Origin of the sequence: Spirillospora sp. NPDC049024 (assembly GCF_040649235.1) — a bacterium.
Taxonomy (GTDB): domain Bacteria; phylum Actinomycetota; class Actinomycetes; order Streptosporangiales; family Streptosporangiaceae; genus Spirillospora.
The window spans coordinates 1-115343 of the sequence record NZ_JBEZFD010000019.1; the positions used below are offsets into that span (position 1 = coordinate 1).

Genomic DNA, 115343 nt, shown 5'->3' on the forward strand with positions numbered 1-115343 from the left:
TCAAGGACGTGCTGATCTACCTGGTCATCATCGTCGCGGTGCTGTACATCCCGGCCAAACTCGGCGGCTGGGGCGACATCTTCGACGCCGCCAAGACCAAGTTCGACAAGACCCCCGCGCCCGGCGACGGCATCACCATCGCCGGCAGCGGCCAGCTCAACTACGCCATGCTCGCGCTCGGCTCGGCGATGGCGCTGTTCCTCTACCCCCACAGCATCACCGGCGTGCTGGCCAGCCGCAGCCGAAACGTCATCAAGCGCAACATGGCCGCGCTGCCCGCCTACAGCTTCGTCCTCGGCCTGATCGCCCTGCTCGGCTACATGGCCATCGCCGCCGGCGTCAAACCGGTCAGCACCAACGGCAAACCCGACACCAACACCGTGGTCCCGCTGCTGTTCGACCACATGTTCCCCGACTGGTTCGCCGGCGTGGCGTTCGCCGCCGTCGGCATCGGCGCCCTGGTCCCGGCCGCGATCATGTCGATCGCCGCGGCGAACCTGTTCACCCGCAACATCTACAAGGAGTACATCAACCGGGACGCCACCGCGAAGCAGGAGGCCACGGTCAGCAAGCTGGTCTCGCTGATCGTCAAGGCGGGCGCGGTCGTGTGCATCCTCGCGCTCGACCCGCAGTTCTCCATCGACCTGCAGCTCATCGGCGGCGTCATCATCCTGCAGACCCTCCCGGCCGTCGGGCTCGGCCTGCTCACCCGCTGGTTCCACCGCGGCGCCCTCATCGCCGGCTGGGCCGCCGGCATGACCGCGGGCCTGTGGATGCTCTACCAGATCCCCAACCCCGCCAAGGGCAAGGAGCACTTCGGCGGCTCGGCCTACCCCCTCAGCGACCTCGGCCTGGACACCAAGATGGCGATCTACACCGGCATGCTCGCACTCGCCGTCAACGTGGTGGTCGCGATCGCCGGCACCCTGGTCTGCCGCGCCGCCAAGCTCGCCGACGGCGAGGACGCCACCCGCGCGGCGGACTACCTCGCCGACGAAGGCGACCCCAAGGTGAAGGAACTCGACCTGTCCGCTTCCACCTGACCCTCTCCCCGACCCAGCGGCCCGTGGCGGCGCTCCCGAGCGTCCGTCACGGGCCGCTCCCGCTCTCCCCCTCGGGCGTCAAGGAGGCAGGTCGACCGCTTAGCCGGAGTCACCGCGTGGTGGTCTTCGGGCGGGGGTTGAGGGCGGCGAGGAGGGCGCCGCCTAGGCCCTTGGCGGAGGCGGCCAGGAAGGTCGTCCAGTCGAAGTAGTCGCGCCACAGCGTGATGCGGTCGTCGTGGACCTCGAAGGTGCCGCAGACCCAGAACTCGGCGCGCCAGGAGCCCCTCTCCAGGACGTCGGTGCGCTCGGTGAGGACGACGGGGCCGTTCGCGGCGATGTTGCGGACGCGGGCCTCGAAGCCGGTGCCGTAGCGGGTCATGGCGCGCAGGGTCTTCTCGACCGCGTGGCTGCCGCGCGCGGGCGGGAGCGGGACGTTCTGGTAGACCATGCCCGGGGCGGCGTGGGTCATGGCGCGGTCGACGTCGAGGTCCTCGAGTGCGGACAGGAAGTCGGTGACGATCTCGATCTCGGTCATGGCGCGTCCCTCCGAAGGTCGGTGGAACCACCGTAATGCGGGAGAATCCTGGGATGCAGTTCGGCGTACTGGGACCCGTCGAGGTCCGGGCCGGCGAGGCCGCCGTGCCGGTGGGCGGGCCGCTGGTGCGGGCGTTGCTGGCGATGCTCCTCCTCGACGCGGGACGGATCGTCCCGACCGAGCGGCTCATCGACGGCCTGTACGGGGAGGACCCGCCGAGCGGGGCGGCCAACGCCCTGCAGTCGCAGGTGTCGCGCCTGCGGCGGGGGCTGGGCGACGCGGCGCTGGTCGAGGGGACGGCCGCCGGGTACCGGATCGCCGTGCGGCGGGAGGACGTCGACGTCCACCGGTTCCAGCGGCTCGTGGCCGACGCGAAGGCGGCCGGGCGGCACGAGGCGGCCGGGCTGCTCCGGGAGGCGCTCGGCCTGTGGCGGGGGCCCGCGCTGGCCGACGTGTCCGCGCCGTTCGCGGCCGGGCAGGCGGCGCGGCTGGAGGAGGAGCGGGCCTCGGCCGTCGAGGAGTACGGCGAGGCGATGCTCGCCGAGGACCCCGGCGCGGTGGTGCCGGTGCTGCGCGACCTGGTCGACGCGCAGCCGCTGCGGGAGCGGGCGCGGGCGCTGCTCATGCGGGCGCTGCACCGGAGCGGGCGGCAGGCCGAGGCGCTCGCGGTGTTCGAGGACGGCCGGACGGTACTGGCCGAGGAGCTCGGCGCCGACCCGTCGCGGGAACTGGCGGACGTCCACCTGGCGATCCTGCGCGGGGAGGCTCCGGCGGCCGTCCGGCCGAACCTGCCGGCGCAGCTCACGAGCTTCATCGGGCGGGAGGAGGAGCTGCGCCGCGTCGGGAAGATGCTCGCGGACGGGCGGCTCGTCACCCTGCTCGGGCCGGGCGGCGCGGGCAAGACGCGGCTGGCGATCGAGGCGGCGGGGCGGTACGGCGGCGAGGCGTGCTTCGCCGACCTCGCGCCCGTCGCCGGGGGCGAGGTGGCGAACGCGGTGCTCGCGGCGCTCGGGCTGCGCGAGGGCGGGATGCGGCCGATGCCCGGCGAGCAGCCGCCGGACGCGGTGGAGCGGCTGGTCACGGCGTTGGAGGGGCGGCGGGCCCTGCTCGTCCTGGACAACTGCGAGCACGTCGTCGCGCCCGTGGCGGAGCTGACGCACCGGCTGCTGAGCGCGTGCCCGGAGCTGCGGGTGCTGGCGACCAGCCGGGAGGCCCTCGCGATCACGGGTGAGGCGTTGCGGCCGTTGCCGCCGCTGAAGGTCCCGCCCGTCGACGCGCGCCCGGAGGAGCTGCCCGGCTATCCGGCCGTGCGGCTGTTCCTGGACCGGGCCGAAGCGGTGCGGCCGGGTTTCGCGGTGGACGGGGCCAACGCCGCGGCCGTCCTCGCGATCTGCCGGGCGCTGGACGGGCTGCCGCTGGCGATCGAGCTGGCGGCGGCGCGGCTCAGGTCGCTGCCGGTGGCGGAGGTCGCGACGCGGCTGGACGACCGGTTCCGGCTGCTGTCGCGCGGCAACCGGACGGCGCCGCGGCGCCACCAGACGCTCCGGGCGGTCGTGGAGTGGAGCTGGGACCTGCTGGACGAGGCGGAGCAGACCCTCGCGCGGCGGCTGACGGTGTTCGCCGGGGCGTTCACGCTGGAGGCGGCGATGGGCGTGTGCGGCCTGGACGACGCCGACGACCTGCTGGTGGAGCTGGCCGACAAGTCGCTGGTGCAGAGCGACGGGTCCCGGTACCGGATGCTCGACACCGTGCGGGCGTTCTGCGCCGAGCGGCTCGCCGCGGCCGGTGAGGCGGAACGCTTCGAACGGGCCCACGCCGAGTACTTCGCCGACCTCGCCCGCCGCGCGGAGCCCCACCTGCGGGGCGCCGGCCAGCTGGAGTGGCTGGGGCTGCTGGCCGCCGACCACGGGAACCTGCACGCGGCGCTGCGGCGGTGCACGCGCGCCGACCCGGTGCTGGCGCTCCGGCTCATGGCGCCGCTGTCGTGGTACTGGTGGCTGCGGGGACGCGTCGAGGGCGCGCCGCTGGCGTCGGAGCTGCTGGACGTGGTCGGCACCGATCCGCCGGAGGGGCTCGGCGAGGAGTACGTCCTGTGCGTCACGAACGCGGTGTCGGGCGGTGCCACGGGCGAGCGCGCGGTGGCGTGGCTCGACCGGGCCGCGGAGCTGCTGCGCGGTATCGACGGTCCGGTGCGGTACCCGGCGGTCATCGTGCTGTGGGCGCTGACCGCGGGGCCCGAGCGCACCGACCACGAGGTCTTCCAGAGGCAGGTCGGGGACGAGCCGTGGACCCGCGCGCTGCTGCGGATGAGCGACGGGTTCCTCGCCCAGTTCAGCGGCGACCTGGCCGAGACGGAGCGTGCGTGCGAGGAGGCGGTGCGCGGGTTCCGGGCCTGCGGTGACCGCTGGGGCACCGCCAACTCGCTCGACCCGCTCGCCCAGCTCGCCGACCGGCGCGGCGACCGGGAGCGGGCCCTCGCTCTGCTGGACGAGGCCCTGGAGCTGGTCGGCGAGCTCGGCGCGCTGGAGGACACCGCCGACCTGCTCTACCAGCGCGCCGCCGTCCACGTCCACGCCGGCGACCTGGACGCGGCGCGGGCGGACTACGAGCGCGGCGTCGAGCTGGCCCGCCGGGCCGGCACCCCCGACAAGATCGCCGGGGGGTGCAAGGGGCTCGGCGACGTCGCGCGGCTGCGCGGGGACGCCGCCGAGGCGCGCCGGATGTACGAGGCGGCGGTGACCGGCTACTCCTCCGAGCGCTTCATCGCCGCCGGCGTGCGGGGCGCGGCGCTGGTCGGGCTCGGCTGGCTCGCGGCGGACGAGGGCGACGCCGCACGGGCCGGGGCCCTGCTGCGCGAGGCGGTCGACATGTCGTTCGACCACCCGATCTTCGGCTACCAGGCGGACGCGGCGGTCGCCCTGGCGGGCCTGGCCGCACGGGACGGGGACGGGGAGCGCGCCGCACTGCTCCTCGGCGCGGCCATGGCGCTGCGGGGCGTCGAGGCGGCGGGCGACCCCGACACCGAGCGCGTCACGTCGCAGGCCCGGGCCCTCCTCGGCGGCGACGCCTACGAGGCGGCCCACACCCGGGGCGCCGCCCTCCCCCGCGAGAAGGCCCTCGCCCTGCTCACCGGCGGCTGACCGGGCGGCGCCGGCGCCGTCAGCGGACGGTGCGCGGACGGTCAGCGCGGCCCGCGAACCTCACGGGCATGAACTCCTCAGCCCGCAAGTGGGGCACCTTCGCGATCTGCCTCCTCGTCGCCCTCGTGCCGAACATCGACCTGACCGCGCTGAACCAGGCCGTCCCGCACCTGTCGGCGGACCTGCACCCCTCGGCCACGCAGATCCTGTGGATCGCCGACGCCTACGGGTTCGCGCTCGCCGGCCTGCTGATCACCATGGGCGGCGTCGGCGACCGCATCGGCCACAAGAGGCTGCTGCTGATCGGGACGGCGGTGTTCGCCGCCGCGTCCGCCGTGACCGCCTACGCGCCGAGCGCCGAACTGCTGATCGCGGCCCGCGCGCTGCTCGGGGTCGCCGGGGCGACGCTCATGCCGTCCTGCCTGTCGCTGCTGCGGCGCGCGTTCACCGAGCCGAAGGAGCGGACGATGGCGGTCGGCGCGTTCAGCGGCGTCGCCGGGCTCGCGGTCGGGCTCGGCCCCGTCATCGGCGGCGCCCTGCTCGACCACTTCTGGTGGGGCTCCGTCTTCATGATCAACGTGCCGCTGATGGCGGTGGCGTTCGTCGCCGGCGCGGCCGTGCTGCCCGAGTCGCGGGGCCCCGTGCCCGGCCGCCTCGACCTGCTCAGCGTGCCGCTGTCGGTGCTCGGCGTCCTCGGCCTCGTCTACGCGATCAAGGAGGCCGCCGCGCACGGCGTGGACGAGCTCCAGGTCCCGGTCGCGGCGCTGGTCGGCGCCGTCTCGCTCGCCGCGTTCCTCGTCCGGCAGACCCGCGCGGCCGAGCCGCTGATCGACGTCCGGCTGTTCCGCCGCGCCGCGTTCACCGGGTCCATCGGCACCAACATGTTCGCGATGTTCGCCCTGGTCGCCCAGTCGCTGATCTTCTCGCTGTTCTTCCAGCTCGCGCTCGGCTGGTCGCCGCTGAAGGCGGGCCTGGCGGGCCTGCCCGGCGCCGCGGGCGCCATGATCGGCGGCGCCGCGCTCGCCCCGCCGCTCATCGGCGCGCTCGGCCGCGCCCGCGTCGTCGCGCTGGGCATGCTGGTCTCCGCCGGCGGCTTCGCCCTCTTCACGACGATCGGCCTGCACACCTCCTACTGGGCGATGGTCCCCGCGATGCTGCTGTCCGGCATCGGGATGGGGCTCGCGATGACGGTCACCGCCGACACCGTCCTCGCGTCGGTCCCGAAGGACCGCTCCGGCGCCGCGTCCGCGATCTCCGAGACGGCCACCGAACTCGGCGGCGCGCTCGGCATGGCCGTCCTCGGCAGCGTCCTGAACGCGGTGTACCGGAACGTCCTGGACCTGCCCGCCGGCGTCCCCGCCCCGGCCGCCTCCGCCGCCCGCGACTCCCTCGGCGCCGCGCTCCAGACGGCCGCGAACCTGCCCGGCACCCTCGCCGCCCAGGTCGCCGCCGCCGCCCGCGACGCCTTCGTGGACGGCATGCACGCCGCCCTCACCTGCAGCGCCGGCTTCGCCGTCCTGGTCGCGGCCTTCGCCCTGATCACCCTCCGGAACGTCCCCAAGGTGATCCCCGAAACCGAGGAGCCCGAGCTCGTCTCGGCCCACTGACCGCCGTGGCCCCGCCCGGACGACGGGCGGGATCACGGTGTGCCCGGAAGGTCCCGGCCGTTTCCCCGGACCGGAAAATGTGATATCACTTTGCTATGTCGGTGATAACTCGGGAGAGGGAGGAACGGATGGGGGACGCGGCGGCGGGGGTGGAGATGCCACGGCCGAAGATCAGTGAGTGGGCGGCGGCGGACCGGAGCGGGTGGGGGATGCTCGGGGGTGCGCTGCTGCTGGTCCTGGCGGGAGCGGCGGCGGTGGTCGCCGGGGTGCTGGTCGGCGGGGCCGCCGCCTTCTCGGCGGGGGTCGTGGTCGGGTCGCTGCTGGGGGTGGCCGGGCTGGTCGTCTCGGTGGGGCTGACGCCGGTGGCGCCCGGTGAGGCGCGGGTGCTGCAACTGCTCGGGCGGTACAAGGGGACGGTGCGCACCGACGGGCTGCGGTGGGTGAACCCGCTGACGGAGCGGCGCAAGGTGTCGACGCGGATCCGCAACCACGAGACCGGGCTCGCGAAGGTCAACGACCTGGACGGGAACCCGATCGAGATCTCGGCCGTGGTGGTGTGGCAGGTGGCCGACACCGCGCGGGCCGTGTTCGAGGTGGACGACTTCGTGGAGTTCGTGGCGTTCCAGACCGAGGCCGCCGTCCGGCACATCGCGGGCAGCTTCCCCTATGACGCCCACGACCGGACCTCGCTGCGCGACAATGCCGACGAGATCACCGGGCAGTTGTCGGAGGAGCTGGCGCAGCGGGTCGCGTCCGCCGGCGTGAAGATCATCGAGTCGCGGATCACCCGGCTGGCGTACGCGCCGGAGATCGCGCAGGCGATGCTGCGCCGGCAGCAGGCGGGCGCGGTGGTGGCGGCGCGGCAGCGGATCGTGGAGGGCGCGGTCGGGATGGTGCAGCTCGCGCTCGACCGGCTGGACGAGGAGAACGTGGTCGACCTGGACGAGGAGCGCAAGGCGGCGATGGTCAGCAACCTGCTGGTGGTGCTGTGCGCCGACCGGGACGCCCAGCCGGTGGTCAACACCGGCTCGCTCTACCAGTGACCGCGGCGACCGGTGGCGGAGCGCAAGAAGATCCTGCTGCGGCTCGACCCGGCCGTGCACGACGCGCTGGCGCGGTGGGCCGGGGACGAGCTGCGCAGCACCAACGCGCAGATCGAGTTCCTGCTGCGCAAGGCGCTCGCGGACGCGGGGCGGATGCCCGGGTCGGCGGGACGGATGCGGAGGCCCGGGCGGCCGCGCAAGGCCCGGGACGATGACGAGGGAAGCCCGCCGGAGGGCGGGGGCGAGGACTAGCCATGGTCGATGTTCCGGACTCGCTGCCGGCGCGGATGTACCTGCTGGCGTACGACCTGCGCAAGCAGCGGATGACCAGGGGCGGCGCGCGGCTCGGCTACGTGCTGCGCGCCGCCGCGCTGACCGAGCTGTACCTGGACGGGCGGCTCGGCGAGGAGCGGCGCAGGCCCGTCCCGGGAACGCCGGGCGACGACCCGTACGGCGTGCTGGCGCAGATCGCGGCGTCGCGGCCCCGGTCGTGGCAGCACTGGGTGCGCAAGGACGCCCGGGCCATCGTGCCGGCGGTGCGCGGCGAGCTGGTGCGCGGCGGCTGGATCAGGGTCCGCTCGCGCAGGGTCCTCGGCCTGTTCCCGCGCGACGAGGTCACCGTGAAGGACCCCCGGGTGGTGAAGGCGCTGTGGGGCGGGGCGTCGTCGGCGCTGCGGGGGCGTCCGGTGGCGCACGTGAACAGCTACGACGCCGCGGCGGTGGCGCTGGCGGCGGCGGGCGAGCTGAAGACCGTCCTGCCGGGGGCGGACCGGCGGCGGCACCGGCGGCGGATCGACGAGCTGACGGCGCGGACCGGGCCGGCGGCGGTCGCGGTCCGCAAGCTGGTCCGGCAGCTGAACGCGGCCGCCGCCGGGGGCTGACCCGCGGGGCGGGGCAAGTGCGGGTTCCTACAAGATCCCGGACGCCGAACTTGTATCGGGCGCCAACGGCGGCGGTACGGCGCGCACCATAGCCTGCTCGGACATGGACCCCGAACGCCTGATCTATCCCCTCATGAAGCATGTGGTCATGGGACCCGCGATGCGCGTCGCGTTCCTGCCGAGCGTGCGCGGCCTGCGGCACGTCCCGCGGATCGGGCCGGTGATCCTCGCGGCGAACCACCTGGCGTTCCTCGACTCGTTCGTGCTGCCGCTGATGGTGCCGCGGCGGGTCCACTTCCTCGGCAAGCACGAGTACTTCACCGGGACGGGCCTGCGGGGCCGCGCCACCGCGACGTTCTTCCGCAGCGTCGGCGCCATCGCGGTCGACCGGTCCGGCGGGCGGGCCGCGCTCGACGCGCTGGAGACCTCGGCGGCGGTGCTGGAGGGCGGCGGCGTGTTCGCGATCCACCCCGAGGGCACGCGGTCGCCGGACGGGCGGCTCTACCGCGGCCGGACGGGCGTGGCGCGCCTGGCGATGCGTACCGGGGCGCCCGTCGTCCCGGTGGCGATCGAGGGGACCGACAAGGTGCAGCCCCGGGGGCAGGCCGTCCCTCGGCCGGGCCGGATCGGGCTGCGCATCGGCGCGCCGATGGACTTCCGCGACCGGGACAAGGGCGTGCCGCGCGGCCGGGCGGCCCGGGAGGTCACCGACGAGATCATGGAGGCGATCCAGCGGCTGTCGGGCCAGGAGTACGTGGACGAGTACGCGCCGAGGCCCGCCGACCCGCGCTGACCGTCCGTCCCATGTTTCATCGCGGCCGGTGGGGCACGATTCATGGGGACGGATGGAGATGATGTGGAAATCACCATGGACCTCGTGCTTCCGCGGGACGTGGCCAGCGTTCCGGCGACGCGAAAGCTCCTGGACGCGGCGCTCGCCGCGCTCGGTGTCGAGGGCCACATCCGCGACGACATCGAGATGATGCTGACCGAGGCGTGCACCAACGTGATCAAGCACGCCGAGCACGGGGCGGACTACACCGTGCGGGCGATGATCCAGGACCGGCGCTGCGTGATCAAGGTGATCGACTCCGGCACGGGGTTCGACGCCGCGCGCTTCGCGCCGCCCGACCCGTCCGCGGAGAACGGGCGCGGACTGATGATCATGCGGGCGCTGGCCGACGACGTCCGGTTCGCCTCGTTCCCCGAGGACGGGGCGCTGGTCGCGCTGGAGAAGCGCCTCACCTACGGGGAGGACAGCCTGGGCGGGCTCCTCACCGCCGACAGCGAGCTCCCCCTCGGGGACGGCTCCCGGCCCGGTTCCGACGAGGTCGCGAGGCGGCTGTTCGAGATGGCGCGCGCCGGCGACACGCGGGGGATCCTGTCCCACGTGGACGCCGGGGTGCCGGTGAACCTGTCCGACCACCGGGGCGAGACCCTGCTCATGCACGCGGCCTGCCACGGGCATCCGGAGACCGTCCGGGCGCTCACGCTGCGCGGCGCCGACCCCGACCGGGCCAACGACCTCGGCCACCGGCCGCTCGCGGGCGCGGTGTTCAAGCGGGAGACCGAGGTCGTGCGGGCCCTGCTGGAGGCGGGGGCCGACCCGCTGGCGGGGTCGCCGTCGGCCGCCGACACCGCGCGGCTGGTCGGCGACACCGAGCTGCTCGCCTGGTTCGAGGAGGTCGCTCCCCCGCCCGCGTGAGCCTCAGCGCCGGACGCGCAGCACGACCAGCGCCACCAGCAGCGCGGCGGCGGCGAAGGCCGCGCCGGTCGCGAACGCCGCGTCCATCCCGTCGACGGTCCCCGCGAGGCCGCGGCCGGACGAGGAGGACCCGTAGGCCGTCACCATGACGGCCGAGCCGAGCGACCCGCCCGACCACAGCATGGTCTGCGCGACCCCCGCCGCCGCACCCGACTGCTCCGGCTCGACGCTGCCCAGGATCGTCGCGTTCAGCGGCAGGATCGACAGCCCGCCGCCCGCCCCCATCAGGACGAACGGCGCCAGCAGCGCGCCGGCGTAGCCGTCCCCCGGCGACAGCAGCGACAGCCACAGCAGCCCGGCGCCGACGAGGAGCGTCCCGGCGACGACGAGCGGGCGGGCGCCGAGGCGGGCCAGCAGCCGCGGCGCGGTCCGCACGACGAGGAACTGCATCCCCACCATCGGCAGGAACGCGGCGCCGGCGCGCAGCGGCCCGTAGCCGAGCACCTGCTGCAGGTACTGGGTGAGGAAGAAGAACGAGCCGAACATGGCGGCCGCCAGGCACAGCTGGGTCAGGTAGGACGCGGCGCGGTCGCGGCCCGTCAGCAGCCACAGCGGCATGACCGGGCTGCCGGCGCGGTACTCCACCGCCACGAAGGCGGCGAGCAGGGCGGCCGCCGCCCCGAACGCCGCGACCGCCCGGCCGTCGCCCCAGTCGTCGGACCCGACCCGGATCAGCGCGTAGACGAGGGCGGTCATGCCGGTCGTGGACACGACGGCGCCGAGCACGTCGAAGCGGCCGGGGCGGCGCGGCGTCTCGGTGAGGACGCGCGGCGCGGCCAGGGCCAGCGCCAGGCCGACCGGGACGTTCACGAAGAACACCCAGCGCCAGGACCCGGCCTCGGTCAGCACCCCGCCGACGATCATGCCGACGGCGGCACCCGCGCCGGTCACCGCGGAGAAGACGCTCAGCGCGCGGACGCGGGCCGCGCCCGCGAAGTTCGTGGCGATCAGCGCCATCGCGCTCGGCGCGGCGACGGCGGCGGCGACGCCCTGGGCGGCGCGGGCGGCCAGCAGCCACCAGCCCGCCTCCGCGAGCCCGCCGGCCAGCGACGCGGCGGTGAACAGCACGATCCCGGCGGTGAAGGCGCGGCGGCGCCCGAACACGTCCCCGGCGCGCCCGCCGAGCAGGAGCAGGCCGCCGAATGCGAGCATGTAGGAGTTCTGGATCCAGGCGAGGCCCCCGGTGGTCAGGCCGAGGCCCGCCCGGACGTCCGGGAGCGCGATGGTGACGACGGAGGTGTCCAGGCCGATCATGAGCTGGCAGCCGACGATGACGGCGAGGACGGTTCCTGCACGATGATGGAGGGGCGGCGCGGCGGCGCCGGGAGGTGTCGACTCCCGGGGTGCGGCCGTCCGCCCGTGGGCTGCGGTCAAGGGGAACCTCTCCGAAAATAAGGAACGGCGACGTACACTATGTGGGGAACGTACCACCGATGCGCACGAAAGAGAACGCTAGCGTTCACTATTTTCGGGATCGTGCCGTGACTCCTGCGAACCTCGGGAACCCGAAGGCCGCCGCGACCGACGCGGCGCCCGCGACCCGGCGCCGCGGCGGCGACCTGGAGGCGGCGATCTTCGACGCCGTGTTCGCCCAGCTGGAGGCGGTCGGCTACCGCGGGCTGACCATGGAGGGCGTCGCGAACGGCGCCCGCACCGGCAAGGCCGCGCTCTATCGGCGCTGGCGGTCCAAGGACGAGCTGATCACCGACGCGCTCAAGCACGCCCTGCCCGAACCGCCGACCGCGCCGGCGACCGGCTCGGTGCGCGAGGACATGCTCCAGATCCTGGGCTGCCTGCGCGACACGCTGATCGCCTGCCGCGGCGCCGCGTTCCGGGTGCTGAAGACGGAGAGCGACGAGGGGATGGGCCTCGTCCACGACGTCGTGCGCGACCGGCTGTCCAGGCCCGTCCGCGAACTGCTCTACGAGGCGCTCCAGGAGGCCGCCGCTCGCGGGGAGATCCGGCCGGACGCCGCGACCCGGCTGATCTCGGACGTCGGCCCGTCCGTGATGGTGTACCGGAACCTCACCGAGGGCGGCCCGATCACCGACGACGACCTGGCGACGCTCGTCGACGAGGTGCTGATGCCGATCGTCCGGCCCTGACGAGAGCTCCGGCCCTGACGAAAGTCGGGGGCCGCGGCGGCCGTTCGTCCATGACCGGGAGGGGGGCCGCGGCCGCGAGGCTGCGGGGATGCGATCACCTGTCTCCCGCCGCCTGCTCCCGGCCGCGGCCGTCCTTCCGCTCGTCCTGACCGCGTGCGGCGCCTCCGCCCACGCGGTGAAGACCGCCGGCACCGCGCCCGCGACGTTCGAACTGCCCCGCCCCACCGGCCCGCACCGGGCCGTCGGGACGACCGAGCTGCACCTCGTGGACGCCGGGCGCCCCGACCCGTGGGTGCCCGGCCGGACCCGCGAGCTGATGGTCGGCGTCTGGTACCCGGCCGCGCGGGCCTCGGGGCCGGCGGCGCCCTACCTGCGGCCCGGGGTCGCGCGGGCGCTCTCCCAGGTCGACGCGCTCGGCGTGTTCAAGGCCGGGACGGTCGACTGGGCGGCCACCCGCACCCACGCCGCGGAAGGCGCCCCCGCCGACGCGCGCCGCGCGAGGCCCGTCGTGCTGTACTCCCCCGGGTTCGGCGTCCCACGCGCGCTCGGCACCACGCTCGCCGAGGAGCTGGCCAGCCGCGGGTACGTGGTGGTGACCGTGGACCACACCTACGAGACGGCCCCGGTCGAGTTCCCCGGCGGGCGCGTCGAGCCGCAGCGCCTGCCGCCGCAGGGCCCCGAACGGCTGAGGACCGCGCTGGACGCGCGCGTGAAGGACACCCGGCTGGTCCTCGACCGGCTCGCCGCCCTGCGAGGCGGCCGCAACCCCGACGCCGAGGGGCGGGCCCTCCCCCGCGGTCTCGGCCGGACGCTCGACCTGTCCCGGGTGGGCATGGTCGGGCACTCCGCGGGCGGCATCGAGGCGGCCGAGGCCATGCGCACCGACCGGCGCGTGGACGCGGGCATCGACATGGACGGCACCATGCAGTACGCGGAGAACGACTTCGTGGAGGTCGCCGAGACCGGGCTCGACCGCCCGTTCATGCTGATGGGGGCCGCCACGGGCGGCTCCCCGCAGACGCACCTGACCAGCCCGTCCTGGGGCTCGTTCTGGAGCCGCTCGACCGGGTGGAAGCGGGACCTGAACGTGCCCGCCGCGAGCCACTACTCCTACACCGACGTCCAGTCCGTCCTGCCGGCGCTGGACGAGAAGCTCGACATTCCGGCCGAGCAGCGGGCCGCCCTCGTCGGGACGGTCGATCCGGCCCGGATGACGGCGTCGCTCCGGGCCTACGTCACGGCGTTCTTCGACCGGGCGCTGCGCGGGCGGCACCGCCCGGTCCTCGACCGCCCGTCGGCCCGCCACCCCGACGTCCGGTTCATCGGCTGACCAGGCCGTGCGTCCCCTCGCCGTCGGGCAGGATGAGCTGGCGGCGGGGGTAGGGCATCTCGATGCCCTCCTTGGCGAAGCGGCGGTGCAGCCGCTTGACGAACTCGTGCTTCAGGCGGAACTGGTCGCCGAACTCGTCGGTCCGCAGGATCACGGTGAAGCCGATCGACGAGTCGCCGAAGGTGTGGAACCGCACGAGGGTCTCGGCGTCCTTCACGCCGCCCTGAACCTCGTTCATGACCTCCTGGCCGACCTCGACGACCACGCTCTCGACGCGTTCCAGGTCGCTCTCGTAGGCCACGCGGGCCTGGATCAGCAGCGACATGTCCTCGGCGGGGCGGTGGTAGTTGGTGAGGATCGTGTCGGAGAACCGCTGGTTCGGGATGACCTCGATGTTGTCCGACAAGGTGCGGATGGAGGTGTTGCGCCAGTTGATGTCGACGACGTACCCCTCCTGGCCGCTGCTCAGCTTGATGTAGTCGCCCGGCTCGATCGTCTTGGACGCCAGGACGTGCACGCCCGCGAAGAGGTTGGCCAGTGTGTCCTGGAGGGCGAGCGCGACCGCGAGGCCGCCCACGCCCAGGGCGCCGAGCAGCGGCGAGATCGAGATCCCGAGGCTCTGGAGCATCACCAGGATGCCGACGCACATCACCACGACCCGGGTGATGTTGGCGAAGATCGTCACGTTCGCCGCGACGCCCTGCCGGGCCAGCGCGATCGAGGTGACCGAGCCCGCGATCAGGCGGGCCATCGCCAGCGACACGACGAGGATGGCGGTGGCCGTGAGCACCTTCGCGGTCACGTCCAGCGTGCCCCGGGGCAGTTCCAGCACCTTGGCCGCGCCCCACAGGCCGAGGAGCACCGAGACCGGCACCGCGAGGTCCTTGACCAGGCGGGCGGCCAGGTCGTCCCACGCCCAGCGGGTGTCGCCCGCCCGCCGGAACAGCCTGCCGGTCAGCAGCCGCAGGATCACCGCGATCCCGACCGCGATCACCAGCACGGCGACCGCGGCCGCCCCTCGCTGCCAGCTCAGATCGCCCAGGTGAACACCCATGACGCGGAAGATTCCTCCTCTGTCCGGCGGCTGCGCCGCATGCAAAAGGTCCGTTTTGCGGAGTTAGCGTCCACGATCGTAGTGAAGACCGGGGGCGCTGCGAGGCACATCACGGGACATGTGACTGCAAGGCCCGCGGACCTGCCGGTTACGATCGATCAAGTGGTGAGTGTGGGAGTGATGCGCCGGCTCGGGGTCACGGCGCTGGGACTGCGGAACGGCCCCCACCGGGTGACGGTCGAGCGGGACCTGGAGGTGCCCGCCGCCGACGGCGTGACGCTGCTGGCCGACCGGTACTCGCCCGCCGACGTCGAGCGGGCGCCGACGGTGCTGGTCCGCTCGCCCTACGGGCGGCGCGGGCCGTTCGGACTCATGTGCGGGCAGGGGTTCGCCTCGCACGGCTTCCAGGCCGTGGTGCAGAGCGTGCGCGGCGGCTTCGGGTCCGGCGGCGTCTTCGAGGCGCTGGACGAGCGCGAGGACGGGCTCGCCACCATCGAGTGGCTGAGGTCGCAGCCGTGGTTCGGCGGCACGTTCGCCATGCACGGCCCGAGCTACCTCGGCTACGTCCAGTGGGCCGTCGCCGCCGAGGCCGGGCCCGAACTGAAGGCGCTGTCGATGCAGGTCACGGCGTCCACCTTCCGGGACGCCGTCAACGTCGGCGGCACGTTCGCGCTGGAGTCGGCGCTCATCTGGGTCGACCTGACCGCGCGGATGAAGAACTCCCTGTCGGGCATCACGACCGGCATCATGTCGCCGCGCCGCGCCCGCCGCGCCACGCTCTCGGGACGCCCGCTGGCCGAACTCGACCGGCTCGCGACCGGCGGGCAGCAGCGGTTCTTCCAGGACCTGCTGGTCAACGGCCCCGACACCCCGTTCTGGGACAAGCGCGACTTCAGCACCACCGTCTCGCACGTCACCGCGCCGGTGAACATGACGGGCGGCTGGTACGACATCTTCCTGCCGTGGCAGATGAAGGACTACGCGGCCCTCCGCGCGGCCGGCCGGCGCCCCTACCTGACGATCGGCCCCTGGTTCCACGCCGACCAGCGCATGATGCGCGGCTCGGTCAACGACTCCATCGCATGGTTCCGGGCCCACCTGCTGGACGACCCGTCCGGGCTCCGCGCGCAGCCCGTCCGGCTCTTCGTCACCGGCGCGGACGAGTGGCGCGAGTTCCCCGACTGGCCCGTCCCCGGCATGCGCGAGGAGCGCTGGCACCTGCAGCCGGCGGGCGCGCTGTCCCCCGGCGAGCCGCCGGAGTCGGAGCCCGACTCCTACCGCTACGACCCGAACCACCCGACGCCGTTCCTCGGCGGGCCCACTCTGCTCGGTGAGACGCACCCGTCCACCGACCAGCGGCGCCTGGAGCGCCGCCGGGACGTGCTGACCTACACCTCGGGCGTCCTGGACGAGGACCTGGAGGTCATCGGCCCGGTCACCGCCGACCTGCACATCCGCTCGAACCGCGAGCACACCGACTTCGTCGTGCGGCTCTGCGACGTCACGCCCGAGGGCGAGTCCCTCAACCTCTGCGAGGGCATGCGCCGCCTCGTCCCCGGCTCCCCGGAGCCGGGGGAGGACGGCGTCCGCCGCGTCGCCGTCGAGCTCTGGCCGGTCGGCCACCGCTTCCGCCGCGGCCACCGCGTCCGCGTGCAGGTGGCCAGCGGCGCCTACCCCCGCGTGGCCCGCAACCCCGGCACCGGCGCCCCCATCGGCACGGCCACCGAGATGCTCACCGCGGACCAGGAGATCTTCCACGCGCCCGGCCACCCGTCCGCGATCACGCTGCCGGTCGTCTCCGGCGAGGTCAGCCCCGACGGGCCCTGAGCGCCTCCAGGGCCTTGTCGGCGTGGGCGTTCATGCGGATCTCGCTCCTGACCACCGCGAGGACGCGGCGGTCGGTGTCGATCACGAACGTCTGGCGCTTGGTCGGCATGAGGGCCAGGGACCGCTTGACGCCGAAACGCGCGCGGACCTCTCCGGACGGGTCGGACAGCAGCGGGTAGCCGAGCGAGTGCGCGTCGGCGAACTCCTTCTGCTTGGCGACCGGGTCGGCGCTGATGCCCACCGGGTGGGCGCCCGCCTCCGCGAGCTCGGCGACCAGGTCGCGGAAGTGGCAGGCCTCGGCGGTGCAGCCGGGGGTCATGGCCGCCGGGTAGAAGAACAGGACGACGGGGCCCTTCGCCAGCAGGCCGGTCAGGCTGCGCACCTCGCCCGTCTCGTCGGGGAGTTCGAAGTCGTCGACGACGTCACCGGGGTTCATGGCTCGAACCTAGCCGAGGAGGGCGGAGACCTCCCCGGGGGCCCAGTGGCCGCGCGCGCCGGGACGGGCGGCGAGGTAGGCGCCGGCGCGGGCGGCGGACCAGCCGTGCGCCTCGCGCAGGCCGCGGCCGAGCATCGCCAGGTAGGGGGCGGTGGGCGCGTTCGGAGGGTGCGGCTCGGGCGAGGTGAAGGTGAGCATGGGGCGGCCGCCGAGCTCCCCCACCTTGAGGACGGTCTCGTAGCGCCCGGGGCCGAGGCGCTGGCGGCCGCGGGCGAGGGCCTCGCCGAGGTCGTGGTCGGCCCCGACGCCGCGGCGCATCTCCTGGGACAGGACGTCGCAGAACTGGCGGCGGGTGAGCAGGTAGGCGCGGGCCGCGGCGCGCCCGGGGAGGTCCGGGTCGTAGAAGGCCATGCCGCCGCCCCAGGTCAGGGACGTCAGCGCGAAGTAGATGCCGCCGGGGACCGTGACCGGGCGCTCGGCGCGGGCGGGCCGGGGGTCGCGGCAGCCCGTGTAGTGGCGGGCCCCGCCGCTCGGCCGCCCGCCGGCCAGGTAGCAGCGGAACCTGTCCCGGAACAGGTTCGAGCCGTACGCCACGTACCAGATCGGTTCGTCGTCCATCTCTCCCAGTATCGCCGCAGGTGAGCCGCTCGCGGAGGGGCACGGAGGTAGGTATTCCGTTTCGTCGGGTTTGACGAACAGGAGGGAGGGATAGGAAACTGTCCGAGCAGGTGTCTACGACGCAGATACCTCCGAGCTTCCCCTGTGTAGTCCCGGAGGATCCGTCATGCATCGCCCGCTTCACATTGCTCTGGTGTCCGCCTCCGACCTCGACGGCGAGCACCTGCAGTCAGTCCACGTCCGGGATCTCGCTCGTTCGCTGACCCGTCCGCTCGTCGCCGACGGTGAGCCGAACCAGGTCACGGTCTACACGCGCCGCCAGGACAGGTCCGCCCGCGGCCGCGTCCGGCTCGCCCAGGGCGCCGCCCTGGTGCACCTCGACGCGGGGCCGGCCCGCCCGCTGTCCGACGACGAGCTGCTCCAGCACCTTCGCGACTTCGCCGACGGGCTGCGCCGCCGCTGGTCCGGCTCGGCGCGCCCCGACATCGTGCACGCGCACGGCTGGATCGGCGGCCTGGCCGCCTGCGCCGTCGCCCGCGAGCTCGGCATCCCGTTCGTCCAGAGCTACCACGGCGTCGCCGCCGTCGAGCGGCAGGCCGGACGCCAGGTCCACCCCCACCGCGACCGCCTGGAGAAGGCCATCGGGCGCGACGCCGACCTGGTCCTCGCCGGGCACACCGAGGAGGCCTCCGCGGTCGTGCGGATGGGCGTCCCGCGGCCGTCGGTCGCCGTCGTCCCCTACGGCGTCGACTCCGAGCTGTTCAGCCAGGTCGGCCCCGCGATGCCGCACGGCGGCCGAGCCCGCCTCGTGATGGTCGTCGACGACCTCGGCGCCGAGGTCGAGACCGCGATGCGCGCCCTGGTGCACGTCCCCGACGCCGAGCTGGCCGTCGCGGGCGGCCCGGAGCGCGAGGACCTGGAGCAGGACGCGGGCGTCCACCGGCTGCGGATGCTCGCCAAGGAGCTGCACGTCGCCGACCGGGTCATCCTCCTCGGGCGGCTGCCCCGCAAGTCGCTGCCGAAGCTGCTGCGCACCGCCGCCCTCGCGCTGTCCCTGGCCCCGCTCCAGCCGTCCCCGACGGCGCCGCTGGAGGCCATGGCCTGCGGCGTCCCCGTGGTGGCGACCCCGGCCGGCGGCAACGCCGACGAGGTCCTCGACCACATCACCGGCATCCACGTCCCGCCGGGGCGCCCGGTCGTGATCGGGCGGGCCGTCCGGCAGCTGCTGTCCGAGGAGACCACGCTGCACGGCTACTCCATCGCCGCCGGCGACCGCGCCCGCTCCCGCTACTCGCTGGAGCGGATCGCCGCCGAGACGCTCCGGGCGTACCTGAAGGTGCTGCCCGTCCCCGAGCCCGCCGCCGAGGAGGACGAGGCGGAGCAGGAGAGCGCCAAGGCCCCCGCCCTCGCGAGCTGACGCGCACCGTCCCCACGGGCCCCGGACCCTCCTCGGATCCGGGGCCCGTCCACGTCCCCCGGGGTGGGATACTCGACCGGGATGACCAGAAGGGGCAGTTCGTGCTGATCGGCAGGGCGGCGGAACTCGCCGAGCTGACCGCCGCGCTGGACCGCGCCGCGGCGGGCAGCGCCGGCGTCGTGCTCGTCAGCGGGGACGCGGGGGTCGGCAAGACGCACCTGGTGTCCGCGCTCACCGCCGCCGCCCAGGTCCGCGACTGCACGGTGCTCGTCGGGCAGTGCGCCGAGCTGGGCGAGAGCATGCCGTACCTGCCGCTCACCGACGCGCTGTGGGCGGCCGCGCACGCCGGGAAGGCGGAGTCGGAGAAGCTGTGCGCCGCGCTCGACGCCCGGCCCGCGCTCGCGCGCCTGCTGCCGGACGGCGAGGGAGGTCCCGGCGCGGGCTCCGAGCTCGGCCAGCAGCAGCTGTTCGGCGCGGTGCTCGGCCTGCTCGGGGAGCTGGGCGACGACCGTCCCGTCCTGCTCGTCCTGGAGGACCTGCACTGGGCCGACCGGTCGACGCGGCACCTGCTGACGTTCCTCAGCCGCGTCCTGCAGCGCGAGCGGGTCTGCCTCGTCGGCACGTACCGGTCCGACGACCTGCACCGGCGGCATCCGCTGCGGCCCGTCGTCGCGGAGCTGCTGCGGCTGCCGAACGTCACGGGGGTCGAGGTCCGCCCGTTCGGGCCGGGCGAGACCGCCCAGTACCTCGCCGAGCTGGCGCACGGGTCCGCCCCGGTCACGGCGCGGACCGTCGAGCGGGTGCACCGCCGGTCGGAGGGCAACCCCTTCTACGCGGCCGAGCTGTACTCCTCGGGCCTGGACGTCGAGGACGACGGGGCGGCCGGGCTGCCGTCCGCGCTCGCCGACCTGCTGCTGTCGCGGATCGAGCGGCTCTCGGACGCGGGCCAGCGCGTGCTGCGGGTCGCGGCCGTCGCGGGCCGCCGCGTCGACGACGAGCTGGTCCGCCGCGTGTCGGGGCTGGACGAGGCGACCGTCGGCGAGGCGCTGCGCGAGGTGGTGTCGCACCAGCTGCTCGTCCCGTCCGGCGCCGGGTACACGTTCCGGCACGCGCTGCTGCGGGAGGCCGTCTACGGCGACCTGCTGCCCGGCGAGCGGACCCGGCTGCACGCCGACTTCGCCCGGCTCCTCGCCGGCCTCCCGGACGGCACGCGCGGGTCGGCCGCCGAGCTGGCGCACCACAGCCTCGCCGCGCACGACCTGCCCGCCGCGTTCGCCGCCTCCGTCCGGGCGGGCCGCGAGGCCGACCGCCTCGCCGCGCCGGCCGAGGCCTACGAGCACTATGACCGGGCGCTGGAGCTGTGGGACGCCGTCCCGGACCCGGAGGCCGCGGCGGGCACGGACCGGATGCGGCTGTCGCTGGCGGCCGCCCAGGCGTCCGCGCGGGCCGGCGAGCTGCGGCGGGCGGTGCACCGGCTGCGCCGGATGGTCGCCTCGGCCGATCCCGCCGACGTGCGGCTCGGCTGCCTGATGCGCGAGCACCTGGCCGCCTACCTCGGCGACCTCGACGAGGACAGGGAGTCGCAGGCGGTGGCGCGGGAGGCGGTCGCGATGCTGCCGGCCGACCCGCCGACCGTGGAGCGCGCCGGCGCGCTCGCCACCTACGCCCGGACGCTGATGTACCGGGACCCGGACGGGGAGATGCCCGGGTTCGCCGAGCGCGCGATCGAGACCGCGCGCCGGGCGGGGGCCCCGGGCGCCGAGGCCAGCCTGCTGGTCACGCTCGGCGTGTACCGCGAGTCGCGGGAGGCCGGCACCGGAGTCTCCGAGCTGTTCGCCCGCGCCCACGAGCTGGCCGCGGCGGCCGGCGACAGCTCCATGATCGCGATGCGGGCGCTGTTCCACCACGCCCGGTCGAAGTTCGACCGCGGCGACCTCGCGGGCGCGGTCCGCGCCGCCGACGAGGGCGTGAAGTACGCGGTGGACAACGGGATCGTCTGGAGCACGTTCGGCATCGTGCTGCGGTGCCTGCGGTACCTCGTCCACTACACGTCGGGGAACTGGGCGGAGGCGGAGCGGCTCGCCGACGATTTCACGGTGCAGGTCGTGCGGACGCCCGAGGCGCAGGTGTCGGCGTACGCCCTGTTCCTGGAGGTCGCGCAAGGCGCCCCCACGGTCGAGGAGCGGCTGCGCTGGATCGCTCCACTGTGGGGCCAGGACGGGTTCCTCAACTACCTCGCCCGGGGGCTCGCCGCCGAGCACGCGCTTTGGCGCGGCGACCCGGACACGGCGGCCGAGCACGTCCGCGACGTCTTCGACACCATCTACGTCGACACGATCGGGGCGATCCGCGTGGCGGCGACCGGGCTGTGGGCGGAGGCGGACCGGGCGGCCCGCGCCCGCGCCGCCGGCGACGAGGAGGCGCTGCGGGCGGCGCGGGAGGCCGGCGACGCGCTCCTGCGGGTCGCGCGCAGCGTCGTGGCGGTCAACGTCGACGGGCGGCCCCGTACCTGGCTCGGCTGGGAGGGGCAGGGCTGGCTGGCCCGCGCCGAGGCCGAGCGCCGCCGCCTGGACGGCGTCCACGACGTCGACCTGTGGCGCAGGACGGCCGACCTGTTCACCTACGGCGACGCGGACGGCGGGTTCGTCTACGAGGTGGCGCGGTCGCGTTGGCGGCTGGCGGAGGCCCTCGCCGAGAACGGGGACCGGGACGAGGCCGCCGTGCAGTGGCGGGCGGCCGTGCAGGCCGCCGAGCGGCTCGGCGCGAAGCCGCTGCTGGGCGCGCTGCGCGACCTCGGCGCCCGCGCCCGGCTCGGGACCGGCCGCGCGGGGGCCGCGGCCCGGACCGGCCCGGCCGGCCCGCTCGCCTCCCTCACGGGGCGGGAGCGGGAGGTGCTGAAGCTCGTCGCCGAGGGCCGCAACAACCGGGAGATCGCGGCGGCGCTGTTCATCTCCCCCAAGACGGCGAGTGTGCACGTGTCGAACATCCTCGGCAAGCTGAGCGTCTCCAGCCGCACGCAGGCCGCCGCCATCGCCCATCGCGAAGGAATCTGATCTTGCAATGGCGGCCCGGGCGCCGCTAATCTGCTTTTCGTGACTGCCGGGTCGGCCATGGGCCACGAGCGAGTGAGGTTCCCGGCCTCCGAGTGAGGCCGGCGCGGGCCCGAGGCCCGCCTTTCCACTCCCCCTCTTTCTTACTTTCCGCGCGAGCGGCGCGCTGCGCTCCCAGCGAGCCGCGCCCTGCCTTCCGCGCGCATAACGCTACGTCGTCAGGCATGCCCGCGTCTTCGGCATGCCTGAACCCGCCTTTCTCAAGCCACGGCCGCATGCCCCTTTCCGTGGCTTATTCGCCATGCCCGAAAACAGCCATGCCCGAAATCGGTACAGGAGACAGATGGATTTCAACAAGCAGATCATCGAGGAGTTCCGCGCGAACGGCGGGCGGGTCGGCGGCCCGTTCGAGGGCGGGCGGCTGCTCCTGCTGACCACGACCGGGGCGCGGACCGGCGCGCCGCACACGACGCCGCTCGGCTACCTGCCGGACGGCGTCGGGCGCGTCCTCGTCATCGCCTCGGCCGGGGGCGCGCCGCGGAACCCGGCATGGTTCCACAACCTGGTCGCGAACCCGCGCGTCACGGTCGAGAGCGGCGTCTTCACCTACGAGGCCGACGCCGTCGTCTTGGAGGGCGGCGAGCGCGACCGCGCCTTCGCGCGGGCCGCCGAGGCCGATCCCGGGTGGGCCGAGTACGAGGCGAAGTCCGGGCGGACGCTGCCCGTCGTCGCGCTGGTCCAGGTCGCCGCCGGGCCGCCCGCGGGGCCGGAGTCGCCGTCCGCCATGCTCCTCGCGGTGCACGGCGCGTTCCGCAGGGAGCTGGAGCTGATCCGCAAGGAGACCGCCGCGTCGGGGGCCGCCGTGGGCGCGCAGCTGCGGGTCAACTGCCTCACGCTGTGCCAGGGCCTCGGCCACCACCACATGGGCGAGGACCAGCAGATGTTCCCGCTGCTGGAGCGTCGGCACCCCGAGCTCGGGCGGGCACTGGCGGGCCTGCGGGACGAGCACGCCGTGATGAGCGGGCTGCTGGACGAGCTGCGCCGCGTCCTCGACGCCGGCGACCCCTCGTCCCTGCTCTCCGAGGTGGACCGGCTCACCGCCGCGCTGGAGGCGCACCTCGACCACGAGGAGGAGCGCCTCCTCCCGCTCCTCGACACCCTCGTGTTCTAGCGCGCCTCCCGGGGGGGCGGCCCGCTACTCGGTACGGCGGACGCGGACGGCGTCGACGGCGATGGCCACCAGGATCATGGCCCCGCCGATCATCTGGATGTAGTAGGCGGACAGGTTGATCAGCTGCAGCCCGACCTGGATGACGCTGATGAGCAGCGCCCCGCCCAGCATCCCCGCGATGCGCCCGCGTCCGCCCGTGAGCGAGACGCCGCCGATCACCGGCGCCGCGACCGCGTACAGCAGGAGGCTGTTGCCGACGGTGACGTTGACCCCGCCCAGGTACGAGGCCGACAGGAAGCCGGCCAGCCCGCCGAGCGCGCCCGCCGCGACGAACGCGCTCAGCCGGACCCGGCGGACCGGAATGCCCGCGACCAGCGAGGCGCCGGCGCTGCCGCCCGTCGCGTACAGGTTGCGGCCCCACTGGGTGCGCCGCAGCGCGACCGCGGCGGCGGCGTAGGCCACCAGCAGCGCGACGGGCATGAGCGGCCAGCCGCCGACGGTCGCGCTGCCGAGATAGGTGAACGCCGTGTCGTCGATCACCAGGGTCCGCGCCTTGGTCAGGCCGAGCACGGCGCCCTGCAGGAACAGGCCCATCGCCAGCGTCGTGATCAGCGAGTTCATCCGCAGCAGCGCGACGAAGACGCCGTTGAGCAGCCCGATCAGCGTTCCGGACCCGACGACGGCGAGGATCGCGAGCACGCCGGGGACGTGCAGGTGCTGGATCAGCATCGCGCCGACCATGCCGCTGAACGCGAGGTTCCCCGTCACCGACAGGTCGATCTCGCCGACCAGCAGGGCGAACGACACCGCCAGCACCAGCACGCCGAGGGAGGTGGCCTGGACGAGGATGTTCTGCAGGTTCGCGGTGGTCAGGAAGAAGGAGTTGAACACCCCCGTGACCAGGCTGAAGATGATGATCAGGGCCCAGACGACGTTGTCGAGGCCGAACCGGAGGACGTCGAAGCGGTCCCGCCGCAGCGGCGGCGCGGCGTCCAGGGTCTGGGTCATGGGTCAGCCTCCAACGTGCTGGGCGGTCGCGACGGCGGACAGCGTCAGGTCGTCGCCGGTGAGCTCCCCGTCGACCGATCCGCCGGAGAACAGGACGGCGCGGTCCACCAGCCGCGCGGTCTCGTCGGGGTCGTAGGCGCGCACCAGGACGGCCACGCCGTCCCGCGCCACCCGGTCGATCAGCCGGTGGATCTCCTCCTTGGCGGCGACGTCGACGCCGACCGTCGGCTCGTCCAGGACGAGGACGCGGGGCTCGCGGGACAGCAGCCGCCCCATCAGCACCTTCTGCTGGTTCCCGCCGCTGAGCCGGTTGATCTGCTGGTCCGGGCCGGTCATCACCACCGCCAGGTCCCGCCGCACGCGCTCGGCCCCGTCGCTCATCCGGCGCAGGTCCAGCAGCCGGTGGCGGCCGCGCGGCCAGTGGCCGAGGTGGACGTTGTCGGCGATGGACATCTGGGCCGCCACGCCTTCCGCGATCCGGTCGTGGGTGAGGTACGCGATGCCCGCGCGCAGCGCGGCGCGCGGGCGGCCGGTGGCGACCGGGCGGCCGTCCACCAGGACCTCGCCCGCGGTGGCGGGGGCCAGTCCGGCGAGCACCCGGAGCAGTTCCTGGGCGCCCGACCCGGGCAGCCCGACCAGGCCGACGATCTCCCCCGCCCGGACGCTCAGGTCGACCGGCCCGTGCCCGCCGAACCGCAGCCCGCGGACGCCGAGCCGCTCCCGCCCCGCCCCGGCGTCCGTCCGGTCCCGGTGGAACTCGTCCACGGCCTCGCCGCTGACCAGGGCGGACAGCGTCTCGGCGGTGAGCGAGGAGACCCGCTTGCCGCTCCGCACCGCCCGTCCGTCCCGCAGCACGGTGTACTCGGTGCAGAGCTGGCGCACCTCGTCGTTGTGGTGGGAGATGTAGACGAACGTGCGGCCCTGCTCGGCCAGCCGCCGCACCCAGCCCATCAGGTCGCGCCGCTCGCCCATGGTGAGGCCGGTGGTGGGCTCGTCCAGGATGACGAGGCGGCCGTTCCCGACCAGGGCCTTGACGATGCTCAGCCGGCGCCGCTCGCCCAGCGACAGCTCCCCGGCGCGGCGGCGCGGCGGGATACGCAGGTGGTGGGCCTCCAGCAGGTCCGCGGCCCGCTCGTCGGCCGCCCGCCAGTCGACCAGCCCGCGCCGCCGCGGCAGCGCGCCCAGCAGGAGGTTCTCCGTCACGGTCAGGTCGGGCAGCACCTCCGAATGCTGGTCGAGCAGCCGGATGCCGGCGCGCCGGCGGGACATCGCGGAGTCGTGCGTGACGTCCTGCCCGTCGAGGGTCAGCGTGCCCGCGTCGGGCCGCACCAGGCCCGCCACGATCCCCGCCAGCGTCGACTTCCCGGCCCCGTTCTTGCCCAGCAGCCCATGGATCGCGCCCCGGTCGACGGTGACGGTGACGTCGTCGAGCGCGCGGGCGGCCCCGTACGTCTTGACGACGCCCGAGGCCTCCAGCAGCGGCCTCGTCACGACTGGGTCTCCTTGAGCCCCCACTGGTCGGTGACGATGTTCGCCCAGTGCCGCGGGTCCTTGGAGTTGTCCTTGGTCACGAAGTACGGCGGGATCGTCATGATCGGGCCGGACGGCCCCTTGGCGACCGCCGCGTTCTCCCAGAAGTACTTCTTGTTCTGGTACGGGCCGAGCGGGACGTCCTTGCCCTTGACCGAGTACTTCTCCAGCATCTCGATGCAGATCTGCACGTAGGCGACCGGGTCCTGGGCGATGTCGGCGTCCAGGTCGCCGGCGCGGATCCACTCGTGGGCGTTCGGCGAGCCGTCGATGCTGGTGAGCACGATGTGCTTCTCGTCGCCGACCTTGAAGAACCGGTTCTGCGACTGCATGGCCTTCTTCGCGTCCGGCAGGAAGATGTCGGTCGGCAGGTGGATCGCGTCGAGGTCGGGGTACTCGCGCAGCGTCGTGTTCACCACCGACAGCGCCTGCGCGTGGTCGTTGTTCTGCGGGCGCGAGACGACCTTGATGCCGGGGTACTTGGACTGGATCGTCTGCTCGAAGCCCTCCTTCCGCTGGCGCAGCGCGACGGCCGTCAGGCTGCCGTAGGCGTTCAGGACGGTCCCGCGCGGCGAGCCGTTCCTGGCCTTGAGCAGTTCGGCGGTCTTCTCCGCGGCCATGACGCCGGACTGGCGGTTGTCGAACGTGACGGAGATGTCGACCTCGCCTCCGGTGAGCGGCGTGTCGACCATGCCGACGGGGATCTTCTTGGTGTCGGCCTTCCTGGTGAGCGGGACGAGGACCTCCGAGTCCAGCGCGTCGGAGATCAGGTAGCGCGGCTGCTGGAGGATGAGGCTGTTCCAGTCGTTGACCTGGGCGGAGGAGTCGCCGTTGGCGTTCTTGCCGACGAATCCCAGGCCGCGCTTCTTCGACTCCCGCCTGGCCGTCTCCTGGAGGACGACGAAGAAGAAGAACGACAGGTAGCCGGTCTCCCACGCGAGCGTCTTGCGGCCGGCCGCCGCGCCGGCGGAGCCGGACGAGCAGGCGTTCAGGAGCGGCGCGGCGGCGAGGCCGGTCAGGCCGAGGGCGCCGGACCTGAGCAGATCCCGGCGCGATGCGTCGAGGTTTGATGTGAACATGACCTGTTACCTCCGACGGTTCGTCACGTCGCTGGATGTGTTTCCAACATCGCTGGAGTGATTGTTAACACATCGGCGTGGGTCTGAGAAGAGGCGCGACGCCACCCGTCCGCGATGGATCCGGCCACCGAGCGGTTCGGGTTCAGCCGATGAGACCAAACTCGATCAGGAAGAACGGTGGAGTCGGTGGCGGCGGCGGGCTCCTGGCCGAATCCGGGCCGAAGGCTTGATTACTTAACATTCCGACTGTTAACGTCCCTCGTCGTATCTCACCCCGGTGCACGGAGGGACCTCGATGCCGCTCCCACCCGACGTCAGACGGCTCGTCGACCGCTTCGCCGGGGAGCCCCCGTTCACCGAGCTGGGGCCGGACGGCGCCCGCGCGGCCTACGCCGCCCGCATCCGGGACCTCTTCGGCGAACCGGATCCCGCCGCGCCCGGCCTGGACCGCGAGGACACCGTCCTGGACGGGGTGCCGGTGCGCGTCTACCGGCCGTCCGCGAGCACCGGGCCCGCGCCGGGCATCGTGTTCTTCCACGGCGGCGGCTGGGTGATCGGCGACCTCGACACGCACGACGCCCACGCCCGCGCCATCGCGGCCGGGCTCGGCGCGGTCGTGGTCTCCGCCGACTACCGGCTGGCGCCCGAGCACCCGTATCCGGCGGCCCTGGAGGACTGCTGGGCGGTCACCCGGCGGGTGGCCGGCGATCCCGCCGCCTTCGGCATCGACGCCGGCCGGCTCGGGGTCGCCGGGGACAGCGCGGGCGGCAACCTCGCCGCGGCGGTCGCCCTGGCGGCCCGCGACGCGGGCGTGCGGCTGCGCGCGCAGCTGCTCGTCTACCCGGTGACGGATCCGACGATGAGCCGCGCGTCATACGCGGAGTTCGCCGAGGGGCACTACCTGACCGCGGACGCCATGCGCTGGTTCATCGACGCCTACCTCCCCGATCCGGCGACGCGGACGCTGCCCGGCGCCGGCCCGCTGCACGCGCCGGATCTGGCCGGGCTCGCCCCCGCCCTGGTCGTGACGGCCGAGTACGACCCGCTCCGCGACGAGGGCGCCGAGTACGCGGAGAGGCTGCGCGCGGCGGGGGTCGCGGTGCGGGAGATCGCGGTGCCGGCGACGGTGCACGGCTTCCTGGAGTTCGTCGAGGTCGTCCCGGAGGCCCGCGGCGCCCGCGACGAGATCATCAGGGATCTCGGGCGGCTGCTCGGGGCCTAGAGGAGGCCGCGGCCCGCGATCAGCGGCAGGTCCAGGGCGGTGAGCAGGCCGGGCGGCGCCTCGACGACGGCGGGGACGGCGTTGACGAGGCGCATCGCGGTCGCCTTCAGGCCCGCGGTGTTGTGGTCGCCGTCGGTGCCGAGGAGCCGCAGGTCCACCGTGTAGTTCGGCTCGCCGCGGACCTCGACGCGGTAGCAGCCCGCGCCGGCGGGCTGCGGCCAGTCGGGGGCGAGGTCGTCGCGGAGCCGGGTGACGTGCTCCAGGACCACGGCGGCCTCGCCGCCGCGCATGCCCCGCACCTCGAACCGCAGGGCGGCGGCGGTGCCCTTCTCGATGGCCCCGGCGGAGACGGCGAAGGTCTCGGGCGCGGGCAGGCGGGTGTGCCACTCGGCGATCTCGTCCAGCTCCACGCCGAGGCCGGCGGCGATCTGCCGGACGACGCTCCCCCACGCCATGGTGAGGACGCCGGGCTGCAGGAGCATCGGCACGTCGTCCAGCGGGCGGCCGAAGCCCATGATGTCGAACAGGACCGTCGCCTGGTCGTAGGTGTTGTAGTTGAGGATCTCCATGCAGCGCACCTGGTCGATGCGCTCGCTGATGCCGGTGACGGCGAGCGGCAGCACGTCGTTGGCGAAGCCCGGGTCGATCCCGTTGACGAAGATGGACGCGCCTCCCGCCGCGGCCGCCTCCCGCACCGGGTCGGACATCTCCGGCGGGACGACGCCGTCCGGGAACTGCAGGAACACCGGGCTGCTGGAGACCACGTTCACCCCGGCGCGCAGGATGCGGCACAGGTCGTCGATCGCCTCCATCAGCCTGACGTCCGCCATGGAGGTGTAGACGACGCAGTCGGGCCGCAGGGCGAGCAGCGCGTCGGCGTCGCCGGTGGCGGTGACGCCGAGGTCGCGCCCGAGGCCCGCCAGGTCCCCGGCGTCACGGCCGGCCTTGGCGGGGTTGGAGACCCACACGCCCGCGAGTTCGAGGTCGGGGCGGGCGTCGATGCCGGCGATCGCGTGCCGTCCGACGTTGCCGGTGCTCCACTGGACGACGCGGTAGGTCACAGGTCCTCCAGGCCGAGGTCGAGGTTCGGGGCGTCGATGCCGCCGTCCACGCGCAGGACGCTGCCGGTGACGTAGGCGGCGGCGGGCGAGGCGAGGTAGAGGACGGCGGCGGCGACGTCCTCGGGCTCGCCGACGCGGCGCAGCGGCGTCCGGCGCTCCATCTCGGTGCGCAGGTCGTCGTCGGTCATCACGATGTCGAGCGCGGACGTCGCGACGGAGCCGACGGCGATGCCGTTGACCCGCACGCGCGGCGCCAGGTCGAACGCGGCGAGCCGGGTGTAGTGGGCGAGGGCCGCCTTGGCGCTGCCGTAGGCGAGGTAGCCGCGGCCCGCGAGCCGCCCCATGGCCGAGGAGATGTTGACGACGCTGCCGCCGCCGTCCGCCTTCAGCAGGTGCGGGACGGCGGCCCGGGTCAGCGCGTGCGCGGTGGCGACGTTGAACCGGAACGCCTTCTCCATGTGCCGGGGCGAGGTGTCCAGGAAGGCGGCGGGCATGGCGCCGCCCATGTTGTTCACCACGATGTCGAGGCGGCCGAACTCGGCGGCGGCGAGGTCCGCCAGCTCGGCGGCGGCGTCGGGGTCGGACAGGTCGGACGGGACGACATGGGCCCGCCGCCCGGCCGCCTCGACCCGCGCGGCCACCTCGTCGAGCTGCTCGCGCGTCCGGGAGGCGATCAGCACGTCGGCGCCCGCCTGGGCGAGCGCGACCGCCGTGGCCGCGCCGATGCCCCGCCCCGCGCCGGTCACCACCGCCGCCCTGCCGTCGATTCGGAACCGGTCCGAGATCACCGGCGTCACCTCCGGTCCGTCGCCTCACCGTCCGCACAGCCTACGCAGGAACTAGAACCTGTTTCAATACCGCCGGGACGGGCGGTGCGTGAGGGGCGCACACCGGCGGGCGGTACATCTTCACGGGTCATTCGTGATGTCCGCTACTAGTCCATTTCCGACATGCCTGCAATTCTTTCCTGAGTGCGTTCCGGCGAGCGGAGCACGAGGAAGGGGAAACCGGCGGTGGACAAAGGGTATGAGCTTTACTGCCTCGCGGACGAGCTCTTCTACGACGCTCCGCCGGTGACCCGTCGAACCGACTTCGAAATCACCCGGCGCGAACTCCCGGACGGCTGGGAGAAGGTCTTCGGGGACGAATGGGTCGTCTATGTTCCGCCCACGCAGCGCGCTCCGGAACAGGGCTGGAAAGTGCATGTCGCCGGCTGCCCGGAAAGCGCCGACGAGGCGCTGGCCGGAGCATGGGAGTACTGCGTCGCCCGCGGGATCGAGTTCAAGCACCTGCGCGGTCCGGGGACGCTCCGCAGGCGCAACGCCAAGTACGCGCCGCGCGGGGCGAGCGGGAAGCTCGTCACGATCTACCCCGCGGACGAGGGCGAGCTGGCGGAGGTGCTCGCCGGGCTCGGCGCCCGGCTGGACGGCCTCCCCGGCCCGTACATCCTCAGTGACCTGCGCATCGGCGGCGGCCCGCTGCACGTCCGGTACGGCGGCTTCGCCGAGCGCCGGTGCCTGGACGAGCAGGGCCGGCTCGTCCCCGCGCTGCGCGACGGCTCCGGGGAGCTGGTGCCGGACCGGCGCGAACCGGTCTTCTCCGTCCCCGATTGGGTGGGCCTTCCCGCCTGTCTGGAATCGCATCTCAAGGCACGCGGAGCCACCACGACGACCGACCTGCCGTACCGGATCGACAAGGCCCTCCATTTCTCCAACGGGGGCGGCGTCTACGCGGCGACCGACACCCGCACCGGGACGAGGGTGGTACTGAAAGAGGGCCGCCCTTACGCGGGACTCGCCGCCGACGGCGCGGACGCGGTGACCCGCCTCCGGCGCGAACGGGAAATGCTGGAAAAGCTGGACGGAATCGACGGCGTGCCGGCCGTCCTCGACTGGTTCACGCTCGGCGAACACCATTTCCTCGTCCAGGAGTTCATCGAGGGGCGCACGCTCAACACCTTCTTCGCCGAGCGGCATCCGATGCTCGACCCCGAGCCAGATCCGGCGAGGACCGCCGAGTACACGAAGTGGGCGCTGCGCGTCCACGAGGGGGTGGAACGCGTCGTCGCCGCGATCCACGAGCGCGGCGTGGTGTTCAACGACCTGCACATGTTCAACGTGATGGTGCGCCCGGACGACTCGGTCGCGCTGATCGACTTCGAGACGGCGGCGCCCGCGTCGGCCGGCGGCCGGCAGACCCTCGCCAACCCCGCGTTCCTCGCCCCGCCCGACCGGCGCGGCACCGAGGTGGACCACTACAGCCTCGCCTGCCTGCGGCTCGCCCTGTTCGCCCCGCTGACCACCCTGTTCGTGATCGACCGGGGCAAGGCGCGGCAGCTCGCCGACCTGATCGCCGAGAACTTCCCGGTACCCCGGGAGTTCCTGGACGAGGCGGTCGCGCGGATCGCCCGGGACACGGCGCCCGCCCCCGCGCCCGCGTTCGTCCCGGACGCCCCCGGCTGGGAGCGCGCCAGGGACGCCCTGTCGAGGGCGATCCTGGAGAGCGCCACCCCCGAGCGCGCCGACCGGCTCTTCCCCGGCGACGTGGAGCAGTTCTCCGGCGCGTCCCTCGGGCTCGCGCACGGCGCCGCCGGCGTCCTGTACGCGCTGGACGCCACGGGCGCCGGGCGCTTCCCGGCCCACGAGGAGTGGCTGGCGGAGCGGGCCTCGAACCCGCGGCGCGGGACCGGGATCGGCCTGTACGACGGCCTGATGGGCGCCGCGTACGTGCTGTCCCGGTTCGGCCGCGAGGACGCGGCGCTCGCCGCCGCCCGGCACTGCCTGGGCGAGCGGTGGGAGCGTCTCGGCGACGACCTCTACGGCGGCCTCCCGGGCTTCGCACTGGTCCTGGACCACCTCGCCGACTTGACCGGCGACGCGTCCTTGCGCGGGGCGGCCCGCAGGTGCGTCGAGATCGTGGCCGGGCGGTCGGACGCCGGGCGGGGCGCGCGTCCGGGACTCATGCACGGCGGGGCCGGGGCGGCGCTGATGTTCGTCCGCGCCTACGAGCGCGAGGACGACCCCGAGCTGCTCGATCTGGCGGCCTCCGCGCTGCGCCGCGACCTCGCCGCCTGCGTCACCGACCACAACGGCGCCCTGCACGTCGACCAGGGCAGCCGGGTGCTGCCCTACCTCGGCCGCGGCAGCGTCGGCATCGGCCTCGTCCTGGACGAGTACCTGGCGCACCGGCCGGACGAGCGGTTCGAGGCGGCCCGCGACGCCGTCCGCCTGGCCGCGATGTCCCGCTACTACGCCCAGCCGAGCCTGTTCAGCGGGCGCGCCGGGATGCTGCTCCACCTGGCCCGGCAGGGCCGCCCGGACGACGCGGCCCGCATTGCGGAGCACGTCCGCGACCTCGCCTGGCACGCGCTGCCGTACGCGGGCGGGCTGGCGATGCCGGGCGAGCACATGTACCGGCTGTCGATGGACCTCGCGACCGGCACCGCCGGGGTGCTGCTCGCGCTCGGCGCGGCCCTGCACGACCCGGCCCCAGGACTGCCGTTCTTCGGGACGGCGCACCGACCCTCCGTGGGAGCCCCCACGGCGGCCACCTCTATCCAGCCCGAAAGGAGGTGAAGAACATGGCGCTTCTCGACCTTCAGGGGATGGTGAGCGAGAACGGCGGCGACGGCGGCAACAGCAGCCTGAGCCTGCTCTGCCACAGCTCCCACAGCATCACGATCTGCCTGTGATGACGCCGGCGGCCATGGCCCCCTTCCCGGGGCCATGGCCGTCGCCGTGTTTGGAGACCCCATGACCTCCCTTCCCGCGGCGGCCGGCGCGGACCGGCTGCTGCTGCGCGCCGCCGGGCACGCCCGCGCATGGACGGCGCTCGTCGGGGCCGCGGCGCTGGCGGACGCGGCGGCGGCCGTCCTGCTCCCGTTCGCGCTGGCCCGCGCGATCGACGCGGTCCCCCCGGGCGGGGCCCCGGCCGCCGCCGCGCTCTGGCCCTGCGCCGCCCTCGTGGCGGCGGCCGCCGCGGCGGAGGTGCTGTCGGAGCTCGCGACCGGCTGCACTGCGGCCCGGGCGACCGCGTGGCTGCGGCACACGCTCGTCCGGCACCTGCTCGCGGCGGGCCCCGCGCCGCGCCTCCCCCCGGGGGACGTGGCGGGACGCATGGTGGGCGGCGCGGCCGAGGCCGGCGTGGCGCCCGCCGCCGCGACCGAGGCCGCGGCCGCGCTGCTGCCGGCCGCCGGGGCGCTCGCTGCGCTCTACCTGATCGACTGGCGGACCGCGGCGGCGATCGCGGTCGCGGTGCCTGCGGTGGCGCTGCTGATGCGCGCGTTCGTCCGCGACATCACCGCGTCCGCGCACCGCTACCTCACCGTCCAGGGCACGATCGCGGGACGCCTCGCCGAGGCCCTCGCCGGCGCCCGGACGATCGCCGCCGCCGGCACGGCCGACCGCGAGGCCGCGCGCATCCTGCGCCCGCTGCCCGGCCTGCGCGCGGAGGGCGAGGCGATGTGGCGGGTGCAGGGCGGCATCGCGGCGCGCGGCCTGCTGGCGCTGCTGCTCCTGCAGGTCGCGGCCGTCGGCGTCGCCGGCGCCGAGCTCGCGGCGGGCCGCATCACGCCGGGCGAGCTGGTCGCGACCGTCCAGTACGCCGGCCTCGCCGCCGGGTTCGGGCCCGTGCTCACCCAGCTGCTCCGCCTCGGCCGCGCCCGCGCCGGCGCCCGCCGCGCCGCCGAGGTCCTGGCGTGGCCCGCGCCGACCTACGGCACCGGCGACGCCCCGCCGGGCCCCGGCCGCCTGGAGTTCCGCGGGGTCACCGTCGCCGGGGCGCTGGACGGCCTCGACCTGGCCGTCCCCGGCGGGCGCGCCGTCGCCGTCGTCGGGCGGTCCGGCTCCGGCGCCTCCGCGCTCGCGGCGCTCGCCGGCCGGCTCGCCGACCCCGACCGCGGCGAGGTACTGCTGGACGGCACGCCGCTCCCCCGCCTCGGCCGGGCCGCGCTGCGCCGCGAGATCGGCTACGCCTTCGCCCGGCCCGCGCTGTTCGGCGCGACCGTCCGCGACGCCGTCGCCTTCGGGCCCTCGCGGCCGCCGGACGCCTGGCTGCGCGAGGCGGCGCGGGCCGCCCGCGCCGACGGCTTCGTCCGCCGCCTCCCGGACGGGTACGGAACGCCGCTCGCGGAGGCGCCGCTGTCCGGCGGGGAGCTGCAGCGCCTCGGCCTCGCCCGCGCGTTCGCCCACGCCGGGCGCGTCCTCGTTCTGGACGACGCGACCTCCAGCCTCGACACCGTGACCGAACTCCAGATCACCGACGCGCTGCTCGACCGGTTCGCCGACCGGACGCGCCTGATCGTCGCCCACCGCGCCTCCACCGCCGCCCGCGCCGACCTGGTCGTCTGGCTCGACGGGGGACGCGTGCGCCGGACGGCCCCCCACGAGGTCCTCTGGACCGATCCCGACTACCGCGCGGTCTTCGGAGGCACGGCGTGACCGGCAGGCGGGAGGCGGCGCGGGTCCTGTGGCGCAGCGCCGGGGACGCCGTCCGGGCGCGGCCCCGGGCGGTGGCGCGGGCCGCCGGATGGTCGGCGGTGGAGGCCGTCCCCACGGCGGTGTTCGGGCGGGCCGTCGGTGAGGCCACCGACGCGTTCCGGACGGGACGGACGTCCACCGCGGCGGTCTGGCTCGGCGTGCTCGCCGTGTCCGCGCTGGTCGGGGCGGCCGGGAGCCGGCGGCTGTATCCGGCGCTGGCCGCGATCGTGGAGCCGTTCCGGGACGACCTGGTGCGGCGGGTCGCGACGGGGGCGCTGCACCGGTCGCTGCGGGGACGGCCCGACACCGGCGCGGTCGCGCGGCTCACCCACCAGGTGGAGATCGTCCGCGACACCTTCGGCGGGCTGCTCGTCGTCGCGCGCGGGTTCGTGTTCACCGCCGGGGCGGCGCTGCTGGGGCTGGCGGCGATGACGCCCGAGGTGACGGTGCTGGTGGTGCCGCCGCTGGTGCTCGGGCTCGTGCTGTTCGGGGCGGTGTTCGGCCGGGCCGCCGCGCGGCAGCGGGACCTCGTCGTCGGCGAGGAGGAGATCGCCGAGCGGACCACCGCGCTCGCCGCCGGGCTGCGGGACGCCGTCGCGTGCGGCGGCGAGGACCTGCTGCGGGCGGAGCTGGGCGCCGCGGTGGAGGCGCAGGCGGCGGCCGGGCGCGCGGTGGCGCGGCTCGCGGCGGTGCGCTCCGTCGCGCTCGCGGTGAGCGGCTGGCTGCCGCTGCTGCTGGTCCTGGCGGCGGCGCCGTGGCTGATGCGGCGCGGCGCCACGGCGGGGACGCTGATCGGCGCGCTGACCTACGTCCTGCACGGGTTGCAGCCGGCGCTGCGGACGCTCGTGCACGGCATGGGCGGCAGCGGCCTGCGGCTGGCGGTGACGCTCGGCCGCATCCTGGAGACGGGCGCGCCGGACGCGCCGGACGCGCCCGTCTCCGGGCCCGCCGAGCCCGCGGCGGGGGCGCCCGCGGTGGAGCTGCGCGGCGTGACGTTCGCCTACGGGGAGGGCGCGCGGCCGGTGATCGAGGACCTGGACCTGGTCGTCCCGCACGGCGACCACCTGGCCGTGGTGGGGCCGAGCGGCATCGGCAAGTCGACGCTCGCGGCGCTGATCGCGGGGCTGGCCGCGCCCGGCGCGGGCGAGGTGCTGGTGGACGGGCGGCCGGCGGGCGACCCGGACCGGCGGGTGCTCGTCCCGCAGGAGGCGTACGTGTTCGGCGGCACCCTGCTCGACAACCTCCTCTACTACGCGCCGGACACGGGCCCCGGGGAGGCGGGGCGGGCCGTGGACGCGCTGGGGCTCGCGCCGCTCGTCCGCGACCTCGGCGGGCTCGGGGCGCGGCTGGACCCGGCCGCCCTGACCGAGGCGCAGCGGCAGTGCGTCGCGCTGTGCCGGGCCTACCTCGCGCCGCAGCCGCTCGTGATCCTGGACGAGGCGGCGTACCGGCTCGACCCGGCCGACGAGGCGCGGGTGGAGGAGGCGTTCGCGCGGCGGCCCGGCACGCTGGTGGTCATCGCGCACCGGATCAGCTCGGCGATGCGCGCCCGCCGCGTCCTGGTGCTGGACGGGACCCGCGCCCACCTCGGGCGGCACGCGGACCTGCCCGCGGTCTGCCCGCTGTACCGGGACCTGATCGGGCGCTGGGAGGAGGGCTCACAGCCATCCGGCCTCCTCGGCGATCCGGATGGCCTGGACCCGGTTCTGCGCGCCGACCTTGCGGTTGATGCGGGACAGGTGGTTGCGGACGGTGCCGATCGTCAGGACGAGGTCCTCGGCGATCTCCGCCGCGGTCGCGCCCCGTGACGCCAGGGTGAGGACCTCGATCTCCCGCTCGGTCAGCGGGCTCTGAGCCGAGCCCAGCTCGGTGAACGCCATGTCGGGGTCGATGACGCGCGCCCCGGCCGCGGCCTGCCGGATCGCGTCGACGAGGTCGTTCGGCGAGGTGTCCTTCAGCACGAGCCCGGACGCCCGCGCGGCCACCGCGCGGCGCAGGTCGCCGGTCCGGCAGCGGCCCGCCATGAGGACGGTGCGGCACTCCGGGACGGACTCTCGTAAGGCGCGGGCGGCGGTGAAGCCGTCCAGGTCGGGCAGCCCGACGTCGATCAGGGCGACGTCGGGCCGCCGTCTGCGCGCCGTGCGGAGCACCTGCTCACCGGAGCCGACGGCCGCCACGACGTCGAGGTCCTTCACCCGTTCGAACAGCGCGACGAGCCCGCCGCGCAGCAGCGGGGCGCCCTCGGCGAGCAGAATGCGAATCATTTTCGTCTCCAACAGGGCCACCCGTCCGCGTCCTGAGAAAGAGGAATTACCGAGCACGTTCTGCGCGTCAGGGCGGCGGCCGCGAGACGATACCGGGGATTCGGTCAGCGCGAAATCGAGCTTCCATTGTGTCACCTTCGACAGCCTCGCGACTACTAAAGTCTTACCGGACGGAGCCAACACTATTCACCGCGTCAACGCAAAGACACCGGGGAAACCAGGAATCCAGCGAGGGGTATTCCGCCAATTAGCGTTCGTACACCTGATGGGCCGGAACCGGTTCAGGCGAGGAAATCGAACTCCACGCCGGCGCCCGCGGCGCGGGCGTCGGTGTAGGCCGTCCAGCTGAGCGCGAGGTCCTGCCAGGGCAGCCCGACGGGCGCGTACACCGTGACCTCGCCGTCGTCCGCCCGCCCGGGCGCCCGGCCGCGCAGCAGGTCGCCCAGCGTCCCGGCGGCGCGCACGGCGCCCGGGGGCGCGCCCGCCAGCACCCCCATCTCGGCGGCGAGCGGGACGTCGTCGACCACGACGCGGGCGCCCGCCAGCAGGGCGGCGCCCAGCTCGGCCTTGCCGGGCTCGTCCGCGCCGAGGGAGGTGAGGTGCGTCCCGGAGGCCACGTCGGCGGCGTCCAGGAGGGGGCTGCGCGCCCAGGTGGCCATGACGACGATCTCGGCGTCCCGGACGGCGGCGCGCGGGTCCGGCGCCACGGCCGCGGGCACGCCCAGCCGGGCGCCGTGCCGCGCGGCGAAGTCCGCGGCGCGGCCGGCGTCGAGGTCGCACACGGCGAGGCCGCGCACCTCCCGCAGCTCGCCCAGCCCCCGCAGGACCAGTTCGGCCTGCGCGCCCGCGCCGATCACCGCGACCGCCCCGGCGTCCGGACGCGCCAGGGCGTGGGTGCCGAGCGCGGCGGCGAGGCCGGTGCGCCAAGCGGTCACGGTCGCCGAGTCCAGCTGGGCGAGCAGCTCGCCGGTCCCGAGGTCGTGCAGGCAGACGACGCCGCGCAGCGCCGGGCGGCTGGCCGGGAACTTGGCGTTGACCTTCACCGTGTAGGCGGGGATCCCCTCGACCACGCCCGGCAGCAGCGCCGTCGCCGTGCCCTCCCCGGGCGGCTTCACGACCACGCGGCGGGCCGCGGTCCCGCCGTCCCCGGCCGTGAAGCCGCGGCGCAGGGCCTCCAGGCACCGGGCGGGGTCGAGCAGCGATTCGAGGTCCGAGCGGGACAGAAGCAACGTCACCGGATCATTCTCCCGCGTCCCGGGTAGTGCCGCTCCCGGCGGCCCCTCGCCCAATGGCCCTGTCTACCGGTCAGTACTAAACCGGCCAAACGGGCCATCCTCCCCGGGGATCGACCACGGAACCCGCACCCATTGTGACAATCCGTAGATAGTCGATTGGTCACTTTCTCGCCTTACGTGGACGTTCAGCGATCTTCCAGCATTGCCCGTGACCTCCGGTGCACCACTCGGGTGCGCCCAATCCCCCCTGGAGGCAGAGTGAAGATCCGTTCCAACCGCGTCCGCGGCACCGCCGCCGCCGTCACCGTGGCGGCGTCCGGGCTCGTGGCGACCGCCCTCGTCGCCGCACCCGCCGCGAACGCCGCCCTCGACGCGCCGACCGGGCGCGTCGCCTCCCCGTCCGACACGGGCGGGGTGGCCGCCAAGCTGGCGCAGCGGCTCGGTGACCGCAGCGCCGGCGCCTACGTCGACCAGGCCACGAAGAACCTGGTCGTCACGGTCACCGACGCGAAGGCCGCACAGGCGGTCCGCGCCGCCGGGGCCGTGCCGAAGAGCGTCGCGCGCAGCGGCTCCGACCTGAAGAAGGTCATGGCCGCGCTCAAGCGCGACGCGACCGTCCCGGGCACCGCCTGGGCCGTGGACCCGGCGGCCAACCAGGTCGTCCTCACCATGGACAGCACGGTCAAGGGCGCCGAGCTCAAGAAGGTGCGGAGCGCCGCGGGCAAGCAGGGTGCGGCCGTCCGCACCAAGCGGGTCGCGGGGCAGTTCCGCATGTTCACCGCAGGCGGCGACCCGATCTACACCGGCAGCGCGCGCTGCTCGCTGGGCTTCAACGTCAAGAAGGGGAGCGAGTACTACTTCCTGACGGCGGGGCACTGCACCGAGGCGGGCTCCACCTGGACCGACGAGTCGGGAGGCACGCTCGGCAGCAACGCCGGCAGCAGCTTCCCCGGCAACGACTACGGCATCGTCAAGTACGACTCCGCTCCGGAGGACACGCAGGGCGGCGTCACGGTCAACGGCCAGTTCCAGGACATCACCGGCGCAGCGGACGCCACGGTCGGCGAGACCGTGACCCGCAGCGGCAGCACCACCGGCGTCCACGACGGGCAGGTCACCGCGCTCGACCAGACGGTGAACTACCAGGAGGGCAGCGTCAGCGGCCTCATCCAGACGACGGTGTGCGCCGAGCCGGGCGACAGCGGCGGCCCGCTGTTCGCCGGGTCCAGCGCGGTCGGGCTGACCTCCGGCGGCAGCGGTGACTGCTCCTCCGGCGGCGTCACCTTCTTCCAGCCCGTGACCGAGGCGCTGTCGGCGTTCGGGGCCGAGGTCTACTAGCGGCCCCAGGCGGCCCGCCGGAGCTCCCAGGCGGCGGGAGGCCACGTGAGTTTCGGCCCTGGTCCTTCGGCCTTTCCGGCGGGAGGACCGGGGCCGGACTTCGTTCCGGTCCGGCGCGCGACGGTTTGGTATTGCCGGACTGACCACGGACGCCGCTCCGAGAGTGCCAACGCGCACGCGTCGAATTAGTCATCTTCTGCGTCTTACGTCCGACTTGACGGTTCTTACACCATGTCGGTGACCTCCGGCGCACCACCCGGGTGCGCCCGATCCCCCGTGGAGGCACAAGTGAAGATCCGTCACAGGCGCGTCGGCGCCGCCGCCGTCACCACGGCGGCGGCCGGTCTGGTGGCAGCCACCCTCGCCACCGCCCCCGCCGCGTCCGCGTCCCCCGCCGCTCCCGCCGCCCCCGCCGCTCCCGGCGACGTCGCGACCGCCCTGGCGCACCAGCTGGGCACCCGCAGCGCGGGCTCCTACCTCCAGGACGGCAAGCTGGTCGTCACGGTCACCGACGCGCAGGCCGCGCAGGCGGTCCGCGCCGCGGGCGCGGTGCCCAAGACCGTCGCGCGAAGCGGCTCCGACCTGAAGAAGGTCGAGGCCGCGCTCAAGCGCGACGCGACCGTCCCGGGCACCGCCTGGGCCGTCGACCCGGCCGCCAACCAGGTCGTCCTCAGCGTGGACAGCACGGTCAAGGGCGCCAAGCTCAAGAAGGTCCGGACCGCCGCCGCCAAGCAGGGCGCCGCGGTCCGCACCGAGACCGTCGCAGGGAAGTTCCAGACCTTCACCCGCGGCGGCGAGGCGATCTACACCGGCGGCGCCCGCTGCTCGCTCGGCTTCAACGTCAGGAGCGGCAGCACGTACTACTTCCTCACGGCCGGGCACTGCACCAACATCGGTTCGACCTGGACCGACGGCTCCGGCCGGACGCTGGGCACCAGGGCCGGGACCAGCTTCCCCGGCAACGACTACGGCATCGTCCGGTACAGCTCGACGCCCACCGACACGCAGGGCTCGGTCTACCTCTACAGCGGCACCCGCGACATCACCAGCGCCGGCAACGCGTCGGTGAACCAGACCGTGTACCGCAGCGGCAGCACCACCGGCCTGCACAGCGGCCGGGTCACCGCGCTCAACCAGACGGTGAACTACGCGGAGGGCAGCGTCAGCGGCCTCATCCGCACCACGGTCTGCGCCGAGCCCGGCGACAGCGGCGGCTCCCTGTTCGCCGGGAACACCGCGCTCGGGCTGACCTCGGGCGGCAGCGGCAACTGCTCCTCGGGCGGGACGACGTTCTTCCAGCCCGTCACCGAGCCGCTGTCCAGGTACGGGGTGTCGGTCTACTGACCCTGAAGGAGGCTCCCCCTCAGCGACGGGCCGCCCCCGCCACGGACTCCCGTGGGGGCGGCCCGTCCGCTCACCGCACCGCGGGGACCTCGAGCGTGCGCAGGATCTCGGCGAGCACGGCGGACCGCTGGTCGGCCAGGTAGAAGTGCCCGCCGGGCAGCACCCTGAGCGCGAACCGGCCGCTGGTGGCGCGCTCCCAGCCGCGGGCCTTCTCCTCGTCCACGTGCGGGTCGGCGTCCCCGACGAGCGCGGTGAGCGGGGCGGCCAGCGGCGGGCCGGGCCGGCGGGCGTACTTCTCGATCAGCGTGAAGTCGTTGCGGACGTACGGCAGGACGAGCTCGCGCATCTCCGGGTCCGCGAGCAGCTCGGCGTCGGTCCCGCCGAGCTTCGCCAGCTCGGCGACCAGCCCGTCGTCGTCCTTCTCGTGGACGCGCTCGTCGCCGCGGTCGTCCGGCGGGCGGGCGCCCGACGCGAACACGTGCACCGGGGCGGCGCCGCGCTCCTCCAGCAGCCGCGCCACCTCGTAGGCGACGACGGCGCCCATGCTGTGCCCGAACAGGGCGGCCGGGCGGTCCATCAGCGGCGCCATCGCCCCGGCGACCAGGCGGGCGAGCTGGTGGGCGTCGGTGACGAACGCGTCGGCCATCCGGTCGGCGCGGCCCGGGTACTGGACGGCCTGCACCTCGACGGCCGGGCCGGCCTCCTTGGCCCACGGCCGGTAGAACACCGCCGACCCGCCCGCGTGCGGCAGGCAGAACAGCCGCATCGACGCCCAGGGCCGCGTCTCGGGGCAGCGGAACCAGGTCACGTGATCAACTCCTCCTCCTCGTCCCGGCGGGACGCCACGCGGGGGTCGCGCGGCAGCGGCCACGGCGCCACCCGCGGGTCCGGGACGAGCTTGGCCGCGGTGCTCTCCGCCGCCACCTTGAAGCCCCGCCGCCGGTAGTTGGCGATCGCGTTCGGGTGGTCGAGGCTGCTGGTGCGCAGCCACACCCGTGTGGCGGGTCCGCTGTCCAGGGCCCACAGCTCGCCGCGCTGCCAGGCGCGGCGGGTGCACTGCTCGACAAGGTAGCCGCCGTAGCCGCGCCCCACGAACGCGGGGGTGAGCCCGACCAGGTGGATCTCGGTGTCCCCGCCGGGCTGCGCCTCGATCTCGAAGAAGCCGGCGATGGTGCCCTCGGCCATGGCGATCCAGGTGGACAGCTCCGGCCGCTCCACCCAGGCCTGCCACTGCTCGTACGTCCACGGGAAGCGGTCCGTCCAGCACACGCGGGACCCGACGGTGGCGTACAGGGCGCGGTTGACGTCCGGGGAGGGCAGCCCGGCGAGGGTGAACGTCATCTCGACGCCCGGCAGCGGCGCGGGACGCAGGTCGGCGGCGTCCAGCATCTCCATCTCCCACTCGGTGACCGAGGGGATCCGCAGATGCGCGGTCTCCGGGGGCGGGCCCCCGCCGGCGTCACTCACCCATGGCCTCGACGAGGCTCTTCGGCCGCATGTCCGTCCAGTTCTCGTTGATGTGGTCGAGGCACGCCTGGCGGGTGTCCTCGTCCTTGGCGACCGTCCAGCCGGCGGGGACCTCGGCGAAGGACGGCCACAGCGAGTGCTGGCCCTCGTCGTTGACGAGGACGAGGTAGGTGCCGTCGGGGTCCTCGAAGGGGTTGGTCATCGTCTTTCCCTTTCCGTGGCTATGCGGTCTCAGTGGCTCGTGTGCAGTTTGTCGAGCTTGGCGGCCAGCACGGCGCCCATCTCGGCGGCCGGGCCCGGCTCCATGAGCAGGTGGTGGTCGACGTCGAGGGGGTAGTCCTCGATCTCGCCCTCGACGAGCGGCCCCCAGTTGGAGCGGCCGGTCGGCGAGTCCTCGGTGCGGCCGCGCAGCGCGGTGAAGAAGACGATGTCGCCCCGGTACCGCCCGGGCTCGTACTCCTCGGCCTGGCGGAGCCCGTTCTCGTAGTTGCGGTAGACGTTGACGAGGTCGTCCTCGCCGAGGGTGGCGAGCGCGTCGTCGCGTTCGGCGAGCACCGCCATGATCTGCGCCATGTCGGGGTTGCCGTCCTCGGCGACCATGCGGGCGTCGACGCCGATCGCCTCCAGCAGCTCGGGGAGGACCTCGCGGCGCTCCGACTCGAGGTCCTGGCCGTGGTAGGCGTCGATGAGGGCGAGCAGGGCGACCCGCTCCCCCGCGGCCTGGAGCCGCAGGGCCATCTCGTAGGCGACGAGCCCGCCGAGCGACCAGCCCGCGAGGTGGTAGGGGCCGGACGGCTGGACGGTCCGGATCTGGGCGAGGTAGTCGTCGGCCATCTCCGCGACGGACTCCGGCAGCGCGGAGCGGGTGAACGCGCGGGCCTGGAGCCCGTAGATCGGCTGGTCCGGGCCGAGGTGCCGCTGGAACTGCAGGTAGCCCCAGGCCAGCCCGCCGGCGGGGTGGACGAAGAACAGCGGCGGCCGGGTGCCCGACGTCCGGATGGGCAGCAGCACCTCGAAGCCGAGCCGGTCCTCGGGGTCGCCGACCCTGGTCATCGCCTCGACGGTCTGGTGGGTGAACACGTCGCGGGGGGTGAGCTCGACGCCGGCCTGCCGGGCCCGGGTGGCGAGCTTGAGCGCGGCGATGCTGTCGCCGCCGAGGTCGAAGAAGCTGACGTCGGCGCCGACGCGGTCGAGGCCGAGGACGTCCGCGACGATTCCGCAGAGGCGCTCCTCGTCGGGGGTGCGGGGGTCGCGGCCCGCGGCGGCCTCGCCGTAGTCGGGGGCGGGGAGGGCGCGCCGGTCGAGCTTGCCGTTCGGCCCGACGGGGAACGTGCCGAGCAGGACGAACGCGGCGGGCACCATGTACTCGGGCAGCCGCTCCCTGACGAACTCGCGGAGGCCGTGGCCGGCCGCGGGGAGGTCCGGCGCGATGACGTAGGCGACGAGCGTCTTGGTGCCGGGGGTGTCCTCGCGGGCGACGACGGCGACGTTCGCGACCGCGGGGTGCGCGGCCACCGCGGCCTCGATCTCGCCGAGCTCGATCCGGAACCCGCGGACCTTGACCTGGAAGTCGGCGCGGTCGAGGTATTCGAGGGTGCCGTCCGGCCGCCACCGGACGAGGTCGCCCGTGCGGTACATGCGGTCGCCGGGCGCGCCGAACGGGTCGGCGACGTACCGCTCGGCGGTGAGCGCGGGCCGCCGCAGGTAGCCGCGGCCGAGCCCGGCGCCCGCGATGTAGGCCTCGCCGGCGGCGCCGGGCGGGACGGGCCGCAGCGCCTGGTCCAGCACGTACACGCGCATGTCGTCGATGGGGCGGCCCAGCACGGCGGAGGTCTCGGCGGGGTCGGCGAGCGGGGCCCGCTGCCCGGCGATGGTGGTGTAGGTGGTGGCCTCGGTGGGCCCGTACACGTTGCCGACCTCGGTGTCCGGGCAGGCGGCGAGCACCTTGCGGATCGCGGCCGGGGCGCCGGCCTCCCCGCCGGTGAGGACCTCGCGGAGCCGCGCGAACGCCCGCGGCCGCTCGTCGGCGACGAGGTTGAACAGCGTCGTGGTGAGGAACAGGCCGGTCAGGTCCTCGGCGGCGATGATCTCTTCGAGGGCCTCGCCGTTCAGGTGGCCGGGCGGCGCGACGACGGCCGTCCCGCCGTGCAGCAGCGGCGTCCACAGCTCGTAGAGCGACGCGTCGAAGGCGTGCGGGGAGTGGACGAGGACCCGGTCGTGCGCCCCGCCCCTGAGCCGTCCGTCGGTGGCGAGGTCGACCGCGTCGCGGTGCCGCAGCATGACGCCCTTCGGCACGCCCGTGGAGCCGGAGGTGAACAGCACGCAGGCGAGCTGCTCGGGGTGGCAGGGAACGGCCGGGTCGGTCGCGGGCTGCGTGGCGAGCCCGGGGTCGTCGTCCACGTCGAGGATCCGCGCGGAGGTGTCGAGGCCGGCGACGCGGTCGCGCATCGGCGCGTTGACGACGAGCACGGGCGCGGCGACCTCCGCGACCGCCCACGCCATCCGCTCGGGCGGGTAGCCGTGGTGGATGGGCGCGTACGCCCCGCCCGCCTTGAGGATCGCCAGCGACACCACGGGGATGTCGGCGGACCGTTCGAGGAGCACCGCGACGGGGGTGTCCCGGCGGACCCCGAGGCCGATGAGCCGGTGCGCGAGCCGGTTCGCGCGGGCGTCGAGTCCGGCGTAGGTCAGCGACTCCCCCGCGGCCCGGACGGCGACGGCGTCCGGGGTCCTGTCCCGCTGCTCGGCGAAGCGGGCGGTGAGGGTCTGCGGGCGGCGGGCGGTCACCGGGCCCTGCCAGGTCTCCAGGACGCGGGCGCGCTCCTCGTCGTCCAGGACTGCGATGCGGCCGAGCGGCAGGTCGGGGCGGTGGGCGACGGCCTCCAGGACGCGGACGAGGCGGCGCATCAGGCGGGCGGCGTCGTCCCCGGTGAACAGGTCGGTGCGGTGGTCGATGCGCAGCGACAGGCCGCGCCCCGGGACGGCGGCGAACGTGAGCGGGTAGTGGGAGGCGTCGTAGCCGTCGACGTCGTGGAGGGTGAGGCCGCCGAGGTCGGTGCCGGCGGCGTCCGGGTCGAACGGGTAGTTCTCCAGGACGGTCATGGTGTCGAACAGCGTCCCGGCGCCGGTGAGGCGCTGGATGTCGGACAGGCCGAGGTGGTGGTGCGGCATCAGCGCGGCCTGCTCGTCCTGGAGCCGTGTCAGGGCCTCGGCGACCGTGTCGGCCGGGCGGACGCGGACGCGGATCGGCAGCGTGTTGATGAACAGGCCGATCATCTGCTCGACGCCGGGCAGCTCCGGGGGCCGGCCGGAGACCGCGGCGCCGAACACCACGTCGGCCGAGCCGGTGAGGCTGCCGAGCAGCGTGCCCCACGCCAGTTGCAGGACGGTGTTGAGGGTGACGCCCTGGGCGCGGGCGCGCGCGCCGAGCGCGGAGGTGAGGTCCTCGGTGAGGCGGGTCCGGACGCGTCCGGGGGTGTCGGCGCCGGGCTCGGGCGCGCCCGGGGCGACGAGGGTGGGCTCGTGGACGCCGTCCAGGGAGCGGCGCCAGGCGTCCTCGGCGGCGGTGCGGTCCTGCGCGGCGAGCCAGGCCAGGTAGTTCTTGTAGGGGGCGACGCGCGGCATGCCGGTGTCGTCGCCCTTGGCGAGGTAGAGCGCGAACAGTTCGGTCTGCAGGACGGGCGTGGACCAGCCGTCCAGCAGGATGTGGTGGTTGGTGAACACCATGCGGTGCAGGCCGTCCGCCAGCCTGATCAGCAGGAAGCGCAGCAGCGGCGGCTTCGCCATGTCGAACGGCCGGGCGCGTTCGGCGTCCGCCAGCTCCCGCGCCCTGGCCTCGCGCTCGGCCTCGGGCAGGGCGGACAGGTCCTCGTCCCGCCACGGGAGCTTCACCGCGCGGTGCACGACCTGGACGGGCGAGCCCTCCTTGCGCTGCCGGAACCCGGCGCGCAGGTTGGCGTGGCGGCGCAGGAGGGTCGCGGCGGCGGCGCGGAGGGCGCCGGTGTCGAGCGGGCCGCGCAGGTCGAACACGATCTGCGCGGTGTAGACGTCGCGGCCCGAGTCGTAGAGGGCGTGGAAGAACAGGCCCTGCTGTAGCGGGGACAGCGGGAGGATGTCCTCAAGCTGCGACTTGCTCAATCCAGCTCCCATTCGCCGTCGAGCTCGGCGGCGAGCTCGTCGATCTCCTCCTGGCTGACGTCCACCAGGGACAGGTCGGACGGGGTGAACCCGCCCACGGGCCCGTCCGCGGCGCCGTCCACGACGTGCGCGACGAGGCCGCGCAGGGCCGCGAACCAGCGCTCGGCGAGGTCCTCGACGGCGGCGGCGTCGAACAGGCCGCCCGCCCACGTCCAGGTCGCGGACAGCTCGGGACCGCCCGGCAGGTCGCGGGTGTGCGCGTTGACCTCGATGGCGTGGACGAGGCCGAGCGCGCCGTCCTGCCCGGCGCCGAGGGCGTCGCTGTCCGCCTGGTCCGCGGGCCCCCAGTCGGTGGCCTCGGGCGCGGCGGAGCGGCCGAGGTAGTTGAACGCGATCTGGGGGTGGCCGCCTGCGCGGACGACGGGGTTGAGGTAGCGGAGCAGGCCGTACCCGATGCCGTTGTCCGGGATCTCGCGCAGCTGCTCCTTGACCCGCTTGAGGGCGGTGCCGACCGCCTGGCCGCCCTCGCGGACGTCGGCGGGCGACAGCCGTCCCGGGTCGAGCCGCACCGGATGGATCGAGGTGAACCATCCCGCGGTGCGGGACAGGTCGACGCCCGGGACGATCTCCTCGCGCCCGTGCCCTTCGAGGTCGACGAGGACGGCCGTCTCGTCGCGGGCGCCGCGCTCGCCCCGCCATTCGGCGACGGCGATGGCGAGTCCGGTGAGCAGCACGTCGTTGACCCGGCCGTGGAACGCGGCCGGGACCTCGGTGAGCAGCGGCTCGGTCACGTCGGCGGGCAGGTCGAGGGTGAGGTGCCCCGCCGTCGCGAACGTATCGGTCTCCGGGTCCAGCGGGCGGGAGCCGAGCGCCGGGTCGGGGGTGGCGAGGATGTCGTCCCAGAGCGGCAGCTCCGCGGTCCGGGCGGGGTCGGACGCCTCCGCGGCGAGGCGCTGCGCCCAGCGGCGGAACGAGGTCGGGACGGGGTCGAGATCGCCCCCGGCCCAGGCCGTGACCAGGTCGGGCAGGAGGATCCGCCAGGTGACGCCGTCCACGACCAGGTGGTGGAGGGTGAGCAGGAGGCGCCCGGACGCGGCGGGGCCCGCGTCGAACCAGACGAGCCGCGCCATCGTCCCGGCGGCCGGGTCGAGGCCGAGGCGGGCGGTCTCGGCCTCGGCGGCGAGGACGGCGCGCAGGTCGTCGGGGCCGAGGCCGGAGACGTCCACGCGGCGCACGAGGGGCGCGGCGTCGACGGTGCCCGGCTCGGTCACCTCGAACTCGGCGCCGGCCACGCGGAGGCGGAGCATGTCGTGGTGGTCGAGGAGGTTCTGGAGCGCGGCGGTGAGCCGCTCCGTGCCGAGGTCCGGCGGGACCTGGAGCAGCATCCGCTGGCTGTAGCCGCCGACGGGGCCGCGCAGTTCCTGGAACCAGCGCATGATCGGGGTGGGCGGGACGCGGCCGATGCCCGCTCCCGGCGCCTCGGTCTCGACCTCTTCGCCTTCGCCGACCGGCCTGGCGGTCGCGGCGAGCTCTTCGACGGTCTGGTGCTGGAAGACCTCGCGGGGGGTGATGACCAGGCCGGACTGGCGGGCTCGGGAGACGAGCTGGATGGCGATGATGGAGTCGCCGCCCAGGTCGAAGAAGCCGTCGTCGATCCCGACCCGCTCCAGGCCGAGAACCTCGGCGAACAGGCGCGCCAGCGTCTCCTCCTCCGGCGTCCGGGGCGCACGGGACGATACCTTCGCCGAGAAGTCCGGCGCGGGCAGCGCCTTGCGGTCCAGCTTGCCGTTCGAGGTCAGCGGCAGCGCGTCCAGCTCCACGACGGCGGCCGGGACCATGTGGTCGGGCAGGGCCTTCGCGGCGAAGCGGCGCAGCTCGGCGGAGTCGGTGCCAGACGCGACGACGTAGGCGATGAGGCGGTCGTCCCGGACGACCACCGCGGCGTCGCGGACGTCCTCGTGCCGGGTCAGGACGGCCTGGATCTCGCCCGGCTCGATCCGGAAGCCGCGCAGCTGCACCTGCTGGTCGCCGCGGCCGAGGTATTCGAGGGTCCCGTCCGGGCGCCAGCGGCCGAGGTCGCCGGTGCGGTACATGCGGGTGCCGGGCTCGCCGTGCGGGTCGGCGACGAACCGCTCGGCCGACAGGGCAGGGCGGTTGAGGTAGCCGCGCGCCAGCCCGGGCCCCGCGACGTACAGCTCGCCCAGGACGCCGGGCGGGACGGGCTGGAGCCGGCCGTCGAGGACGTAGACGCGCAGGTCGGGGATGCCGGCGCCGATGGTGCTCCCCGGCGCCGTGGCCGCCTGGACCCGGTCGAGGGCGAGGTACGAGACGTGCACGGTCGTCTCGGTGATCCCGTACATGTTGACCAGGACGGGGGCGTTCTCGTCGTGCCGGGAGTACCAGTCCTCCAGCCGGCCGAGGTCGAGCGCCTCACCGCCGAAGACGACATAGCGCAGCGCCAGGTCCGCGCCCGGGTTCTGCCGGTCGGCCGCCATCAGCTGGTAGAAGGCCGACGGGGTCTGGTTGAGGACGGTGACCTTCTCGGCGGCGAGCAGAGCAAGGAAGTCGTCCGGGGAGCGGGACGTCAGGTAGGGGACGACGACGAGCCTGCCCCCGTACAGCAGCGAACCCCACAGCTCCCACACCGAGAAGTCGAAGGCATAGGAGTGGAACAGCGTCCACACGTCCTCCGGCCCGAAGTCGAACCACTCCTCGGTCGAACGCAGCAACCGCACCACGTTCTGATGCGGGACCACCACACCCTTCGGACGCCCCGTCGAACCCGACGTGTAGATGACGTAGGCGGGGTGGTCCGGCGAGATCGCGACACCGAGGTCCGTGCCCGGAAGGCCGGGGTCGTCCAGGCCTTCGAGATCCTCCGGGCGCAGGGTCAGGACAGGGCGGGCGTCCTCGACCATGTAGGCGATCCGGTCTTCGGGGTAGTCCGGGTCGATCGGCACATACGCCGCGCCCGCCTTCAACACCCCGAGAATCGCCACCACCAGCTCCGCCGAACGCGGCAGAGCCAAAGCCACGAACTGCTCAGGACCCACACCCCGCTCGACCAGCCGCCGAGCCAGACGATTCGCCCGCGCGTTCACCTCGCCATACGTCCACGACACACCCTCGAACGACACCGCCACGGCACCCGGACGCGCCGCAGCCTGCGCCTCGAACAGCGCCGGGATGGTCGTGCGCGGGACGTCGCCGCCCTTGCCACCGGCCCAGCGGCGCAGCAGGGTGCGCCGCTCGCCGCGGTCGAGGATCTCGGCGGTGGTGATGGGCGCGTCGGGATCGGCGACGAGTTCCCGGACGAGGCGCTCGAACCGGCGGGCGACGGCCTGGGCGGTGGCGGGGTCGAAGAGGTCGAGGGCGTATTCGAGCCCGGCCTCGATGCCGCCGGGGGCGCCGTCGTCGCCGTGCCGCTCCTCCAGGTAGAGGGACAGGTCGTACTTCGCGGCGCCCGCCGCGAGGGGCTCGGCGCCGCCGGTCAGGCCGTCCAGTTCGAGTCGCGCCTCGGGGTTGTTCTGGAACGACAGGACGACCTGGAACAGCGGGTGCCGCGCCATCGACCGCGCCGGGTTGAGCACCTCCACGAGCCGCTCGAACGGCAGGTCCTGGTGGGCGTAGGCGGCGAGGTCGGTCTCCTTCACCCGCCCGACCAGCTCACGGAACGACGGATCGCCCGAGGTGTCGGTGCGCAGGACGAGCATGTTCACGAACATGCCGACCAGATCGTCCAGCGCCTCGTCGGTCCGCCCCGCGATCGGCGAACCGATCGGCACGTCCGTCCCCGCGCCCAGCCGCGTCAGCAGCGCCGCGAACGCGGCCTGCATGACCATGAAGAGGCTCGCGCCGCTCTGCCGGGCGAGGGCGAGGAGCTCGGCGTGGAGTCCGGCGTCCAGCTCGAACGCGTGCGTCCCGCCCCGGTAGGACGCCTGCGCCGGACGCGGCCGGTCCGCGGGCAGCGGCAACTCCTCCGGCAACCCCGCCAGCGCCTCACGCCAGTACGCGATCTGCCGGGAGATCAGGCTCTCCGGATCGTCCTCCGAACCGAACAGCTCCCGCTGCCACAGCGTGTAGTCCGCGTACTGGACGGGCAGCGGCGCCCACTGCGGCTCGCGGCCCTCCGCGCGGGCCGCGTAGGCGAGGATCACGTCGCGGGCGAGCGGCGCCATCGACCAGCCGTCCGCCGCGATGTGGTGCAGGACGAGCATGAGGACGTGCGCGCCGTCGCCGAGCGCGAACAGGCGGGCCCGCAGCGGCGGCTCCACCGACAGGTCGAAGCCCTGCCCGACCGTCGCGGCCAGCGCCGCCGGCAGCGCGCTCTCGTCCACCTCCGCGACGTCGAGGCGGGGGCGGGCGTCGGCCGGGCCGAGGACGAGCTGCCGCGCGGTCCCGGACCGGTCCGGGAAGATCGTGCGGAGCGGCTCGTGGCGCGCCGCGACGTCGGCCAGCGCGGCGCGCAGCGCGGCCAGGTCGAGGGCGCCTTCCAGGCGCAGCGCGATCGGCATGTTGAACGTCGCGGGCGCGCCCTCGAACCGGTTGAGGAACCAGAGCCGCTGCTGCGCGTACGACAGCGGGACGACGTCCGGGCGCTCGGCCCGCACCAGCGGCGGGCGGACGTCCCCGCCGGCCTCGGCGAGCCGTTCGGCGAGGCCCGCGGCGGTCGGCGCCTCGAACAGCGCCCGGACGGGCAGCTCGGCGCCGAGCGCGGACCGGATCCTGCTGACCAGGCGGGTCGCGGTGAGCGAGTCGCCGCCGAGGTCGAAGAAGCCGTCGTCCACGCCGACCCTCGGCACGCCGAGGACCTCGGCGAACAGCCCGCAGAGGATCTCCTCCTGCGGCGAGCGCGGGGCGCGGCCGGTGTCGGCGCCGGTGTCGGGCGCGGGCAGCGCGGCCCGGTCGAGCTTGCCGTTCACGGTGAGCGGCAGCGCGTCGAGGACGGTGAGGGAGGGGACCATGTAGTCCGGCAGCCGCTCGGCGGCGTACCGCCGGACGGCGGCGGCGTCGACGTCCGGACCGACGAGGTAGGCGGCGAGGCGGCGGTCGCCGGGCCGGTCCTCGCGGACGACGACGGCGGCGCGCGCGACGCCCGGGCATCCGCCGAGCACGTTCTCGATCTCACCGGGCTCCACCCGGAAGCCGCGGATCTTGACCTGGTCGTCGGCGCGGCCGAGGTACTCGACCGTCCCGTCCGGCCGCCACCGGGCGAGGTCGCCGGTGCGGTACATGCGCTCGCCGGGCGCGCCGAACGGGTCCGCGACGAACCGCTCGGCGGTCAGCCCCGGCCGGTCGTGGTACCCGCGCGCGAGCTGGACGCCCGCGAGGTACAGCTCGCCGGGGACGCCGGCCGGGACGGGCTGGAGCGCGCGGTCCAGCACGTAGGCGCGGGTGCCCCGGTAGGGGGAGCCGACGGTCGGGCGCTCGCTGCGCGCCACGACGGCGTTCATGGTGTCGATCGTCGACTCGGTGGGCCCGTAGAAGTTCCGCGCGGTGAGGCCGGGGACCGCGCGCAGCTCCGCCCACAGGCTCTCGCTGACCGCCTCACCGCCCAGGAGGAGCTGAGAGGGCGTGTGCCTGCCGTCGGCGTCCAGCAGCCCGGCCTCGCGGAGCGAGGTGAAGTGCGACGGGGTGGTGTTCACCAGGTCGATCCGCGCACGCGCCACGTAGGCGGTGTAGGCCTCGACGTCGCGGCGGGTCTCGTCGTCGATGAGGTGCAGCTCGTGGCCGTACATCATCCAGAGCAGGCCCATCCAGGACGTGTCGAACGAGAAGGACGCCAGGTGGGCGAACCGCATCCGGCGGCCCCCGGCGGCCTCGATCGCCGGGTCGAAGAACGCGTCCCGGTGCGCCTCGAAGTAGTTCAGCACGCCCACGTGCGGGACGGTCACGCCCTTCGGGCGCCCGGTCGATCCGGAGGTGTAGATGACGTAGGCGGCGTTGTCCGGCCGCAGGCTCCGGACCCGCTCCGCGTCGGAGGGGTCGTGGGAGGGCCGTCCGGCCGCGTCGGGGAGGCCGTCGGCGGTGATGACCAGTGCCGGGCGGCAGTCCTCCAGCGTGGAGGCGATGCGGTCGGCCGGGTACTCGGGGTCGATCGGGACGTAGGCGGCGCCGGCCTTCAGCACGCCGAGGATCGCGACGACGATCTCCGGGGTGCGCGGCAGGACGAGGGCGACGCGGTCCTCGGGTCCGATCCCCCGCGCGATCAGCTCGTGGGCGAGGCGGTTGGCGCGGGCGTTCAGGTCGGCGTAGGTCAGCCGGTCGCCGCCGCAGACGAGGGCGGTGCCGTCCGGGGTGCGCGCGGCCCGGGCCTCGAAGAGCGCCGGGAGGGTGCTGGACGGGACGTCGGCGGCCGTGTCGTTCCAGGCCGCCAGGGCCGCCCGCTCCGCGTCGTCCGCGAGGTCGACCGCGCCGATCGCCTGGTCGGCGTCCGCGGCGAACGCCTCCAGGAAGCGGCGGACCCGGGCGAGCAGCGCCTCGACGGCGGGCGCCTCGAACACGTCGGGCCGGTAGTGCAGGCGGAGCGAGAGGCTCTCGCCGGGGACGGCGACGAACGACAGGGGGAAGTGGGTGGCGTCGTAGGAGTCGACCCCGGTGATGCGGACGCCGTTGAGGGAGCCGTCCATGGAGGACGGGTCGAACGGGTAGTTCTCCAGCACCGTCATCGTGTCGAACAGCGCGCCGCCGTGGCCCGCCGCCCGGTGGATGTCGGTGAGGCCGAGGTGGTGGTGGGCGAGGAGTTCGGTCTGCTCGTCCTGGAGCCGCTCCATCAGCGCGCCGAGCGGCTCGTCCAGCCGGTACCGGACGCGGACGGGCAGCGTGTTGATGAACAGCCCGATCATCTGCTCGATGCCCGGCAGCTCGGGAGGACGGCCGGACACGGTCGCGCCGAACACCACGTCGTCCCTGCCGAGGAACCGGCCGAGGACGAGGCCCCAGGCGCCCTGCAGGACGGTGCTCAGCGTGACGCCGTGCCGGCGGGCGGCGCGGGTGAGGCGGCGGGTGGTGCGCTCGTCCAGCCCGGTGATGGTGCGCTCGGGGGGTTCGGGGGCGCGGGCGGCGGCCGCGGGGGCGACGAGGCTGGGCTCCCCGGCGCCGTCCAGGGCGCGGCGCCAGGCGTCCTCGGCGGCGGCGCGGTCCTGCTGGGAGAGCCAGGCCAGGTAGTTCTTGTACGGGGTGACGCGCGGCATGCCCGCGTCGTGGCCGCCCTGCATGTACAGCAGGAACAGCTCGGTCGCCAGGATCGGCGTGGACCAGCCGTCCAGCAGGATGTGGTGGTTGGTGAAGACCAGGCGGTGCCGCTCCGGGCCCGTCCGGACGAGGACGAACCGCAGCAGCGGCGGCGCGGTCATGTCGAAGCCGCGCGCCCGCTCGCGCAGCACGACGGCGTCGGCCTCGGCGCCGGTGGCGGTGACCTCCTCCCACGGCAGCTCGACGGTGCGCGGCACGACCTGCACGGGCCGCGACAGGTCCTCGTGCCAGAACGCGGCGCGCAGGTTGGGGTGGCGGCGCAGCAGCGTCTCGGCGGCGGTCCGCAGCGCGGCGGTGTCGAGGGGCCCCTCCAGGTCCAGCACGAACTGGGCCGTGTAGACGTCGCCGTCGGCGGCGTCGAAGAGGGCGTGGAAGAAGAAGCCCTGCTGCAGCGGCGACAGCGGCAGGATGTCCTCGAGGTCGCCCCGGTTCACTTCTTCTGCCTCCACGCGGTCTGCAACTTGTCGATCTCGCCCTGGTCCAGGTCCACCAGCAGGTCGGACGGGGTGAACCCGCCCGCCGCGCCGGCGGCGACCTCCGCGGCGAGGCCGCGCAGCGCCGCGAACCAGCCCTCGGCGAGCTCCCGGACGTCGGCGGGGTCGAGCAGCCCGCCGGGCCACGTCCAGGTCGCCGACAGCACCGGGCCCGCGGGCAGGTCCCGGGTGAGGGCGTTGATCTCCAGGGCGTGCGCCATCGGCATGCGGGGGTCCTCCCCGGCGGGCAGGTCCTCCGGCGCGAGCGTCCAGTCGCCGCCCTCGTCCCCGGCCGCGACCCGGCCGAGGTAGTTGAACGCGATCTGCGCGCCCGGGACGCCGGCGAGCTCCTCGTCGCCGTCCACATGGCGCAGCAGCCCGTAGCCGAGGACGTCCGGGACGGCGCGCAGCTGCTCCTTCACCTTCTTGACGGCCGCGCCGCCGGCCGCGCCGCCCGCGTCCAGCCGGACGGGGTGGATCGAGGTGAACCAGCCGGCCGTGCGCGAGACGTCCACGCCGGGCACGGAGTCCTCGCGGCCGTGGCCCTCCAGGTCGACCAGCACGCCGGTGCCGCGCCCGCCGCGGCGCCGGCGCCACTGGGCGACGGCGACGGCGAGGCCGGTGAGCAGCACGTCGTTGGCGCGCCCGTGGAACGCGGCGGGCACGTCGGTGAGCAGCGGCCCGGTGACGTCGGCGGGCAGGTCGAGGGTGAGCGAGCGGGCGCGGGCGGCGATGTCGGCGCGCGGGTCGAGCGGGCGGTCCGCGAGCTTCTGCGGCGGGCCGTCGACGATGTCGAGCCAGTCCTCCAGGTCCTGCTCGCCCCGCTCGGCGGCGGTGAGCTTCTGCGCCCAGCGGCGGAAGGACGTCCCGACCGGCTGGAGCTCTCCCCCGGCCCAGGCCGTGACGAGGTCGGGGAGCAGGATCCGCCAGGTGACGCCGTCCACGACCAGGTGGTGGAGGACGACGAGGAGGCGCCCCTGCTCGCGGCCCGCGTCGAACCAGACGAGCTGCGCGACGGTCCCGGCGGCCGGGTCGAGGCGGTCGCGGGCGGCGGCGGCCTGCTCGGTGATGACGGCCTGGGCCTTGTCGCCGTCCAGGCCCGCGATGTCGACGCGGGTGACGAGGTCGGTGGCGTCGACCGCGCCCTGCGGGCGGACGACCGGCTGCCAGCGGCCGCCGTCCACGTCCAGGCGAAGGCGCAGCACGTCGTGGTGGTCGATGAGGGTCCGGAGCGCGGCGGTGAGCCGCTCCGCGCCGAGCTCGGGCGGGGTGCGCAGCAGCATCGCCTGGTGGAAGCCGCTGATCAGCGACGCGTCGCCGTCCACCCGGTCGCGCAGCCACGCGATGATCGGGGTGATCGGGACGGGCCCGACCCCGGCGCCCGGCGCCTCGGTCTCGACCTCTTCGCCTTCGCCGACCGGCCTGGCGGTCGCGGCGAGCTCTTCGACGGTCTGGTGCTGGAAGACCTCGCGGGGGGTGATGACCAGGCCGGACTGGCGGGCTCGGGAGACGAGCTGGATGGCGATGATGGAGTCGCCGCCCAGGTCGAAGAACCCGTCGTCGATCCCCACCCGCTCCAGGCCGAGGACCTCGGCGAACAGGCGCGCCAGCGTCTCCTCCTCGGGCGTCCGGGGCGCACGGGACGACACCTTGGCCGAGAAGTCCGGCGCGGGCAGCGCCTTGCGGTCCAGCTTGCCGTTCGAGGTCAGCGGCAGCGCGTCCAGCTCCACGACCACGGCCGGGACCATGTAGTCCGGCAGCTCCCGGCCGACGAACCGGCGCAGCTCGGCGGTGTCGACTCCGCTGCCGGCCACGTAGGCGACGAGGCGGTCGTCCCGGACGATGACGGCGGCGTCGGAGACCTCGCCGTGCCGCACCAGCGCCGACTCGATCTCGCCGAGTTCGATCCGGAAGCCGCGCAGCTGCACCTGCTGGTCGCTGCGGCCGAGGTACTCCAGACGGCCGCCGGCCAGCCAACGGCCCACGTCGCCCGTCCGGTACATGCGGGTGCCGGGCTCGCCGTGCGGGTCGGCGACGAACCGCTCGGCCGACAGGCCGGGACGGTTGAGGTAGCCGCGCGCCAGCCCGGGACCCGCCACGTACAGCTCGCCGATGACGCCGGGCGCGACCGGCTGGAGACGGTCGTCCAGCACGTAGACGCGCAGGTCGGGGATGCCCACGCCGATGACGCTGCCGGGTGCGGCCTCCGCGTAGGCCCGGTCCAGCGCCACGTACGAGACGTGGACCGTGGTCTCGGTGATCCCGTACATGTTGACCAGGACGGGGGCGTTCTCGTCGTGCCGGGAGTACCAGTCCTCCAGCCGGCCGAGGTCGAGCGCCTCACCGCCGAAGACGACATAGCGCAGCGCCAGGTCGGCGCCCGGGTTCTGCCGGTCGGCCGCCATCAGCTGGTAGAAGGCCGACGGGGTCTGGTTGAGGACGGTCACCCGCTCCCGCTCCAGGAGGGCGAGGAAGTCGTCGGGCGAACGCGAGGTCAGGTAGGGGACGACGACGAGCCTGCCCCCGTACAGCAGCGAACCCCACAGCTCCCACACCGAGAAGTCGAAGGCATAGGAGTGGAACAGCGTCCACACGTCCTCCGGCCCGAAGTCGAACCACTCCTCGGTCGAACGCAGCAACCGCACCACGTTCTGATGCGGAATCACCACACCCTTCGGACGCCCCGTCGAACCCGACGTGTAGATCACGTACGCCGGATGGTCGGGGTCGATGGAGACACCGAGGTTCGTGTCGTCGTACCCGGCCGCGTCCAGATCGGCCAGATCCTCCGGACGCAGGGTCAGGACAGGGCGGGCGTCCTCGACCATGTACGCGATCCGGTCTTCGGGGTAGTCCGGGTCGATCGGCACATACGCCGCGCCCGCCTTCAACACCCCGAGGATCGCCACCACCAGCTCCGCCGAACGCGGCAGAGCCAAAGCCACGAACTGCTCAGGACCCACACCCCGCTCGACCAGCCGCCGAGCCAGCCGATTCGCCCGCGCGTTCACCTCGCCATACGTCCACGACACACCCTCGAACGACACCGCCACGGCACCCGGACGCGCCGCAGCCTGCGCCTCGAACAGCGCCGGGATCGTGGTCCACTCCGCGGAGTGCGCGGAGCCGCCCGCCCACTCGCCGAGGAGGAGCGAACGCTCCTCCGGCGCGAGGACGCCGGCGGCCCCGATGGGGGCGTCGGGGTCGGCGAGCAGCGCCGCGAGGTACCGCTCGAACCGCTCGACCAGGCCGCGCGCGGTGGACGGGTCGTAGAGGTCGAGCGCGTACTCCAGCTCGCCGTCGAGGCCGTCCGCCCGCTCGGTGAGGATCATCAGCAGGTCGAACCGGGAGACCCCGGCGGTGAGCGGCTCCAGCTCGGCGCTGAACCCCGGCATCTCCAGCCGGGCCTCCGGGTTGTTCTGGAACGTCAGCCCGACCTGGAACAGCGGGTGGCGCGCCAGGTGGCGGGGCGGGTTGAGCACCTCCACGAGCCGCTCGAACGGGACGTCCTGGTGGGCGTAGGCGGCGAGGTCGGTCTCCTTCACCCGCCCGACCAGCTCACGGAACGACGGATCGCCCGAGGTGTCGGTGCGGAACACGAGCATGTTCACGAACATGCCGACCAGATCGTCCAGCGCCTCGTCGGTCCGCCCCGCGATCGGCGAACCGATCGGCACGTCCGTCCCCGCGCCCAGCCGCGTCAGCAGCGCCGCGAACGCGGCCTGGGCGACCATGAACGGGCTGGCGCCGGTCTCCTGGGCGATCTTCTGCAGGCCGGCGCGGACCCCGGAGCCGAGGCGGAACCGGGCCGTCCCGCCCCGGTAGGACGCCTGCGCCGGGCGCGGCCGGTCCGCGGGCAGCGGCAACTCCTCCGGCAACCCCGCCAGCGCCTCACGCCAGTAGGCGATCTGCCGGGAGATCAGGCTCTCCGGATCGTCCTCCGAACCGAACAGCTCCCGCTGCCACAGCGTGTAGTCCGCGTACTGGACGGGCAGCGGCGCCCAGTCGGGGGCGGTGCCGCCGGCCCGTGCCGCGTAGGCGGTGATGAAGTCGCGGGCCAGCGGCGCCATCGACCAGCCGTCGCCGCCGACGTGGTGCATGAGCAGCAGCGCGACGTGCTCCTGCGGCCCGACCCGGAACAGGTGGGTGCGCAGCGGCGGCTCGGCGGAGATGTCGAAGGCGTAGCCGGCGGCCATGGCGAGCCGCGTCGGCAGCTCCGCCTCGGTGGTCTCGGTGACCTCCAGCTCGGGCCGGGCCGCGGCGGCGTCCAGGATGAGCTGGCGCGGCACTCCCCCGCTGTCCGGCAGGACCGTGCGGAGCGACTCGTGCCGCTCGACGAGGTCGCCGACGGCGGCGCGGAGCGCGTCGACGTCCAGCGGGCCGCGGATGCGCAGCGCGGTCGGCATGTTGTAGGTGGCCGACGGACCCTCGAAGCGGTTGAGGAACCAGTGCCGCTGCTGCGCGTAGGACGGCGGGAGCACGGCCGGGCGCTCGCGCGGCTCCAGCGCCGGGCGGACGGGCGCGCCGCCGTCGCCGAGCAGCGCGGCGAGGCGCGCGACGGTCGGCGCCTCGAACAGCGCCCGGACGGGCAGCTCGGCGTCGAGGGCGCGGCGGACCCGGCTCACGACCCGCATCGCGATGAGCGAGTTGCCGCCGAGCGCGAAGAAGTCGTCGTCGGCGCCGACCCGGTCCACGCCGAGCAGGTCGGCGAAGACGGCGGCGACGGCCTCCTCCGCCTCCCCGGACGGGGCGCGGTAGGCGGTCGCCGGGGTGATCGCCAGGTCCGGCTTCGGCAGCGCCTTCGTGTCGACCTTGCCGTTCGGGGTGAGCGGCATCTCGTCCAGGACGACGACGGCGGCGGGCACCATCGACTCCGGCAGGCTCTCGCGGATGTGGGCGCGCAGCTCCTCGGGGTCGAGGGTCTCGCCGGGCGCGGCGACGACGTAGGCGACGAGGCGCTTCTCGACCGGCGCCTCCGCCGCACGCGGCGCCTCCGGGAGGTCCCGCGGGGCGCCGGGAAGGTCGAGGGCGCCGACGGTGACGGCGCCGGCGGAGCCGACGGCCGCCTCCAGGGTCCGCCGGTACCAGCCGGCGAGCCGCTCGGCGGTCTCGCGGTCGAACAGGTCGAGGGCGTATTCGAGGGTCCCGGCGTACCCGCCCGCGCCGTCGCGGGCGTCCTCCAGCAGGAACTCCAGGTCGAACTTGGCGACCCCGGCGTCCACCGGCTCGACGGCGACGGTCAGGCCCGGCAGCTCGACCGACGCCTCCGGGTTGTTCTGCAGGGTCAGCATGACCTGGAACAGCGGGTGCCGCGCCAGCGACCGCGCCGGGTTGAGCACCTCCACCAGCCGCTCGAACGGGACGTCCTGGTGGGCGTAGGCGGCGAGGTCGGTCTCCCGGACGCGGGCGAGCAGCTCGGCGAGCGACGGGTCGCCGGAGGTGTCGGTCCGCAGCACCAGCGTGTTGACGAAGACGCCGACGAGGTCGTCCAGGGCCTCGTCGGTGCGGCCCGCGACGGGCGAGCCGATCGGCACGTCCGTCCCGGCGCCGAGGCGCGTGAGCAGCGCGGCGAGCGCGGCCTGCAGCACCATGAACACGCTGACCTGGTGGTCGCGGGCGAGGGCGCGCAGCCCGTCCGCCAGCTCCGCCGGGACCTCGAAGGCGACCTGCCCGCCCCGGTAGGACGCGCGGTCCGGGCGGGGGCGGTCGTGCGGCAGCCTGATCTGGTCGGGCAGCCCGGCGAGGGCGTCCTTCCAGTAGGCGATCTGGCGGGCGGCGAGGCTCGCCGGGTCGCGCTCGTCGCCGAGCAGCTCGCGCTGCCAGAGCACGTAGTCGGCGTACTGGACGGGCAGCGGCTCCCACTCGGGGGCCTCGCCGCCGCGCCGGGCCAGGTAGGCGGTGATCACGTCGCGGGCGAGCGGCGCCATCGACCAGCCGTCCCCGGCGATGTGGTGCAGGACGATGAGCAGCAGGTGCTCGTCCGCGCCGAGCCGGTAGAGGTGGGCCCGCACCGGCAGCTCGTTCGCCAGGTCGAAGCCGCGCGTGGCGTCCGCGAAGAGGGCGGCGTGCAGGTCGGCGGGCTCGCCGACGGTCAGGCACGGCTCGGTTTCGTCCGGGGCGAGGACGACCTGGTGGGGCTCGCCGTCGGCGTCGGCGAACAGCGTGCGCAGCGGCTCGTGGCGGGCGACGACGTCGCGCAGCGCGTCCCGCATCGCGCCGGGGTCGACCGCGCCGGTGAGGCGCAGCGGGATCGGCATGTTGTAGGTGGCGGTGAGCCCTTCGAGCCGGTTCAGGAACCAGAGCCGCTCCTGCGCGTAGGACACCGGCAGCGGCGCCGGGCGCTCGGCCGCCCGCAGCGCGGGCCGCTCCGCGTCCCCGGCGGAGGCGATGTACTCGGCCAGGCCCGCGACGGTCGGGGCCTCGAACAGCGCCCGGACCGGCAGCTCCACCCGCAGCGCGGCGCGGGCGCGGGCGACGACGCGGGTCGCCTTGAGGGAGTCGCCGCCGTGGTCGAAGAACCCGTCGTCGACGCCGACCCTGTCCAGGCCGAGGACGTCGGCGAAGATCCCGCAGAGGATCTCCTCGCGGGCGTCGCGGGGGCCGCGGGCGGTGAGCGACGCGGCGAAGTCCGGCTCGGGGAGCGCGGCGCGGTCGAGCTTGCCGTTCGGGGTGAGCGGCATCTCCTCCAGCACGACGATCGCCGACGGCACCATGTAGTCCGGCAGCGTCCCGGCGACGAAGGCGCGCAGCTCGGCCGGGTCCGCGGAGCCGACGACGTACCCGGCGAGGACGGTGTCGCCGACCGCGTCGCGGCGCGCGACCACGACGCTCTGCGTCACCGCGGGGTGCGCGGACAGCGCCGTCTCGATCTCGCCCGGCTCGATCCGGAACCCGCGCACCTTCACCTGGTGGTCGAGGCGGCCGAGGTACTCGATGTGGCCGGCGCGGTTCCAGCGGACGAGGTCGCCCGTGCGGTACATGCGCTCGCCCGGCCCGCCGAACGGGCACGCGACGAACCGGTCCGCGGTCAGGCCGGGGCGGCGCAGGTAGCCGCGCGCGAGGCCGTCGCCCGCGAGGTACAGCTCGCCGGGCACGCCGACCGGGACCGGGCCGAGCCGGTCGTCCAGCACGTAGGCGCGGGTGTTGGCCATCGGGCGGCCGATCGGCGCGAGGCCCTCGGTGTTGCCGTCGTCGTACCACCCGGTGACGAAGATCGTCGCCTCGGTGGGGCCGTAGATGTTGGAGATCCGCGCGTCCGGCAGCAGCGCCCGGACGTCCCGGACGAGCTGCGGCGGCAGCGCCTCGCCGCCGAGCGCCACGTCCCCGGCCTCCAGCCGCAGGCCGCCGCGCGCCAGCAGCGCCGACACCGCGGACGGCACGCCGCTGACGAGCGTCCCGGACCAGCCGCCGCGCTCGGCGACCTCCAGCAGGTCGCGCACGACCTCGATCTCGCCGCCGACGGTGAGCGGCACCAGCCACTCGAACACCGACACGTCGAAGTTCAGCGACGTGGAGAACAGCACGCGCGCCATCCGGGCGGGCCCGTAGCTCGCCGTCGACTCGGCGCAGAAGTCCACGACGTTGGCGTGGGAGATCACGACGCCCTTGGGGCGCCCGGTCGACCCGGACGTGTAGATGACGTACGCCGGGTTCGCCGGGCGCAGCGGCCGGACGCGCTCGGCGTCGGTGACGTCGTCGCCGCGCAGGCCATCCAGGGAGAGCGAGTCGAGTTCCACGCGGGGGGCGCCCGCGGGCAGGTCCGCGTCCCGCGTCGTGATGACGCAGGCCGGGGCGGCGTCCTCCAGCATGTAGGCGACGCGGTCGCTCGGGTAGGCCAGGTCGATCGGCTGGTACCCGGCGCCCGCCTTGAGCACGGCCAGCGCCGCGACGACCAGGTTCTCGTCGCGCGGCAGGGCCAGCGCGACGAAGTCCTCGGCGCCGACCCCGCGGCCGATGAGGTGGCGGGCGAGGCGGTTCGCGCGGGCGTTCAGCTCGGCGTAGGTGAGCCGCGTCCCGCCGGCGACCACGGCGGCGGCGTCTGGCGTCCGCGCCGCCTGCGCCTCGACCAGCTCGGGGACGACGGCCGGGGCGACCGGCAGGGCCGTGTCGTTCCAGCGGTGCAGGAGCGTGTCGCGCTCGGCGTCGTCCAGCAGGTCGACGGCGCTGAGCGGCAGGGACGGGTCGGCGGCGACCTGCGCCAGCAGCCGCTCCAGCCGGGCCGCCATCGCCGCGGCGGTCCCGGGGTCGAACAGGTCGAGCGCGTACTCCAGCCTGCAGTCGATCCCGGCCGGGGCGCCGGACGCGTCCCGCGTCTCGTCCACCAGGAGCGCGAGGTCGAAGCGGGACACGCCCGGGTCGACCGGCTCCAGCGCGACCGTCAGGCCGGGCAGCTCGACCCGCGCGGACGGGTTGTTCTGGATCGAGATCATCGCCTGGAACAGCGGGTGCCGCGCCATCGACCGCTGCGGGTTCAGCACCTCGACGAGCCGCTCGAACGGGACGTCCTGGTGGGCGAACGCGGCGAGGTCGGCCTCGCGGACGCGGGCCAGCAGCTCGGCGAACGTCGGGTCCCCGGAGGTGTCGGTGCGCAGGACGAGCGTGTTGACGAACACGCCGACCAGGTCGTTCAGGGCCTCGTCGGCGCGCCCGGCGACCGGCGAGCCGATCGGCACGTCCGTCCCGGCGCCGAGCCGGGTGAAAAGGCCGGCGAGCGCGGCCTGCAGCACCATGAACAGGCTGGCGCGGTGGTCGCGGCCGAGCGCGGCGAGGGCCTCGTGCAGTGCGGGCGGCAGCGTGAACGGGTGCTGGGCGCCCCGGTAGGTGGCGCGCGGCGGGCGCGGCCGGTCGGCGGGCAGCGCCAGCTCCTCGGGCAGTCCCGCGAGGGCCTCGCGCCAGTAGGCGAGCTGCGTGCTGATCACGCTGCCCGGGTCGTCCTCGTCGCCGAGGACGTCCCGCTGCCAGAGGGCGTAGTCGGCGTACTGGACCGGCAGCGGCTCCCAGCGCGGCTCGCCCCCGGCGGCGCGGGCCGCGTAGGCGGTGATGAGGTCGGCGGCGAGCGGCTCCATCGACCAGCCGTCCCCGGCGATGTGGTGCATCACCAGCAGCAGCAGGTGGTCGTCCTCGGCGACGCGGAACACGTGCGCGCGGACGGGCGGCTCGGCGGCCAGGTCGAATCCGCGCGTCGCGGCCTCGAACACCGCGGCGTGGAGCCCGTCCGGCGAGACCTCTCCCTGTGGGGGGACGACCCCCCACTCCCCCCGGAGGGGGGAGAGATCGGTGAACTCCGGTTCGGCCTCGATCTGCTCCGGAGCGAGGATGCGCTGGTAAGGCTCGCCCTCGACCTGCACGAACACCGTGCGGAGCGCCTCGTGGCGCGCCATCATGTCGCGCATCGCGGCGCGGACGGCGGCGAGGTCCAGCTCGCCGGTCAGCCGCAGCGGGATCGGGATGTGGTAGGTCGCGTTCGGGCCTTCGAGGTCGTGGATGAACCACAGGCGCCGCTGCGCGTACGACACGGGCACGAGGGCGGGGCGCTCGGCCGGGACGAGCCTGGGGCGCGCGTCCCCGTCGGCCTCCTTGAGCAGGGCGGCGAGCGCGGCGACGGTCGGCGCCTCGAACAGCGCGCGGACGCCAAGGTCGGCGTCCAGCGCGGCGCGGGCCCGCGACACCACCCGGGTCGCCTTGAGGGAGTCGCCGCCGAGGTCGAAGAAGTTGTCGTCGATCCCCACCCGTTCCACGCCGAGGACCTCGGCGAACACGGCGCACAGCGTCTCCTCGCGGGCGTCGCGCGGCTCCCGGCCGCCCGCCGGCGCGGTGAGGTCCGGCGCGGGCAGGGCGGCCCGGTCGAGCTTGCCGTTGGGGTTCAGCGGCATCTCGTCCAGGACGACGATCGCCGAGGGGACCATGTACTCGGGCAGCACGGCGGCCGCGGACCGCCGGAGCTCGGCGGGGTCGGCCCCGTCCGACACGACGTAGGCGACGAGGACGGTGTCGCCCGCGTTGTCGCGGCGCGCGACGACCACGCTCTGCGTCACGGCCGGGTGCGCGGACAGCGCCGTCTCGATCTCGCCCGGCTCGATCCGGAACCCGCGCACCTTCACCTGGTGGTCGAGGCGGCCGAGGTACTCGATGTGGCCGGCGGCGTTCCAGCGGACGAGGTCGCCCGTCCGGTACATGCGCCCGCCCGGCGCACCGAAGGGGCAGGCGACGAACCGGTCGGCGCTCAGGCCGGGGCGGCGCAGGTAGCCGCGCGCGAGGCCGTCGCCCGCGAGGTACAGCTCGCCGGGCACGCCCACCGGCACCGGCCGCAGCGACGCGTCCAGCACATAGGCGCGGGTGTTGGCGATCGGCCCGCCGATCGGGGCGTGACCCGCGGCGTTGCCGTCGTCGAACCAGGCCGCCGCGTAGACGGTCGCCTCGGTGGGGCCGTAGATGTTGGAGATCCGCGCGTCCGGCAGGAGGGCCCGCAGGTCCTGGACGAGCCGCGCCGGGAGCGCCTCCCCCGCGAGCACCACGTCCCCGGCCCGGAGGTCGAGGGCGCCGGTGGCCAGCAGGGCGGACATCGCGGACGGGACGCCGCTGATCAGCGTCCCCCGCCAGCCGCCGCGCTCGGCGACCTCCAGCAGGTCGCGGACGACCTCGATGTGGCCGCCCACCGTGAGCGGGGTCAGCCACTCGAAGACCGACACGTCGAAGTTGAGGGACGTGGAGAACAGCACGCGGGCGAGCCGCTCCGGGCCGAAGTCCTTCCCCGCCCAGGCGCACAGGTCGACGGCGTTGGCGTGGGAGACGACGACGCCCTTCGGACGTCCCGTCGAGCCCGAGGTGTAGATGACGTAGGCCGCGTTGCCCGGGCGGAGCGGCCGGACGCGGTCGGCGTCGGACGGGCTCGCCGCCGGGTGGCCCGCGAGGTCGAGGGCGTCCAGCAGGACGCGCGGGGTCGTGCCCGGCAGGTCGGCGCCGGACGTCGTGATGACGCAGGCCGGGGCGGCGTCCTCCAGCATGTAGGCGATGCGGTCGGCCGGGTAGGCCAGGTCGATCGGCTGGTAGGCGGCGCCCGCCTTCAGCACGGCCAGCGCCGCGACGACCAGGTCCTCGTCGCGCGGCAGGGCCAGCGCGACGAAGTCCTCCGCGCCGACGCCGCGGGCGATCAGGTGGTGGGCGAGGCGGTTGGCGCGCTCGTCCAGCTCCCGGTAGGTGAGGGTCGTGCCGCCGCGGGTGACGGCCGGGGCGTCCGGCGTGCGGGCGGCCTGCGCCTCGAACAGCTCGGGGACGACGGCCGGCTCGACGGGCGCCGCCGTGTCGTTCCACTCGTCCAGCACGCGGGCCCGCTCCGCGTCGTCGAGCAGCTCGACCTCGCGGAGCGGCGTGGCCGGGTCGACGTCGGCGAGCGCGCCCAGGAACCGGATGTACCGGTCCAGGTGCGTGGCCACCTGGTCCTCGGCGTACAGGTCCGGGTGCGCCTCGAAGTCGACGCGCATGCCGGCGCCGTCGAAGTTGTCGTAGATGTTGATCGACAGGTCGTCGATCGGGCCGGTGGTGAGCGCGTGCATCCGCGCCGGCAGGCCCGCGAAGTCCAGCCGGTAGTCGAACGCCATGATGTTGATGACCGGGCCGTAGAGGCGGCGGCGCTCGCCGAGCAGCTTCAGGTCGCGCAGCAGGTCCTCGCGCCGGTAGTGCTGGTGGCGCAGCGCCCGCGCGCTCGCCCGCGTCGCCGCGCGGACCAGCTCGTCCACCGTCATGTCGGGGCGGACCTGGACGCGCAGCGGCAGGATGGTCGCCAGCATCGCCGGGGTGTCCAGCGCGATCTGCGTCGTGCGGCCGGAGACGGCGAGGCCGAGGACGACGTCCTCGGTGCCCGTCATCCGCGCCACGTACGCGGCCGTCGCCGCGATCGCCAGCCCCTGCGTCGCGGTGCGGAGCCGCCGCGCGCCGGCCGCCAGCTCGGCCGTCCGCTCCGGCGGGACGACCGAGACGAGGCTCAGGTAGTCGGCGGTCGGCTCGGCCATCTCGTCCGACAGCGACACCGCGACCGGCCGGTCGGCGAACCGCTCGGTCCAGTAGGCGCGGTCCCGCTCGAACTTCTCCGACGCCCGGTAGGCCTCCTCCTCGGCGAGGACCCTGCGGTAGTCGCCGAGCTCCGCGGGGACGTACTCGCCGCCGTTCGCCAGCGCCGTGTAGATCTCCGCGGCGCGGCGGCTGATGAGCGACCCGCTGTAGGCGTCCTGGATCGCGTGGTGCGCGCGGATGAACCAGCGGTGCAGGCCGGGGGCCAGCCGCAGCAGGGCCGTCACGTACAGCCGCTCGGCGTCCAGCGGCAGCGGCGCCGCCATCGCCTCCCGCATCCACGCCCGCGCGGCGGCGTCCGGGTCGGGCTCGCCGGACAGGTCCACGAACGGGATCGAGCCGGTCGCGTCCGGGTCGAGGATCTGGTGCGGGACGCCGTCCCGCTCGTCCAGCCGGGCGTTCAGCGCCGGCGACTCGTGGGCCGCGATGCGCGCCACCCGGTCGAACAGCTCGGGGTCGACCGGGCCCTCGATCTCGATGTACTGCGCGATGTGGATCGGCGTCCGCGGCGCCAGCTGCTGCGCGTACCAGACGCTCTGCTGAGCGGCCGAAAGAGGAACGTACTCGGTGGACATCAAGCGGTGCTTTCCCGGTCGCAGGGGGTTTTCTTTACGCCCGGTTTCGGGCCCGGCAACGCGCCGGCGGGCAGAAATTCATAGAGAATGACCACAGAACTGATCGGGTTTCCCCGTCCCCTTTCACCCCGAGTTCCCTCCGGGGCACGCGATCGCCCGCGCGATCCCGGAGTCAACGCCCTGTGTTCCGGCCAATACGGAGCGCCGCCGCTTTGCGCTCTTGCCCGTCTTCCGCCCGCGTCCCACGATCTACTCAGGAGTAGCGGGGTCACAGTCAACCAGCCGGTCACATGCCTCGCAATCCCCTCAAAAGCAGAAGTTGCGCCACCCCATTGCTAACAGGAGTGACAAAACCATCGGCTGTCAGGGCGACTGCGGCGGCCGGACGCTCGCGGGGCGACAAAGGTTGGCAACCGAATCCGGCCAATGCGATCACGCTCGGTGAACGGCGGTCGCGCTACCTGGCCGGGTACTCGTGCACCACCACCGCGGCGGCCCGCACCCCCGGGTGGCGCTGCAGCACCGCCTCGATCTCGCCCAGCTCCATCCGCACCCCGGCGATCTTGACCTGCCGGTCGACGCGCCCCAGGTACTGCAGGGTGGGGCGGTCCTCGCCGCCCGCGCCGGGCGGCAGCAGCCGCACCGCGTCGCCCGTCCGGTAGAGGCGCCCGGTCGGGGACGCGCCGAACGGGTCCCGGTAGAACGCCTCACGGGTCCGCTCGTCGTTGCCGAGGTAGCCGCGGCCGACCACCACGCCGCCGACGAACAGCTCTCCGGCCTCGCCGACGTCGCACGCCGACCAGGTGTCGCCTGTGCCGCCGTCCCCGTCCGGCCGCAGCACGTACAGGCGCGCGTTGACGACCGGGGTGCCGATCGGCAGGCGGAGAAGGTCCAGGTCACCGGCGGTCACGGTGTGGTGGGTGACGTCGTCGGAGCACTCGGTCGGGCCGTAGGCGTTCAGCAGCCGGGCGTGCGGCGCCGCCTCCAGCCAGCGGCGGGCCAGCTCGGCCGGCAGCTCCTCGCCGGTGGCGATCATCCAGCGCAGGCCCGCCAGCGGGCGCCGCCCCCCGGCCGCGGGCGAGCCCGCCAGGTCGTCCAGCAGGTGCCTGACCATGGTCGGGACGAGCTCGACGACCGTGATGCCCTGCGCGTCCACCGCGCGGGCGAACGCGACCGGGTCGTGGCCGGTCTCGTCGCCGACCACGTCCACCCGGCCGCCGATCAGCAGCGGGCAGAGCATCTGCCAGATCGAGATGTCGAAGCCCAGCGGGGCGGTGAACGCGACCACGTCCGCGCCGGTCAGCTCCAGGTCGATGATCTTCGCCCAGAGGTGGTTGAGCATGCCCTGGTGCTCGACGACCGCGCCCTTGGGCCGGCCCGTCGAACCCGAGGTGAACAGCACGTATCGCGGCTGGTCCGGCGCGCTCAGCCGCGGCTCGCCAGGCCAGGGGGCGAGGCCGTCCGCCCGGGACGCGGCGACGACGCGGCACCCCGCCTCGGCCGCCCCCTCCAGCAGCGCCGGCGCAACCTGTTCTGGCGTGTCCACAGTGACCAGCACAGAAGCGCCCGCCTGGTCGAGGACGTCGCGGACGCGGCCGGCGGGCCAGGTCTCGTCGGCCGGGACGTAGAGGGCCCCGACCAGCTCGATCGCGAGGAACGCGGCGATGACGCCCGCGCAGCGCCCGCCGCCCACGCCGACGACCTCGCCGGGGCGGACCCCCTCGTCCTCCAGCAGCGCGGCCAGGCGGCGCGCCTCGGCGGCCAGCTCGGCGTAGGAGAGCGAGCGGTGCTCGTCGGCGACGGCGGGGCGGTCGCGCTCGGCGGCGATCCGCTCCACCCGCGTGATGACCGGGTCGGCGAGGTCGACGTCCCGCTCGCGGAGCATCCCGAGCCGCGCGGCCAGCTCGCGGGCGCGCTCCGCCTGCGCGGCGGGCACGTCCAGCGCGGGCAGCCCGGCCAGGGGCAGCAGCCGGTCCACGGCGGGTCCGCGAGCACTCATCATTACTCTCCGTGTTGTAGAACTTCTCCGCTGTAACAGCGGAACAAAGCGGCCGCCATAGCCTAAGTCCGGCCCGGCAGAAGCACCACGCATTCTGCCCTACCGGCGGGTAATCAGGGGGTTGCGGCGGCAAGATGCCCGAAGGTACCGTGATGCTCCGCCATGGCTCTGGCGTGAAGCCCGCGGCGAACTTCGGGGGAAGACGAGGGAATTGCTTCTTCATTTCAGGGTGGCAGCGTGCCGATAATAACCTCGCCGCAGGAATTCAATGTCGACGACCTTTACGTCGATCTTCGGCATGTCATTGACCGCCCGCTCTACCTCAAATGCGAGGGCTTCAACTTCGCCGGTTCGGTGAAGCTCAAGGCGGCCGCGGCGATGGTGGAGGCGGCCGAGCGGGACGGCGCGCTGACCCCGGACTCGATCATCGTGGAGTCCTCCTCGGGCAACCTCGGGATCGCCCTCAGCCTGATCGCCGCGAGCCGCGGCCTGCGTTTCGTGTGCGTCACCGACCCGCGCTGCAACCCGGCGTCGATGCGGGTCATGCGGGCGCTCGGCGCGGAGGTCCGCGTCGTGTCCGACCGGGACGCCAACGGCGGCTACCTCGGCGGGCGCATCGCCTACGTCCGCAACCTGTGCGCGTCCGGCGACGAGTACGTGTGGCTGAACCAGTACGCCAACCGGAACAACTGGCTGGCGCACTACCGCGGCACCGCCCCGGCGATCGACCGCGAGTTCCCTGACCTGGAGGTTCTGTTCGTCGGCGCCGGGACGACCGGCACCCTGATGGGCTGCGCCCGCTACTTCCGCGAGCACGGCCGGCCCGTCACGATCGTGGCGGTGGACGCGGTCGGCTCGGTCACCTTCGGCGGCATCCCCGAGCGGCGGATGGTGCCGGGCCTCGGCACCAGCAGCAAGCCGGCGCTGGTGGACGAGTCGTTCATCGACGACGTCGTGCACGTCCCGGAGACCGACACGATCCGGACCGTGCACGCGCTCGCCTCGCGCGGGTTCCTCTTCGGCGGCTCCACCGGGACCGTCGTGTCGGGCGCCTCCCGATGGCTGGAGGCCAAGTACCCCGGCGAGGACCCCGTGGCGGTCGCCATCGCCCCCGACCTCGGCGAACGCTACCTCGATTCCATCTACGAGGACGACTGGTTGCGCGAGCACTTCGGCGACCCGGCCGCCATCCTCGGCGACTGATCATCTACAGAAAGACGGAGTTCTCCCCATGACGCAGGCCCCCACGTTCGCCGTCGTCTCCGGCGCCCAGGTCCACGAGGCGGTCGCCGGGCGCGAGGCGGAGGTCACCCGGATGGTCGAGGCGGCCTACCGGCTGCACGGCGAGGGCCTGACCGTCAACCCCGACTCCTACTTCCTGCGCTTCCCGGACCGCCCGTCCGACCGGATCATCGCCCTGCCCGCGTCCGTCAAGGGCGAGGTCGGGGTGCACGGCATCAAGTGGATCTCCAGCTTCCCCGGCAACGTCGCGAACGGCATCCCGCGCGCGTCGGCCGTGCTGGTCCTCAACGACGCGGAGACGGGCTACCCGTTCGCGTGCCTGGAGAGCTCCATCATCTCCGCGGCCCGCACCGCCGCGTCCGCCGCGCTGGCCGCCGCGGCCCTCGCCGACCGCCGCGGCGCCCGCCCCCGCCGGGTCGGCTTCGTCGGGGTCGGCCTCATCGCCCGCTACATCCACACCTACCTGGCGGGCAACGGCTTCACCTTCGACGAGCTCGGCGTCCACGACCTGTCGCGCGAGCACGCCGAGGGCTTCCAGGGCTACCTGGAGCGCACCGAGAAGGGCGAGATCACGATCCACGACTCGGCCGAGTCGCTGATCCGCTCGTCCGACCTGGTCGTCTTCGCGACCGTCGCCGGGGAGCCGCACGTCACCGACCCGGACTGGTTCGCGCACAACCCCCTGGTCCTGCACGTGTCGCTGCGCGACCTCTCCCCCGAGATCATCCTGGCGTCCTACAACGTCGTGGACGACGTCGAGCACTGCATGAAGGCCAACACGTCCCCGCACCTGGCCGAGCAGCGGGTCGGCGACCGCGACTTCGTCGCCGGGACCCTGTACGACGTCCTGACCGGGAAGACGGCCCCGCCCGCCGACAAGCCGGTGGTCTTCTCGCCGTTCGGCCTGGGCGTCCTGGACCTGGCCGTGGCGAAGTACGTCTACGACCAGGTCGCGTCGTCGGGCGCGCTGAACACCGTGCCGGACTTCTTCCACGAGATGAAGCGCTACGGCTGACGCCCGGTCGCGGCGAGCGACCCGAGGAGGGCGAGCGCCTCGGCGCTCTCCGACCCGGGCTCGGCGTGGTAGACGACGAGCTCCTGCCCCGGGCTCGACCGCACGTCGAACGTCTGCATGGTCAGCGTCAGCGGCCCGACGTGCCGGTGCCCGAAGCGCTTGCGCTCCAGCGCCTTCCCGCGCGCGTCGTGCCGCCCCCACAACTCGGCGAACTCGGGGCTGCTCTCCAGCAGTTCGGCGAGCACCTGCCGCACGCGGGGGTCGCCCGGCGCCGCCCCGTGCCCGAGCCGGAAGCCGATCACCGCCTCGTTTGTCGCCGCGTGCGCTGGTGGAGCCGCTCACCAACTCGCGCTTCGGTGCCTGCGCGGAACCCGTATCAGGCGAAGTCGGTGGTATCCAGGTCGAACCCGAAGGGTTCCGGAAGCGACAAGCTCTTCCCGAAGGCCGCCTGGTCGGTGCGCGCGTAGTCCTTGCCGTCCGGCAGGCTGAACAGCGTCACCCGCTTCTCATCACGGTCGACCAGCAGGTAGAGCGGGATCTCCGCGCGCGCGTACCCGTACCGCTTGGCCTCTCTGTCGACTCCCGGCCTGGATGACGTCACCTCGATCACCATGGCGATACCGTCCGGCTCCGACCATGAATCATCGTTGTCGTAGACATCGAGATCGAGACGCGCGAACGCACCGTCGGGGATCACATAGCTCGGGAGACCGCCGTCGCCGGGCAGAACCAGACCCATGTTGCCGGAGAAGTCGAACGGGGTCGTACTCCGCAGCGTGACCTGGCGGTTGATCCTGGCGACGATCCGCTCATGCCTGCTACCAGGTGGTGGTGACATGACGATCTCTCCGTCGATCAATTCGGCGCGCAGACCCTCGGGAGTGTCGAGGGCGAGGAATCTGTCGAGGAGGCCGCTGTCGCCCTGAGTCGGTGATTCATCAACCATGACAGTCATGCTCTGCTCCCTACCTCGTACATGAGCCTACAAGCAGAGCGTCACCTTTCGCATGCGGATCGTGTTTACCGAGCCTTGCGCATCCAGCGTATGGCCACGGCGATGAATCAATCAAAGATCGGTCCGCCCCGCCTATCGCGTCGTCGGGGGCGCGGCGGGCCGACCGCCTGGAGGCGCTGGCCGACCGCTGCGGCGGCGGCCTGGACCCCGTCCGGCTGGACGTGACCGACCGCGCGGACGTCGAGGCGTTCGTCCGGCAGGCCCGGGACCGGCACGGGCGCGTGGACGCCCTGGTCGGCAACGCCGGGGTCATGCCGCTGTCGCGCCTGGACTCCCTGCTCGTGGACGAGTGGAACCGCATGATCGACGTGAACGTCCGCGGGCTGCTGCACGGGATCGCGGCGGCCCTGCCCGTCTTCGCCGCGCAGGGCGGCGGGCACTTCGTCACGATCGCGAGCGTCGGCGCGCACGAGGTCGTCCCCACGGGCGCCGTCTACTCGGGCACCAAGTACGCCGCGTGGGCCATCACCGAGGGCCTGCGCCAGGAGTGCGACCCCTCGATCCGCGTCACGACCGTCTCCCCCGGCGTGGTCACGTCCGAACTCGCCGACTCCATCACCGACCCGGGCGCCGCCGAGGCCATGCGCGCCTTCCGGGCGAACGCCATCGCCCCGGACGCCGTCGCGCAGGCCGTCTCCTACGCCCTCTCCCAACCGGCCGACGTCGACGTCAACGAGATCGTCGTCCGCCCGGCCCGCCAACGATAAGGAACACACCGTGCAGAAGCTCCCGTCCACCTGGGACCTCACCGGCCGAGTCGCCGTCGTCACCGGCGCCGCTCGCGGCATCGGCCGCGCGACCGCCCTCCTGCTCCGCGACCGCGGCGCCCGCCTCGTCGTCACCGACCGCTCCGAGGCCGTCGAGGACCTGGCCGCGCCCGGCGAGGTGGAGGCGCTCGTCGGCGACGTCGCCGACGAGGACCTCGCCCGCTCGACCATGCGGCTGGCCCTGGACCGCTTCGGGCGCCTGGACGTCCTGGTCAACAACGCGGGCCGCACCCTCAACAAGCCCGTCACCGAGACCACCGTCGGACGCAGACGGCCTACGCCGCCTCCAAGGGCGCCCTGGCCCAGATGACCCGCGTCCTCGCCATCGAGGGCGGCCCCAAGAACATCCGCTCCGACGCCGTCCTGCCCGGCGTCATCGACACCGACATCATGGAGGGCGTGGTCGACAACGGCCGCGAGATGCTCGCCTCCTTCGGCCCGGCCCACCCCATCGGCCGCATCGGCCGCCCCGAGGAGGTCGCCGAGACCGTCGCCTTCCTCGCGTCCGACGCCTCCAGCTTCATCACCGGCGCCCTCATCGCCGTGGAACGGAGGCTGGACCGCCCAGTAGCAGCGGCGGGGCCCGCGCCGGGAAGCGGCGGGGGGCTCCTCGCCGGGCTCAGATCTCCAGTACGACCTTGCCCGGGATGCCGTTCCGCTTGGCCTGGAACGCCTCACGCGTCCGGGCCAGGGGGTAGACGGCGCCGACGTGGTTGCGCAGACCTCCCGATTCGGCCCGCTTCGCCAGTTCGGTGAGCTGCTCGCGGTTCGGCTCGACGATGAAGAAGACGGCGCGCCCGCCCTCCGGCTCGACCGGGGGCGGCGCGGTGATCGAGACCAGCGCGCCGCCCGGCTTCACCCTGCCCGCCGACCGGGCGAGGAGGTCCCCGCCGATCGTGTCGAAGACCAGGTCGACCGGCTCGACGGCGTCCTCGAAGCGCTGCCGTTCCAGGTCGACGAACTCGTGGGCGCCCATCTCGATCGCGAGATCGGCCGCGCGGCCGCGTCCCGTGGCGATGACGTGCGCTCCCGCCTGCCGGGCCAGCTGGACGGCCAGGGCCCCGGTGCCGCCCCCGCCACCGTGGACGACCACCGTCTGACCCGGTTCCAGGCCGCCGTGGACGAAGAGCCCCTGCCAGCAGGTCAGCCCGGACAGCGGCAGCGCCGCGGCCTCGGTGTAGGTCAGCGACTCGGGCATGAGGGCGAGGTTGCGCGCCTCGACCGCGACGTACTCGGCCGCCGCGCCGTCGCGGTGCCAGTCGGCCAGACCGAAGACGCGGTCGCCCACGGCCAGCCCGGCGGTGCCGTAGCGGACCTCGGTGACCACTCCGGCGACGTCGTGCGCGGGGATGGACGGCGTCCGGTCGCGCCCGGCCCGGTCGACCCACGTGCCGGGCCAGTCCAACTCGTCCGGGACGAACCCGGCGGCGTGCACCCGAACCACGACATCGCCCGTGGCCGGACTCGGCATCGGCGCGTCCTCGAACACGAGCCCGTCACTACCACCGGGCTTGTGGATGCGTACAGCTTTCATGCGCGTCCCCTCTACCTTCTCGCTTTCCCCAGGGAGACGACGCACCACCAGACCTTGTGACAGCCGGACGCGCCGATGCGGAGCCGCACCGCGACCTCAGCCGAACGCGGAGGTGTCCAGATCGATGTCGAACGGCTCCGGCAGCGGCAGCGGCTTACCGAACTGCACCTGATCGATGTGCGCGTAGTCCCCGCCGTCCGGTCCGCTGAACAGGAGTACTTTCCGCTCGTCCCGGTCGATCAGCAGGTAGAGCGGGATGCCGGCCCTCGCGTACCCGTACCGTTTGCCACTCCGGTCGTTCTCCGGCCTGGAGGACGTCACCTCCACCACCATGGCGATGCCCTCGGGCTCGACCCGCATCCACTCCGGAGCTCCCCGGAAGAGACGCAGTTCGGCGGGAGCGATGACCATGTCCGGGATCACACGGTTCTCCCGGTGCTCGTCATCGCCCGGGATGACCAGGCCCTTCTGGCCCGCCCAGTGGAACCTGCGCGGCGTGTCGCGCACGATCTGCAGTGACAACTCAGCGATCCAGTCCTCGTGGTCGCCAAGGGGGGGTGGGGACACGACGATCTCTTCGTCGATCAGCTCGGCTCGGAAGCCCTCCGGGGTGTCGAGGGCGAGGAAACCTTCCAGGACGACGTCAGCGTCGTCGTGCGACAGAGGCTCTTGAACCATCACAGTCATGCCCTGCTCCTTTCCTCGCGAACGAGCCTATAAGCAGAGCGCCACCTTTCACATACAGATCGTAGTCATCGGCTCTACAACCCAGCGTACGGCGCTGTGCCTCGCGACGGCAGGCAGAAGGCCACGGTGCCGCAACGGACCTCGGGGTCGCACCGTGCGGAACCGACGTTGCGCCGGGCCGGCTCAGACGAGCTGCGAGGTGTCCAGGTCGATGTCGAACGGCTTCGGTATCGAGAGGACGTCTCCGAACGGAACCCACGCGACGCGGTGGTAGTCACCGTCTGCCGGGGCGGCGAACAGGGTCGCCGTCTCTTTCTCGCGATCCACCAGCAAGTAGAGCGGGATCTCCGCACGCGCATAGCCGTGGCGCTTGTCCACCCGGTCTCGTTCTGCCCGGGAGGACGTCACCTCCACGACCATGGCGATCCCATCTGCGGGGATCCAGGAATCGTCGTTGTCGAAGATGCCCAACCCGGCCGGGGCGAAGGTGGCGTCCGGGATCATGCGCTCGCTTCGGCCCGGGGTGGCCGAGGGTACGTAGAGCCCCTTGTTCGGGAGGTACTCGAAGTCGGTGGAGCTCTTCTGCGCGATCTGCCAGACGATCCGCCCGATGTTCTTCTCGTGGCGGCTACCGGGGGGTGGGGTCACGACGATCTCTCCGTCGATCAGCTCAGCTCGGAAGCCCTCAGGGGTGTCGAGGGCGAGGAAGCTTTCGAGGAGAACGTCGTGGTCTCCGGGCGACAGAGGCTCATGAGCCATCACAGACATGCCCTGCTCCTTTCCTCGCGAGCGAGTCTATGAGCAGAGCGCCACCTTCCGCATACAGATCGTAGTCGTGCCCCTACAGATCCAGCGTACGGCGCTGCACCCGGGCGGGACAGGTAGAAGCCGGCGCGAGTGGGCACGGTGGGTCTATGGATGAGCGAGATGTTCCGCGTGGGGACGTGCAGGAGCTGTCGGACTTCGAGCTGGCCGTGTACGAGACCGTGGCGGAGATCGACAAGGAGGGCGGCGCGGCCGACTTCGAGACGATCGGCGCGCTCGTCGACGCGCCCGAGGAGGACCTGTGGGCCGCGCTCGGGCACCTCGTGTCGATCAACCACCTGCACTCGACGAGCAAGGGGTACGTACTCGGGCCGCACGACTGGGCGCCCTGAGCGTCCCGGTGGCCGGGAAGGCCTGGAGGCGGGCGCCGGGCGTACGGCACGATGACCGGGCAGGCCTGGGACACGTGTGAGAGGACGCCCGATGAAGCTCGTCGTCACCGAGGAGCAGCGCGAGCTGCGGGACGCGCTGCGGCGCTTCTTCGCCGACCGGTCCCCCGGCGCCGAGGTGCGGCGGCTGATGGAGACGGCCGAGGGCTACGACCCGAAGGTGTGGCGGCAGATGGCCGAGCAGCTCGGGCTCCAGGGCCTGGCGATCGCCGAGGAGCACGGCGGGGCGGGTTTCGGGGTGCGCGAGCTGGCCGTCGTGTTCGAGGAGATGGGGCGGGCCGTGGTGTGCGCGCCCTTCCTCGCGGCGATCACGGCCGCGGCGGCGCTGGAGGCCGGGGAGGGCGGGCACGACCTGCTGCCCGGCATCGCCGACGGGTCGGTGATCGCGACGCTCGCGGTGGCCGAGGACGGCGGGTCCTGGGATCCGGGTTCCGTGCGGGCGGTCTTCGAGGGCGGGGTGCTCCGGGGAACCAAGAACTACGTGCTGGACGGGCACATCGCCGATCTCGTCCTCGTGGCGGCCCGGGGTGAGGACGGGGTCGGGGTCTACGCCGTCGAGGACGCGGCGCGGCTCGTCCGGCGTGCCCTCCCGACGCTCGACCAGACGCGGAAGCTCGCGCGGATCGAGCTGGACGGCGTTCCGGCGCGCCGGGTCGGCGGGCCGGAGGCGCTGGCGCGGGCCCTCGACGTCGCGGCCGTGGCGCTGGCGGCCGAGCAGCTCGGCGGGGCGCAGCGGACCCTGGACATGACGGTCGAGTACGCGAAGGTGCGCAACCAGTTCGGGCGTCCGATCGGATCGTTCCAGGCGATCAAGCACCGGTGCGCGGACATGTTCGTGCTCGTCGAGTCGGCGCGGTCGGCGGTGCTGAACGCGGCGGCCGCCGCCGACGAGAGCCCGGAGGAGCTGCCGGCCGCGGCCGCGCTGGCCCAGGCGTACTGCTCGGAGGCCTTCTTCCACACGGCGGGCGAGGCGATCCAGCTGCACGGCGGCATCGGGTTCACGTGGGAGCACGACGCGCACCTTTACTTCAAGCGGGCCCAGTCGTCGCGGGAGCTCTTCGGGTCGCCCGACCGGCACCGCGAGCGCCTGGCCGCGCTGGCCGGGCTCACGGGTGCAGCCGCAACCCCTTGAGGACCTTGTCCACGCCGTTGCGGGGGCCGTGGACGGCGAACCCGACGAGGGGCATCTCCTCGGCGGTGACGGCCCGGACGGTCGCGCGGTTCGCCTCGTCGTGGCCCGTCTTGAACATGTCCTCGATGTAGACGGCGGTGTCCATGCCGCGGGCGAGGGCGCGGGCGTGCGCCTGCGCGATCGCCTCGGCGCCGGCCTCGTAGACCAGGACGGGCTGCCTGAACATCGCCAGGTAGGTGTTGCCCGACGCGTCCTCGTACGGCTCGCCGATGACGCCGGGGACGCCGCCCGCGACCGCGCTGGCGAGGAACGCGGTGACGTTGAGGCGCTGCCAGGCGGCGAGGTCGTCCCGGACCACGATCCCGATCTTGGTGTCGAAACGCATGCGGCCGATCCTTCCCCTGGCCGGGGCGCGCCGTCTTGAACGCTCGTGCGCCAGACTGGAGGCGTGGACTGGAGCAGGTACTGGCGGTCGCCCGACCGTCCCCTGGAGGCGATGCACGCCCACTTCGAGCGGCACGTCTACCACCGGCACAGCCACGAGACGTACTCGTTCGGCGTCACCGAGGACGGCCGTCAGGCGTTCCGGTGCCGGGGCGGGGCGCACACGAGCGCGGCCGGGATGGTCCTCGCGTTCAACCCCGACGACCCGCACGACGGCCACCCCGCCGACGAGCTCGGCTTCACGTACCGGATCGTCCACATCGGGGCGGGTCTGATCTCGGACGTGCTCGCCGACATCGCGGACCGGCCGGTCGGGCTGCCGCTGTTCGACGCGCCCGTGGTGCCGGACCCCGGCCTGGCGAGGACCCTGCGCGCGCTGCACGCGGCGCTGCTCGGCGGCGCGCCCGCCCTGCGGCGCGACGAGCTGCTGACCGCGACCGTCGGGACGCTGGTCGACCGGGCCGCCACGCGGCGGGTGCGCGCGTCGCCGGCCGGCGGCTTCGTCGAGCGGGCCCGGCGGCGGCTCGAGGAGTCCTGCACCGACGACATCGGCGCCGACGCGCTGGCGGAGGCGGCGGGGTGCAGCCGGTTCGCGCTGTACCGGGGGTTCCGGCGGGAGTACGGCATGGCGCCGAGCGACTACCAGCGCCAGCTGCGCCTGCGCGCCGCGCGCCGCCTGCTCGCCCGGGGCGAGGCCATCGGGGACGTGGCGGCCCGCACCGGCTTCGCCGACCAGAGCCATCTGACGCGCTGGTTCGTCCGCTGCTACGGCATGACGCCCGGACGCTTCCAGTCGGCCGTTTGAGGGCGTCTGGGGAAGAATGCCCGCCATGAGACGGGCGAGCGGTGCGATGTTCGGGCTGGCGTACGGGGACTCCCTGGGGGCGCCGACCGAGTTCCTCGACATGAAGCAGATCCACAGGCGTTTCGGCGACCACGGGCCCACGCAGCTCAACGGCGATCCCGCGCTCGTCACCGACGACACGCAGATGGCGATCGCGGTCGGCCTCGCCATGCTGGACGCCCTGGCCAACCCACCGTTCACCCCCGACCTGATCACGCCCATGTGGCGGCGGCGCTTCGTCGACTGGCTGAACAGCCCCGACAACAACCGCGCGCCGGGGAACACCTGCCTCATCGCGTGCCGGAGCCTGGCGGCCGGAAAGCCCTGGGTGGAGGCCACCGTGACCGGTTCCAAGGGGTGCGGCGCCAACATGCGCGTCGCACCGGTCGGCCTGGCCCCGGGCTTGTCGGACGAGACGCGGGCCGGGGCGTCCCAGCTCCAGGCCGCGCTCACCCACGGCCACCCCACCGGGCTCGCCGCGAGCGAGCTGACCGCGTTCGCCGTCCGGTGGCTGGCCGACGGGATGGCGCCGTCCGACCTGCCCGGCGCGCTCCGGGCCCGCTGCCACGACCAGCGCACCGTCTACCACGAGCGCTGGCTCGGCACGCTCTGGCAGCGGCCCGGCGTGGAAACTCCGGAGGCGTTCATCGCCCGGGGCTGGGACGAGTGCCTGGACGTCCTCGACCGCCTGGACGAGGCCGTCGCGCGCGCGGACCGGGCGTCCGACCCCTGCGAGACCACCGGCGCGGGCTGGGTCGCCGAGGAGGCGCTCGCCACCGGCCTGCTGTGCTTCCTGCTGTTCCCGGACGAGCCGGTCGAGGCGATCTGGCGCGGCGCCGCGAGCTCGGGCGACTCCGACTCGATCGCCTGCCTGGCCGGCGCGTTCGCGGGCGCCCACCTAGGAATGGACGCCTGGCCGGGCGAGTGGTCCGCCCGCATCGAGTACGCCGCCGACCTCGCGAGGCTCGGCGAGGCCTGGGAGTGAACCCGCGAGAGCACCGCTCTTGACTCTCGCCCACCCTGAAGCTAATCTCATTAGCTATAGAGCTACAGAGCTTCAAGGAGTGCGCGATGAGCGAGACCCGGTTCCTCGACCTTCCCGGCGGGCGGCTGGCCTACGACGACGACGGCGACGGCCCGCTGGTCGTCTGCCTGCCCCCGATGCTCGAACTGCGGTCGCAGTACCGGTTCCTGAAGCCGCTGCTGCTGAAGGCCGGGTACCGGGTCGTGACCGTCGACCAGCGCGGGATGGGCGAGACCAGCGCGCGGTGGCCCGAGTACGGGAGCACGCCCCTGGCCCACGACCTGCTGGCCCTGCTGCGCCACCTGGACGCCGGCCCGGCCCTCGTCTACGGGTGCTCGAACGGCGCGGCCGCCGCGGTGTGGGTCGCGGCCGAGGCGCCCGAGCTGGTGAAGGGCCTCGTGCTGGCGGCGCCGTTCGTCCGCGACGGCAAGGGCGGGTTCGCGCAGAAGCTGACCACCGCCCTGATGCGGGTCCCCGGCCTGGCCCTGCCGCTCTACATGGCCTACTACCCGAAGTGGGAGCCGAAGCCGCCCGCCGACTTCGCCGAGCACAAGGCGAAGCTGAAGGCCAACCTCAAGGAGCCCGGCCGCGACAAGGTCATCGCCGAGTACCTGAGCATGTCGCACGCCGAGTCGGAGGCGCGGCTCGACCGGGTGCAGGCGCCCACGCTCGTCATCATGGGCACGGGCGACATCGACTGGCCCGACCCCGCCGCCGAGGCCGAGTGGGTCGCCCAGAGGCTCAACGGGCAGGTCGTCCTGCTGGACGGCGGCGGCCACCACCCGCACGTGGAGTTCCCCGACGAGGTCGCCACCGCCGTCACCACCTTCCAGCGCTCCCTCTAGGACGCGGACCAGCCTGTCCAGGCTTCGATGGTGATGGCTATGAGCGGGCCCTCCGGCGGGTGGTCGCGGTACTGGGGGTAGCGGTCCGCCAGGAGTCGGACGGGGTCGGCCATGCGGGCGGGGTCGTCGACGACCGTCGCGTGGCCGTCGACGCGGACCCACCAGAGGCGGTCCCAGTCGTCCTCGTAGTGGTCGGCCAGGAGCGCGACGCGCGGGTTGGCGCGGATGTTGGCGAGCCGCCGCAGCTCCCGGGTGGTCTTGGGCTTGTGGTCGACGGCCGTGTAGACGGCGCCGCGGTGGACGGCGAACGTCACGGGGACGAGATGCGGGCGGGCGTCCTCCCCCACGGTCGCGAGGCGCGCGACCGGCACGGTCGTCAGCAGGCGGCGCGCCTCGTCCGGCGCAAGCTTCGGCACCCCCTCACCATGCCACGCAGCTCCCCCGCGCGGGGCAGGGCATTCGCCCTTGGGCGGGAGGTGCCGCGACCGGAAGCGCCGAGAGGCTCGTCCCATGGAATCGGTCGGGAGGCCGCGGCCGCGCTGGGCGGGGTACGCGGCCGGAGCATGGTCGGTGGTCGCGGTAGGGGTGGCCCTGTACTGGGCGGGCGGCGGGGATGCCGGGGCCCCGCCGGCGGGCACGAGAGCGGCGGCGTGGGTGATCGCCGCCTTCCTCGGCGTCGGCGGGATCATGGCGGTGTCGAGCGTCCGCGAGGTGGGGCGGCAGATGCCGCGCTGGTGGCCCCTCACCGGGCTCTGGGCGGCGTGCGTGCTGGCGGGGGCCGGAACGTTCGGCTTCGTGATGAACGCGCTGCAACTCGTCTTCGACGGGACGGTCGACGACTGGCCGAGGTTCGGCGTCGAGGTCCTGTGCGCGGTGGGCGCGGCCCTGCTCGCGGGGACGGCCCTGGCCTACCAGCGCGCCACCGCGGGGGCGTGCGCGCGATGCGGCCGGGCGCACGCCGAGGCGGGGACGGTCAAGGTCCCGGCGCCCGTGTCCACCGCGCCGCGCGCGGTGCGGTGGGCCGCCTATGCCGGGGCGCTCGCGTTCGCGCCCTACGTCGCCATGAAGACGACGTGGGCGTTCGGCGGCTCGTTCGCGGGGATCGAGGGCGAGCGGGTCGTCGCCGAGTTCGAGCGCAACGGCGCGTCCGGCCTGGTCCTCACGCTGGAGAGGTACGGGCTGGACTTCACCACCCTGGCCGCGCTCGCCGGCGTCTTCCTGCTGATGGGGCTCACGCATCAGTGGGGGCAGGTCTTCCCGCGATGGGCGCCGCCGCTGGCCGGGCGCCGGGTGCCGCGCTGGCTGCCGCTCGCGCCGGCCTGGCTCGGCGCCCTGACGCTCGGCCCCTACGGGGTCGTCGGGTCCGTCGCCTATCTGCTGCCGCCCGTCCTGGGGTTGGGCGGTCTCCCCCATGACGGGCTCATCAGCGGATGGTCGGGCTGGACGGTCGCGGCGTGCGGGATCGGCGCGTTCGCCGCCTACGGCGTGGCGCTGGGCGCCGCGGCGTGGTCGTACCAGCGGCGGACCCTGCCGGTGTGCGTCAGTCCTGGAAGTCCGGGGGGCGGTTCTCGCGGCGGGCCTTGATGGCTTCTTCGAAGTTGTGGGTGGTGAGGCGGACGTAGAGCTGGGCGAGGCCCTCCTGGCCCATGTGGGCGTCCAGGCTCGCGGCGTCCAGGCTCGACCACAGCATGCGCTTCGTCAGCTCGGTGCCGGGGCGGCTGAACCCGGCGATGCGCTCGGCCAGCTCGTAGCAGGCGTCGAGGAGCTTGTCGCCGGGGACGACGCGGGAGAGCAGGCCGATCCGCTCGGCCTCGGCGGCGTCCACGTCGCGGCCGGACAGCATCAGCTCGAACGCGCGGGAGGCGCCGATCGCGCGCGGCAGCAGGTAGCTGAGGCCGAGCTCGCTGGCGGTCAGCCCGTTGTTGATGCCGGCCGCGCGGAACAGGGCCGTCTCGGCACCGAGCCTGATGTCGGCGGCGAGGGACAGGCACAGGCCGCCGCCGATCGCCGGGCCGTTGACCGCCGCGATGACCGGCTGGTGGACGCGCCGCATCGCCCGCACCACGTCGTCCAGCAGCTCCATCGAGCGCAGCGCGATCGTCGGGAGCGTCAGCCCGTCGATGCCGGGGATGCCCCCCGGGTTCTCCAGGTCGGCCCCGGAGCAGAACCCCCGCCCGGCGCCGGTGATGACGACGACGCGGGTGCCGTTGTCGCGGCTGACCTCCTCCAGGGCCTCCCGGAAGGGGACCATCACGTCGAACGCCATCGCGTTCATGCGCTCGGGCCGGTTGAGGGTGATGAGGGTGACGTTCGGGCGCGGCTTGTCGACCAGGACGAAGGGCAAGGCGGGCCTCCCAGAGTGACCTAACAAGCGTTAGGTTACACGCGGGGGAACTCGGGCGGCGCGAGGCCCCGCTCGACCACCTTCGCCAGATCCTCGTCCGTGAGGATGCGCGGCTCGCCGATCATCTTGGCGCGGACGTAGACGCCGCAGAGCCATTCCAGGAGGCGGGCGTTCTCGTACGCCTCCTCCAGGTCGCGGCCTATGGTGACGCCACCGTGGTTGGCCATCAGCGCGGCGCGCTTGCCGCCCGCCATGGCCTCGCGGACGTTCTCGGCGAGCTCGGGCGTCCCGTAGGTGGCGTACTCGGCGACCTTCACCACGCCGCCGAGCAGAAGCGTGTTGTAGTGGATCGGCGGCAGTTCGGACATGGTCGTGGCCACCACGGCGCCGTAGGTGGAGTGCGTGTGCACGATGGCGGCGGCCGGGGTCGCCTCGTACAGCGCGAGGTGCATGGGCGTCTCGGACGACGGCGCCCTGTCGCCGTCGACCCACTGCCCCGCGGTGTTCACGACGGGGCAGTCGGCGGGCTCCATCCGGTCGAGCATCATCCCGCCCGGCGTGACCGCGACCAGATCGCCCGACCGGACGCTGACGTTGCCCGACGCGCCCGTCACCAGCCCGGTCGCGGCCAGCCTGCGGCCGACCTCGCACAGCGCGTCCCGCTCGTCCCTCAGCAACATGCGAATACCTCTCACATTTCATGGCCTGCACCGCGTACGCTACGGCCCGGACGATCACTAAGGGGCCGGCCATGACCGTTGTCACTCTCGGCGCGCACATCCTGGACGTGCTCGCCCGCCCGGTGGAGGGCATCCCGGACGGGCAGGACACCGTCGTCGTCGAGCAGATCCGGGTGACCGCGGCGGGCGCCGCCGCCGGTACCGCCGTCGCCCTCGCCCGGCTCGGCAACCGGGTCGTCTCGGTCGGCGCGATCGGCGACGACGACCTCGGCGACCTGCTGGTGCGGATCATGGCGCGCGAGGGCGTGGACGTGCGCGGGCTCGTCCGGCGGACGGCCGACCAGACCAGCGCGTCCATCCTGCCGATCCGGCCGGACGGCGGGCGGCCGAGCTTCCACGTCCCCGGCGCGAACCTCACCCTCACCGCGGGCGCGGTGGGGCCGGGCCTGCTCGGCGCGGCGAGCGCGGTGCACCTCGGCGGCCCCGACGTCACGTTCGGGCTCAACGACCCCGAGTTCTTCAAGGGGCTCGACACCGCACGCGAGGCCGGCGCCGTCGTCACGATGGACCTGCTGTCCAACATGCCCGACCTGCTGACCGGCGCCGCCGCGTTCCTCCCCCACGTCGACCACTTCCTGCCCAACGGGGAGCAGGCCGCCCTGATGACCGGCGAGGACGACCCCGAGCGGGCCGCCGCCGCGCTGCTCGCGCGCGGGCCGAGCACGGTCGTCGTGACGCTCGGCGGGGACGGCAGCCTCGTCGCCACCGCCGAGGGCGCGCACCGGCTGCCGGCCCTGCCCGTCGAGGTCGTCGACACGACCGGCTGCGGCGACGCGTACTGCGCCGGGTTCATCACCGGCCTCGCCCACGGCAAGGACGTCCTGGAGGCCGCGCGCTGGGGCACCGCCGCGGCGGCCACCGTCGCCCAGGGGCTCGGCTCCGACGCCTGCCTCACCGACCTGGACGCGGTCCTCGCCCTGCTGGGGTGACGCCGGCGAAGAGCACCGAGCCGGAGCGACGCGCGCTCAGAGCGGTGCCGTGCGGCGGTCGCGGTACAGGACGGCGTTCGCCGCCCCGGCGAGCTGCTCCAGCCTGAACACCTCCGTCCGGTGGAACGGCGGCGCGCCCGTCCGGGCGACCACCAGCGCGATCGTGCCCGTGGCGAGCGGGCAGACCGCGAAGCGCACGCCGTCCGGCGCGGTGAACGCGCGGGGGCGCAGCGGGCGCAGCTCCGGCAGGCCGGTGCCCGGCGTGCCGCCGGAGCTGGCGTGCACGAGAACCGCCTCGCCCTCCCCCTTCAGCTCGGCGAGGCCCGCCCAGTCGGCGCTGAGGATCGCCGGGACGGCGTCGGCGAGGACCTCCAGGCCGCGCTCCGGGACGGCCGCGACCTGCCCGATCACGGCCGCGTCCGGGAAGGCGCCCTGCGGCTCGGCGGTCGGCCAGATCCCGACGACCTCCACCCCCGGCACCGAGCCGAGCCCCTCGGCCAGCCGCTCCGGGCCCGCCCCCGCGGGCCACGCGACGGTGAAGTCGTCCATCGCCCGCCCGTTGGCGCGTTCCAGCACCGCCATCTGGACGACGTCCGCGCCCGCCGCGCCCAGGGTGCGCGCGACCTGCCCCAGCGATCCGGGACGGTCCGGCAGGCGCACCCGTATCCGCAGCAACATCGCCACCTCCAGTGTCCGTGCGAGGTCTCCACTTTGGGCGACCCCCGTTTCCCCCGTGTTACCCATACGTGTCGTCCCAAGAAAACGGCACGGAAAGTCGGTGCTGGAAGGGTGGTACAGGTCAAACTAGAGTCCGGTGGAGGTCATCGAATGGCCTGACGTCTCCTGCCGCCCATCATTAAGGTGACTCTACGTGTCGAGGGACGGGGAACCCCCAGTCAGCGAGGACTCCGGAGCCGAGCCGGAGCCGGCGCCCGCCGGGGATGCCGGAGATGCCGGGGACGAGGCGGTCCCGGCCGGAGCCGGTGACGCCGGCGGCGCGGCGCTGCGCGCCGAGGTGCGGGACGCGCTCGCCGGGCTCGCCGCACGGCTCGACCGCGAGCACGAGCGCGCCGCGCACCGCGAGGCCGTGATCGACCGGCTGCACGAGGAGAACCAGCGGCTGCGGCGCGGGGAGCTGCAGGCGATGCTGGAGCCGGTCCGCGCGGCGCTGTACCGGCTGCACGACCAGGCGCGCCGCGAGTCCGACCGGCTCCGCGCGCCCGACCTCGCCGAGGCGCCCGACCCGCGGCGGACGGCGGCGCTGCTGGCGGCGGTGGCCGACGAGGTCGCCGACGCGCTCGCGCGGCTCGGCGTCGAGCGGTTCACCGTCGAGCCGGGCGCCCCCTACGACGCGTCCCGGCACCGGCCGGTCGCGGTCACGCCGGTCGACGACCCCGTGGCGGACGGCACCGTCACGGCCGTCCAGTCCGACGGGTTCGAGCAGAGCGGGAAGGTGCTGCGCAAGGCGGCGGTCAGCGTCGGCAGGCTCGCCGAGCCGGCGTCCGCCGCCAGGCCCGCCGAGCCGGCGTCCGCCGGCGAGGCGACGCACAACGGACAGACGACGAACAGCGGGTGAGAGGGACATGGCCGTCTACGGGATCGACCTGGGAACCACGTACTCCTGCATTGCCTCCATCGACGATGTGGGCCGGCCCGCGGTCCTGCGGAACCTGGAGGGCACCGACACCACCCCGTCCGTCGTGTTCTTCGAGAGCGGCGAGAACGTCGTCGTCGGCCAGACCGCGAAGGACACCGCGGTCCTGGAGCCCGACAACGTCGTCAGCCTGATCAAGCGGGACATGGGCCGCGACGTCACGCGCCCGATCCACGGGATCGACTTCACCCCCGAGGAGGTGTCGGCGTTCATCCTGCTGAAGCTGGCCACCGACGCGCGCACCACCACGGGCGAGGACGCCCGCGACGTGGTCATCACCGTCCCGGCCTACTTCGGCGCCGCCGAGCGGGACGCGACCCGCAAGGCGGGCCGCATCGCGGGGCTGAACGTCATCGACATCGTGTCCGAGCCGATCGCCGCCGCGATCACCTACGGCGTCCTCAACCCCGAGGCCGACCGGACGATCCTGGTCTACGACCTCGGCGGCGGCACGTTCGACACCACGGTCATCGCGCTGCGCGGCGGCCACATCGAGGTGGTGTGCACCGACGGCGACCACGAGCTCGGCGGCGCCGACTGGGACGCGCGGCTCGTGGAGCACCTGGCCGAGCGGTTCCGCGCCGAGCACCCCGACGCGGGCGACCCGCTGGACGACCGGCAGACCGAGCAGCAGCTGCGCCGCGACGCCGAGGACGCCAAGAAGGCCCTCACCACCCGCACGTCCCACACTGTCCGGGTGATGCACGGCGGGCGGGTCGCGGCGGTCGAGGTGACGCGGGAGAAGCTGGAGGAGCTGACCAAGGACCTCCTCGACCGCACCGTGGAGATCACCGGCCGGACGCTGGCGACCGCCGCCGAGAAGGGCGTGGAGGACTACGACGACCTCGTCCTCGTCGGCGGCTCCACGAAGATGCCGGTGGTCGCGGCGCGGCTGGCGACCGAGCTCGGCCTCACCCCCCGCCTCCAGGACCCCGACCTCGCGGTCGCCAAGGGCGCCGCCCTGTACGCGTTCGAGGAGACCTACCGGCGGCTCGTCCGGGAGGGCGCCGCCGAGCGCGCCGAGGAGATGGCGACCCGGGCGGGCCTGTCGGCCGAGCAGCAGCGGCAGATCGCCGGGCGGCAGATCAGGACGGTCGCCTCGCACGCGTTCGGGATCGTGGTGGTCGACCGGGAGACCGGCGCCGAGAGCGTCGCGCACCTCGTGCACGCCAACGACGAGCTGCCCGCCGCCAAGACCGAGGACTTCTTCACCGTCTACGACGACCAGGCCTCGGCCGACATCCGGGTGATGGAGCAGGCCGGGGTCGTGGAGTCCGCGGACCTGATCGACAACACCGAGATCGCGACCGGCGAGATCCGCGTCCCGCCGGGCAAGAAGGCGGGCTGGCCCATCGGGGTGACGTTCGCGCTCGACTCCTCCGGCCTGCTCAACGTCACGGCCGTGGAGAAGGAGACCGGCGAGCGGCTGGAGCTGAAGGTCGACGTCGGCGGCATGTCGGAGGAGGAGGTCGAGCGCTCCCGCAAGGCCCTCTCCCGGGTCCAGGTCAGCTGAGCGGGCGGCGGAGCCCCTGGAGGCGCCCGTGGCGTTCGACGACGACTACCGGCGGGACGTGCTGGAGCCCGCGCGGGCCGCGGGCGACCAGCCGCCCGAGGACCTGCGCGCCCGCTACGCGCTCGAAAGCAGGCTGGACGCGGCGGACGTCGCGGCGCGGGTCAAGCAGGTCCGCCAGTGCTGGCGGCGGGCGCGCGGGCAGCTGAAGTACCGCAAGCTCATCGACAGGCTGGAGGCCGAGCACCGCGAGCTGATGCCGCTGTTCTCGGCCGCCGAGCGCGGCGACCTGCGCCCGCTGGAGGCGCGGCTGCGCGGCGGCCGGGAGCGCGCCGAGCGGCGCCTCGGCGGGGCCCGCGCCCGCCTCGCCGACGCCGCCGGGACGCTGCGGATGGCCGCGCCCGCCGAGGTCGAGGCCATCGCCCGCACCGCCGGGGTGCGGGGCGCCGAGCTGGCGGAGCTCGCCGCCGCCGAGGGCATCGAGATCCGCGAGCCCGACCGGCTGCCGTCCGCCGCGCCCTACCCCGCGTACCGGAAGGTGCGCGAGTCGCTGGACGTGCTCGGCAAGCGGCACCTCGCCGACTTCCTGTTCGGCGCCCGCCTCACCGGCCCCTTCCGCGTCCTGGACGGCTTCGCGGTCCAGGGCGGCGGCCTGCGCCCGGACGTGGACGCGGTCGCCGCCGCGGGCGCCGAGTGGGCGCGCCGCAGCCGCGACACCAGCACCACGCACGCCGACACGGTGCTGGCCGCGCTGCGCTCGGGCGCCGACCTGCCCGGACTGCTGCTGTTCGACGTGGCCGACCGGCTCCGCGAGCGGCTGCGGCAGCGGGCGTCCGAGCGCGCCCTGCTCCGGTACGCCGTCGAGGAGCTGGGCATCGAGCACGGCGATGCCCGCCGCCTGGTGTTCGCCGTCGTGCGCGAGACCGACCCGGGCGGCGGCCTCTCCGGGCGGCTCCGGGCGCTGCTGGACGCGGGCGAGGTGCACGCGGCGGCCGAGCTGGCCGACGCCGCGCAGGTCCCGAACTCGCCCCCGGGTTCCTCGGGGGCCGAGGCGCCCGAGGAGGAGGTGCTCGCCGCCGAGGCCCGGCACCGCCTCGCCACCGCGCTGCGCCTGCGCGAGGCCGCGTCCGCCGAGCCCGACCCCGACCGCGCCTACGGCATGCTCGCCGACGCGCTGCGCCTCGTCCGCGACCTCCCGGGCGCGACCGCCCGCCTGCGGCGCCTGCCTCCGCGCCCGGCGCCGGCGGCGCGCCTCGACGTGGACGGCGCGTCGGTGCGGGTGTCCTGGGAGGACTCGCCGTCCACCGGGGGCGAGGTGGCCCACCACGTCGTGCGGCAGGAGGACAGGGCTCCGCGCGACGTGCGCGACGGCACGGCCGTCGGCGGGGCGCTCGACACCCGCCCCCCGGTCAACGTGCCGCTGTACTACGGGGTGTTCGCGGTGCGGGGCGAGGCCGCCGCGGCACCGGCGGTCGCCGGGCCGGTGGTGGTGCGGCCCGAGCCGGGCGAGGTCGAGCTGACCGCCGGGGACGGGCAGGTCACCGGGCGGTGGCGGTGCCCGGCGGAGGCGGTGCGGGTCATCGTGGTGCGGGACGGGCAGCCCGTCGCGGCGGGCCGAGACGGGTTCCGCGAGCGCGTGCCGAACGGCCGCACGCACCACTACCGGATCTCCGCCGTCTACCTCGACGCGTCCGGACGGGAGGTCGTGACGGACGGGGTGGCGGCGTCGGCCACGCCGAGCGCGCCGCCCGACCCGGTGTACGAGCTGGCCGCCGAGACCGACGCCGCCGACCCCGGGCTGGTCCGGGCCCGGTTCGAGGCGCCCGCGCACGGGACGGTGGAGCTGGTGCTGAGCGAGGGACCGCCGCCGTGGCCGCGCAGCGCGCTCGTCCCGCTGGAGGAGGTGCGGCGGGAGACGCGGCGGCTGGCGTGCGCGCCGGCGCCGGGCGGGCTCGCCGTGCGGCCCGGGGCCGGGGGGTGGCTGCTCGCGGTGACGGTCGCGGAGGGCACGGCCGCGATCGGCGCGTACCACCGGCACGTGAACCTGCCGCCGCCGCGCCGGCTGGTCGCCGAGCGGCGGGGCGCGTACGTGCACGTCGGGTTCGACTGGCCGCCGGACGTCGCGGAGGTCGACGTCGCCTACCGGATCGGGCGCGACCCCGCGCACACCGCCGACCCGGCGGCCGTCCCGGTCCGGGCCGCGCAGGGCGTCACCCGGGCCGCCTACGACACGCAGGGCGGGATCCGCCTGCCCGTCCCCGAGGACGAGCCCGTCGAGCTGTCCGTCGCCGCCGCCGGGACGGTGGGAGGCGCGCGGGTGACCGGCCCGCCGGTGACCGCCGAGGTCGCGGCGACCGCGGTCGTCCGGTACGACGTGCTGCGGTCGGGTCCGCCGTGGCGGCGGGCCCTGACGATCCGGCTCACCTCGTCCCGCCCCCTGCGGGTCGCGCGGCTGTCGCTGGTGCTGCGCGCCGGGCGGGTCATGCCGCAGCGCGCCGCCGACGGCGAGACGCTCGCCGCGTGGGACCAGGTGCCCGTGCCGGGCGAGCTGTCGCTCGGCGCGCCCCGCGCGCCGGGGCCGTACTGGCTGCGCTGCTTCGCCGACGACGACGCCGTCGAGCTGAGCGATCCCCCCGTCCGCCGACTGCAGGTCCCCTGATGACGAGACCCCTGGCCCGGGTGGCGATCCCCGGCGTTCCGTCCCGGCAGGGCGTCACCTGCCCCTACTGCTTCGCCTCGGTCGCGCCGCAGCGGATCCTGTTCCGGTGCCGGGGGCAGGCCGGGCGGCGGCGGGGCTGCGTTCCCGTCCTGGACGAGAGGCTCGCCGCCTACACCGGGTCGACGGCGGGGGCGTCGCTGCCGCCGGTGTTCGCCGCGTCCGGGCGCAAGGGCCGGGCCGACTGCCCCGCGTGCGGCGTGCCGACCGGGAACCGCGCCTGCCCCGAGTGCCACAACCCGCTGCCGTCGGCGTACTGCGACTCCCCCGGCCGGATCGTCGCGCTCGTCGGGGCGAAGAACGCCGGGAAGAGCACCTACATCGCCGTCCTGCTGCACGAGCTGATGAACCGGGTCGGCACCGAGCTGGACGCGTCGCTCGTCGCGTGCGACGACCGGACGATCGAGCGGTACAAGCGGGACTTCGCCCGGCCGCTGCTGGAGGAGCGGCGGCTGCTGCCGGCGACGCCGAGCGCCGCGACCGGCCCGCGCGAGCCGCTGGTGTACCTGCTCACCCGCACCCGCAGGGGCCGCTTCTCCCGGTCCCGCAACGACTCGCTGGCGCTGGTGCTGTTCGACACCGCCGGCGAGGACCTGCGCAGCCGCGAGGCCACCGACCTGCACCTGCGGTACCTGGAGGCCGCGGACGCGATCATCTTCCTGGTCGACCCGCTGGAGCTGCCGGGCGCGCGGACGGGCGTGCGGGACGCCGTGCCCGGCCCGCGCGCGCCCGGCGGCGGCGCGCCCGGCGACGGCGGGGAGCCGCTGGACGTCATCGCGCGCGTCACCGAGGCGCTGCGGCTGCGGCACGGCACCCGTCCGGGCGAGCCGCTGCCCGTCCCGGTCGCGGTCGCGCTCACCAAGATCGACGTGCTGCGGCCGGGGCTGCTGCGCCAGTCGGCGCTGCACCGGTCGCGGTCCGGCCAGGGCGTCCTCGACCTTGACGACAGGGACGCGGTGCACGAGCAGGTCCGCGCGCTCCTGCACGACTGGCAGGCGGGGCAGCTCGACACCTACCTCGGGCAGCAGTACGCCGACCACGCCCTGTTCGGCCTGTCGGCGCTCGGCGGCGTCCCGGAGGAGGGGCGGGTCGGGGCGGGCGGCGTCCGGCCGTACCGGGCGGAGGACCCGCTGCTGTGGCTGCTGTACCGGTTCGGGATGCTCGACGGCGTCCGTCCGGGAGGGGCGTAGCGGTGGCCTGGCAGCTGCACTACACGTCGGCCCGGCGGGGGCCCACCGGCCGCGCCGGGTTCCAGTTCGTCGCCGAGACGCCCGGCCTGCCCGACGGGACGCGGGCCGCGGTGGCGCCGTACCTGTCGTACCGCCCGCCGCCGGACGCGCCGCCGTCCCCGGGCGACGCCGAACTGGACCTGTTCCCCGTCTCGCTGCTGTACGACGAGGTCGACGGCCGCCCGCTGCTGCTGCGCTGCCGCTACCTCGGCCGCGACTACTCGGGCCGCTACGGCAACTTCTTCGCGCACGCGGTGGTCGCCGAGCCCGAGGAGCTGGAGGGGCTGCGCCCCGCCGAGCTGTGGCACGCCGCGCACTGGGCGCCGCTGCCCGCGCCGGGGGGCGTCCTCGACCCGCTGGAGGAGCTGACTCCGGGGTCCGCGCTCGATCCGGAGGCCCTCGCTGGGTGGCTCGCCGCCGCCGGGCCGGGCGACCCGTACGCGCTGCTCGCCCATCTGCTGGACGCCGTCGCAGGCGTGCTCGGACGGGGCCACGGGCGCGTCGTCCTCGTCGCCGACGACGTGGAGGCGATCGCCCGCTGGATCGCGGTCGTGTCGTACTCGCTGCCGGTCGCGGCGGCGGCCCGGCTGTCGTTCACCACCTACACCGCCGACCCGGACGGCGCCGCGCAGCGCCTGGTCGGCACGACGCCCGCCGTCTGGGCCACCGCCCAGAACCACGCCTCGCACGCGTCCGCGTTCGAGCTGCGCCGCGGCGCTCCGGACGGCCGGGCCAGCCGCTTCGCCAGGACCGTCGCGGGCTGCTGGCGCGACCGCGACTTCGGCGGCCTGGACGCCCTGGCCGAGCTGGCCCCGCCGGACGACCCCGCGCGGGAGGGGGCCGCCGCGCTGCTGGCGCTGTGCCGGGGCGACGCGACCGTCACGGCGGACGAGGAGGGCGCGGCGGCCGAACTGCTGGCGCGGCGCGGGACCGCCGTCCCAGGCTGGGTGTGGCGCGATCTCGTCCCGGGCGTCCCGTCCATGGGCCTGGACCTCACGCTCACCGTGCACGCGCGGGCACGGGAGTCGGGAGCCGCCGACCTCGCCGCCCGGTGCGAGCTCCGCGTCGGCGAACTGGTCTCCGAGAGGCTCGCCGGGGCGTCCCGGCTGGCGGACGTCGTGGAGGCGGCCGAGGTGGCGGAACGGGCCGGGGTCCGGGTCGGCCCCGGCGAGGTGGCGGCGTCGGCGGCACGCTGCGTCCGGCAGGGCCCGGCCGGGCTGAAGGACGCGCTCACGAGCTGCCCGGCGGCGCTGCGGGACGAGCTGCTGGACGGGATCGTCACCGGGCTCGCCGATTCCGGAGACCGCTCCGCCGTCCTCACGCCCGAGAACTGCGACCTGCTCTACGAGCACGCCGGGCGGCTGCGCGCGGCGCCCGGCGTCGCGGTCCCCGTGCTGGCTTCGGTCGGGCGGAGGCGCCCCGGCCGCCGGATCGCGGTGACGGCCGAGCTGCTGCGGCTGGACGGCGGCGAACCGGGCGCCGTCGACGCGGCGGTCCGGGAGGTCTGGGCGGCGCCCCCGTCCGCGGCCGAATGCCTCGACCTGCTGGACGCCTGCGGGCCGGAGCCGCCGCCCGCGGCGCTGGCCGAGCTGCCGTCCCGGACCTTCGCGCGCCTCGCGGGCACCGGCGGCGACGGCCTCACGGACCCGGCGGCGCTGCGGCTCGCCGAACGGGTCCGCACACTCCTGCCGGACGGGCGCGCCGCGCGCGACGCCGCACTCGTCCAGGCGTACGGGATGGCCATCACGGCGGGCGCGGCGCGGGCCGCACGGGCGCTGGAGAGCCTCGCCGACGCCGGCGGCGCCACCGAACGCCTCGCCCGGGAGGCGTTCGCCGACGCGGCGCGGCGGCTGTCGCCGCGCCCGCCCGCGTTCCGGGCCGAACTGCTGGCGGCGGTGCCCGCGCCCGTCCGGGCGCGGCTCGCCGCGCGGTGGACGGGCGAGCTGCCCGACCGCGTCCGCGCCGGCCGGGCCCCGCTGCGCGGCCGGGAGGTCGAGCGGCGCAACGAGCTGGTCGAGGTGGTGCTGCGGCTGCGCAAGCGCGGCGGGGCCGAACCGTCGCTGGAGGCGTGGGCCCGGGCCGCGGCCCGACGGTGGCTCGCGGCCAAGCAGCTCGACTCCCATCTGGCGCGCCGCCCGGAGCTGCGGGCCGAGCTGCGGGACCTCCTCGCGGAGGACGCGCCGTGAACCCCGTCATCGTGCTGCTGATGATCGCCGTGTGGCTCGGCGCCATGTGGCTCGGGTTCATGTACGTGTTCCCCGTGCTGTTCGCCGCGACGCTGGTCGTCGCCGGGGCCGCCGCGCTCGGCGTGTACTACGTGCACGCGTGCCGCACGCTCGCGCCGTCCACGCTGGAGGGGCCCTCGCCGGTCGCCCCGCCGGAGACCGCCTACCGGCACTACCTGCTCGGCCAGGTGTGGCGCGACTGGTGGACGATCAGCCGCACGGTCGTCCCGCAGGTGTACCGGACGGCCCGGAGCGTCGTGCCGGCCCTGACGCGGACGCTGCTCGGCGGCCCGTGGGGGTTCTTCGTCTTCCCGGTCTGGCTGGCGCTGTGCGCGGGCATCGTCGCCGCCGCCGTCCCCGCGTCGGTGTTCGTCCTCGCGCTGACCGTCCTGTACGGGCTGGTCGCGGCGGTCGGGCTGGCGGCGTGGCTGGCGTGCGTGCTGGTCCTGGCGGCGGTCGAGCGCGTCTTCATGGGGTACGCCCGCATCCTGCAGACCTGCCCGCACCCCTTCTGCTACGAGCGGATCGGGCTGCCGGAGTACGCGTGCCCGAACTGCGGCGCGCGGCACCGGCGCCTCTCGCCGGGGGCGGGCGGCGCGTTCCGGCACGTGTGCCGCTGCGGGGCGCGGCTGCCCACGACCGTCCCGCTCGGGCGCTTCCGCCTGGCCGCGTACTGCCCGCACTGCGGCGGGCGGCTGCCCGAGCGCATCGGCCGCGTCCGCGTGGAGCCACTGCCGTTCGTGGGCGGCCCGGCCGCCGGCAAGACCACGTTCATGGTCCTCGGCATCCGGGCCCTGCACGCGCGGGCCCGCGCCGTCCACGGGCGGCTGTCGTTCGTCGAGCAGCGGCACGCGCAGGCGTACGCAGGCGCGATCCGCGAGTTCCAGCGCGGCGGCCGCCTCGCCAAGACCGGCCCCGAGCTGCCCCTGGCCACCATGGTGGACGTGGAGCTGCCCGGCCGCGCGCGGCGCATCCTCTACCTGTTCGACCCCGCCGGCGAGCACTACACGGGCGCGACGGAGGTCGAGTCGCTGCGGTACCTGGACCACAGCGAGGCGCTGCTGTTCGTCGTGGACCCGTTCGCGCTGCCCCAGCTCCGCCGGTCGCTGACCGGGGACGAGCGGGAGTTCGTCGACGAGGCGGCCGCGTCGTCGGAGGAGGACCCGGCCGACACCCTGCAGCGGGTGCTGAACGAGCTGCGCTCCCGTCCCGACCAGGGGCGGCAGAAGCGCGTCGCCGTCGTCGTCACCAAGACCGACCTGCTGGCGCGCACGGAGATCGGCCGCGGCCTGGACCCCGACGCCGACCTGCGCGCCTGGCTCGACCGCGTCGGGCTCGGCAACACCGTCCGCACCCTCGACCAGGTCGCCGCCCAGGTGCGGTACTTCGCCTCCGGGCTCGGCACCGAGCCGGCCGACGTCGCGGACCTGCTCGGCTGGGTGACCGGGCTGCCCGCCGCCGGGGGCGCCAACGGCGACCGCGCGCTCACCGACGTCCCGGCGGAGCTCCCGGGGACGGCGCCGCTGCGCGCCCCGTGGCCGGTGCGCGGCCGCGGCTCCGGCCGCGTCCCCGCCGGGTACCAGGTCGGCCGCTGGGCCGTGCTGGCCGGGCTGTCGGTCCTGACCGTCGCCACCATCGCGGGCGCCGCCCTCGCCGCCGCCGAGCGCCTCCCGTTCTGACGCTCCCCCGCCCTCTACGGGAGGTGTGACGCACTGCACTTCCTGACGCGGAAGATAACGGACCGTCATCTGATTGATTTTTCGGAAGGCTTCCCCGTCCGAAAGTGCTCCGCTGGAGACCCCCATGACCGAGGCCGCCGCCTCCTCCGGCTCCGACCTCTCCCCGCCCCGCGCGGGCGGCCGGAGGCCGGTGCTGGTCCTCGTGCTGGGCGCGCTGACCGCGCTGGCGCCGCTGTCGATCGACATGTACCTGCCGGCGCTGCCCCGCATGTCGGCGGACCTGGCGACGGGCGCGGTCCAGACGCAGCTCACGCTCACCGCCTGCGTCGTCGGCCTCGCCCTCGGGCAGGCGGTCGCCGGGCCGCTCAGCGACGCGCTCGGCCGCCGCCGCCCGCTGCTGGCCGGGCTCGCCCTCTACGCCGCCGCGTCACTGCTGTGCGCGGCGGCGCCGACCGTGGAGACCCTCATCGCGCTGCGGCTGGTGCAGGGCGCCGCCGGGGCGGCCGGGATCGTGATCGCGCGGGCGGTCGTCCGGGACCTGTACGACGGGGTCGCCGCGGCCCGGTTCTTCTCGGTGCTGATGCTGGTGAACGGGCTGGCGCCGATCCTCGCGCCCGTCCTCGGCGGGCAGCTGCTGCGTATCGTGCCGTGGCCGGGCGTGTTCGCGGTCCTCGCCGCGATCGGCGTCGCGCTGTTCCTCGGCTCGCTGCTCGGGCTGGCGGAGACGCTGCCGCCCGGCCGGCGCGAGACGGGCGGGCTGCGCGCGGCGGCCGCCGCCGGCAGGGCGCTCGCCCGGGACCGGGCGTTCGCGGGGTACGCGCTGACGATCGGCCTGTCGTTCGGGGCGTTGTTCACCTACATCTCGGGATCGCCGTTCGTGCTCCAGGACATCTACGGCATGTCACCCCAGGGGTTCAGCATCGCCTTCGGCGCCAACTCCCTCGGGATCGTGGCCGCGGGGCAGGCGGGCGCGCTGCTCGCCGGACGGGTCGCGCTGACGCGGCTGCTGGCCGCCGGGCTCGCCGTCGTCGCCGCCGGCGGAGCGGTCCTGGCGGCGGCGGTCCTCGCCGGATGGGGCCTGGCCGGGATGCTGCAGGGGCTGTTCCTGGTCGCGGCCGGGCAGGGGCTGATCCTGCCGAACGCCACCGCGCTGGCGCTTGCGGGCCGCCCGCCGCGGGTCGCCGGGACCGCGTCGGCGCTGCTCGGGGTGACCCAGTTCGCGCTGGGCGGCGCCGCCGCTCCGGTGGCCGGGGTCGCCGGACCGGGCACCGCCGTCCCGATGGCCGTGACCATCGCCGCGCTCGCGGTCCTCGCCCCGGCCGCCGCCGCTGTCGCCTCCCGCGCGCCGAGGGCCGCCGCGCAGCCCTGAACCGGGCCTGACCCGCCGACCGGCGCCGTCAGCCCGCGGGCCGGTCCAGGGCGCCGAGGATGAACCCGGCGACCTCGTCGGCGAGCCGGGACGCGGGCTTGGGGCCGTTCGAGCGGTACCAGGACGGCATCTGGTTGACCATGCCGAGCGCCACGATCGTGATCGTCTCGGCGGGCGTGCCGGTGCCGAACACGCCGTCCCGCTGGCCCTGCTCGATGAGGCCCCGGAACGTCACGTGGTAGCGGCGGCGGTCGGCGCGCACCGAGCGCATCCGGGCGTGGTCCAGCCGGTGCATCTCGCGGGCGAACACCTTCGCCTCGTCGATGTGCTCCGCGGTGCTGCGGATCAGCCCGGTCAGCACCGCGTGGACGGCCTCGCGCGGCGGCAGGCCCCGCGCCAGGACCGCGCCGAGGTCGGCGAGCTGGCGGGCGATCAGCGAGTGGTAGATCTCGTAGAGCAGATCGTCCTTGGAGTCGAAGTAGTGGTAGAGCGCGCCCTTGGTGACCTGGGCGGCCTCCACGATGTTCTGCACGGACGTCCCGTCGAAGCCGCGCTCGGCGAAAAGCCGGAGCGCCGCGTCCAGGATCCGCCGCTCGACCGCGCTCTGCCGGACGGGCGCCGTGGACTCCGGCACCGGGCCGGAGGGCGATCCGGGCTCGGTCACCTGGGCACCTCCTCCGCGCGCGGGCATTGACTCCGATGTGTCCCGCGCCATAGCTTGCCAGAAACCGACCGGTCGGTATGCGCAGGGCCAGTATGCACCCGCAGCCTCGTCCCGCGCCGCACCTCGCCTCACACGCACGGCCTCACACGCACCGCAGCCTCTTCACGCACCGCAAGGGGGAGAACCGATGCCCGCAGTTGAAACCGTCCGCGGCCCCGTCGACGCCACCGGTCTCGGGCGCACGCTGATGCACGAGCACGTCTTCGTGCTCGGCGCCGAGCACGTCCAGAACTACGGCGCGGGCGACTGGTGGGACGAGGAGGAGAAGGTCGCGGACGCGGTCGGCAAGCTGCGCGAGCTCGCCGGGCTCGGCGTCACCACCATCGCCGACCCGACGGTGTGGGGGCTCGGCCGCTACATCCCGCGGATCCAGCGGATCAACGAGGCGGTGCCGGAGCTCAACATCATCGTGGCGACGGGCATCTACACCTACAACGACCTGCCGTTCCAGTTCCACCACCGGGGCCCCGGCACGCTGGTGGACGAGGGCCCGGACCCCATGATCGCCGACTTCACCCGCGACCTGACCGAGGGCATCGCCGGGACGGGGGTCAAGGCCGCGTTCCTCAAGTGCGCCGTGGACGCCCCCGGCCTCACCCCCGGCGTCGAGCGGGTGCTGCGGGCCGTCGCCGCGACGCACCGCGAGACGGGCGCGCCCGTCACCGTGCACACCGAGAGCTCGATCCACGCGGGCCGGCCGGTCCTCGGCATCCTCGGCGAGGAGGGCGTGGACCTCGCCAAGGTCGTCGTGGGGCACGCGGGCGACAGCAACGACCTCGACTACCTGATGGAACTGGCCGACACCGGCGCGATCCTCGGCATGGACCGCTTCGGCCTCGACATCATCAACCCGACCGCGGACCGGGTCGCCACGATCGCGGCCCTGTGCGAGCGGGGCTACGCCGACCGGATGGTCCTCAGCCACGACGCGTCCTGCTTCATCGACTGGTTCGGCCCCGACCCGGCGACGGTCCCGGCGATGCAGCCGAACTGGAACTACCGGCACATCAGCGAGGACGTCCTGCCCGCGCTGCGCGCCGGCGGCGTCTCCGACGCCCAGATCGACCAGATGCTCGTGGAGAACCCCCGCCGGTACTTCACCCGCTGAGCCCGCCGGGCCAGATGCCTCCTTCCGCACGGACTATTCCCCCGGAATCGGGAATCATGGGAGGAACCTGCGGGAGGAGGCTTCGAGGTGAGCGAGGATTCCGGGCGCGGCCGCGCCCGCGCCGCGGTCCCGTTGCTGCTGGCCCTGCTCCCCGCCCTGCTCGCCCCGGGCTGCCGGGTCGTGGAGAGCGGGAGCCCGCAGGACGTCCCGCCGGCCCCCACGGCGGCCAAGAGCAAGCACGCCAAGCCCAGCGGGCGCCGGCCCGGCGTCGTCAACATCGAGACCGAGCAGACCCTGAACGGCACCCGGGCCGCCGGGACGGGCATCGTGCTCACCCCGTCGGGCTTCGTGCTGACCAACAACCACGTCATCCAGGGCGCCACCGCGATCAGGGGCACCGACGTCGACGACCGCCGCACCTACACCGCGCAGGTCGTCGGCTACGACCGGACGGGCGACATCGCGGTGATCCGGCTGTCCGGCGCGGCCCGGTTGAAGCCCGCCGCGTTCGCCTCCGCGCGCGGCGTCGAGATCGGCGACATCGTCACCGCCGTCGGCAACGCGGGCGGCAAGGGCGGCACGCCCGCGGTCGTCACCGGCCGGGTCACCGCGCTGGAGCAGTCGGTCACCGCGCGCGACGACAGCAACGGCACCTCCGAGCGGCTCACCGGCCTGATCGAGACGAGCACCCCGATCAGGCCGGGCGACTCCGGCGGGCCGCTGCTCGACACCTCGGGCAAGGTCATCGGCATCAACACCGCGGCGTCCGCCGGGATCGCGGCGGGGGGCGCCGAGCAGCGCAAGGACCACCGCGGCTACGCCATCCCGTCCGACCGGGCGCTGGAGATCGCCCGGCAGATCCAGCGCGGCGAGGCGTCCTCGACCGTGCACATCGGCCGGACCGCGATGCTCGGCGTCAAGGTCCGCCCCAACGGCCGCTCCCCGGGCGCGCTGGTCGCCGACCTCGTGCCCGGCTCCCCCGCCGCGGCCGCCGGCGTCCCGGTCGGCGCCGTGATCGTCGCCTTCGGCGACGCCGCCGTCGACACCCCGTCCACCCTCACGACCCTGATGCTGGCCCACCACCCGGGCGACGCCGTCCGGATCGAGTGGACGACGCAGCAGGGCGAGCGCATGACGGGGACCGTCCACCTGACGGAAGGCCCGCCCCAGTAACGTGCCCGGGACGCGCTGCCGTGCGAAAGTGGGATGTCGGCCGACCAGGAGGACCCCCATGACGCGCAAAGCCCCCGCCGATGACTTCGACGACGGCGGTGTCGAGGTCTCGGAGCCGAAGACCTGGGCGGCGGGCGTGCCCGGGGTGACGGCCGCGCTGCGCCACTCGCACGCGCAGATGGGCGTGCGGCGCACCGCGCTGACGCTGCTGCGCGTCAACCAGAAGCAGGGGTTCGACTGCCCCGGCTGCGCCTGGCCGGAGGGCGACCACCGGCACGCCGCCGAGTTCTGCGAGAACGGCGCGAAGGCCGTCGCTGAGGAGGCGACGGTCCGGCGCGTCACCCGGGAGTTCTTCGCCGAGCACAGCGTCGCCGACCTGGCCGGGCGCTCCGACCACTGGCTCGGGCAGCAGGGGCGGCTGACCGAGCCGATGGTGAAGCGCGCCGGGTCCGAGCACTACGAGCCGCTCTCGTGGGACGAGGCGTTCGGCCTGCTCGCGTCCGAGCTGAACGCCCTGGAGTCGCCGGACGAGGCCGTCTTCTACACCTCCGGCCGGACGAGCAACGAGGCCGCGTTCGCCTACCAGCTGTTCGCGCGGGAGTTCGGCACGAACAACCTGCCCGACTGCAGCAACATGTGCCACGAGTCGTCCGGGTCCGCGCTGAACGAGACGATCGGCATCGGCAAGGGGTCGGTGCTGCTGGAGGACCTCTACCGGGCCGACCTGATCTTCGTCGTCGGCCAGAACCCGGGAACCAACCACCCGCGGATGCTGTCGGCGCTGGAACGGGCCAAGAAGGAGGGCGCCCGCGTCGTCGCCGTGAACCCGCTGCCCGAGGCGGGGCTGATGCGGTTCAAGAACCCGCAGCGCCCCGCCGGGCTGACCGGGCGGGGCACGGTCCTCGCCGACCGGTTCCTGCAGATCCGGCTGAACGGCGACCTCGCGCTGTTCCAGGCGCTCAACCGGCTGCTGCTGGAGTCGGACGCCCCGGGCGCCCTCGACCGCGAGTTCCTCGACGCCCACGCGCACGGCTTCGCGGCGTTCCGCGAGCACGTCCTCGGCCTGGACTGGGACGACGTGCTGGAGGCGACCGGCCTCACCCGCGCGGAGATCGACGCGACGCTGCGCGACGTCCTCGGCGCCGAGCGGATCATCGTCTGCTGGGCGATGGGCCTCACCCAGCACCGCAACTCGGTGCCGACGATCCGCGAGATCGTCAACTTCCTGCTGCTGCGCGGCAACATCGGCCGGCCCGGCGCGGGCGTCTGCCCGGTGCGCGGCCACTCCAACGTGCAGGGCGACCGGACGATGGGCATCTGGGAGCGGCCTAAGCCCGCCTTCCTGGACGCCCTCGCCGCCGAGTTCGGCTTCGAGCCGCCCCGCGAGCACGGCCTGGACACCGTGGAGGCGATCCGCGCCATGCGGGACGGCCGGGCGAAGGTGTTCCTCGGCATGGGCGGCAACTTCGTCCGCGCCACCCCTGACTCCGCCGTGACGGAGGCGGCCCTGCGCGGCTGCCGACTGACCGCGCAGGTGTCCACCAAGCTCAACCGGTCCCACGCGGTCACCGGCGAGGTGGCGCTGATCCTCCCGACGCTCGGCCGCACCGAGCGCGACGTGCAGGAGACGGGGCCGCAGCTCGTCTCGGTCGAGGACTCGATGGGCATGGTGCACGCCTCCCGCGGCCGTCTGGCCCCGGCGTCCGGGCACCTGCTGTCGGAGGTCTCGATCGTCTGCCGGCTCGCCAGGGCCGCGCTCCCCGGCTCGGGCACCGGCTGGGAGGCGATGGAGCGCGACTACGACGTGATCCGCGACCACGTCTCCCGGGTCGTCCCCGGGTTCGAGGACTTCAACGCCCGCCTCCGCGAGCCCGGCGGCTTCACGCTCCCCCACGCGCCCCGCGACGAGCGCAGGTTCCCCACGGCGACCGGCAAGGCCAACCTCACGGTGAACGAGCTGGAGGTCCTGCGGGTCCCGGAGGGGCGGCTGCTGCTCCAGACCCTCCGCAGCCACGACCAGTACAACACCACGATCTACGGCCTCGACGACCGCTACCGCGGCATCAAGGCGGGCCGCCGCGTCGTGCTCGTCAACCCCGCCGACCTGGCCCGCCTCGGCGTCGCGGACGGCGCGACCGTCGACCTCGTCTCCGAGTGGCCGGACGGCGCCGAGCGCCGCGCCCCCGCGTTCCGCGCCGTCTCCTACCCGACCGCGCCGGGCTGCGCGGCGGCCTACTTCCCGGAGACGAACGTCCTCGTCCCGCTCGACAGCACGGCCGAGATCAGCAACACCCCCACGTCCAAGTCCGTGGTCGTCCGCCTGGAGCCCGCCAAGCCCTGACTCCGCGGCGGATCGGGCCTCCGGCGCGACGCCCGGTCCTGGTCTAGAGTGCGGTCATGACGAACCTCCCGGAGCATCCCGGAACGCCCGGTACGCCGGAGATGCGGGCCGGTGACGCCGACCGCGAGCGGGTCGCGCAGGTGCTGCGGGACGCGGCCGGCGACGGGCGGCTGACGCTGGCCGAGCTGGACGAGCGGCTGGACGCGGTGTACGCGGCCAAGACCTACGCGGAGCTGGAGCCGATCACCCGCGACCTGCCGTCGCCGGACCATGCGGCTCCCCCGGCGACCGGGGCGGACTGGCGGCCGGTGCCGGGCGCGCCGTCCTGGCGGAGCGGCATCGGGATCATGAGCGGGTTCCGCCGCGCGGGCGTGTGGAACTTCCCGCGCCGGTTCAGCGCGTTCGCGTTCTGGGGCGGCGGGAAGATCGACCTGCGGGAGGCCCGGTTCGAGGAGGGCCGGGTGGTGATCCGAGCCCTGGCGATCATGGGCGGGTTCGAGATCATCGTGCCGGACGACATCACCGTGCACGTCAACGGGCTCGGGATCATGGGCGGGTTCGACCAGCGGGCGAGCGGCCCCGGCGCGCCGGGCTCCCCCACGGTCGTGGTGAAGGGCCTGGCGTTCTGGGGCGGAGTCGCCGTGAAGCGCCGCAGCCGCCGCAAGGCCAAACCCCAGGAGTGACCGCCACCGGACTAGGGCAGGTCACGCGTTCGCGCGCGTGGCCGAGGCCACTTCGAGACGGGTCCTAGCCGGAGAGGCGGTCGAGCCACTCCCCCAGCAGGGCCGCCTCTGAGGCGGTCAGTCCCGTCTGCGGGGCCGTCCGGAGGGCCGCCTTCAGCGCCACGGCGCGGGACGTGAGCGGCGAGTCGGCCTGGCCTGCCCCGTCCTCGGCGCCGCCGTCCTCGGTCACGGCGGCGAGGACGGCCTCGCGGGTGCGGACCGAGGCGTCCCGGTCGGCGGCGTCGTCGGACGGGCTCGCGATCAGCGTGAGGGCGACCCCGATCCCGGCGGCGTGGATCATGCGGGCTGCGGTGGCGACCGGGACGCGGAGCCGCCCCGCGCGGGCGACGGCCTCGACCAGCCCCAGCAGGATGCCGTACGCCTCCCCGGCGGCGGCCGGGGTGCGGGACGTCCCGTACATCAGCGTGTAGAACGCCGGATGGGTGACGGCGTACTCGATGTGCAGGTCCCAGCCGCGGCGCAGGTCCTCGACCGGGTCGCCGGTGCCGCCCTGCGCCCGCTTGCTCGCCAGGTACTCCTCGAACCCGCGGGCGGCGACGGCGTCGAACAGGCCGCGCTTGTCGCCGAAGTGGTGGTACAGCGTGGGGGCCCCGACCCCGGCGGCGGTGCACACGGCCCGGGTCGACACCGGCTCGCCGTCCGCCTCCATGAGCAGCCGCGCGGCCGCGCGCAGGATGCGGTCGCGGGTGTCGGGGTCCTTCTGAGCGGTCACAACAACGATGTTACAGAACTTCCGGAGCAACGCTATGCTGGCCCGTATAGCGCGACTATAGTGTGCGTTATACCGATGCTATGAAGGGCCGTCCGGCCCGCCACGACAGGAGAGGAGGCGCGGCCATGCGCAGCGCCGTTCTGACCGCCCCGGGCAAGCCGCTGGAGATCATCGAGCGCGAGGCGCCCGAGCCCGGCCCCGGCGAGATCCTGGTGAAGGTCACCGCCTGCGGGATGTGCTTCTCCGAGGTCAACCACCTGCGGGACCACTACCCGTTCGGAACGTTCCCCGTCGTCCCCGGCCACGAGATCAGCGGCGTCGTCGCGGCGCTCGGCGAGGGCGTCGACTGGCCCGCGGTCGGCACGCCCGTGGGGGCCGCCTGGGTGTACGGGTCGTGCGGCCACTGCGACCAGTGCGCGCGCGGCGACCAGATCCTCTGCACGGGTGCGCCGAAGCAGGTCACCGGCGTCAACCGCGACGGCGGGTACGCCGAGTACTTCCTCGGCCGCGCCGGGTTCGTCACCCCGCTGCCGGACGGCCTCGACCCGGTCGCGGGCGCGCCGCTGATGTGCGCCGGCATCACCGCGTTCAACGGGCTCCGGCGGGCCGGGGCCGTCGCCGGGTCGAAGGTGGCCGTGCTCGGCACCGGCGGCGTCGGGACGATGGCCCAGCGGTTCGCCGCGGCGATGGGCGCCCGCGTCGCCGTCGTGTCGCGGTCGCGCCGCGCCGAGAAGGAGGCGCTGGACCTCGGCGCCGAGCTGTTCGTCGCGACCGCCGAGCAGGACCCCGCCGAGGCCCTGCGGGCGTGGGGCGGCGCCGACCTGGTGGTGAACACCGCGCCCGACACCGCGACGGGGCTCGCCGCGTTCGGCGGCCTGCGCCCGGACGGGACCCTGCTCTACCTCGGCATGGGCGCCGAGAACGTGAGCGTGCCGCCGATGGCCCTCGTCTCCGGCCGACTTCGGGTGATGGGCGTGCCGTCCGGCTCCCCGCACGACCTGCGCGACACCCTCGCGTTCGCGGTCGCGCACGGCATCGTCCCCGAAGTCACCCCGGTAACGCTGGACGAGGCCCCGAACGTCCTCACCGCGATGAACGAGGGAACCAACCGCGGCCGCGCGGTCATCACCTTCGAGTGAACCGCCCCCACGGCCGAGCCCGCTCGTAGGCGGCGCACGCGGCCATCACCAGGGCGTCGGCGTGCCGGGCGCCGACGACCTGGAGGGCGACGGGCAGGCCGCCGGAGGTAAAACCGCATGGCAGGCTCGCCTCAAGGCCAACGATCTCCGTTGGGGTCAGGCCCCTGCGCTGATCGTGCGCAGGAAAGCGCGCCATTCGTCCGAGGTGAACTCCAGGATCGGCCCAGCCCCCTTGTGCTTGGTGTCCCGGACACCGACCGTGCCATCTGCGGCACGACCGGCTTCGACGCATCCGCCGTTCGGTTCGCTGTGGCGCGACTTGCGCCAACCGTGAAAGTTCTTGGTCATGTCCTCAACCCTGACTGGTCGACTACCCGTTCGAGGAAGGCGGTGCCGTCCTGACGTCTCAAAGCGGTGATGTAGACGGGTCAGTGGCCGTCCATCTGGATCCTGCGAAGGAAGGTACGCCATTCCTCCGTCGTGAAACTCAGGGTGGGCCCGTTGCCGCGAAGCTTGGTGTCCCGGACGCCGACCATGCCGTCAGGTGCTCGACCCACTTCGACGCAGTGTCCGTCAGGGTCGCTGTGGTGAGACTTGCGCCAGCCTTGAAGGTCCTTGGTCATGGTCTCGATCCTGTCTCGTCGGCGAGCCTGTTAATGGAAGATCATGCTGTCTTCACGCAAGAGGGCGGCCTTCCGCAGACGGAGCAGACCCGAGATCATGAGCGAGTTCCGTTGTGGGAGCGTGTGGAACGTCCCGCCCGGGTCAGCTGGTTCGCGTTCTGAGGCGGCGGGAAGGAGAACCACGAACGGCCCGGTTCCGGGAGGATGGGTGGCAATCGAAGCCCTGTCGATCATGGGTGGGTTCGACCAGCGGACGAGCGGCCCCGGTGTGCCGGGCACCCCACAATCGTCGTGAAGGGCCTGGCGTTCTGGGCCCGCGTCGGCATGCAGCGCCGCAAGCGCAGCAAGGTGGGCCCGCCTCGAGACCAATGATGTCCGTATGTGTCAGGCCCCTGCGCGGATCGTGCGGAGGAAGGCGCGCCATTCGTCCGGGGTGAACTCGAGGGTCGGCCCAGTGCCGTCATCCTTGGTGTCCCTGACGCCGATCGTGCCATCGGCGGCACGACCGGCTTCGATGCATCCGCCGTTCGGTTGACTGTGGCGTGACTTGCGCCAGCGCTGGAAGTCCTTCATGTCCCCGATCCTCTCTGGTCGGCGAGCCGATCGGCTACCCCTTCGAGGAAGGCGATGCTGTCCTCACGGGAGAGGGCGGCCTCCCGCAGGCGGTCGTAAATCCTTGTATACCGCGCTACTTCGCCTCGCTGAGTGAGGATGACATCGGCAGTGACGGTCTCGAGTACGGCCAGAGGTGCGTCGCCTGGTTCAGCGAACGTGTAGAGACAGAAGGAGGACATGGGGAGAAACGCTCCCTCGATGCGGGCGTCGTGCAGCAGCACACGAACGGTGATTCGCTCCTCTTCCGACACCACTCTGATCACGTGATGCAGTTGGGCGGTCATGGCTTGAGGAGGGACGCCGAGTCGATGAATCACACACTCGTCGAGCACGGTCTCGTAGGTGGGACCGCCCGGCCGGAGCAACTCGCGCTGCCGCCGGATGCGGGCCTCGGCCATGCGCTCCGGGACGTAGTCGAGCTTTCCTTGACATGCGTCCAGGTCAACGAGCGCTGAGATGAACTCGGGAGCCTGCAAAACGGCAGGCATCAGCGTCTGGTTGTAGTCACGCACGCTGTCCGCGTTGTACTCAAGGTCAGCGTAGAGCTTCTGACGCGGCCCCATCGAGACGCCGTACCGATCCCACCAGCCCTTCTGACTGGCTTCTCTGGCGAGCTTGCAGATCCGGTCGTACTCATCGCCGGTGATCTCCAGGGCGTCGAGCAGGTTCATGATCTCGGTGAGGTCCGGGCGGATCTGGGCGTTCTCCAGGCGGGTGATCTTCGTCCGGGAGTGGAAGACGAGGCGGGCGAGATCGTCGGTCGTGAGGCCGCGGTTCTCGCGGAGCTTGCGGATCTCCCCCGCCAAACGGCGGCGGCGGACGTAGGGGCTCGGCATGGCCGTCCTCCCGATTCGCGTCGGACACGGTCCGTACTGATCGCTAACTCGCTGCAATCGAACGATGCCCGGCAATAGTAAAGTCACGCCCCGACAAAATTCGGCTACGCCGCCGCCAGGAGGCAAATCCGCACGTGCGATAATTGGAAGTTGCCGCTCAGCCAGTCCGATTAGGTCCTAAAAGACCACTTCGTTGACGCCCATACCTGCGCGTACCGGAAGCGCCCGAGCAGCTCCGGGGAGTCGAGTTGACTCTTCCATGCACTGCTTCCGGCCATCGTTGCGGTGAGAGAGGGCCGTCAGAGCGTCACGGCCCCACTGGCCACGTCACAACGGTTGCAATCGCTACGAACTGCCCATGGATGTGGCCGACACTTGCGGCCAACCACCCTCTTCAGGATGACGAGGATGCCGAAGCGGAGGCTTCGTCCCACCGTGCCGCCAGCCACTCCTCGGTATAGGCGGTGACTTCCTCAATGAACTGCTCCAGCCCAGCCCGATCGAGATCCATCTCAGCGATGAGATAAAGCAAGATGAAGACCTGCGCATGCACGGTGGCCGACACGTCCTCCGGGACGGCCTCCTTCAGCGGGGGCGCATCTACGGCACGACGGACCATGTCTTCGGCAACGAGTGGGTCAATCAGAAACGCGTCCTCGCCGGCCGCTATCCTTACATCAGCGACGAAACGAACGAGTTGCCACACGAAGTAGGTCGGCGCGAACTTTCGACGCACCGCAACCTCGAACGCGCAGAAAAGCAGCGACATGTACCCGGCCGCCGTCTCGTCGTCCACCTGTATCTCGTCCTGCAGCGGCACCCATGCCTCAGGCCCCTCCAACAGGAACGACCGCAACGCGAGAATATTTTCCTCGCCGATGCTGACTTTCGAATAGTCCATCACTCAAGCAACTCGTCCGCATCGACGCGAATCTTTCGCATGAACTCATTGAGTTCTGATTCACTGAGGTTGGCATCGCCAATCAATCCGGCCAAGAGAATAATCTGGTGCCGGATCATGGTGTCGGCGTCGATGTCGGAGACCGAGCCACCTTGGTCCAGCATTCGGAGAATTATGCGTTCGGCCACCTCAGGATTAATGAGATCGGGCATCTCGTCCCCTCTTTCTCGAACGGAGGCAACGAAAGCGATGACTTCGGCGCGGTCGACGACCTTGCCATCCACAATAAAGCGGCGCTCGATGGCCTCAAAAAGACCGGCAGCAAGTAGTGCGGAGTAGCCCTTATTGGCCTCGGCTCGGTCGAGTTGATTTAGGAGCTGGCGATGTTCCTCGCGATGTCCGGCAAGCAAAGCGTGCAAGGCCGCTACCTGATCATCAGTTGTCGGCATTCTCTATCCTCTTGCTGTATCTAACCTTTTCGGCGGTCCATCGCGTTGCCTGGGCCACCACGATTGCGGTGCCGATCAGTGCGATTGCGGCACTTCCTGCTTGCGCAGGTGTTTGCACGGGATCCATATGGGCGCTGGTGTCCCGAGCAGTGCATGGGTGCCCCGTAGGAGGTTTGGGTTTTAGTGCTTTGAAAGCCCCCTCAATCGCCTTATTGCCTACATCAACGATATCCTCGGACTCACCCATGGCCTCTTTGAGAAGCTCTTTTCGGCGCGAGGAGCGTTCAGGGGGAGGTTCTCCCGGATTCCGCTCCGCGGGATCGTCATCGGGGTCGCGGAGTTCACCTCGTCCGGGCTCGCCGCCTCTGGCTCCCACCGGATCGAGGTCCTCGCGGGTCGGAAGGCCTGCTGGTACTGCGGTCTCCGGTTCGTTCAGTGCCACCTCGCTGCCCGGTTCGCCGGTCTGTTCTCGTCCGTACCGGGGTTCGACATGTACCTGGCCTTGGCTGTCGGTGTATACCTCGGAAATAATGGGATTGGGACGGACTTCCGGTTTCGATTCATCATTACCTTCCGGGTCCGACTCGGTACCGTCGCCTTCGGCATTTCTACCATGGCCGTCGCTCTGTTCACCGAGGGCTTCTGGGGGTGTGGTGTTCTCGTCGGCTTCTTGAGCCGGGGGAATGGTCTCGCCGACAGGTTGCGGGGCGTCTGCTTCGTTGCCTGTGGCTCCGGCGTCAGCCTTGGGTTCTGGGGGCTCGGTGCCTTGGTCTGTGGTCTCCGAGCCGATTGAGGATGCCTCGCGGCCGGGTTCGGGCAGGGCGGGGTCGGTCTCGGCGGTGGGCTCGGGGGGTGGGCCGCCCTCGGGACCAGGCGGCGGATCGCCTTGTCCGTCCTGTGTCTGGTCATTGGCGGGCTTGATGCCGTCCGCTGGTGGTTCGGTCGGCGGATCGCCACTGGCGTCGCCCGAGTCGGCGGAGGCCTGCGGCGAGAAGGGGTTGTGCCCTTGGTCCTGCGGGCGTGCGGCCTCTGGCGCGGAGGGCTCAGGTCCTTCCCCGGAGGTCAGCGGTTCGGACTTTTCGGAACCACTTCCCGTGTCGTTGCCGCCGGTATCGCCCGTGCCACCATTCGGTATCTCGGTGCCGGAGAGCTGCGCGTCATGTCCGGGCGCGATCTTCCCCGCGTTCTCACTGTCCGGTCGCACGCCGCCGTCGCCGTTTTCGCCGGCGGCCGCTTCGCCGCCGACCTCGGTGGCCTGGGTGTCCTGGAACACGGCGCGCCTTTGTTCCGCGTTCGCATGTTGCTCTTCGCGGGTGCGGGCGAGGCTTTCCAGGCGGGATCCGGGCGGGTACTGAGAGGCCTCCGACGGAAGGGCGCTCTGTTCCCCACGGGGTGCCGGGGCGTCGGCGGTGGTGCCGCTGTCCTGGGAGGGCGGTCCCTTACCGGGGTCGTCCTTTCGTCCCGCCTCTTCGGTCTCGGCTCGACCGGACTTGGGTTCGGGGTCTTCGGCGCTCTCACCCTCGTCTTGGCGCAGGTCCTCTGGCTTGGCCTGGTCGGGTTTCTCCGTGTCTGTGCTGTTGTCGCCGATCTGGGCCGGGGCGGTCCTGTCGTGGCCGTGTTCTTCGGGGGGCTGGGAGTTGCTTTCGGCCTCGCCGGTCTCCGGCTTCTCCTTGGTCTTGGGGTCCGTTTCGGTTGACGGGTCGGCGGGGGTCTTCGGCTTCTCGCCGGCCTGGTCGGCCGAGGAGGACTCGCCTGATCGGCTCTCGCGGTCGTCGCGCTGTCCGTTGCCGGCGTCCGGCTGCTCGGGGAACTTCCAGCCTGCTGCTCTGAGGCTGTCCATGCGGGGCGTTGTGCCGTCGGCTCCAGGGGTGGTGGACGGTGACTCGCCGCCGTTGCGCGGTGGGGTGGGCTTGTCGGTGGTCTCGGAGTCCTTGACCGGTCCACCGGGGGGATTGTCCAAGCCCACGCTCGCAGCCCTTCCATTGGGGGAGGTGAACCGGCCCACCGGACGGTTCACCGGGCGTGTCCATGACGTGCGGGGCCAACGCCCGGACCACACCGCCCCCTATGTAATCGCGCACGTGCGGACTTTGCACGTGCGCGATACCGAGGCCGCAGCACTCACATACGTTTCACTGCGCCTCACCGTCCCAAAGTCGCGAGCTCGTTCCCATCCCTATCCACGACAGGACGAACAACGGTTCAGGCGGCCCTTTTCAAGCAATATGGTGATCACCAGAGGATTCGCGCAGAAATGGTGGGCTTCCTGAGCTGGGCACGGGTCAATCGCGCCAGTCCTTGAGTCTCGTGACGGCGCGGTCGGGTAGCGGGTCGAGCGGTCGACTCGCCGGAGGGCCGCCGTCAGCGGCGGCGCGCGGTCATCACCTGCTGGTGAACCTCGTCCATGGGCGGGCGCGCTCGTAGGCGGCGCACGCGGCCATCACCAGGGCGTCGGCGTGCCGGGCGCCGACGACCTGGAGGCCGATGGGGAGGCCCCGGGAGGTGAAGCCGCACGGCAGGCTCGCCGCGGGCTGCTGGGTCATGTTGAACGGGTAGGTGAACGGGGTCCAGCCCGTCCAGCGTGGGGACGCCGAGTCCGGCGGGACCTCCAGGCCGGCCTCGAACGCGGCGATCGGCGTCGTCGGGGTGAGCAGGAGGTCGTAGCGCTCGTGGAACAGGCCCATCAGGCGGCCCAGCTCCATGCGGCGCGCGGTGGCCGTCAGGTAGTCCTGCGCCGAGTAGCGCGCGCCCTGCTCGCAGATCTCCCGCAGGCCCGGGTCGAGCAGTTCGCGCTCCTCGGGCGACAGGTGCTCGACCACCTTGGCGGCGCCCGCGAACCACAGGACCTCGAACTCCTCGACCGGGTCGCCGAAGCCCGGGCCGGTCAGCTCGACCTTGGCGCCGAGCTCGGCGAAGACCTCGGCGGCGGCCGCGACGGACGCCGCGACCTCCGGGTCGACCTCCGCGAACCCGAGGTCGGGGCTGAACGCGACGCGCAGGCCGGTCAGGTCGTCCCGGCCGACGCGGGCGCCGGCCTCGGCGAACACCACGTCCGGCGGCGGCAGCGCCGACCAGTCGCGGGCGTCGGCGCCGCTGACGGCGTCGAGCAGCAGCGCCGCGTCGGCCACGGTGTTCGTCATCGGACCGGTGTGCGCGAGCGTCCCGAACGGGCTCGCCGGGTAGTGCGGGATGCGGCCGTACGTCGGCTTGATCGTGAAGGTGCCGGTGAACGCGGCGGGGATGCGCACCGAGCCGCCGCCGTCGGTGCCGAGGGCGAGCGGCGCCATGCCCGCCGCGACCGCCGCCGCCGCGCCGCCGCTCGACCCGCCCGGCGTGCGGGACGGGTCCCACGGGTTGCGGGTGACGCCGGTCAGCGGGTTGTCGGTGACGCCCTTCCACGCGAACTCCGGCGTCGTCGTCTTGCCGACGAACACCGCGCCCTGCTCGCGCAGGCGGGCGACGGACGGCGAGTCCTCGTCCCACGGGCGGGCGGGGTCGATCGTCCGGGAGCCGCGCAGCGTCGGCCAGCCCCGGGTGAGCAGGACGTCCTTGATGGAGACGGGCACGCCGTCCAGCGGCCCGAGCGTCGCGCCGCGCCGCCACCGCTCGGTCGCCGCGCGCGCCATGTCGAGGGTGGTCTCCTCGTCGACGAGGCAGAACGCGTTGAGCTCCGGGTCGTCCCGTTCGATCCGGGCGAGGACGGCTCCGGCGGCCTCGACCGGGGACAGCGCCCCGGCCCGGTACTCCGCGAGCAGTTCGGTCGCGGTCAGGTCGGCCGCATCGGCCATGGTTGCCCCCTCTGGTGTGATGCGGCCCGCTAACGCGGGCCGGCCGGCTCCGAACCCACGTAGCCGAGCCCCTTGTCCACGACGTTGCGCAGGGGGCGGCCGGCCACGCGGCGGCCGAGGTTGTCGACGAACAGCCGGACCAGCTCGTCCCGCCAGCCGACCACGTCGCCGGACATGTGCGGCGAGACGATGACGCCCGGCATGTCCCACAGCGGCGAGGACGGCGGGAGCGGCTCGTCCTCGAAGACGTCGAGCGCGGCGCCCGCGATCCGGCCCGCCTGCAGCGCCTTGACCAGGTCCGACTCGGCCACGAGGCCGCCGCGCCCGACGTTGATCAGCCGCGCGGACGGCCGCATCCGCTCCAGCGCGGCGGCGTCGATCATGCCGCGGGTCTGCGGGGTGAGGGGCGCGGCCAGCACGACGTAGTCGGCGGCGGCGAGCTCCTCGCCGAGCTCGTCCATCGGGCGGACGGCGCCGAGGTCGGGGTCGGCGTCGCGGGCGGTGCGCCCGACGCCGGTGACGGCGAGGCCGGCCGCCGACAGCCGGCGGCCGATCGCGCGGCCGATCGGCCCGGTGCCGACGACCAGCGCGCGGGCGCCGGTGATCCGCTCGGTCTCGCGGTGCCGCCAGCGCCGCTCGCCCTGCAGCCGGAAGGTCGTGTGCAGGTCCTTGGCGAACGCGAGCACCAGCCCGAGCACGTATTCTGCGATGGGCTCGTCGAAGACGCCTCGCGAGTTGGTGACAACAGTGTCACTGCGGACGAGCCCGGGGAACATCAGGCGGTCGACGCCGGCACTGGCGATGTGGACCCATTCGGGCCCGCCGGTCCGGGGCCACGCGCCGGCCAGGGCGTCCGAGAGAAAATCCCACATGAACAGAACATCGGCCTCGGGAAGCGCCTCGGCCAGCTCTGTTTCGCGTACGTAACGGACGCGCGCGAGGCGCTCCGCCTCCTCCATGCCGCGCGGATGGACGTCGCCCACGAGTACCACCACGTCAGGCGGGCTACCGGATGCGGGCTGGGCAGGGTCCATCGGCGTCACTTCCGGGGTGCGGAGTTTACGAGAAGGCAACGGCGGGAGGCATTGACACGCTAGGAAGCGTTCGTAGGATTGTCAACAATCAACGCGGTGCACTGCGGCCCCGGTCACCGCAATGGGACATGTGCTGCAAGACCGTCGCAACCGCTGCCCAGCAGGGCCAGGACGGATCCCAGAGCGCTCTAACAGCCCTCGTTCGGGGGTGTGGGGGGACGACCCCCACGAACATGGAGAGTCCTTCGGGTGGCGACGCTCTCGCCCACCCCTGTTCACGGGGAGGTCAGCATGCCCAAGCTCATGACCATCACTCTGGAGCGCCGCGGCGTGTCATGCGTCGCCGAGCTTCTCGAGAAGGACGCGCCGCGCACCTGCGAGGCGGTCTGGAACGCTCTACCCCTCGGCGGCGAGGCGTACCACGCCAAGTACGCCCGCAACGAGGTGTACACGATGGTCGAACGGTTCTCCGAGGAAGAGATCGGCCTGGAGAACCCCACCGTCACCCCGATCCCGGGCGACGTCGTCTACTTCTCCTTCCCCGGCGGGATGCTCGACCGGAAGTTCAAGGAGGAGAAGAACATCCACGCGCTGCCCGGCGTCATCGACCTCGCGATCTTCTACGGCCGCAACAACCTGCTGCTGAACGGGGACGTCGGCTGGGTCCCCGGGAACGTCTACGCGACGATCGTCGACGGCCTCGACCGCATGGCCGAGGCGTGCAACGACGTGTGGCGGTCGGGCGGCGTCGGCGAACGCCTCCTCTACGCGCGCGCAGAGTCCTAGAGTGGCGGCCGCGCAGATGACATTCGACCCCTCGCTGGTCGTCGGCCCAGAGCTGCTCGCCCAGCACGGCATCGGGGTGGTCGCGCCGTTCGACTTCGCCCTCGACAGGGAGCTGTGGCGCTGGACGCCCGACGACGTGTCCCTGTTCATGACCCGTCTGCCGTACGTGCCGGTCCCGGTCACGGTGGAGATGGCCTCCGCCCTGTCGGACCAGTCGATCGTCCGGCAGGCGACCCGCGACGTCCTCGCCCCGGAGCCGCTCGCCGTCGCCTACGCGTGCGCGTCGGGCAGCTTCATCCGCGGCAAGGCGGGCGAGATCCAGTTGCACCAGTCGATGCTCCAGGCCGGCGCGCCGGTCTCGACGACGACCTCCGGCGCGCTGGTGGAGTCGCTCGGGCTCCTCGGCGCCCGGCGCATCGCGGTCGTCACGCCCTACATCGACGCCGTCACCGACCGGCTCGTGTCGTTCCTCGGCGAGCACGGCATCGAGGTGGTGTCCTCGGTCGGGCTGGGCCTGCTCAGCCACATCTGGAAGGTCGGCTACGGCGAGATCGTGTCGGCGGTGTCGGCGGTCGACCACCCCGAGGCCGAGGCCGTCTTCATCAGCTGCACGAACGTCCCGACGTACGACATCATCGCACCGCTGGAGCAGATGATCGGCAAGCCGGTGCTCACCGCCAACCAGGTGACGATGTGCTCGGCGCTGCGCGCCATGGGGCGTTCGGCGTCCGGTCCCGGACAGTCCCTGGTCGGGCTCGCTCCCTTCACGGCGGCCTAGCCGCCATGATCCCCAAAGGTAGGATTGTCGACAACATGCGCCAGAACGGGTTGCGCGCGGGGTTCCTCTACCCCGGCTACAGCGCCGAGGACGACTACCCCACCATCGAGCGCGCCCTGGGAGAGGTCAGCCTCCCGGTCGTGCACACGCTCATGCGCGAGGACGCGCACCGCGTCGACGCGCTGCTGGACATCGGCGGCGCCGACGTGCTCGGAGACGGCGCCCGCACCCTGCGCGAACACGGCGTCAAGGCCGCCGTGTGGGCGTGCACCAGCGGGAGCTTCGTGTTCGGCTGGGACGGCGCCGCGCAGCAGGTCGCGGGCGTCCGCGAGGCGGCGGGCGTGCCCGCCTCCAGCACGTCGTTCGCGTTCGTGCACGCGGCGCAGGCGCTGGGCGTGACCCGCGTCGCGGTCGCGGCGACCTATCCGGCCGACGTCGCCGAGCGGTTCGTCGCGTTCCTCGCCTGCGCCGGCATCGAGGTGGTGGCGCTGTCCTGCCGGGGCATCGTCACCGCCGCCGAGGTCGGCACCCTCGGCCGCGACGAGGTGCTGGCGTTCGTCGCGGCCAACGACCATCCGGACGCCGAGGCGGTGCTGGTGCCCGACACCGCGCTGCACACCGTCGCCTGGCTCGACAAGCTGGAGGCGCGGGTCGGCAAGCCGGTGCTGACCGCCAACCAGGTGAGCGTCTGGGAGGGGCTGCGACTCGCGTCGGGGCCCGACGGGCTCCCGCCGCGCTCCGGGCTGGGCCGGCTCTTCGCCGTCCCCGCCGCGGTCCCCCTGCGGGGACGACATGCATGGCAAATCTGAATAGAGACGAAAGGGAACCGCGCATGGGCCGACTGGGTGAGTTGGAGCCTGTTCCCCGCAAGTCGACGGTGGAGA

86 protein-coding genes and 3 pseudogenes (1 of these 89 running past the window's edge) are annotated in these 115343 nt (G+C 73.8%); 49 read left to right on the forward strand and 40 right to left on the reverse strand.

The annotated features are described in order from the left end of the window. The coding region (locus AB0C21_RS30195; RefSeq protein WP_500208768.1) for a sodium:solute symporter family protein at positions 1-1043 on the forward strand (1043 nt) is incomplete at its 5' end. Between the two features lie 109 nt (positions 1044-1152). On the opposite strand, the gene AB0C21_RS30200 is transcribed toward AB0C21_RS30195, so the two are convergent. After that, positions 1153-1578, reverse strand: coding sequence for a limonene-1,2-epoxide hydrolase family protein (locus AB0C21_RS30200; RefSeq protein WP_500208769.1), 426 nt, complete (start codon positions 1576-1578; stop codon positions 1153-1155). 53 nt (positions 1579-1631) lie between these two features. On the opposite strand from AB0C21_RS30200, the gene AB0C21_RS30205 reads away from it, so the two are divergent. From AB0C21_RS30205 to AB0C21_RS30235, 7 genes are all read left to right on the forward strand, one after another. Further along, positions 1632-4718, forward strand: a complete 3087-nt coding sequence (locus AB0C21_RS30205; RefSeq protein ID WP_500208770.1) for an ATP-binding protein — start codon at positions 1632-1634, stop codon at positions 4716-4718. A 68-nt stretch (positions 4719-4786) separates the two neighbouring features. Then, the gene (locus tag AB0C21_RS30210) at positions 4787-6325 is read left to right on the forward strand and encodes an MFS transporter (protein ID WP_500208772.1); all 1539 of its coding nucleotides are present in this window, start codon (positions 4787-4789) and stop codon (positions 6323-6325) included. A gap of 128 nt (positions 6326-6453) precedes the next feature. Then, positions 6454-7368 carry an SPFH domain-containing protein gene (locus AB0C21_RS30215; protein ID WP_500208773.1) on the forward strand — a complete coding sequence of 305 codons (915 nt, stop codon included), beginning with the start codon at positions 6454-6456 and terminating at the stop codon, positions 7366-7368. A gap of 12 nt (positions 7369-7380) precedes the next feature. Beyond that, positions 7381-7620 (forward strand): type II toxin-antitoxin system antitoxin, encoded by a 240-nt coding sequence (locus tag AB0C21_RS30220; RefSeq protein ID WP_149263590.1) that lies wholly within the window; start codon positions 7381-7383, stop codon positions 7618-7620. Between the two features lie 2 nt (positions 7621-7622). Beyond that, positions 7623-8249: a GOLPH3/VPS74 family protein gene (locus AB0C21_RS30225; protein ID WP_500208775.1), complete on the forward strand. Its 627-nt coding sequence runs from the start codon at positions 7623-7625 to the stop codon at positions 8247-8249. A 103-nt stretch (positions 8250-8352) separates the two neighbouring features. After that, a complete protein-coding gene (locus AB0C21_RS30230) occupies positions 8353-9042 on the forward strand; it encodes a lysophospholipid acyltransferase family protein (RefSeq protein WP_500208780.1) in 690 nt (229 codons plus the stop codon). 63 nt (positions 9043-9105) lie between these two features. Continuing rightward, a complete protein-coding gene (locus AB0C21_RS30235; protein ID WP_500208781.1) occupies positions 9106-9954 on the forward strand; it encodes an ATP-binding protein in 849 nt (282 codons plus the stop codon). A 3-nt stretch (positions 9955-9957) separates the two neighbouring features. Here the strand turns inward: AB0C21_RS30235 and AB0C21_RS30240 are convergent, their stop codons facing one another. Beyond that, on the reverse strand, positions 9958-11388 hold the full coding sequence (locus AB0C21_RS30240) for an MFS transporter (RefSeq protein ID WP_500208782.1): 1431 nt from the start codon (positions 11386-11388) through the stop codon (positions 9958-9960). 107 nt (positions 11389-11495) lie between these two features. Between AB0C21_RS30240 and AB0C21_RS30245 the strand changes: the two genes are divergently transcribed. Together AB0C21_RS30245 and AB0C21_RS30250 are read left to right on the forward strand one after the other, a co-directional pair. Then, the gene (locus AB0C21_RS30245) at positions 11496-12119 is read left to right on the forward strand and encodes a TetR/AcrR family transcriptional regulator (protein WP_500208783.1); all 624 of its coding nucleotides are present in this window, start codon (positions 11496-11498) and stop codon (positions 12117-12119) included. An 88-nt stretch (positions 12120-12207) separates the two neighbouring features. Continuing rightward, complete coding sequence (locus AB0C21_RS30250) at positions 12208-13449, forward strand: alpha/beta hydrolase family protein (RefSeq protein WP_500208784.1); 1242 nt, start codon at positions 12208-12210, stop codon at positions 13447-13449. On the opposite strand, the gene AB0C21_RS30255 is transcribed toward AB0C21_RS30250, so the two are convergent. After that, on the reverse strand, positions 13439-14503 hold the full coding sequence (locus AB0C21_RS30255; RefSeq protein ID WP_500208786.1) for a mechanosensitive ion channel family protein: 1065 nt from the start codon (positions 14501-14503) through the stop codon (positions 13439-13441). The two genes, AB0C21_RS30250 and AB0C21_RS30255, sit on opposite strands and share 11 nt — an antisense overlap. 162 nt (positions 14504-14665) lie before the next feature. Between AB0C21_RS30255 and AB0C21_RS30260 the strand changes: the two genes are divergently transcribed. Then, positions 14666-16330, forward strand: a complete 1665-nt coding sequence (locus AB0C21_RS30260) for a CocE/NonD family hydrolase (RefSeq protein ID WP_500208787.1) — start codon at positions 14666-14668, stop codon at positions 16328-16330. On the opposite strand, the gene AB0C21_RS30265 is transcribed toward AB0C21_RS30260, so the two are convergent. Continuing rightward, positions 16311-16766 (reverse strand): peroxiredoxin, encoded by a 456-nt coding sequence (locus AB0C21_RS30265; protein ID WP_500208788.1) that lies wholly within the window; start codon positions 16764-16766, stop codon positions 16311-16313. The two genes, AB0C21_RS30260 and AB0C21_RS30265, sit on opposite strands and share 20 nt — an antisense overlap. A 9-nt stretch (positions 16767-16775) precedes the next feature. Then, the gene (locus tag AB0C21_RS30270; RefSeq protein ID WP_500208789.1) at positions 16776-17384 is read right to left on the reverse strand and encodes a histone deacetylase; all 609 of its coding nucleotides are present in this window, start codon (positions 17382-17384) and stop codon (positions 16776-16778) included. Positions 17385-17577: 193 nt separating this feature from the next. Here AB0C21_RS30270 and AB0C21_RS30275 point away from each other — a divergent pair, with 193 nt between their 5' ends. From AB0C21_RS30275 to AB0C21_RS30285, 3 genes are all read left to right on the forward strand, one after another. Continuing rightward, entirely contained in the window at positions 17578-18801 is a 1224-nt protein-coding gene (locus AB0C21_RS30275; RefSeq protein ID WP_500208791.1) for a glycosyltransferase, read from the forward strand. Between the two features lie 101 nt (positions 18802-18902). After that, positions 18903-21854 carry a helix-turn-helix transcriptional regulator gene (locus AB0C21_RS30280; protein ID WP_500208792.1) on the forward strand — a complete coding sequence of 984 codons (2952 nt, stop codon included), beginning with the start codon at positions 18903-18905 and terminating at the stop codon, positions 21852-21854. A 340-nt stretch (positions 21855-22194) separates the two neighbouring features. Beyond that, the gene (locus AB0C21_RS30285; protein ID WP_500208794.1) at positions 22195-23022 is read left to right on the forward strand and encodes a nitroreductase/quinone reductase family protein; all 828 of its coding nucleotides are present in this window, start codon (positions 22195-22197) and stop codon (positions 23020-23022) included. A gap of 24 nt (positions 23023-23046) precedes the next feature. On the opposite strand, the gene AB0C21_RS30290 is transcribed toward AB0C21_RS30285, so the two are convergent. Genes AB0C21_RS30290 through AB0C21_RS30300 form a run of 3 tightly spaced genes read right to left on the reverse strand, consistent with a single transcriptional unit; the run spans position 23047 to position 26639 of the window. After that, entirely contained in the window at positions 23047-24030 is a 984-nt protein-coding gene (locus tag AB0C21_RS30290) for an ABC transporter permease (protein ID WP_353821014.1), read from the reverse strand. 3 nt (positions 24031-24033) lie between these two features. Then, a complete protein-coding gene (locus AB0C21_RS30295) occupies positions 24034-25521 on the reverse strand; it encodes a sugar ABC transporter ATP-binding protein (RefSeq protein ID WP_500208795.1) in 1488 nt (495 codons plus the stop codon). Beyond that, entirely contained in the window at positions 25518-26639 is a 1122-nt protein-coding gene (locus AB0C21_RS30300; protein ID WP_149263603.1) for a sugar ABC transporter substrate-binding protein, read from the reverse strand. The genes AB0C21_RS30295 and AB0C21_RS30300 overlap by 4 nt, the downstream gene beginning before the upstream one ends. 295 nt (positions 26640-26934) lie before the next feature. Here AB0C21_RS30300 and AB0C21_RS30305 point away from each other — a divergent pair, with 295 nt between their 5' ends. Continuing rightward, positions 26935-27861: an alpha/beta hydrolase gene (locus AB0C21_RS30305; RefSeq protein WP_500208796.1), complete on the forward strand. Its 927-nt coding sequence runs from the start codon at positions 26935-26937 to the stop codon at positions 27859-27861. Here AB0C21_RS30305 and AB0C21_RS30310 read toward each other — a convergent pair. Further along, positions 27858-28922, reverse strand: coding sequence for an NAD(P)H-dependent amine dehydrogenase family protein (locus AB0C21_RS30310; protein WP_500208797.1), 1065 nt, complete (start codon positions 28920-28922; stop codon positions 27858-27860). The two genes, AB0C21_RS30305 and AB0C21_RS30310, sit on opposite strands and share 4 nt — an antisense overlap. Then, entirely contained in the window at positions 28919-29710 is a 792-nt protein-coding gene (locus tag AB0C21_RS30315) for an SDR family oxidoreductase (RefSeq protein ID WP_500208798.1), read from the reverse strand. Before AB0C21_RS30315 ends, AB0C21_RS30310 begins: the two co-directional genes overlap by 4 nt. A 225-nt stretch (positions 29711-29935) precedes the next feature. On the opposite strand from AB0C21_RS30315, the gene lanKC reads away from it, so the two are divergent. From lanKC to AB0C21_RS30335, 4 genes and pseudogenes are all read left to right on the forward strand, one after another. After that, positions 29936-32497, forward strand: a complete 2562-nt coding sequence (gene lanKC / locus AB0C21_RS30320; RefSeq protein WP_500208799.1) for a class III lanthionine synthetase LanKC — start codon at positions 29936-29938, stop codon at positions 32495-32497. A gap of 5 nt (positions 32498-32502) precedes the next feature. Beyond that, positions 32503-32613 carry a SapB/AmfS family lanthipeptide gene (locus AB0C21_RS30325; protein ID WP_149263608.1) on the forward strand — a complete coding sequence of 37 codons (111 nt, stop codon included), beginning with the start codon at positions 32503-32505 and terminating at the stop codon, positions 32611-32613. 61 nt (positions 32614-32674) lie between these two features. Beyond that, positions 32675-34360, forward strand: a complete 1686-nt coding sequence (locus tag AB0C21_RS30330; protein WP_500208800.1) for an ATP-binding cassette domain-containing protein — start codon at positions 32675-32677, stop codon at positions 34358-34360. Continuing rightward, positions 34357-36045: pseudogene (locus AB0C21_RS30335) on the forward strand (ATP-binding cassette domain-containing protein); the annotation flags it as partial. The gene AB0C21_RS30330 and the pseudogene AB0C21_RS30335, both read left to right, overlap by 4 nt. Before the next feature lie 12 nt (positions 36046-36057). Here AB0C21_RS30335 and AB0C21_RS30340 read toward each other — a convergent pair. Both AB0C21_RS30340 and AB0C21_RS30345 read right to left on the reverse strand, forming a co-directional pair. Further along, on the reverse strand, positions 36058-36663 hold the full coding sequence (locus AB0C21_RS30340; protein WP_500208801.1) for a response regulator: 606 nt from the start codon (positions 36661-36663) through the stop codon (positions 36058-36060). Between the two features lie 281 nt (positions 36664-36944). Next, a complete protein-coding gene (locus AB0C21_RS30345; RefSeq protein ID WP_500208803.1) occupies positions 36945-37898 on the reverse strand; it encodes an ornithine cyclodeaminase family protein in 954 nt (317 codons plus the stop codon). A gap of 258 nt (positions 37899-38156) precedes the next feature. On the opposite strand from AB0C21_RS30345, the gene AB0C21_RS30350 reads away from it, so the two are divergent. Both AB0C21_RS30350 and AB0C21_RS30355 read left to right on the forward strand, forming a co-directional pair. Continuing rightward, positions 38157-39236: a S1 family peptidase gene (locus AB0C21_RS30350; RefSeq protein ID WP_500208804.1), complete on the forward strand. Its 1080-nt coding sequence runs from the start codon at positions 38157-38159 to the stop codon at positions 39234-39236. A gap of 288 nt (positions 39237-39524) precedes the next feature. Then, entirely contained in the window at positions 39525-40580 is a 1056-nt protein-coding gene (locus AB0C21_RS30355; protein WP_500208805.1) for a S1 family peptidase, read from the forward strand. 70 nt (positions 40581-40650) lie between these two features. Here AB0C21_RS30355 and AB0C21_RS30360 read toward each other — a convergent pair whose 3' ends face one another. From AB0C21_RS30360 to AB0C21_RS30390, 7 genes are all read right to left on the reverse strand, one after another. After that, positions 40651-41388 (reverse strand): thioesterase II family protein, encoded by a 738-nt coding sequence (locus AB0C21_RS30360; protein WP_500208806.1) that lies wholly within the window; start codon positions 41386-41388, stop codon positions 40651-40653. Then, the gene (locus AB0C21_RS30365; RefSeq protein ID WP_235037298.1) at positions 41385-42047 is read right to left on the reverse strand and encodes a GNAT family N-acetyltransferase; all 663 of its coding nucleotides are present in this window, start codon (positions 42045-42047) and stop codon (positions 41385-41387) included. The genes AB0C21_RS30360 and AB0C21_RS30365 overlap by 4 nt, the downstream gene beginning before the upstream one ends. Continuing rightward, a complete protein-coding gene (locus AB0C21_RS30370) occupies positions 42040-42249 on the reverse strand; it encodes an MbtH family protein (protein ID WP_149263614.1) in 210 nt (69 codons plus the stop codon). Before AB0C21_RS30370 ends, AB0C21_RS30365 begins: the two co-directional genes overlap by 8 nt. Positions 42250-42278: 29 nt before the next feature. Then, positions 42279-46184: an amino acid adenylation domain-containing protein gene (locus AB0C21_RS30375; RefSeq protein ID WP_500208808.1), complete on the reverse strand. Its 3906-nt coding sequence runs from the start codon at positions 46182-46184 to the stop codon at positions 42279-42281. Further along, on the reverse strand, positions 46181-53887 hold the full coding sequence (locus AB0C21_RS30380; protein ID WP_500208809.1) for an amino acid adenylation domain-containing protein: 7707 nt from the start codon (positions 53885-53887) through the stop codon (positions 46181-46183). The genes AB0C21_RS30375 and AB0C21_RS30380 overlap by 4 nt, the downstream gene beginning before the upstream one ends. Further along, a complete protein-coding gene (locus tag AB0C21_RS30385; RefSeq protein WP_500208810.1) occupies positions 53869-66552 on the reverse strand; it encodes an amino acid adenylation domain-containing protein in 12684 nt (4227 codons plus the stop codon). The genes AB0C21_RS30380 and AB0C21_RS30385 overlap by 19 nt, the downstream gene beginning before the upstream one ends. Positions 66553-67009: 457 nt before the next feature. Beyond that, on the reverse strand, positions 67010-68551 hold the full coding sequence (locus AB0C21_RS30390) for an amino acid adenylation domain-containing protein (RefSeq protein WP_500208811.1): 1542 nt from the start codon (positions 68549-68551) through the stop codon (positions 67010-67012). A gap of 237 nt (positions 68552-68788) precedes the next feature. Here AB0C21_RS30390 and sbnA point away from each other — a divergent pair, with 237 nt between their 5' ends. Then, positions 68789-69754, forward strand: a complete 966-nt coding sequence (gene sbnA / locus AB0C21_RS30395; RefSeq protein ID WP_500208813.1) for a 2,3-diaminopropionate biosynthesis protein SbnA — start codon at positions 68789-68791, stop codon at positions 69752-69754. Between the two features lie 28 nt (positions 69755-69782). Next, complete coding sequence (gene sbnB / locus AB0C21_RS30400) at positions 69783-70808, forward strand: 2,3-diaminopropionate biosynthesis protein SbnB (protein ID WP_500208814.1); 1026 nt, start codon at positions 69783-69785, stop codon at positions 70806-70808. On the opposite strand, the pseudogene AB0C21_RS30405 reads toward sbnB, so the two are convergent. Beyond that, positions 70799-71116: pseudogene (locus AB0C21_RS30405) on the reverse strand (MmyB family transcriptional regulator); the annotation flags it as partial. The gene sbnB and the pseudogene AB0C21_RS30405 sit on opposite strands and share 10 nt — an antisense overlap. 68 nt (positions 71117-71184) lie before the next feature. Next, positions 71185-71763 carry a Uma2 family endonuclease gene (locus AB0C21_RS30410; protein WP_500208815.1) on the reverse strand — a complete coding sequence of 193 codons (579 nt, stop codon included), beginning with the start codon at positions 71761-71763 and terminating at the stop codon, positions 71185-71187. 134 nt (positions 71764-71897) lie between these two features. On the opposite strand from AB0C21_RS30410, the gene AB0C21_RS30415 reads away from it, so the two are divergent. The 3 genes and pseudogenes from AB0C21_RS30415 to AB0C21_RS30425 all read left to right on the forward strand — a co-directional run. Continuing rightward, entirely contained in the window at positions 71898-72530 is a 633-nt protein-coding gene (locus AB0C21_RS30415; protein ID WP_500208984.1) for an SDR family oxidoreductase, read from the forward strand. A gap of 10 nt (positions 72531-72540) precedes the next feature. Further along, positions 72541-72900 (forward strand): SDR family NAD(P)-dependent oxidoreductase, encoded by a 360-nt coding sequence (locus tag AB0C21_RS30420; protein ID WP_500208817.1) that lies wholly within the window; start codon positions 72541-72543, stop codon positions 72898-72900. Continuing rightward, positions 72897-73076: pseudogene (locus tag AB0C21_RS30425) on the forward strand (SDR family oxidoreductase); the annotation flags it as partial. The gene AB0C21_RS30420 and the pseudogene AB0C21_RS30425, both read left to right, overlap by 4 nt. Positions 73077-73209: 133 nt before the next feature. Here the strand turns inward: AB0C21_RS30425 and AB0C21_RS30430 are convergent. The 3 genes from AB0C21_RS30430 to AB0C21_RS30440 form a co-directional block, all read right to left on the reverse strand. Further along, positions 73210-74124, reverse strand: coding sequence for an NADP-dependent oxidoreductase (locus AB0C21_RS30430; RefSeq protein WP_500208818.1), 915 nt, complete (start codon positions 74122-74124; stop codon positions 73210-73212). 96 nt (positions 74125-74220) lie between these two features. After that, positions 74221-74811 (reverse strand): Uma2 family endonuclease, encoded by a 591-nt coding sequence (locus AB0C21_RS30435; RefSeq protein WP_500208820.1) that lies wholly within the window; start codon positions 74809-74811, stop codon positions 74221-74223. Positions 74812-74994: 183 nt separating this feature from the next. After that, positions 74995-75579, reverse strand: a complete 585-nt coding sequence (locus tag AB0C21_RS30440; RefSeq protein WP_500208821.1) for a Uma2 family endonuclease — start codon at positions 75577-75579, stop codon at positions 74995-74997. 146 nt (positions 75580-75725) lie between these two features. Here AB0C21_RS30440 and AB0C21_RS30445 point away from each other — a divergent pair, with 146 nt between their 5' ends. Beyond that, positions 75726-75968, forward strand: coding sequence for a Rossmann-fold NAD(P)-binding domain-containing protein (locus AB0C21_RS30445; protein ID WP_149263623.1), 243 nt, complete (start codon positions 75726-75728; stop codon positions 75966-75968). Between the two features lie 91 nt (positions 75969-76059). After that, positions 76060-77157 carry an acyl-CoA dehydrogenase family protein gene (locus tag AB0C21_RS30450; RefSeq protein ID WP_500208822.1) on the forward strand — a complete coding sequence of 366 codons (1098 nt, stop codon included), beginning with the start codon at positions 76060-76062 and terminating at the stop codon, positions 77155-77157. Here the strand turns inward: AB0C21_RS30450 and AB0C21_RS30455 are convergent. Then, entirely contained in the window at positions 77132-77542 is a 411-nt protein-coding gene (locus AB0C21_RS30455; RefSeq protein ID WP_149263625.1) for a DUF2000 domain-containing protein, read from the reverse strand. The genes AB0C21_RS30450 and AB0C21_RS30455 overlap by 26 nt on opposite strands. Positions 77543-77605: 63 nt before the next feature. Between AB0C21_RS30455 and AB0C21_RS30460 the strand changes: the two genes are divergently transcribed. From AB0C21_RS30460 to AB0C21_RS30470, 3 genes are all read left to right on the forward strand, one after another. Further along, the gene (locus tag AB0C21_RS30460; protein WP_500208823.1) at positions 77606-78406 is read left to right on the forward strand and encodes an AraC family transcriptional regulator; all 801 of its coding nucleotides are present in this window, start codon (positions 77606-77608) and stop codon (positions 78404-78406) included. A gap of 25 nt (positions 78407-78431) precedes the next feature. Then, on the forward strand, positions 78432-79430 hold the full coding sequence (locus AB0C21_RS30465) for an ADP-ribosylglycohydrolase family protein (RefSeq protein WP_500208825.1): 999 nt from the start codon (positions 78432-78434) through the stop codon (positions 79428-79430). Positions 79431-79516: 86 nt separating this feature from the next. Next, entirely contained in the window at positions 79517-80314 is a 798-nt protein-coding gene (locus tag AB0C21_RS30470) for an alpha/beta fold hydrolase (protein WP_500208826.1), read from the forward strand. Here the strand turns inward: AB0C21_RS30470 and AB0C21_RS30475 are convergent. Continuing rightward, positions 80311-80730, reverse strand: a complete 420-nt coding sequence (locus tag AB0C21_RS30475) for a TIGR03668 family PPOX class F420-dependent oxidoreductase (protein ID WP_500208827.1) — start codon at positions 80728-80730, stop codon at positions 80311-80313. The two genes, AB0C21_RS30470 and AB0C21_RS30475, sit on opposite strands and share 4 nt — an antisense overlap. Before the next feature lie 94 nt (positions 80731-80824). Here AB0C21_RS30475 and AB0C21_RS30480 point away from each other — a divergent pair, with 94 nt between their 5' ends. Beyond that, positions 80825-81898 carry a hypothetical protein gene (locus AB0C21_RS30480; protein ID WP_500208828.1) on the forward strand — a complete coding sequence of 358 codons (1074 nt, stop codon included), beginning with the start codon at positions 80825-80827 and terminating at the stop codon, positions 81896-81898. On the opposite strand, the gene AB0C21_RS30485 is transcribed toward AB0C21_RS30480, so the two are convergent. Then, a complete protein-coding gene (locus AB0C21_RS30485; RefSeq protein WP_500208829.1) occupies positions 81855-82658 on the reverse strand; it encodes an enoyl-CoA hydratase in 804 nt (267 codons plus the stop codon). The genes AB0C21_RS30480 and AB0C21_RS30485 overlap by 44 nt on opposite strands. A 35-nt stretch (positions 82659-82693) precedes the next feature. Continuing rightward, positions 82694-83338 (reverse strand): class II aldolase/adducin family protein, encoded by a 645-nt coding sequence (locus AB0C21_RS30490; RefSeq protein WP_500208830.1) that lies wholly within the window; start codon positions 83336-83338, stop codon positions 82694-82696. 71 nt (positions 83339-83409) lie between these two features. Here AB0C21_RS30490 and AB0C21_RS30495 point away from each other — a divergent pair, with 71 nt between their 5' ends. Continuing rightward, on the forward strand, positions 83410-84327 hold the full coding sequence (locus tag AB0C21_RS30495; protein ID WP_500208831.1) for a carbohydrate kinase family protein: 918 nt from the start codon (positions 83410-83412) through the stop codon (positions 84325-84327). 36 nt (positions 84328-84363) lie between these two features. Here the strand turns inward: AB0C21_RS30495 and AB0C21_RS30500 are convergent, their stop codons facing one another. Further along, positions 84364-85005: an ACT domain-containing protein gene (locus AB0C21_RS30500; RefSeq protein WP_500208832.1), complete on the reverse strand. Its 642-nt coding sequence runs from the start codon at positions 85003-85005 to the stop codon at positions 84364-84366. A 193-nt stretch (positions 85006-85198) separates the two neighbouring features. Between AB0C21_RS30500 and grpE the strand changes: the two genes are divergently transcribed. The 7 genes from grpE to AB0C21_RS30535 all read left to right on the forward strand — a co-directional run bounded on the left by grpE (position 85199) and on the right by AB0C21_RS30535 (position 96709). Beyond that, positions 85199-85903 carry a nucleotide exchange factor GrpE gene (grpE, locus tag AB0C21_RS30505; RefSeq protein WP_500208833.1) on the forward strand — a complete coding sequence of 235 codons (705 nt, stop codon included), beginning with the start codon at positions 85199-85201 and terminating at the stop codon, positions 85901-85903. 7 nt (positions 85904-85910) lie between these two features. Further along, a complete protein-coding gene (locus AB0C21_RS30510; protein ID WP_500208835.1) occupies positions 85911-87494 on the forward strand; it encodes an Hsp70 family protein in 1584 nt (527 codons plus the stop codon). A gap of 28 nt (positions 87495-87522) precedes the next feature. Next, positions 87523-90150: a SaeA-related protein gene (locus tag AB0C21_RS30515; RefSeq protein ID WP_500208837.1), complete on the forward strand. Its 2628-nt coding sequence runs from the start codon at positions 87523-87525 to the stop codon at positions 90148-90150. Then, complete coding sequence (locus AB0C21_RS30520; protein WP_500208839.1) at positions 90150-91397, forward strand: TRAFAC clade GTPase domain-containing protein; 1248 nt, start codon at positions 90150-90152, stop codon at positions 91395-91397. Before AB0C21_RS30515 ends, AB0C21_RS30520 begins: the two co-directional genes overlap by 1 nt. Positions 91398-91399: 2 nt before the next feature. Further along, positions 91400-93622, forward strand: coding sequence for a GAP1-N2 domain-containing protein (locus AB0C21_RS30525; RefSeq protein WP_500208841.1), 2223 nt, complete (start codon positions 91400-91402; stop codon positions 93620-93622). Further along, a complete protein-coding gene (locus AB0C21_RS30530; RefSeq protein WP_500208843.1) occupies positions 93619-95340 on the forward strand; it encodes a TRAFAC clade GTPase domain-containing protein in 1722 nt (573 codons plus the stop codon). The genes AB0C21_RS30525 and AB0C21_RS30530 overlap by 4 nt, the downstream gene beginning before the upstream one ends. A gap of 124 nt (positions 95341-95464) precedes the next feature. Next, the gene (locus AB0C21_RS30535) at positions 95465-96709 is read left to right on the forward strand and encodes a Bcr/CflA family efflux MFS transporter (RefSeq protein ID WP_500208844.1); all 1245 of its coding nucleotides are present in this window, start codon (positions 95465-95467) and stop codon (positions 96707-96709) included. A 28-nt stretch (positions 96710-96737) separates the two neighbouring features. Here AB0C21_RS30535 and AB0C21_RS30540 read toward each other — a convergent pair whose 3' ends face one another. Then, positions 96738-97373: a TetR/AcrR family transcriptional regulator gene (locus AB0C21_RS30540; protein WP_500208846.1), complete on the reverse strand. Its 636-nt coding sequence runs from the start codon at positions 97371-97373 to the stop codon at positions 96738-96740. Positions 97374-97560: 187 nt separating this feature from the next. On the opposite strand from AB0C21_RS30540, the gene AB0C21_RS30545 reads away from it, so the two are divergent. The 4 genes from AB0C21_RS30545 to AB0C21_RS30560 all read left to right on the forward strand — a co-directional run bounded on the left by AB0C21_RS30545 (position 97561) and on the right by AB0C21_RS30560 (position 102738). Beyond that, positions 97561-98541 (forward strand): phosphotriesterase family protein, encoded by a 981-nt coding sequence (locus tag AB0C21_RS30545; protein ID WP_149263638.1) that lies wholly within the window; start codon positions 97561-97563, stop codon positions 98539-98541. Between the two features lie 87 nt (positions 98542-98628). Then, on the forward strand, positions 98629-99714 hold the full coding sequence (locus AB0C21_RS30550) for a S1C family serine protease (protein ID WP_500208847.1): 1086 nt from the start codon (positions 98629-98631) through the stop codon (positions 99712-99714). 58 nt (positions 99715-99772) lie between these two features. Beyond that, entirely contained in the window at positions 99773-102055 is a 2283-nt protein-coding gene (locus AB0C21_RS30555; protein ID WP_500208848.1) for an FdhF/YdeP family oxidoreductase, read from the forward strand. 56 nt (positions 102056-102111) lie between these two features. Further along, complete coding sequence (locus AB0C21_RS30560; protein ID WP_500208850.1) at positions 102112-102738, forward strand: DUF1707 SHOCT-like domain-containing protein; 627 nt, start codon at positions 102112-102114, stop codon at positions 102736-102738. Positions 102739-102802: 64 nt separating this feature from the next. On the opposite strand, the gene AB0C21_RS30565 is transcribed toward AB0C21_RS30560, so the two are convergent. Then, positions 102803-103510, reverse strand: a complete 708-nt coding sequence (locus AB0C21_RS30565) for a TetR/AcrR family transcriptional regulator (protein WP_500208851.1) — start codon at positions 103508-103510, stop codon at positions 102803-102805. 125 nt (positions 103511-103635) lie between these two features. Between AB0C21_RS30565 and AB0C21_RS30570 the strand changes: the two genes are divergently transcribed. Further along, positions 103636-104649, forward strand: coding sequence for an alcohol dehydrogenase catalytic domain-containing protein (locus AB0C21_RS30570; protein ID WP_500208852.1), 1014 nt, complete (start codon positions 103636-103638; stop codon positions 104647-104649). Positions 104650-104805: 156 nt separating this feature from the next. Here the strand turns inward: AB0C21_RS30570 and AB0C21_RS30575 are convergent, their stop codons facing one another. The 9 genes from AB0C21_RS30575 to AB0C21_RS30615 all read right to left on the reverse strand — a co-directional run bounded on the left by AB0C21_RS30575 (position 104806) and on the right by AB0C21_RS30615 (position 112895). Continuing rightward, positions 104806-104997, reverse strand: coding sequence for a DUF397 domain-containing protein (locus AB0C21_RS30575; RefSeq protein ID WP_500208854.1), 192 nt, complete (start codon positions 104995-104997; stop codon positions 104806-104808). 80 nt (positions 104998-105077) lie between these two features. Next, positions 105078-105272: a DUF397 domain-containing protein gene (locus AB0C21_RS30580; RefSeq protein WP_500208856.1), complete on the reverse strand. Its 195-nt coding sequence runs from the start codon at positions 105270-105272 to the stop codon at positions 105078-105080. Positions 105273-105656: 384 nt separating this feature from the next. Continuing rightward, a complete protein-coding gene (locus AB0C21_RS30585; RefSeq protein ID WP_500208857.1) occupies positions 105657-105845 on the reverse strand; it encodes a DUF397 domain-containing protein in 189 nt (62 codons plus the stop codon). Then, positions 105842-106723, reverse strand: a complete 882-nt coding sequence (locus AB0C21_RS30590; protein ID WP_500208858.1) for a helix-turn-helix domain-containing protein — start codon at positions 106721-106723, stop codon at positions 105842-105844. The genes AB0C21_RS30585 and AB0C21_RS30590 overlap by 4 nt, the downstream gene beginning before the upstream one ends. 394 nt (positions 106724-107117) lie before the next feature. Next, entirely contained in the window at positions 107118-107627 is a 510-nt protein-coding gene (locus AB0C21_RS30595) for a hypothetical protein (protein WP_500208860.1), read from the reverse strand. Continuing rightward, a complete protein-coding gene (locus AB0C21_RS30600) occupies positions 107624-108073 on the reverse strand; it encodes a hypothetical protein (RefSeq protein WP_500208862.1) in 450 nt (149 codons plus the stop codon). The genes AB0C21_RS30595 and AB0C21_RS30600 overlap by 4 nt, the downstream gene beginning before the upstream one ends. Beyond that, on the reverse strand, positions 108060-109913 hold the full coding sequence (locus AB0C21_RS30605) for a hypothetical protein (RefSeq protein WP_500208864.1): 1854 nt from the start codon (positions 109911-109913) through the stop codon (positions 108060-108062). Before AB0C21_RS30605 ends, AB0C21_RS30600 begins: the two co-directional genes overlap by 14 nt. A 541-nt stretch (positions 109914-110454) precedes the next feature. Further along, complete coding sequence (locus AB0C21_RS30610) at positions 110455-111861, reverse strand: amidase (protein WP_500208866.1); 1407 nt, start codon at positions 111859-111861, stop codon at positions 110455-110457. A 29-nt stretch (positions 111862-111890) separates the two neighbouring features. After that, entirely contained in the window at positions 111891-112895 is a 1005-nt protein-coding gene (locus AB0C21_RS30615; protein ID WP_500208868.1) for a D-2-hydroxyacid dehydrogenase, read from the reverse strand. 303 nt (positions 112896-113198) lie between these two features. Here AB0C21_RS30615 and AB0C21_RS30620 point away from each other — a divergent pair, with 303 nt between their 5' ends. The 4 genes in view from AB0C21_RS30620 to AB0C21_RS30635 are tightly spaced (at most 35 nt apart) and all read left to right on the forward strand, a layout consistent with a single transcriptional unit that may run on beyond the window. After that, entirely contained in the window at positions 113199-113681 is a 483-nt protein-coding gene (locus AB0C21_RS30620) for a DUF3830 family protein (RefSeq protein WP_141587347.1), read from the forward strand. Positions 113682-113697: 16 nt separating this feature from the next. Next, positions 113698-114459: a maleate cis-trans isomerase family protein gene (locus AB0C21_RS30625; protein WP_149263652.1), complete on the forward strand. Its 762-nt coding sequence runs from the start codon at positions 113698-113700 to the stop codon at positions 114457-114459. A 35-nt stretch (positions 114460-114494) separates the two neighbouring features. After that, positions 114495-115268, forward strand: coding sequence for a maleate cis-trans isomerase family protein (locus tag AB0C21_RS30630; RefSeq protein ID WP_500208870.1), 774 nt, complete (start codon positions 114495-114497; stop codon positions 115266-115268). A 23-nt stretch (positions 115269-115291) separates the two neighbouring features. Then, positions 115292-115343: the start of a GntR family transcriptional regulator gene (locus tag AB0C21_RS30635; protein ID WP_500208872.1), read on the forward strand. 608 nt of this gene lie beyond the right edge of the window; only the first 52 of its 660 coding nucleotides appear in the window; its start codon is at positions 115292-115294; its stop codon lies off the right edge, out of view.

Excerpts from the sequence above, each read along its gene's own strand:
- AB0C21_RS30200 (WP_500208769.1), bottom strand. The coding sequence starts at position 1,578 with ATGACCGAGATCGAGATCGTCACCGACTTCCTGTCCGCACTCGAGGAC.
- AB0C21_RS30205 (WP_500208770.1), top strand. The coding sequence starts at position 1,632 with ATGCAGTTCGGCGTACTGGGACCCGTCGAGGTCCGGGCCGGCGAGGCC.
- AB0C21_RS30210 (WP_500208772.1), top strand. The coding sequence starts at position 4,787 with ATGAACTCCTCAGCCCGCAAGTGGGGCACCTTCGCGATCTGCCTCCTC.
- AB0C21_RS30215 (WP_500208773.1), top strand. The coding sequence starts at position 6,454 with ATGGGGGACGCGGCGGCGGGGGTGGAGATGCCACGGCCGAAGATCAGT.
- AB0C21_RS30225 (WP_500208775.1), top strand. The coding sequence starts at position 7,623 with ATGGTCGATGTTCCGGACTCGCTGCCGGCGCGGATGTACCTGCTGGCG.
- AB0C21_RS30230 (WP_500208780.1), top strand. The coding sequence starts at position 8,353 with ATGGACCCCGAACGCCTGATCTATCCCCTCATGAAGCATGTGGTCATG.
- AB0C21_RS30250 (WP_500208784.1), top strand. The coding sequence starts at position 12,208 with ATGCGATCACCTGTCTCCCGCCGCCTGCTCCCGGCCGCGGCCGTCCTT.
- AB0C21_RS30255 (WP_500208786.1), bottom strand. The coding sequence starts at position 14,503 with ATGGGTGTTCACCTGGGCGATCTGAGCTGGCAGCGAGGGGCGGCCGCG.
- AB0C21_RS30265 (WP_500208788.1), bottom strand. The coding sequence starts at position 16,766 with ATGAACCCCGGTGACGTCGTCGACGACTTCGAACTCCCCGACGAGACG.
- AB0C21_RS30270 (WP_500208789.1), bottom strand. The coding sequence starts at position 17,384 with ATGGACGACGAACCGATCTGGTACGTGGCGTACGGCTCGAACCTGTTC.
- AB0C21_RS30285 (WP_500208794.1), top strand. The coding sequence starts at position 22,195 with ATGGATTTCAACAAGCAGATCATCGAGGAGTTCCGCGCGAACGGCGGG.
- AB0C21_RS30290 (WP_353821014.1), bottom strand. The coding sequence starts at position 24,030 with ATGACCCAGACCCTGGACGCCGCGCCGCCGCTGCGGCGGGACCGCTTC.
- AB0C21_RS30300 (WP_149263603.1), bottom strand. The coding sequence starts at position 26,639 with ATGTTCACATCAAACCTCGACGCATCGCGCCGGGATCTGCTCAGGTCC.
- AB0C21_RS30305 (WP_500208796.1), top strand. The coding sequence starts at position 26,935 with ATGCCGCTCCCACCCGACGTCAGACGGCTCGTCGACCGCTTCGCCGGG.
- AB0C21_RS30325 (WP_149263608.1), top strand. The coding sequence starts at position 32,503 with ATGGCGCTTCTCGACCTTCAGGGGATGGTGAGCGAGAACGGCGGCGAC.
- AB0C21_RS30330 (WP_500208800.1), top strand. The coding sequence starts at position 32,675 with ATGACCTCCCTTCCCGCGGCGGCCGGCGCGGACCGGCTGCTGCTGCGC.
- AB0C21_RS30340 (WP_500208801.1), bottom strand. The coding sequence starts at position 36,663 with ATGATTCGCATTCTGCTCGCCGAGGGCGCCCCGCTGCTGCGCGGCGGG.
- AB0C21_RS30370 (WP_149263614.1), bottom strand. The coding sequence starts at position 42,249 with ATGACCAACCCCTTCGAGGACCCCGACGGCACCTACCTCGTCCTCGTC.
- AB0C21_RS30385 (WP_500208810.1), bottom strand. The coding sequence starts at position 66,552 with ATGTCCACCGAGTACGTTCCTCTTTCGGCCGCTCAGCAGAGCGTCTGG.
- AB0C21_RS30390 (WP_500208811.1), bottom strand. The coding sequence starts at position 68,551 with ATGAGTGCTCGCGGACCCGCCGTGGACCGGCTGCTGCCCCTGGCCGGG.
- sbnB (WP_500208814.1), top strand. The coding sequence starts at position 69,783 with ATGACGCAGGCCCCCACGTTCGCCGTCGTCTCCGGCGCCCAGGTCCAC.
- AB0C21_RS30410 (WP_500208815.1), bottom strand. The coding sequence starts at position 71,763 with ATGACTGTCATGGTTGATGAATCACCGACTCAGGGCGACAGCGGCCTC.
- AB0C21_RS30430 (WP_500208818.1), bottom strand. The coding sequence starts at position 74,124 with ATGAAAGCTGTACGCATCCACAAGCCCGGTGGTAGTGACGGGCTCGTG.
- AB0C21_RS30435 (WP_500208820.1), bottom strand. The coding sequence starts at position 74,811 with ATGACTGTGATGGTTCAAGAGCCTCTGTCGCACGACGACGCTGACGTC.
- AB0C21_RS30440 (WP_500208821.1), bottom strand. The coding sequence starts at position 75,579 with ATGTCTGTGATGGCTCATGAGCCTCTGTCGCCCGGAGACCACGACGTT.
- AB0C21_RS30445 (WP_149263623.1), top strand. The coding sequence starts at position 75,726 with ATGGATGAGCGAGATGTTCCGCGTGGGGACGTGCAGGAGCTGTCGGAC.
- AB0C21_RS30450 (WP_500208822.1), top strand. The coding sequence starts at position 76,060 with ATGAAGCTCGTCGTCACCGAGGAGCAGCGCGAGCTGCGGGACGCGCTG.
- AB0C21_RS30455 (WP_149263625.1), bottom strand. The coding sequence starts at position 77,542 with ATGCGTTTCGACACCAAGATCGGGATCGTGGTCCGGGACGACCTCGCC.
- AB0C21_RS30465 (WP_500208825.1), top strand. The coding sequence starts at position 78,432 with ATGAGACGGGCGAGCGGTGCGATGTTCGGGCTGGCGTACGGGGACTCC.
- AB0C21_RS30470 (WP_500208826.1), top strand. The coding sequence starts at position 79,517 with ATGAGCGAGACCCGGTTCCTCGACCTTCCCGGCGGGCGGCTGGCCTAC.
- AB0C21_RS30480 (WP_500208828.1), top strand. The coding sequence starts at position 80,825 with ATGGAATCGGTCGGGAGGCCGCGGCCGCGCTGGGCGGGGTACGCGGCC.
- AB0C21_RS30490 (WP_500208830.1), bottom strand. The coding sequence starts at position 83,338 with ATGTTGCTGAGGGACGAGCGGGACGCGCTGTGCGAGGTCGGCCGCAGG.
- AB0C21_RS30495 (WP_500208831.1), top strand. The coding sequence starts at position 83,410 with ATGACCGTTGTCACTCTCGGCGCGCACATCCTGGACGTGCTCGCCCGC.
- AB0C21_RS30500 (WP_500208832.1), bottom strand. The coding sequence starts at position 85,005 with ATGTTGCTGCGGATACGGGTGCGCCTGCCGGACCGTCCCGGATCGCTG.
- AB0C21_RS30510 (WP_500208835.1), top strand. The coding sequence starts at position 85,911 with ATGGCCGTCTACGGGATCGACCTGGGAACCACGTACTCCTGCATTGCC.
- AB0C21_RS30520 (WP_500208839.1), top strand. The coding sequence starts at position 90,150 with ATGACGAGACCCCTGGCCCGGGTGGCGATCCCCGGCGTTCCGTCCCGG.
- AB0C21_RS30535 (WP_500208844.1), top strand. The coding sequence starts at position 95,465 with ATGACCGAGGCCGCCGCCTCCTCCGGCTCCGACCTCTCCCCGCCCCGC.
- AB0C21_RS30545 (WP_149263638.1), top strand. The coding sequence starts at position 97,561 with ATGCCCGCAGTTGAAACCGTCCGCGGCCCCGTCGACGCCACCGGTCTC.
- AB0C21_RS30555 (WP_500208848.1), top strand. The coding sequence starts at position 99,773 with ATGACGCGCAAAGCCCCCGCCGATGACTTCGACGACGGCGGTGTCGAG.
- AB0C21_RS30560 (WP_500208850.1), top strand. The coding sequence starts at position 102,112 with ATGACGAACCTCCCGGAGCATCCCGGAACGCCCGGTACGCCGGAGATG.
- AB0C21_RS30570 (WP_500208852.1), top strand. The coding sequence starts at position 103,636 with ATGCGCAGCGCCGTTCTGACCGCCCCGGGCAAGCCGCTGGAGATCATC.
- AB0C21_RS30575 (WP_500208854.1), bottom strand. The coding sequence starts at position 104,997 with ATGACCAAGAACTTTCACGGTTGGCGCAAGTCGCGCCACAGCGAACCG.
- AB0C21_RS30580 (WP_500208856.1), bottom strand. The coding sequence starts at position 105,272 with ATGACCAAGGACCTTCAAGGCTGGCGCAAGTCTCACCACAGCGACCCT.
- AB0C21_RS30585 (WP_500208857.1), bottom strand. The coding sequence starts at position 105,845 with ATGAAGGACTTCCAGCGCTGGCGCAAGTCACGCCACAGTCAACCGAAC.
- AB0C21_RS30590 (WP_500208858.1), bottom strand. The coding sequence starts at position 106,723 with ATGCCGAGCCCCTACGTCCGCCGCCGCCGTTTGGCGGGGGAGATCCGC.
- AB0C21_RS30600 (WP_500208862.1), bottom strand. The coding sequence starts at position 108,073 with ATGCCGACAACTGATGATCAGGTAGCGGCCTTGCACGCTTTGCTTGCC.
- AB0C21_RS30605 (WP_500208864.1), bottom strand. The coding sequence starts at position 109,913 with ATGGACAGCCTCAGAGCAGCAGGCTGGAAGTTCCCCGAGCAGCCGGAC.
- AB0C21_RS30610 (WP_500208866.1), bottom strand. The coding sequence starts at position 111,861 with ATGGCCGATGCGGCCGACCTGACCGCGACCGAACTGCTCGCGGAGTAC.
- AB0C21_RS30615 (WP_500208868.1), bottom strand. The coding sequence starts at position 112,895 with ATGGACCCTGCCCAGCCCGCATCCGGTAGCCCGCCTGACGTGGTGGTA.
- AB0C21_RS30620 (WP_141587347.1), top strand. The coding sequence starts at position 113,199 with ATGACCATCACTCTGGAGCGCCGCGGCGTGTCATGCGTCGCCGAGCTT.
- AB0C21_RS30625 (WP_149263652.1), top strand. The coding sequence starts at position 113,698 with ATGACATTCGACCCCTCGCTGGTCGTCGGCCCAGAGCTGCTCGCCCAG.
- AB0C21_RS30630 (WP_500208870.1), top strand. The coding sequence starts at position 114,495 with ATGCGCCAGAACGGGTTGCGCGCGGGGTTCCTCTACCCCGGCTACAGC.